Below are 115,343 nucleotides of genomic sequence, written 5' to 3'. Positions count from 1 at the left end.
TTCATCATCACCATCAGCACAAACCACAAGCTTCTTACCAGAAGATAATTCTAGAGTTTGTAATCGAAATAAACTTTTTCCACTAACAGATTTTCCATCAGCTTCAATAGTTATATCACTAGCATACTCCTTAGCTTTTTTGACAAACGTTGATGCCGGTCTAACATGCAAGCCATTAACAGCGTTAATTGTAGCTTCTTTTTTTACCATAAACTTAAGCCCCTTATTTGAATAATTATTTTTTGATTAAGTTATTAACAAATAAATATTATAATGCATAAAAACAAATTGATAAATTAATTCTATTGCTTTTATATTAAAACTATGCCAAAAAATCAGCAATTACTTAATAATGCCAACTTTTACAAGACTAAAAACTAGATAATATATCAAAATAAAAATTTTTTATAAGTCTTAAACTTCTCTCCCCTAAACTAAAGTTTTTAACATCTCTAATATTTTTATCCAGCATCTTAAGAGAATCTTCAATTTCAACTAAAGATAAAGGTAAAGACTTACTAAGAAGTAAAACTTGAAAATCCCTTAAAGTAATAACCTTGTCATTATAAAATATCTTCATCAAAAAATCACTTATAATATCTCTTTTAATATTTAAAAGAACACAAATAAAAATAATGTTTGCCTCTTTTAAAATATCAAATGAAAAAGTATCAACAAATATTCTGCTACAAAAACTCTTATTCCATAAATTTGTGATTGGAAATTTTAATTTACTTAAAAATAAAATATGGCGACTTTGTATATAATCATCCCTGTTAATACTGTAAGCATTATAAGTATAAGTTCTTTTAGTTAAAATATTTTTAAATTCAAGCTGAGCATCAAGACTTAACAATAAAGGATATAAATCAAATACTGTGTTTTTATAATAAAATCCATTAGAAAGATTAATACTATTTAGATATATCCTATCATTTAGTCTTGAAATAAATTCATAAAACAACCTTGGAATATTTCTCTCTCCAAATTGCAATATTGTATCATAAGTAACACATGGTCCCATTTCCAAAAAATTACTCTTAAGAAAAACTTTATTAAATCTTTCAAAGTTATTAATTATAAAAAAATTATCAGAAATTTCATTTTTCATGAAAATTTCAGAATTTTTATGAAAATCAATCTCATTATAAACTATATAATTGTTTGACTCTTCTCTAAATAAATTAACAAGTGCATTAAAATTTTCTGGATAATATACCTTCACACCTCTTATTTCCTCTCTAATTCTTCCAATCTCAAATAAAGATCTAAAAAAGTATTAACATCAAGACAATTACACTTTAATGTATTATAATACCCTAAAATATCAGCCCTAATTATAACTTTACGTTTTAAAAGATAATAAAATAATAATGCATTAGATGAAAAACAATTTGTACAAAACCCAAAATCATTTTCTAATAAAACCTTAACTAAGGTTTCATAAAAAGTTGTATTTTGCAATCCCTCAACAGTAATGATGCTACGTCCATTTAACATAAAGGCTGAAACTAAAGACGAATATACAGGCTTTAAGTCTAATAGCACTAATGAGAAGTTTTTATTCATATTTTCAATAAAACTTCGATTGCCTGAATAAAAAATACTTATCAAAAGCTCTCTAGTACTTAAAGGAAGCTTAATACTTTTTGAAAGAGTCTCTCCATTTAAATTAAAGCTAATTAGTATCAATTCGTATACTCCAATTATCTAGAATATCCTTAAGATCAATAGGGGTCTTACAGATATTGAAGTCAAAAGCCTGGATTAAAGCTGTCTTTACTGCAGAAACAGATGCAATAAATAATATTCTAAAAGAAAAAACAAATTCACCATCTTCAATAAACTCAAGTTCCACAGAATCAACAACATCATAAGTAATATTTCCAAAAACATAATCAACTGCCAAGCTAAAAATTGAAAATATACGCTTATTATTTATCCTAAGTTTATCAAACTTACCATTTTCAACAAAAAAATTCACATTACTAAACACAATATTAAAAGAATATATTTCTATATCAATCTCAAGAGAACAAGCAACATTAAATTTCTTATCTATATCTATAACAAAATTTTGCCCAGCTACAACAGGATACTCTCCCTTAAAATTATCACCGATCATCATGACAAGCACATCCTTAATAGCCAAAACTTCTCTTTCAATAATGTAAGATTCTTTAATTAACGTACTATAAATTCCAACATCATCTATAAAAACATCACTAACAATAAAATTTACATTATTATAAGATAAACTAAAAGTCCTAGCTAAAATATTCCTTAAATAGTTCATTAAGTTAATATCCATAATTTTATAAGGAATAAACACATCTAATTTATCCTTATGTAAACTCATAGAAACGGTTTGATTGCCACCTAAGAAAGCAGAATCTAGATTAAAGTCCAGATTCAAAAAAGCAAATCCTATACCTTTTCTTCTCACATCAAAAATATTATATTCATTCTTTAAACTTATAGAAGATGACTTACGCATGATAGAATTTTTCAAATCCATCTCTTTAAAAAGCTTGAAAAAAACATTATATTCACTCTTAACATAGCTGAGCAAATAACTAAGAGGTTCAATTGACAAACTGACTGCAAGATTATAAAAATTTGAATAAATAAAATTATAAACAGCAATTCCAAATAAAAAATAATTATCATAAAAAAATACAGAATTACTTGTAGTTGATATAAAATTAAAATGTACATACACATCAAAAAATAAATTATCAAAAATATGCCTGAGGTAATCAAAATAAAATTTATATAAAAAGTTTAATGGTCTGTTGATTTCAAGATCTAACATAATCTTATCAAGCCTATTTTCTGATGATAAATAATTCACAGCCGAAAACTTTAAGCTTAAAGATTGTGCCATTAAAAAATGTCTCTTATAATAAATAACATTAACCTTCAGCCCAAGTTTTTTAGCAATTATTATGCCTTGTAAGACAGCATTAAAAGAAACTGAAAACAAAACACTAATACAATCATTATTAATAGGATTGATAATGATCTTATCTTTAGCAATACAAAAATTATAACTAATAATTTGCTTTACAAGTGCAATATTATCAAGGTCTGCATCAATGACTAAACTATCATCCTTAAAACATACTCTAACTAAAATAACATCACTGCAATAATTCAAAAAGTCTGAAAACTCATAATAAGAATTATAAATTTTAAATTCACCCAATTCTTTTAATCCTGAATCAAAATAAACATCGTTTTGCTCAATGGCTTTTAATTCAAACACAACACTTGCTTCTGCTTCTACTAAAGAGTCTAAGCTATTAGAATATAAAACCAAAGGAATTTGTCCTTCAAAATTTATTTTATTATCAAAAAGTTTTAAATCAAATTCATTAGAATCAACAGCATCGATGAACTTTAAGATAATATCATCTTTATAACTTATATTAAAAACCTGATCTTTATATTTATCTAAAATCTTAAAATCTTCAATGATAGAATTCTTGATATTACAACAAACTGGCAAAGCCCAAACTTCTTCCATATTCTTTAGCTTCATAAACAATTAAATAAAATAAGAGATCAAAAACTCATAATTTATCTTCTATTTGTATCATTATGGCACAATACCAACAAAATTACTATTAAAACCAAAACATGATGTAACAATTACATTTACTCAATTAATGATATCTCAAAGATTAAAACATAGGGCTTAACTATTATATTATTTTAATGTTTATTATATACATAATATTTTCTTTTGATAAATTTTACAAAATATGATAACATCAAAATTAATAATGAATATCAAATAATATTAATAGGGTGTTTATGGGTAAAAAGCTACTTTCAATGCTCTCTAAAATTTTTATGCTGCTCTCTTGTATATTACTTTTTGGAGAGTCCAAAAAAAATATAACTCACTATATAATGAATCACTCAAAGGTTTATATTCCCAAAGAAGACTTAAGTGAAGATTTTGACAACGAAGAAGAAATAATTTATCACAAGAGAAATGAAATTTCAAAAGATAACAACTCAAATGCATCAAGTAAAAAATCAAATAAATTTAAAGTTTCAAAACAACTTCAAGTATCAGATAACGGAAAAGCTAGAAATAATACCTTAACAAATGAAAAGTTACAATATCCACAAAGTCTAAACACAAAAAATTTTTACTCAGAACAAGAAAATATAGACGATTGGTTCATAAAAGATATAAATAACTTAAAACTTAGAATTGAAAACTACGAGAAAAAAATAGAAAATATAGAAAATTTTTTAAATCACACAAATATAAAATCAATAAAAAAAAATAATGAAGAATATGAAATTTTAACAAAAAGTTTAAAAGAAATCATTGAAAAGATAAAAAATCTAATTAACATAAAAGAAAATTTATTTAATCATGCCCTTCAATCAAAAAACAAGCATTACAACAATGATCAAGAATATGAAGAAAATCAAAATGAATATATATCAAATGAAGAATATAATTATCCACCTGAAAAAAACACATATGATATGCATGCTCAAGAACAGGAATATCTCAACTCAGAAACCCAAATCCTAAGTGAACTGGATAATAAAATCAATAATAATAAAGACACTCTCAACAACAATACTCACAAATTAAGTGAACTGGATGACAAAATCAATAATAATAAAGACACTCTTAACAACAATACTCACAAATTAAGTGAACTGGATGACAAAATCAATAATAATAAAGACACTCTCAACAACAATACTCACAAATTAAGTGAACTGGATAATAAAATCAATAATAATAAAGACACTCTCAACAACAATACTCACAAATTAAGTGAACTGGATGACAAAATCAATAATAATAAAGACACTCTTAACAACAATACTCACAAATTAAGTGAACTGGATGACAAAATCAATAATAATAAAGACACTCTTAACAACAATACTCACAAATTAAGTGAACTGGATGACAAAATCAATAATAATAAAGACACTCTCAACAACAATACTCACAAATTAAGTGAACTGGATAATAAAATCAATAATAATAAAGACACTCTCAACAACAATACTCACAAATTAAGTGAACTGGATGACAAAATCAATAATAATAAAGACACTCTTAACAACAATACTCACAAATTAAGTGAACTGGATGACAAAATCAATAATAATAAAGACACTCTTAACAACAATACTCACAAATTAAGTGAACTGGATGACAAAATCAATAATAATAAAGACACTCTCAACAACAATACTCACAAATTAAGTGAACTGGATGACAAAATCAATAATAATAAAGACACCTTATTAGCATTTCAAAAAGAATTAATAGACTTAAAAAATAATCATGATGCTAGCTTAAAAAATATCGAAAATAATTTATCTTCAATAGAAAAAGTAATCAATGCACTAAAAGACAAAATTGATAAAAATACAGAATTATATGAAGAGAATAAAGATAAAATTCAACAAAAGCAAGACAAAATAAATATATTAGATGAAAAATTAACGAATAATGAAAATGATATTTTAATACTTAAAGAAGAATTTGCAAAATACAAAAATAAAGACCTATTCACACATGACAACAGAGAACCACAATACATAAAAAAGGAATTTTATCCTAAAAATGAAAAAACAAAGCATAAAAACACTGCAATAAAAACTGCTGAATTTACAATATATCCAGATACACATTCAAACAATTATAATTTTAAAGATCAAAGCAGTGAGTTTGATTTTAAAAAATCTAACGGATATTACATTGAAATAGAACCAACAAAAAATTTATATAGAGCACAAGAAATTTACAAATTAATACCAAAATACAATGTTAAAACCCATTTTATTAACCCATCACTCAAACATAAAGAAAAATTTTTCAGAAACTTAATAAAAATAGAACATACAAATGAAATAGGAACTCTATACAAAAACCTAGCATCTGAATTTAAAAAAATAAGAATAATAAAATAAATTTAATTATCTAAATCCACAAAATCTTTAATATCAAAGAGACCAAAGGTTTTAATTCTCAAATTATTAGCTATTTTCAATTTTGATCCAGGATTCTCTCCAACAAGTAAAAAATCTAAACGCTTAGTAATTGCACTATTGAAAATAGCACCTTTTTTAGTAATCTTTTCAATAAGAACATCTCTAGGATACCCTTTAAAAGAACCTGTAATACAAAATTTTTTGCCAAATAAAAAAGAGTCATCCACAGCATAATTAGTATTATATTCTTCCAATTTAAACCCTAATTCTTTAAAAACATTAAACTTATCAAGAATAGTCTTATCATTAAACGCTTCAATAATATTTAAAGCTATCCTCTCACCTATTCCCTTAATCTTTAAAAGTTTGGCAAGAGCAGCCTCTTTATTTTTGCAAAGAGTCCTAATTATATCAAACGAGTTTAAATTGTTATTAATTAAAACCAATATTGTATTTGCTCCAAGCTCTTTAATTCCCATCCCAAGAAGCAATTTTCTAAATGGCCTACCTTTACTATCGCTAATTGAACGCTTTAAATTATCTATTCTCTTAAGATCAAAACCCCTTAAATTAATAAGTCTATCAAAATTAAAAGTATAAAGCTCAATCTCCGAAGATATAAACTTCATTTCAAAAAGGAATTCTATTGTTTTCCCTGAAAGTCCTACAATATTCATGCATTTCTTACTACAAAAATATTTTATCTGTTCAATTATTCGATAAGGACAATGTTTATTTACACAAAAAAGATGTGCCCCCTCTTTAATTAAAGTCATTTTACATGAAGGACAATTACTCGAAATTTTAAAACTACCAATCGCAAGCTTCTCTACCAGCAATTCAACAGCAGGAATTACATCCCCACGTCTTGAAATCGCAACAACATCTCCAATATTTAAGCCAATAGAATCTATATAATCTTGATTATGCAAACTTGCATTAGTAATAAAAGCCCCCGTAACAAATACCTTCTCCACATGTGCAACAGGAGTAATTTTGCCACTTCGGCCAACCTGAACGACTATATCAACAATTTTGCTTACGCCTGTGCAAGATTTAAATTTATAAGCTATTGACCACTTCGGATGATGAGAAGTATATCCTAAAATCTCCCTTAAAATAAAGCTATCAACTTTCAACACAACACCATCAATTTCATATTCTAAAGAATCTCTTCGCATCTCTATCTTTTTAACATGATTAGTAATTTTCTCTAAGTTTTTGCCACCAAAAAATTTACAAAAAGGATTAATTTTAAATCCAAATTTCTTAAGCTTATCAAACGCATCATGATTAGTACTCAATCCCAAACTAGAATATAAAATATCATAAACAAAAATATCTAAAGGAAAACTAGCAACTTCTCTACTATTTATTCTTCTCAATATACCTGAGGCTAAATTTCTAGCATTAAGATAAGGATTCTTTAATGTATGATTTATTTTCAAAAAATTTTCCTTAGTAATATAAATTTCACCCCGCAATACCAATTCAACCTTTTCATCAATAGATAAAGGAATATTTTTAATTGTTCTAATATTCTCAGTAACATCATTACCAACCCTTCCATCTCCCCTAGTCAAAGCTCTCTGCAGTATCCCATCTTTATAATAGAGAACAATTGAACACCCATCAATCTTGGGCTCAACTGAGATGCCAGTATAAGCCCCCAAACTAGAACCTTCTAAAACCATTTTCTCAATCCACAACAATAATTCCTTAATATCATAAGCCTTATCCAAACTCAATATAGGTAAAGGATGTGCAACCTCTTCAAAATTATTTAAAAGATCGCTTCCAAACTTAAGAGTGGGAGAATCCAAAGTTTTATATTCAGGATACTTACTCTCCAAATCTTGAAGTCTTAAAATAGCTTTATCATAAGTCAAATCACTCACACTGGGTGAGGAATCAACATAATACTCTTTATTCCATTTCTTGATCTTATCTCTTAAACATAAAATTTCATTTTCTATATCTTTGATCATAAATTTAACACTGAACCTACCCAAAATTCACATTATATTTTAACAAAATAATATAAATAAAAATATAAATTTTCAGGGATAAGTTATTGAGTAATAAACTCATTCATTCTAAAATCTAAAGTAAAATACAAAATAGATAATTATGCATGATATCTTTATTTATATTAAATGATATTTAATATGTTATCATGTTAAAATTAGATAAGGAGTTGGGTTTGGAAGAAAATAAAAAGGCCTTAATAGTTGATGATTCTATTTTTATGCGAAAAAACTTAATCAAGATATTGAAAAAACTAGGCTTTAACGAATTTTTTGAAGCAGAAGATGGAATACAGGCTATTAAAGAATTCGAAAAACAGGAAAAAATTCATCTAATAACTCTTGATATAACAATGATGAGCATGGATGGCATTACAGCCCTTGAAAAAATAAATGAAGTTAACAAAAAACTTGCACGAAAAATGAATGTATTGATGGTTACAGCACTTGGAAAACAAGAACTCATTGCAAAAGCTTTAGAACTTGGAGCAAAAGGATATATTACAAAACCTTTCAAAGAAGAACAAATAGTAGAACAAATACAAAGATTAAACTAGGAGAACATCCTTGATAGCAAAAGAAGAAATCTATAAAAAAACACAAATCAATACATCCAGTCCTATATCAATATTGGTAATGCTTTATGAAAAAGCAATACAAGATTTAGAGCTTGCCAAAGAATTTTATAAAAGTAAAGATCTAACTAGTACAGCAAAAGCAGATGAAAAAGTTTACCATGCACAAGACATCATCATTGAATTAATGTCTACACTAAATTTCGAAGATGGTGGAGATATTTCAAATAACTTATTCTCAATATATTCTTTTTTAAACAAAACATTAGAAAATGTTACATTAGAAAAGAATAGGGATAATATTCAAGAAGTTTTAAAGCATCTTAAAAATCTGCACACAGCTTGGAAAGCATTGCTTAAAAAAGATAATAATATTATTAACAAGAAATTAGGAATCAATATTGTCAACTAATAGAATATTAAAAATATATTTAAAAGATTTAATACTTGAACTAAAAAAATTAAAAGCTATTCTAAAATTTGAAAATGAAGAAATCAATAAAGGAATGCTAAACATGTTAAATATTACAAATCCTGCAAAGGATTTAATCTTAAATTCAATCAATAATTATTATATAACCATAAATTCATGGCTAGAGGGACAAGAACAAATGCAAGAAGAAATTAAAAAATTAATTGGGGACACTTGCTTGTTAAAAGAAAAAATATGCGTTCAATATCAAAATACACACAAAACTTTAAAAAGGATATTTGCCCAAAAAACAACAATACCAAAAACACAATTTTCTAAAACTCTCTTTAAATACAATAACCCAATTTTAGTAGATGTAAAAATATGAAAGAAATTTACCTAATTGACGCCTTAAATATAATATTTAGAAACTATCATGTAATGAAAAACAATCCTTTAACAAATAGCAAAGGAGAAAATGTTAATGCATTTATTGGATTTTTCAAAACTCTTTTTTTCATAATAAAAGAGAAAAATCCAGAAAATCTAATCGTAACTTTTGACTCAGAGACACAAACATTTAGACAACAAAAGTATCCAAGTTACAAAGCAACAAGAGATGCTCCTCCAGATAATTTAATTCCTCAAATTTACTGGATCAAAGAAAGTTTAATAAAAGCAAACATCCCAATGTTCGAAATACAAGGATACGAAGCTGATGATCTTATAGCCAGCTTTGCAAAAAAAACAGAAAGCAACAATTACTTAACTTATATCATTTCTCCAGACAAAGATTTATTACAACTGATGTCGGATAAAACCAAAATAATTAAAATCGAGAATAGTAGCTTTGTGGAAATGGATAATGATTATGTGATAAAAAAATTTGGAGTAAATAAATCCCAAATCAAAGATTATTTATCCATTGTTGGAGACAGATCAGATAATATACCAGGTATCAAAGGAATTGGGAAAAAGGGAGCTGTCAAGCTATTAAATGAATTTCACACATTAAATGGAATATACGATAATTTAGACTCCATCAACAATAAATATAGAGAAATATTACTAAGAGAGAGAGAAAATGCCTTTTTAAGTTATGAACTTATAAGTCTTGTAGACGATCTAAAATTGCCATCACTTGAAAAATTTAAACTGAAAAACTTAAAAGAAGACATCCTTTCATTATTTGAAGAATATTCTGCAACAACCCTAATTAAATCTTACAAGACTATATTAAAAAAAAGATATGCTACAAATCAAACACAAAAGTCACTCTTTGAAACCAACATAAATCAAACAGACACAGAGATTTCACAAACAACATCACCTTCAAATGCTCTTAAAACAATACAAGAAGAAAATATCAAATATGAAACAATATTAAAAAAAGAACAACTTGACTTACTAATAGAAAAACTAAAACAAGCAAACTATGTAGCAATAGATACAGAAACAACTTCGCTTAATGTCAATGAAGCGCAAATCATAGGAATTTCGGTTTCATTTAAAGAATTTGAAAGCTACTATATTCCTATAGAAACTAAAGAAAAAAAAACTATTGAAAAAGAATACATAATCCAAAAATTCAATGAATTTTTTAAAGCAAAACCTAAGTTAATTGGTCAAAACTACAAATTCGATTACAAAATACTTAAAAAACATGAATTTAATGCAATCCCACCTTACTTTGATACAATGATAGCAGCATATGTTATCGATCCAAACACAAAAGTATCTCTTGATTTCTTAGCAGAAAAATATTTAATGCATAAAAATATCAGGTACGAAGAAATAGTAGCACAAAATAGTACTTTGAAAGACGTCCCACTTGAGATAGTCTCCAATTATGCTGCTGAAGATGCTGATATTACTTTCAGGTTATTTAAAATCTTTACAAAAAAACTAAAAGAAGACAAGCTTGAAAATCTAATGACAGATATAGAAATGCCATTTAGCAATGTCATTACAGAAATGGAAGAAAATGGAATTTATCTTGATAAAATTTATCTAAGACAATATGGCTGTGAACTTGATAAAGAATTAAAATTAATTGAAAATGAGATAATAAAAAATATAGGTATTGAATTTAATCTAAATTCAACGAAACAATTACATACAGTCTTATTTGAAAGATTAAATCTAGTACTACCCCAAAATGTCAAGCAAGATTCAACAGATATTAAAGTACTAGAGACAATAAAAGAGCAACATGAATCTATACCAAAACTCATACAATATAGACAAATCGCAAAACTAAAAAATACATATACAGATAATTTAATAGAGTTTGTAAATGAAAAAACAAATAAAATACATACAAATTTCATACAAACAAAAACAGCAACGGGTCGCATTTCAAGCACCTCACCTAACCTACAAAATATCCCAATCAAAGATGAAAAAGGACGTAAAATAAGAGAAGCATTTAAGCCTGAGAAAGGCAATATTTTTATTTCTGCTGACTATTCACAAATTGAACTTGTTATACTAGCCCACCTCTCAGAAGACGAATCACTAATTGAGTCATTTAAAAATAAAAAAGACATTCACATAAAAACAGCATCACAACTCTTTAAAGTAGATGAGGAAAAAGTAACATCTTCCATGAGAAGAATAGCAAAATCAATTAATTTTGGAATAATTTATAGAATGTCAGCCTTTAGACTCTCAAAAGAACTGTCTATTAAAAGAGAAGAGGCTCAAAAGTTCATCGATGCATACTTCAATCTTTATTCTAAAATAAAAACTTTTATACAAAATCAAATAGATTTTGTCAGACAAAATGGATACAGTGAAACTCTTCTTAAAAGAAGGAGATATATAAAAGAAATTAATAGTCAAAATTACTCAGAACGCTCAGGAGCTGAACGAATAGCAATAAATAGTACAATTCAAGGCAGTGCATCCGATATAATGAAAATCGCAATGATTAAAGTATATAATGAACTTAAAAATAAAAACTTAAAGTCAAAAATACTCTTACAAGTACACGATGAAATGCTAATCGAATCACCCGAACAAGAATGTGAAGAAGTAAACAAAATAATCAAAGAAATGATGGAAAATGCCTATCCTTTAAAACTTCCTCTAAAAGTAAATATTGAGACTGGAAAATCATGGGGAGAAATTCATCAATAATTGGCATAACTGGTAAAATATCAACTGGCAAAGACACCGTTTCAAAAATCATTAGCAGTGAATATGGCTTTCACGAAATAAATGTAGATAAAATTGGACACATAGCCCTACAAGCAAAACAAGACACAGTAGTCAAGATATTTGGGAAACAAATATTAAATAATAAAAACGAAATAGAAAGAATAAAACTGAGAAATATTGTATTTAATGACAGAAAAAAACTAGAAAAATTAGAAGCAATAACACATCCCCTTATATATAAAGAAGTAGAACAAGTAATATTAAAGAAAAAATTTGATAAAATTATAATTAATGCTGCACTACTTTTTAAATTAAATCTTGCAAAATTCTGCGGGCATATATTTATAACAAAAACAAATGATGAGATAATAAAAAAAAGACTCAGATTAAGTCGCAATATTGATGAAAATTCGATTATAAATATTCTTAAGTGTCAAAAAGATATTTTTTTAAACAAAAACATTCTAAATTCAAAAATAATAAATATAATTAACAATAAGAGCTATGAATATCTAAAAAATGAAATTAGGACAAAGATGAAAGAGGTAATATAGATGAGAGATTTTAATGAAAATAATAACAAAGGATTTTTAGTAGCATTAACTTCAATTGTAATTGTTTGTACAATTATATTTCTTGGAATAATTATTTTCTTCCCAAATAAAAACTTAGCCTCCGACATCGCAAGTAAAAATATTATTTTACAAGAGACAAAAGATGAAAAAGTTATAGAAAGTGAAAACAATGAAGATACTTTAGAAATAACTGATAATCCAAATGAAATCATAATTGACCTTACACAAGAGGTCAAACAAGATAAAAGTTTCAATAGTAGTATAAATCAAAATAATAAAAAAATTATTAACAAAAAAGAATCACAGAGCATAAATCAAAATAAAACTACAAAAACATACACAAAAGAAGAAAAATTGCAAAAAACACAAACACTTGCAAAGACAAATCAAGAAAACAAAAAAGAACAAAAACACAATAACTTTGAAAACAAATATGACCCTCTAAAAGAATACTACATACAATTTGCATCACTCTCAGATCCAATCTCTGCTGATAACAATATTCAAGAATTGATGAAATATAAAATAAATGCAAAAATTTATTCAGCAACAATAAACGATAAAGACACCTATAGAGTCAGATCTGGACCTTACAAAACCATATCAGAAGCAAAAATTGATCTCAATAAAATATCAGGCTCAAGTGAATTTAAAGATGCTTACATATTAACTATTAACAAATAAATCAAAATTAGAGACATACTTATGATATTTCTCTAAATAAACATCATGCATACTGGCACTAAAGGATATAACCTGTTTAAATTTAGCAAGCTTTTTAAATGCCTTATCTAAGCTATCGAACTCCCCTAAGCAACAAAAAGCCAAGATTGCATTACCGATAATCTCGGCATGTTTAAACTCAAAAATCTTTAAATCTTTACCAATAATATTCGCTTTGAGTTCATTTAAAAACAAATTATCTGAATTAGAACCACTCACAAAAATGTCTAAAACATCCCCTTTAAAAGATTTAATCTGAAGTATTTTATTGTAAAAGGAAAAATAAGCAGCTTCAAGAATTGCAATTCCTACCTGTAAAGGATTATCTACTGTTCCGAAAATACCTTTACTCAAATTATCTCTTATTTGCGAATCTATTAAAATATGATCAGAAAAAAGCTTCCTCTTACTTAAATAAAAATAAACACTACCTGAATCATATACTCTAGGAATCTCTTCAAAAAATTCCTCAAACGATTTTTTCTTTTTAAATAATCTATCTTTAAACAATTGCAATAAGTATCCAGAAGGAACTATTCTTCCAATAACAAATAAATTATCTAAAAAATAAGGATACACCAAAGAAAAATCTGACAAATATGAATCTGAGATAAAATTCAAACCCTCGCTTGTACCTGTTCTATTTGATACAATTCCAGAAAAGAATGCCCCACTTCCAATAAGCACGCTTAAATAATCCATTCCAGCATTAATTACTTCTATCCCACTATCAATGCCAAATTCAATACTAGCACTATTAGTAACCCGGCCAGCAACCTCTCCCATCCTTAAGAAAGGGGGAAATTTATTTGTGTCAAGATTATACTCTCTTATTTCAATATCATTCCAAATAAAAGGGATATAAGACAAACTTGGATAGCTTGTAATCAGATTACCTGTAAGCAAATAAATAAAATATTCAAAACAAGATACAAAATATCTGACCTTGCCATAAACTCCCCTCTCAACTGTGCTAAGCACAAAGGGTAAGAAAGATGACTTTCCTCTAAAGTTACCAACCACCTTAGAAGAATTCCAATGTAAAACTTCCAAAGGCACCAAATTTGAATCAAGAGCTATTAGACATGGAGAAATCCCACTAATAGAAATACAATCTATTTTTTTATACTTAAAATTAGAAATTATTCTCTTGAAAGCAAAAAGCCATATTTTATAATCAAAGTTTTCAAAATCAATACTGAAATAATCAAAATAATTTACATCAAAACCCTCTAAAACCCCATGATGAGAATTAATTAAAGCAGATTTTAAAGTACTAGTACCAATATCAATACTGAGTACATCCATAAAATTAACTCTTAGAAATCAAATTTTGAATGTCATGACTTCTATCAAGAATTTTTTGCAAACTAATCCTATTGTGAATGGCAAAAATTGCACCTGCAAAAAGATGTGCAACATTAGCCTCATAATACCAAGGTTTACTTATAAGTCTATCATCATGATACACAGCATTTGTCCCAATTATTTTATAAAAATAGCCTTCCTCATAAGCTTTATCAAAATATTTAATTGCATCTCCATTAAAAAATGGAAGACTTATTGCACATATAATCTTCTTAGCCCCCATACTTTTTAAAAGTTTCACAGCCTTAATTAAAGTTCCACCAGTAGCTAAAATATCATCACTCATAAAAACATTTTTACCCTCAACATCTCCTAAAAGTTTAGTAACAGAAATATTAGAATCGTTCACATTATGAGTTACCTTTGAATAATCTCTTTCCTTATAAAGCAAAGCTAAAGGCCTTTTAAGATTAGACGCAAAAAATTTGTTCCTATTAACAGCACCTGTATCAGGAGAAACAACTACCAAACTTGAATCTCTAATATCTATTAATTCAGCTAAAGCATCAAAAATTTCATAAGATGCATTCAAATTTTCAAAATACGTTTTTCTAAAAACATTTTCAATCGCTTTTGAATGAATGTCTAGTGTTAAAATATGTTTAACTCTCAATTCTTCTAAAAATCTCCCAAAAAGACTTGCTGTTAAACCTTCTCTTGAATGCTTTTTATCTTGCCTCGAGTAAGGATAAGAAGGAATGATAACACTAACAGAATTAGCCTTAGCCTGCATGCATGCATCTACTGTGGTCATCAAATTCATTAAATGATCATTAATTGTCATTACTACTTTTTCATTATTATTTACATTAACTGGATAAGTATTAGAAACATCTTGCACAATAAAAATATCTTTATTTCTTATGGTTTTTAAAATTTCTGCTTTAAATTCACCATTAGCAAACTTAACAAAGTTTACAGGAATTTCCACCGACTCATCAAATCTTAAGTTAGAAAATTCAAGTCCTTCTAAAAAAGGAGACAAAATTTCTTCAAGCTTCAAGACATCTTCTTTGAAACAACTAGAAGTTTGCGAAATTTTTTCAATAACTTCACTCTCACTCTCTAAAAATATTTTTTTAAGTTCTTCCATTATTTTATCTGCAAATACCCTTCCACCAGGACAGGCAATAATTCCTATTGATTTCTTAATAAGCAAACCCAATTTTAAAACTCCCTACCTCAAACAAAAACTCTTTACTTCATTGTACATCAATACAAATAATTCACACAAGATTAAGGAAAATCTCTAAAGTTAAAACAGTAACAATTTTAATCATGAGCAAATTAAAACTAGACAATGCAATAAGCTTAAAAATGCAAAAATTTATTTATTATCCACCTAAATAACTCCAAACTCAAACCCTATACCAAATTTAAAATCAGAAAATTTATTATTCTGAATATTCCAACAATAATATCCCTCAAGTACCAAAAAGGCAAATGTAGATCTTGCACCAAGATCCCAACCAAAAATACCATATTCATCCATGATGGAATCCCTAAAAGCAGTAGCCATATTAACTCTAGGTCCAGTCAATAATGCAACAGCTCCAATAAAAAAATCTAACCTTGTATAAACTCTAGATTCAATAGTTGCAATGAATGAAAAAATATCATTCAACCGTCCCTTACAATTAACATACCTCAATACATTAAAACTAAATCCAAGTTCAAAACCAAGCGAAAAAAAATCATCAAATTTTGCTCCCATTTGAGCATATCCTCCATAAGTTAAACCGGTCTTAGCAATATTAACCATATCTGCAAAATCTGTAACGATTTTTTCTCTAGCCAAATCAGACATATTACTCTCAAGTTCTTCACCAATATATAAAGCTGTATTATAAAAGTTTGAAATAGTACTAACCGGAAAATCCAGACCCACTCCCAAATTAAGTTCAAAAGCAACATCCGAGAAAGCATTACCTGTGATAAATATCAATAAAGTTAAAAATAAAATCTTTATCTGCATAATACTTAAGTCTCCCAAAATATTTAAATGAATTTTCACATTAAGATCATTAAAAAATGAATGCCAAAATTAGCATAAAACAATCTTTAAACTTTAATTCTCCAAAACGGACGAGACTATCTCACTTGCATTAGAAGGAACTGAATATTTTAATTCCTTATATTTCAAAATATACTTCTTTGCAGTTTCCATGTCCTTCTTTAAATGATAAATATAAAAAACATTAAATAAAGCTTCTTGATTAGCAGGTGCGATTTCCAAAGTTTTTAAATAAAATTTCAAAGCCTCTTCTAAATTTTCCTTTTTAAAATATAGATAAGCTTTTAAATTAATCAACAAAATATTGTCCTGATCATTTTCCAATAAAGATTCAATCTTTAAGCCAGCCTCATCATATTTCTTCAAATTGATATAAGCCAAAATAAAATTATAAGTAGACGCATCATTCACATTAGAATTAAATTTAATAGCTTGTTCATAAAGCTCAACGGATGACTGATTATTACCAAGTTCCTCATTTAATTTGGCAAGCTTATAATACTCATCTGAAATAGCTTGATAATCTTCAGCAAAAGTTTTACAAGACAATATAAAATAAAAAAGGAAAAAAAATAAACCCTTATATATCAAAACACAACCCAAATACTAGACTAAAATAAACATTACAAATTTCAATCAATATCAATGCCTAAATAACTACCGGAATCTCAAATCCAAATCCAGCCCTTAAATCTCTATATTTAAAATCATTAATAGAAAATAATAATGACGATTCAAAACTAAGAAAAGCTAATCTCAATCTAAGACCTGTTTCAATAACATTAAAAGGATTGGTTACTTCGCCATTACCAATTAAATTTCCTGCATAAACAGGATCTACAACTAAAGATCTATCACCAAAACCTGAAAATAAAGTAGCTGCTAAATAATAAATATCATATTTTATAAATAATCTTGGCACTATCCCTGAACCCAACTTAACAGGATAGGAAACCTTTAAAAGGTTTAAATTAGGAAACATCATCCTTCCAAGATTCACACCAAATCCAAGTTCAAATCCATAATAAAAATTACTGCTAGCAATAGGAAGACCAATTTGAAAATAACCTTGAAAACCAGTACTAAATAAAGGTGACAATTTTTGCCGCAAAGCATCATTTAAAACAGTCCCTGGTGTAGAAATTTCTTTACATAATCTCAAAAAATCATCTTTATTACTAATTCCAAACTCATTTAATTGACTAAATATTACTTCTTTTAATTCAAGAGCGCGTTTTGCCGTTTTTTCTAAATCAACTAAGAGCTTTCTTATACTCGATCCAGTCTCACCTAATTTTTGAAGCGTAACCTTTTTGTTCAATTTACTCAATGCACGCAAAAATTTTCTCAAATCATGAGTACTATTAACAAGCGAGTCTAAATCATCCAAATCCGACTCCTCCATATTATTCACCTGTGAATTTGGATCCTTCCTATTCTTAAACAGCTTAGTGAGAAGACTTAAATTGTTTTGGAAAGAACTATATAAAGAAGATGCACTATCCTCAAATTCACTTAAACGATTAAGAAAATTATTTTGAAAATTTGTCAAGATAGTAAATAATTCAAAACTTATCAATTTATCTAAAACTGTACCAGTTTTTCTATTAAATAAAGAAAATGATTCAAGACTAACTTGTGTACTAAAACCCGCTGAGAAATATACAAACTTGGCATAAGATGTACTAAAAGACAAAAATAGTATTATAGTAATTAAAAAATTTTTCATATCCTAAGCCCTTACAAAATAATTACGCCATAATAACATTTATTGCAAAAAAATACAACCTGATTTCACTTTTTTAATCAAATCATGCTATCCCCTATTATCAATTTAAAAGAAACAAATTAAGAAGAATTCTTAATGTATAGGAATCCTTCTTCTTAAATAACTAAGTCAACAACTAAAATTAAAGCTTTTCCTGGTCATACTTATTAAATATATGTTCCGTTAAATATTTACCAACTGACCTTTTCTCTTGTACAAGCTTAGATATTATATTAAAGTGCCTTGGTTCAATCTTAAAATATTTATAGGCTCTTCCGTCCTTAAAAAATACAGAAAGTTCAGACAAAGCAGAATCATAATCAACCTGACATATTTTACTCAATTCATGAGATATTGTTAAAGTATTCAAACTTATATCCTCCAATGATTAATTCTTAGGAGTATAAAATATAAAGTAAAGAAAGAGTAAATTCATTAAATATTAAGCATTTTTAATCAATGAAATCAAAATTTACTAAATGATATATTCCTTATAATTAATTGTATATGTTTAATACAATTTAGTCAAGCAAGTCTATAAATAACTAGACTTGCTCACAAGCTACAATTGAAAAATAATTAATTAAATTTAATAAAACAAATAAAAAATTAAAATTCAATACGAAAAATCCCCTGCTAAAAAAAGCAATTAAATACATTACTTAACCTTTTAAACAATGAAACTTCCTTAAGTCAAAATCTACCAAAACAGTTTCAAATAGACTTTTTTTAAAAAATCATGTAGAATAGTTAAGGTATTTAGTGTTCTTAAGTATAACATCACTCAGGAGGAAAATATTCCATGGACTATAAAAAATTGCGAAACATAGGTATTAGTGCCCACATTGATTCAGGAAAAACAACACTCACAGAACGTATTCTTTTTTATTGCAACAAAATTCACGCCATTCATGAAGTAAAGGGAAAAGATGGAGTTGGAGCAACAATGGATTCAATGGAACTTGAAAGAGAACGGGGCATCACAATTGCATCTGCTGCAACTCACGTCGAATGGAAGAACCATCCAATAAATATTATTGACACTCCAGGTCACGTTGACTTCACAATTGAAGTTGAACGTTCACTTAGAGTGCTAGATGGAGCCATACTTGTTCTTGACTCTGTTGCAGGGGTTCAATCTCAATCAATTACAGTTGATAGACAATTAAAAAGATATAATGTACCACGTCTTGCTTTCGTAAATAAATGTGACAAAACTGGAGCAAATCCTAACAATGTAAAAGATCAGCTTAAAGATAAGCTTGGTTTAAACTCAGTCTTAATGCAACTTCCGATAGGACTTGAAGATAAACATATGGGCGTTGTGGATCTTGTTTTAATGAAAGCCTACTACTTTGAAGGCAAAGATGGAATAGAAATTATAGAAAAGGAAATTCCTGCTGAGTTAATCAATGAAGCTGAAGAAAAGAGAAAAATAATGCTTGATGCTCTATCCGATTTTAATGATAAACTTATGGAACTTCATATGGAAGGAGAAGATATAGATGTAGAGACAATATATGATGCCATTAGAACAGGTACTTTGGCTTTAAAATTTTGTCCTGTATTTATGGGTTCTGCTTATAAAAACAAAGGTGTTCAACTTTTACTTGACGCTGTAAATAGATTTTTGCCTTCTCCCCATGACATCAAAAATGTGGCTCTTGATTTAAACGAAAACGAAAAAGAAATTGAACTTAAAACTGATGAAACCTTACCAACCGTAGCACTGGCTTTTAAATTAGAAGATGGTCAATACGGTCAATTAACTTATGTAAGAATATATCAAGGAATTTTAAAAAAAGGACAAGAACTAATAAATTCAAGAACTTCTAAGAAATTCAAAGTTGGCAGACTTATTAGAATGCATGCTAATAACACTGAAGATATTGAATTTGGAAGCAGTGGGGATATCGTTGCATTATTTGGGATAGAATGCGCATCAGGAGATACATTCTGTGACCCTTCAATTAATTATTCAATGACATCAATGTACATTCCAGAACCAGTAATATCTTTATCAATAAAACCCAAGGATAAAAAATCAGCTGATAACATGGCAAAAGCTCTTGCAAGGTTTACTAAAGAAGACCCTACATTCAAAACTTATGTAGATGCCGAATCAAAAGAAACAATAATACAAGGAATGGGTGAGCTACACTTAGAAGTTTACATTGAAAGAATGAGAAGAGAATTTAAAGCAGAAGTTGAAACAGGAATGCCTCAAGTAGCATATAGAGAAACCATTACAGACAAAGCCGAATTTAATTATATTCATAAAAAGCAATCAGGGGGTGCAGGTCAATTTGGAAGAGTTGCTGGATTTATGGAACCACTTGAGAGTGAAGGACAAACTTATGAATTTGTCAATCTTATAAAAGGTGGAGTAATTCCAACGGAATACATTCCATCATGTGACAAAGGATTCCAAAAGGCTATGGAAAAGGGAACTTTAATCGGCTTCCCAATTGTCGGGATTAAAATCACAATTAATGACGGTCAATACCATGTTGTTGACTCATCAGATATTGCATTCCAACTTGCAGCAATAGGAGCATTCAGAGAAGCTTATAATAAGGCAAAACCTACAATACTAGAGCCAATAATGAGAGTAACTCTTGAAGGTCCAACCGAATTTCAAGGCAATATGTTTGGTCTCCTAAACCAAAGAAGAGGAATAATTTTGGGCTCTGTTGAAGAAGGAAATTTCTCAAAAGTTGAAGCTGAGGTACCTTTAAGCGAAATGTTTGGATTTTCAACCGTTTTAAGGTCATCCACACAAGGAAAAGCTGAATTTTCAATGGAATTCCTAAGATATGGAAAAGTTCCAAGTGTAACATTTAATGAATTATGCAAAAAATTTAACGAACAAAAATAAGGAGGAATCATTATGCTTGAATTAACGCATGAAAAACAAGAAATAAGGATAAAAAACAAATTTTTGGCTCAGGTTTTTGGATTAATGGCAATTGGTCTCTTAATATCTGCAATATTTGCATACACAACATCTGAAAATCCTGCAATGCGAGCTATAATATTCACAAATCCAATGTTATATATAGCAATGATACTTGTACAATTTGGACTTGTTTATGCAATAAGTGGAGCAATCGAGAAAATATCAAGCGGCACAGCAACAGCTCTTTTTCTAGGGTACTCAGCTTTAACAGGAGTAACACTATCTTCTGTATTTATGATATATACTCAAAGTTCAATATTCTATACATTTGGAATTACTGCTCTAACTTTCCTTTCAATGTCCTTTTACGGATACACAACAAGCACAGATCTTACAAAAATGGGAAGCTATTTTATTATGGGATTATGGGGCATCATTATTGCATCTATCTTTAACATATTTTTTAGAAGTTCAGGTCTCAATTTTTTAATCTCAATTTTAGGTGTCATATTATTTACAGGTTTAACGGCTTACGATGTGCAAAATATTTCTAAAATGAATAGAATGTTAGAAGACGGTACTGAAATTAAAAGTAGAATGGCGGTTGTAGCCTCTTTAAAGCTTTACCTAGATTTCATAAATTTATTCTTATATTTACTAAGATTTTTAGGAGAAAGAAAAGATTAAAAGCCAAAATACAAATTTAAAGCTAAAGTAAAAATGAATGCTTAAGTCAAGCATTCATTTTTAGGAGCCAAATTGAGCATAGATACTCTAGAATTTGAAGAAAACAATACCCAAAATGTTATAAAGGGCAATTTTGAATTTGAAGGATATATAGAAAGCAATAAGCCAATAATCATTGAAGGAGTACTTAAAGGAATCATAAATTCTACAAGTTCAATATACCTAAGAGAAAAAGCTAATGTAGAAGCAGAAATAAAGTGCAATAATTTCCTAAATCATGGAACAATGAAAGGTAATGTAGAGGCTTTAGAGACAATAAAAATTTATAAAACTGGAAATTTGATCGGAAATATTAAAACAAAGGAACTTTTCATAGATTCAGGGGCACTCTTTAACGGAAATTGTGAAATGGAGGAAAAAAGTGATAAATAAAAATTTTTACTCAAAAATAATTCTAATACTACTCTTATGCCTAAGCCTCCTAAATGCACAAGAAAAAGAAGATTCGCTTCTACTCTACAGACAAGGCAAATTTCAAGAAGCTATTCTCAATACCCAAAACGAAATAAAATACAATCCAAATAATTTAGATGCAAGAGTAATACTTATATGGAGTCTAATAGCAACAGGCGAGTACAAAAGAGCAGAACTAGAATCCATCAAAGGACTTGAAATAAATAAGCATGATGTAAGAATAATCCAAGCATTAGGAGAATCATATTTTTTTCAAGGACAATATAAAAATGCTCTTAAACATTTTCAAAAATATATTAGTCTTGAACCTAATGGAGCAAGAATAGCTAAAGTATATATTTTAACTGCAGACTCTTTTCACAAACTTGCAAGATATAATGAAGCTGATTTCGCATATGAAAATGCTTTAAGATTTTTACCAAATAATCAAAACATACTATTAAAGCTTGCAAAAGCAAGGGTTAATGCAAAAAATACAATCTTAGCAAAAGAAATTCTAACAAAACTGCTAACCTTAAATCCCAATCATTTAGAAGCAAAAAACCTGCTAAAAAAGATAGAAAAAAATAATAATAATCCTTGACATTATATTTGTAAGCATTTATCCTATTTATTAGTTTATTAATAAACATGGGGCTGCTAGCTCAGGTGGTCAGAGCATCGGATTCTTAACCCGCAGGTCACAGGTTCGAGTCCTGTGCAGCTCACTTGCATGGATTAAGCCAAAAATTTTGCTTATTGCAAGATATTGACATACTATAAGATAAATGGTATAATTAGATTTGGCAAATTTAATTATTTAAGGGCTCATAGCTCAGCTGGTAGAGCATCGCCCTTTTAAGGCGAGGGTCGTAGGTTCAAGCCCTACTGAGCTCAATTTTTCGTCCTCTTCGTCTAGTGGCCTAGGACTCCAGGTTTTCATCCTGGCAACAGGGGTTCAATTCCCCTAGAGGATGTAAATAGAGAACTCCATGAGATTCTCTATTTTTCATTATTATATACAATTGTAGTAATTGAATATAATAATGAAAAATATCCTAGCGGTATTAATTTTATTAACAAGTTTCTATATAATATACGCAAACAAAAAAGAAATCAAATTCCCGATCAGCCATAACAATCAAAAAAAAATATACTATGATGAAGACAAAATAAATCACGTTGTACTAAATCTTCAGATCAATGAAAATGCAAGCATAGAAATCAACACTCAAGACAAAAATTACTCATATAATATTCCAAAAATCATTAATCAAGATAAAATATTAACAATAGAAATCAAAATGAATAATATCAAATCCATTAATCTAAATAACATTGTAATAAAAAATTCAAAGAGTAAAACAGCAAGTTCAAATCCTCAAAAATTTAAAATATTAATCAGTCAAAATGAATATTTTATTAAATTTAATCTTAACAATAATATGTTTCCCATTATAGGCTTTAAAGCAAAAGAAATAATATTAAGTCCCATGATCACAAACTTATGTTCAGAAAAAGAATCTCAAAAAATAGTATTATCTAATTTTATCAAGTACACATCACTAGAAAATAAGAATGATGAAATAAAATTTACTAAAAACAACAATATGATTCAAATAAGCGAAATTGGATATATTGACATGAATGATTACTACGATATAAACAAACCAATAAATTCTGATTTAAAATTCATCTTTAATTATAAAAAAGAAAATTACAGAAGGGATTCATTTGAGCTATTTAAGCTAATAGCAGAACCTGACATATATGTACTAAAATTTAAAAACTTAAACTATCAATCTTTAATGTTAAAAAGAATTGTATTTTTTATCGAAAAAAAAGGATTTAGGGGAATGTTATTATCAAACAACGAGCTAAAAAATAAAGTAGGATGGAAAGGCCACAATTACAGACTTAAAGATATAATTACGTTTTTCAACGTAGCACAAAAATCAAATATCAAACTAAATAAAGAAGAAATAATTTTAAAAAACTTAGTTATAATCAATAAATTAGCACATATTGAAAACAATACAATTAAAATAAAAGATAAATCAAGAAATATTGCATTTGCAACTTATGCAGAAGATGAAACTATATCAAAAACAGATCAAATGACAATATTTATGCATGAAATCTTACACATGTATTTCTTCACAGACAATAATTTCAATAAAGCAATCTCTAATTTCTGGAATAAAAATGTCTCATCTAAAGACAAAAAATCCTGGATCAAATTTTTAGACAATAAAGGTTATGATGTTAAATCTCAATATTTAATAATAAACGAATTCTTCACCTATACCACTCAAATTTCAAAAAAAGATATTGCAAAATATTTGATTAACAGCAAATATTTTCCCAAATTTGGACTAAAGAGATATGAAAAATGGGCTATAAAATTGGAAGAATTATTATGGAAAGCAAAAGGACTAATAGCCGGGGAACTATTAATCCTTTTTGAAGACAAAATATGATATATGCTAATAAAAATTTCAAATTAATTATCCTTTTCTGGCAGCAAGATAATCTCTGCCCCTTGCTTAAAATCTATTTTCTTAAACAACAGATTTATCATATCTTTATTTAAAGTATTTTCAATAAATTTAGCACTGAAAGTATCTTTTAAAGCACCATACCAAAGAATTGAACCTAATATCTTTGAAAGCCAATACCCATTAGATTCAGAACGAATACTATTATTTTTAATAATATTTTTCTTAACATAATCAAAATCTTTGTCTACAAAATCTGATTTTTGTTTTTTCAAGATATACTCATTAACAACCTGCAATACACTATCTAAAACTTTAGGTTCAACCGTAAAATACACAGTCATAAAACCATCCGAATTAGAATGTTTTCTAAGTAAATAATCAAAAGAGACTCCTATTGAATAAACACTAGACATTTCCCTTCTAACGGTTTTAACAAGATCTTCTGTTAATAGCGATGCTAAAGCTTCATAATTCAAAATATTCTCAGGTGTATAATTGAACTTAAAAGGATACAAAATGTACACTAGACTACTTGAATCCTCACCCTTTCTTATAACTATTCTATCCGTGCTGTTTTTATAAGAATAATCCAAATCTCTAAACTCATTTAATTTTTTTGAACTTAAATTACCTAAATACTTACTTGAAAGATTTTTTATTGTCTCTAAATCAACATCTCCTACAAAGACAAATTTGAAGTTGTTTGCATAAGTAAACCTTTTTCTATAAAAATCTAAAAAAATATCTTTAGATACATTTTTCAAATCAGATTCTTTAATATCTCTCAAACGATAATCATCATTGTTATAAAATCGCTCAACAGCACCGTAAAAAAGATGTTTAGAACTATTTTCTCTACTCTTAATTCTTGCTTTTACATCATCAATGATACTTTGTAAAACAACATCATCTATCTTTGAATCATTAAAGGTAAAGTATATAAGCTTAAAAAGAGTTTCAAGATCTTTAATATCAGCACTACCATTAATACTTGTCATTTGATCACCAACTGTTGGTGATAAACTTACAATCTTGTCTGACAAATATTTTTCAATTTGAAGCTGAGAATAATCTCCATACCCTGAACTAGAAACTACTCTTGGAGCCAAAGATAAAATAGGTATAAGCTCAGCATTCTCACTTAACAAACCACCCCAAGAAGATGCACTAAAATCGACTATATTTTGCTTATTCTCATTATGTTTAAAATAAACTTCAACTCCATTTTCCAGCATAAAGGATGAAATCCCATCAAACAATTCTTTCTCATCAATAATATCTTTGTGTTCTAAAGATTTTTTAAAGAATTTTCCTTGAATAGATACATCATCATAAGGTTTAATTTCTCTCTCTAAAGCAAAATTACGCAATTCTTTTATCTCTTCAAAAGTTAAACTAGGATGATACTTCTTAGAATAAGAATAAATAATAGCCATATCATCTATGGATGCTTCATTTCTGGCAAAATCTGATATTGTTTTTAAACTAATTTTATTTAGATGATCAACAAAAATATCAAAATACTCATCCATATCAAACATCAAATAACCTTGAGACGCCACATCTACTAAAGTATTCGCAATACTAGATGAATATCGCTTATTGACATTATCCTTGTTTAGTTTAGCAGAACTTATAAGCTTAGATTTGATCTTATCAATTTCCCCCTTTGTAAAACCAAATCTCTTAATTCTCTCAATTTCATAAAAAAATCCTTCAATAGCTTCTTTAAAATGCTCTGGATTAATTTTAAAAGAAATTTCATTAATTAAAATATAATTATCATCTGATTTAAATTGTGAATCAAATTTATCAAAGGACATAAAATAATTTGTTCCAGCGATCTTTAACTCATAAAATCTATTTACAAAAAGCTCGTCTAATAAGGTTTTTTCAACCAATCTTTTAACATCATCAACAGTGCTAAAATCATTCTCAATCTCCTTTTTAACAACAAAATTCATACTAGGAAATGGTGTCTCAATATCTTCTATACTTACAAAAGTTTTATCAATAATAGTATCCAAACTTATTTTAACCCTTTCAGGCTCACTTACTGGTTTTTCTAACGATGCAAATCGTTCTCTTACTTTCTTTTCAATTTTATCAGGGGCAATATCTCCCACAATAATGATGCTGGTAAGATCTGGTCTATACCATTTTTTATAAAATCTCTTAAAATCTTCTGATTTGAAAGATAAAATTCTCTCTTCAAGTCCAATAGGGAATCTGACTGCATATTTACTATTATTAAAAATAACCCCAAATATTTTTTCAGCGACCCTACCAGCATAATTCTCTCTACGCTTTTTCTCTTCAAGAATAACATTACGCTCTTTATCTATTTCTACCTCATCAAATTTAACTTGAAAAGCCCAATTCCTTAACACATTCAAGGCCTCATCAATCTCTGACTCATTACCACCATCTGGCAAATCAAGATGATAATAAGTTTTATCAAAACTAGTATAAGCATTAATATCAGCCCCAAATTTCATCCCAAATTTTTTAAGAACTTCCAAAATATCCTCACTACCAGGATAATCTGTTGTACCCTTAAAAGCCATATGTTCAAGATAATGCGCCAAACCTCTCTCATTTTCCTCTTCATTTAAAGAGCCAACATTAAACAAAATTCCCATATGAACAGCCTTACTTGGAAGTTGATTGCCATAAATATAATATTTAAGTCCATTTTTAAGCTGGCCACTTACTAAGTTTTTATCAACCTTTAACTTAGAAGATGAACAAGATAAAAAAAGAAAGACCAAAATTAAAAAGATAAATTTTAATATGCTAATATTGTCAATATGTTTACATTTCATTTTATTTTCCTTGAGTTGATTTTTACGTTATAAATTTTTTTTATTTCTCTAAGAATAGACGAAAATCCAAAATCATACCAATCATTAATACCCTTTAACCTAGCAAGAGGAAACAATTCATAAAATAAAAATAAAAGTTCTCCTTTAGATAACTTTGAAATATCATCAAAGTAAACTCTCTTATTCAATTCCCCAATATAAACAAAAGGTTTCAATTTATCTAAAACAAATTTACTGAAATCAGGATTTTCAATACTCATCTCATAAATTTCAATAGTAGTATGATCATTTGATAAGCTATCATAACTTTTAAAGGATATTGGCTCTAAAATCATAAACTTACCATCTTGAATACCCACATTCCGCCCATCTAAAGTTTTCAAAAATCCATCATTATCATCAAAGTAAACAAAAATGTCTAAAGATTTTGAGGCTTTTAAGACAAATTTCAAACTATTATAATTTTCTGGACGTTGTAGAGTATTAATATGTTGAATACCATCCAACTTATTACCACCACTTAAAACCTCAAAACCCATTTCAGATAAAACCTGCTTAGCCAAATCAATATATGTAAAAAGCTCATTCTTTTGAGTTAAATATCTCTCTCGCTCCAACAAGTGGATCACAAATAATAGATCTTTCTTCTCAAGACTGCGATAAAAATCAATACTCTCTAAATTAATCCCAAAACTAAAACCATGAACAAAAAAAATCAGAATAGTTATAAAATATCTACCCATATACATCTCTCATACATATAACTTTACTGCTTTAACTCTAAACAAACAGGACAATGATCACTACCCATGACCTCTCTCAAAATTAAAGCATCTTTTATCTTTGATTTAAAAAATTCATTTACAACAAAATAATCTATTCTCCAGCCCATATTACGCTCCCTTGCCCTTGTTTTATAATCCCACCAGGTATAGTTACCCGGCTCCATGTTAAACATTCTAAAAGTATCCACATAACCTCCATTTAAAAAGTTATCCATCCAAGTAGTCTCCTCAATGTAAAAACCAGCAGATTCTCTGCTGGTATTAGGATTAGCTAAATCAATCTCCGTATGCGCAATATTAAAATCACCACAAATGATAATACTTTTTCCAGAAGTTACAAATGTATTTGCAATAGACTCAAGACTCATTAAAAATTCAAGCTTATAAGGAAGTCTTTTTCTTAAAGATTGAGAATTAGGAAAATACGCATTAATAAGAATAAAATCACGATAATGAGCAATCAGGCATCTTCCTTCCCTATCAAATATTTCTACATTCATATTTTCTAATTTAATAGGCTCAACCTTTGAATAAATACCAACCCCGCTATAACCCTTTATTATAGATTTTGAAAAATATGAATAATACCCTTCAATATTAATAAGCTCCTTTGGTAACTGTTCTTTACAAGCTTTAGTCTCCTGAAGACATAAAATATCCGGATTATACTTCTCAATAAACTCAAAAAAACCTTTACCAAAAATAGCTCTTATTCCATTGACATTCCAAGAAATCAAATTCATAATTATTTACCAATTCAAATCAAACATGTATCTGAAGACCATCATAAGCCAAATAAATATTATCTCTCTTTAGATAATCGAATTCTTCATGCATTATATCATGTGAAATATGCGTAAAATAAGCAATCTTAGGCTCTATTTTTTTAACCTCAACAATAGCATCATCAAAATTCAAATGTCCAGGATGAGGTTTAAGCCTTAAAGCATCTATTATTAATACATCCAATCCCTTTAAATAATTGTAAGAAATTTCAGGAATAAATTTAACATCCGTAAGATATGCTAAATTGTTTATTCTATATCCTAAACTAATTATATCCCCATGTAATAAAGGAATGGGCATTATCTTTATTCCTCTAAAAAAAATTAGCTGTAAATCCATCGCCAAATTAGGAATAATATTTGCTTTCCCACTTATAGTCACTTTTGATGAAAAATTATGTGGAAAAGCATTTCTAATATGTTTCATTGTACTCTCTCGAGCATAAATAGGCAAAGGAACACCTCTCGTATAAAATTTAATATCATCAAGACCCATAATATGATCATAATGCTCATGAGTATACAATACCAAATCTAACTTAACGATATTTTCTCTTAAAAGCTGTGCTCTGATATCAGGACCTGTATCAATTAATAAGTTCATTCCATATAAATTGATTAAAAATGAACTCCTAAACCTCTTGTTTTTACCAAAATTTAAACTGCATACTCTACAATCGCAACTCAACATAGGAACACCACTTGACGAACCAGTTCCTAAAAAGATTCCCAACATGTACCACCATTGCCTCTTAAAGAACCTAATTCTACCACAATAAAAACAAATGATAAAAGAAAATAATATATTAAACAAGAAATAATAAACAAAAAAGACAAAGTTTAAACCATTTACAATTCAGATTTTAAGGTATTATATCACAAACCATTCAGAAAAAGAAATTATAAACTATATCAATTAATTATAACTCCTATTTTATATTTTCAAATAAAAATTTAAAAAGTTATAATCAGTACTTTAAAGTCAAACAAGATAAATACCAATTCATTAACTTATTGAGTTATAAATCACATTATATCATAATAATCTAATTTATAACTCAATAAATTATTTTGTAAATAGAGTTTTTATGCTTATAATTATTTAAGGAAACAATTACTTTTTATGCATGAACAATCTTATGAAATAATATTTTTACTAAGCTTTAGTATATTTTTAATAATAAATTTCTTCAATTTTAAAAGAGAATTTTCTTACGAGGATTATTTCATAATTTTTCCAGGAATATTCTTTATAATTACTCTATATCTCATAGAGATTAGACCATTAATGTTCTATACAGGATCCATATTTTTATTTTTCTTAATAGCAACTACAATGAAAACCATAAAGACAATAATTCTTAGAAGACGAACAAAAAAGAAAGATAATAAACTTAAAAGAATTATTTTTACTCTCCCATTTAAAATAATGATAGTACTACCATCAATAATGGTAATACTAATTACAACAATATTTTCATACCTTGGGTTATTTAGAGACTACCAAAAAGATGTCAATTCTACCTACAAAATAGGATTTACAAAAGTTAAAGATCACAAGAATAATTTAAATCTATCAGTTTGGTATCCAATCAGTCTTACCTTAGGATTTAAAAGTCAAAATCCTTTTTTGTATTATGATTTTAATCCATTCTTCATAAATGAAATGAACTATCTGCCAAAATATGAAAATGTATATAAAGATGCTCCAATTAGTGACAATCAAAAACTGTATGATAGTATCTTAGTTATACTTCCCTTTTATTCTCATGATTCAATGTTTAAATCATTTGTAAACAGATTGGTTAAAAAAGGAAACATTGTATATCTATACGCCCCACAATACAGATATATAAATACTCATAATTTTATTAAAAATAAAAATGCAGGATTGTTAGCTCACATTTCTAACACGACTATTAAGTATTTAATAGAGCCTATCAAAATTTTCAGCGACAGAAAAGACAAAATATCTGAAGTTACAGAGATTCAAAATATTCTTGAACTTATTAAATCAACTCAAAAATTAAAATTTCTAAATTTAAAAACAGATCTAAATCAATTAACCCTAATTACAATGGGAAATCAAGCAAATATTGCAAATGAAATCATTAGTAAAAACAAACAAATAAAAAAATATATAAACATCGGTGGAAAACCTCAAAGCTCAAAAATAAAAACATTGCAACTACTAATAAAGCAGGATGAAAATGCATGGCAAAAAACAGACATAGATCCATCCTCTATAAAAGTAATAAACATGAATCATATTGGTGAAATTTCTGATTTCATCTTTAGTAGAAGTTATTTAGAAAGTTTCAATTTCTTTAAAGACAAAAAATTAATGCTACCAAGATTTGATTTTATAACCAACAAAATCAATCAATTTATTGAGGACAGAGGATCTTAAAAATGCAAAAAAAATTTATACTGTTAACAATATGTCTGACATTACTAACAGTAAAGAGTTACTGCATTGAAGAAATAATTGAAATAAACACTGAAATACAAAAAGAAAAGTACATTCCATTTTTACTAAGTAAAGGAATAAGTCAAGTAGAAGATCTTGTAAAATACACATTGAAAATGAATCCTTATCTTAAATCAGAATATGTTAAAACAATTGCACAAACTTATATAGATGAGGCCATAATTGAAGGAATAAATTATGATATTGCCTATGCTCAAATGCTACTTGAAACGGGAATTTTAAAATTCAATGGTATCGTCTCTAAAGAGCAACACAACTTCTCAGGTATAGGAGCTACTGACAATTTTACAAAGGGAAACTCTTTTTCTAATATCAAAGAAGGAATAAGAGCTCATATTCAACATTTAAAAGCTTATGCTTCAAGACAAAACATAAAATCGAATATGGTTGATCCTAGATTTTATCTTGTGCAAAGAGGATCTGCTCCAACAATATACGATCTTACAGGAAAATGGGCCAAAGATAAGTTTTATGATAAAAAGTTAAAGAAAATATTGCTTGGACTATTAGAATCTGACAATGCAAAAAAATAAGGATACTACATTAAACATATTAGAATGGATATACAATAAATACAATAAACGCAAATTTGTTCATCCAGATCCACTAGAATTTTTATACAAATATACAGAAAAAGAAGACATCGAACTGGCAGGTCTCATTAGCTCATCACTCGCACTAGGAAGAGTTGAGAGAATATTAACAGCAATTGAATCTGTTTTAAAACCACTTGGAAATAAACCTTCAGAAACACTTAAAACGCTTAAAAAAGAAGAATTAGATACAATATACAAAGATTTTACTTATAGATTTTTCAAAACAGAAGATATTGTAAGACTATTAATGTCTTTTAAAAAAGTAAAAGAAAAATACTTAACAATTGAAAATTTACTTCATAACATTTACAAAAAAAATAAAAATTTCATATCAAGCCTAAACGACCTAATAACACAAATGGAAAACATCAATGGACACCCATTTGGCATAATACTTCCAAAACCTTCAAGAGGAAGTGCCTGTAAAAGACTATTTCTATTCTTAAGATGGATGATAAGAAAAGATGATGTTGACTTAGGAATTTGGAATAAATTCAGCCCATCAAATTTAATAGTTCCAATGGATACGCACATGACAAATATCTCATCAAAACTATTTAATCTCAAAAACAAAAAAAATGTAAGTATTAAAAAAGCAATAGAAGTAACAAAACATTTTGCAAAAGAGAATAAAGATGATCCTGTAAAATATGATTTTTCTTTAACCAGGTTTGGAATAAACAGAGAATTTAATAAAGAAGAACTATTTACAAACATTTTCAAACTTTAAATACTAGGCATTAAAAATATTAATACTGCAAAAACTTACGAAAATTCCGAAAAATTTAAATTAATTATAAAATACATATCAAAAAAACTCAAATAAGAACAAACATTTTAATCGCAAGTAAATGCTATTAAACAATTACTCAAGGAGATTTTACCTAAAGAAAAAATGAAAATAAATTCAGTGATAAAAATATAAAAGTCAATACACAAAAGAATCTCTAAATTTATTTAACAAGAAAAATTAAATTTATCTTTACAATACAATAGTATTTAATAATTACGACATAAAAATCTTTATCAAGAAAAACATTAATAAACACCTTTAAAAGCATTGCCCAAAATCCTAATGCCTTCAAGGGTTAAATACAAATTTGATACAAAATCTAAACTTATTAAAGGTAAAACCAAATAAGAATTTCCACCTGTAATTATCAATTTAAATTTCCTATCATAATTACGCATAAGCTCATGATAAATACCTTCTATTAAATATTTATACTGATAAATCACACCACTATTTACACTGTCAACAGTTGATAAACCTAGCAATTTTTTTGGTACTGCAAGATCAAAATCTGTTAAAAGATATGCATTTTCAATTAATGCACTCAAACTTGTGAAAGGCCCACCATTAATAAGACCACCAAGTATGCCTTCCTTTCTGCTAATCGCAAAAATAGTACAAGCCGTTCCAAGATCTACTACTAAAGCATCATTAATATTATAATACTCAATAGCCCCAACAAGATTTGCAAAAATATCCGACCCTAATACAAATCGATTAGTATTATAAAGATCAAAACTTAAGTCATAATTTAAATCAAATCTAATGAATAAAGGATTCACCTTATAAAGAGCAACAATTGCATTAATGAGTACCTTATCAATAACTGGCACAACACTACTTACAAAAACTTGATCAACCTTGCAATCAAATTTAAATTTAAGAAACTCATAAAGCTCCTCAAAACTTAAATCACGTTTTGTGCTAAGCTTACAAAATACCTGCATTTTATCCAGTCCATATAACCCAAAAGATATACTGGTGTTTCCAATATCAATGATTAACTGAGCGAAAGCAACAAGTTTACTCATCAATATCCTTAAGTACCTTTACATCATCAAATCTTAAGAGAATTTTCATATCATCTGACTTCTTAGGCGTTATTTTTAAAACCAATATCTTATTATCAGAATAATATCTCCATCCATCAGAATATATGTAAAACTGCGGATCTGTAAACCAATTAATATTCCTAAACTTAACCAAAGTAGGATTTGAAATACCTTTAAAAAAGAAATACCCAGGGGAATTTAAATTACGATTAAAATCAATAGAATAAAACGCATTAGAAAAATTAAAATTTACAATCTTTGACGCACCATATATCCAATGTCCAATCCCAAGACTTGGAAATAAACTAAATTTCGGAATATGATCATTATCAACAATATCAGCATAATAATTTTCATAAGGAATCTTCTCGATATCAGGTTTAAGTAAAGAATAATAAATAGCATTAAAAGCAAATTCCAAAATTAAATCATCACCTAATTGGAAAGCAAGTCTTTTAAGTAAGCCAGCAATCTTAAGTGTATATTCAAAATCCCAAGACAAGTCATCCTTATTATCAGAAACATACGCTTCTCCATGACTAGTTACAGAAAATAAAGTAGATACAAATTTAGTTAACTCTTCCCTAAGTCTCTTAAGCACAAAACTATCATTATCAAACTGCAAGAATATAATATAATTAGAAAGCACATTATAAGCCTGAGTTAAACTAAATCCAGAAGTCAATATCACTTCCGGTTTCCTTAAAATATCTAATGCACCATTTAAAATGGAAATATTTTCAGATAAAAAAATTTTCTCCAAAAGATATGCATCTTCTTTTAAATATCTTAAAAGCTTATCCGACTCAAGAGAATTAATAAAAGTTTCATTTACAGACAAATAGCGAAAAAATTTATCAAGTTTTTCTGCATTAACATAATAACTTGCACTTAAATATGTTAAATGCTCTTCATTAAGGTCAATTAAAGACTTAAGATTTAAAAAAGTAGCTTCATAATCAGGTCTTGTAAAAGACTCAGCTAAAAGATAAATAAATATATCCTCATCAAAAGAATATACATTACCTCTACGCCATCCACCCTTTTTAACACTAAAGTTTGACTTATGACTCCATGCATCATAGGCTTTATTTCTAAATTCAAGCAATGCTAAGTCAAGAATTTTTTTACCTACCTTCTTAATTAATGAATACACAACAGGTGAGTTTATGTCTAGAGGAATATCCCTAGAAGATTCTCTAGAGATCAATTTATCTGGGGTTTGAAATTTTTCAACCAAATTTCCGATCTGAAAAACTTCCTGAGGACTAACTGAAATTTCTCTCTCATTCATTTGACTATGTTTTCCCAAAGCAACTTCAAAATGACCATCTGTACCCTTAATAATAACATTTTCATCAAATAAAATTTTATAATCACTCTCAACTTCATAACTAATTAGTAGTTTTTTAGAAAGATTTGAACTAACATTAAAGTTTTCATTTGAATCAAATGAAAATAGTAAGAAAATATTATTTTCAAAATAAACATGAATTGCATTATCCTGAATCTTATAAGAAATGGGATAAAGATGAAGTTCATTTGCAGGAACAATAATTGGCTTGGTTTTAGATAAATTTATCTTAATACCCCTTATACTAAGGATAAGACTATCTAAAACATACTGACTACCTTCAACCTTATTGTTAACTAAAAATTTTAAATCCTTTAATAAAAATACATTTGAACTTAAATCTCTAAACTGAATAAAAACAATCAAAAACAAAAATAGAATACCAATTAACAAGTAAAAAAAACTTAAACCACAATATTTATTCATATCATTAAATATTAATAATAAAGAATTAAAATATCAACATCAGTTGTATAAAAGCAAAAAACTTAATAAACTTAAATAGAAGTATGCACAGTCAATATAAATAGGAGTAAAAAAAATAAATGAAGATTCCAAAAAACTATATCCCAGGAACAAATCCATATAAATCTCTTCCCAAGAAACCTATTATTGAAGCAAAAAAATTATCAAAAAAACAAGAACAAATAAATGCAGAAATAATGAATTCACAAGAAAGAATACTGAAATTATACATGAGAAGATTACAAAAAAAAGATCAAATAATTCTTCAAAACTTCATCATAGAAGGACACAAAGTTGGTTCTAAGATTTTTAACAACTTGTCAAAAATTTTAAAAGAAATAATAACTATAATGAATATGGAATCTCTAAAAATACTACTTAAAAATACAAAAAATCCTATAAAAAAACTTTATATCAAGTTTTCAATTTGGACACTAAAAAAACTATTAAAATCTCTTAACAGCTCAAATATAACACAAGATAAACAAACATATAAAAAAAATGTAAAGAAATAAGAAACTAAAAACAAATATCTCAAGCTATTAAATTCAAAAGTCACAAAACTTTGAAAGTTTACCCATTAATTAAGAATAAACTCCAAAATAGAAAAATCATCTCTAAACGCATTATATCTTGATAAATTTAACATCTTTTTATAAAGACTCACTAAAATAAAATCATCCAAATCATATGTATTGTCTTCCAATATGTTATAAAAATCATCAATAGCCATTATTACACCTTGCTCATTTTCAACCTCATAAACACCATCACTAAAAAGTAAAAGATGTGAAAATTTACTCAATATACATTCATTCTCCTCACAAGAATACATCTCTTCAATCCCAAGGATTGTTCCTCTTGTTGGAAGATAAATATTATCCTTAGCACTTAAAACAACAGCAGGCGGAGCTCCTGCTGATGAAAACCTTAGATGTCTTGTTTTTACATTTAAAACACCATACCATAACGTAATAAACATATCACTTTTAAACTTAACAAAATACCTGTTAACATATCTTAAAACTTCAGAAGGACTTATATCATTATTATCCATGATATAAGAATTAATAACACTTGAAACACTAAGAGATAAAAGTGCAGAACCTATCCCGTGACCTGAAATATCTATCAAATAAATTATTAAATTATCATCATTAACAAAATAGTAATTAAAAAAATCTCCTCCGATTCTTTTTGATGGAACAAAAATCCAATTAGAATTAAAAAATTCGTTTTGCATCTTCTTGGGCAATAAATTCTCAATATAATTTCCAGCTTCTATTAGTTCACTCTCAAAATATTTCTTACCACGAAGTACAAGATCTAAATATTTTTGTCCCTGCTCTATAATCTTTTTCTTTTCAATAAAACTACTTATCCTAAGACCCAATACCAAAAAATCTAAACTTTTCAAAAAATAATCATCAACTTGCTCTTCAATAAAAATTTGAATAATATCTTTTTCACTTATTTGAGAAATAACAATAACAGGAATCATCTCATAAAGACTATTATTTTTAATATTCTTAAGCAAATTTAAAATTAACTGTATATCTTCATACGAACTTAAATCAAGAATAATTAAATCATAAAAATCATTACAGAGTAACTGATTGAACAAATCAACAGCATCTGAAGATACAACAATATAGTCTCTTAAAACCAAATAATCTGTAAGACTTTTACTATGAATACTATCACATGAAAAAATCAATATCTTATGTCCATCTTTATTTAAAGCTTGCTTACTTGCAAGAGAAGAAGAGAGAAACACATTTTCAAGCTCAATTTCTATATAAGATATTATAGATGAGATCTTATAAGCAATTGCCTTAAAAAAAGCAATACCAGCATCTCTAATCCCACTATAATGCATAGAATTGTCTATTAATTCCAAAGATAAATACAAATAAGAAACCAAATCACATTTCATACCTCTAATCAGAAATTTACCTAAGCTTAAGTCTTGAGAACCTTCAAACTCTCCCTGAAACTTATTAACAATTTCTAAAGTTAACTCAAGACAATTTGTAATATCATCATAAAAATACCTAGGTGTTTCTTTATAAAGTTCATAAGAATAAGTATTGATAAGCAAGAAAATATCTTCTAATTTTAAACTAAATTCATTTAATATACTAATAACATTATTACTATTCATCCTCAGTCAACACAACTTTTGAAATAGGAAGTAAAATATCCTCACCAAAAGCTTTCCTAGAAACTTTAACTATCATAGAACCTTGCCTTCTTTTATACTCACTACTAGAATAAAGATCTAACACCTTTGCAACCACTTCTTTTCCAAAAGATTCATAAAGTAATCCCAAAGGTTCATTTTCAAGCAAATATCGACTTAATATCTCATCAAGAATTTCATATTCGGGAAGAGAATCACTGTCTTTTTGATCAGGTCTCAACTCAGCAGAAGGCTCTTTTGAAAGAATATTAACAGAAATAACTGATCTACCTTCTTTTAAATTAATATATTTTGCAAGATTATAAACATCTCGTTTAAATAAATCGCCAATCAAAGCAATTCCACCACAAGTATCACCATAAAGAGTGCAATAACCAACAGCAATTTCACTTTTATTTCCAGTATTTAAAAGCAAAGACTTATTTGCATTACTATAAGACATCAAAAAAAGCCCCCTAAGCCTGGCTTGCAGATTTTCTTCAGTAATACCCTTTGTATTAAAATACCCATTAAAAAACTCTAAAACAGATTGAAACATGCTCTCAATAGGCATATCAATCAATTTAAATCCCAATTCACTAGAAAGTTCCTTCGCATCAAAAACAGATCCCTTTGATGAAAATCTACTAGGCATAGAAATACCAACAACTCTATGAGCCCCCAAAGCAGCACATGCAATATAAGCAACAACAGCAGAATCAATTCCTCCAGAAACACCTAAATGAACTTTATCAAAACCAGAGAGATCAACATATTCTCTTAAACTAATTATCAATGCCTCAATAAGTTTATCAAAAATTTTAGACTCACAGTCAAGTTCTAAATCATGAAATTCTTCATTAAATAAAATATCGTCTTCAAATTTTTTAGCCTGTTTTATTTTTCCATACTTATCAATAAAAAAACTCAGGCCATCAAATACAGTAGAGCCATAAACACCGCATAAATTGGCATAAACAACTTCCAAATTATTTTTCATAGCTATTTCTTTGAAAAATTTAAGCCTTAAGTTATTCTTCTCGCCAGTAAAATAAGACTTTGATGGAACTAAAAGATAGTCGGCTTTACTGAAAGACCCATTCAATTTGTCCTCAAGTCCTTGAAACAAAAGATCATCGTTCAAATTCAAGACAGCAATACTTTGACCCTTATAATTAAATAAGACCGGCTTATTGACTTCTCTCGTTGTCAAAATAAACTGATGATCATTTACCACTGATACGCAATCTAATAAATTACCCTCATAAAAACTATAATGTCCAAATACAACACAAAGTCTATCATCAACCTGATCTTTTATAAAATCAAGGCCATCAAGAATTTTTTTCAAATATTCTGCTCTATGAAACAAATTCGCATACTCAATGCCCCCAATAAAAATAAAAGGAAAAACTAAAATATCAACCTTATTTTGAAGAGCATGCTCATAACTTTTCTTAAACGCACCCAAAATATGATTAAACTTAAAAAGTCTACATTTTGTCTGCGCTATACATATTTTCACAAAGTAAATAATAAGCAATAACAGAAAAAATTACAAGAAAATGATAAATCACACTTAACAGTTTTTTAATCTAATCATTTGTTCCAGGCTCCTGAAAGGCAAACTGATTACAAAAAAATCCCAATATTAAATAAATCCACGCTTATATATCCTATAAAGCACTTCCAAATCCTGATATTGCTCTATATAAACACAGTAACTTGCTATATTAACTATAAGTAATATCTTAAGAATGTAATCCAAGGGAGAAATTTAAAAACCTGATGAAAACTTTAATCTAAAACCACATAAAATCATAAAAACCCCCTAAAACATATTAAAAACAAATCTTTAGACACAACTTTAAACAAAAAACAACCAATGTATTTTTTTTATTTTGACAAAAAAGTACACATAAGAATTTACTAATCTTGAAATATGTATCAATATTACACTATTATGGCTTAATAGTCAAAATCGACTCTTTTAAAGATAATTAAAACGAACCAAATTCACAAAAAATCCCTTAAAGAAAAAATTTGTAAAACATTTTCTTTAAAGATAAAATGCTTTATAAAAGGAGGCTAAAGTGGAAGAAAAGGAACAATGTGAAGAACCTGAAAAAATCAAAGAACAAAAAAATGACATACTAACAAATGAAGACAGTCCTAGCATGGAAAACAAAGTGGATGAATTAGAAAACGAAATTTCAAATCTAAAAGATTCGTATTTAAGGAAACAAGCAGAATTTGAAAACTTTAGAAAAAGACTTGAAAAAGATAAAGAAAATTTTATTAAATTCGCAAACGAAAACATAATGAAAGATATAATTAATTTTCTTGATAATTTAGAAAGAGCAATAGATTCATCAAAACAATCAAGAGATTTTGATACTCTATTATCAGGAATTAGTATGATTGAAAGTGAAGTGCTCTCAAGCTTTGACAAAAAATATAATCTAAAAAAGTTTGGCAAACCGGGAGAAACCTTTGATCCAAGTCAACATGAAGCAATAAGCATAGAAGAAAAAGAAGAGGTTAAAATCCCTGAAATAGTAGAAGTATACCAAAAAGGATACTGCTACAATAACCGAGTATTAAGAACTGCAAAAGTTAAAGTTGCACAAAGCAAAAATTAATATTAGAAATCAAAAATACAAAAGGAGGTTTTATATGGGAAAGATAATAGGAATTGACCTTGGAACAACAAATTCATGTGTGGCCATCATGGAACACGGAAAACCTGTTGTAATACAAAATTCAGAAGGAGGGAGAACTACTCCATCAATTGTAGCTTACACAAACAAGGGTGAAAGACTTGTAGGACAAGTAGCAAAAAACCAAATGGTTACAAACCCTGAAAACACCATATACTCAATAAAAAGATTTATGGGAAGAAGATTTGAAGAAGTTGCAAGTGAAATCAAAATGGTTCCTTATAAAGTAGAAAAGGGACAAAATGGAGATGCTCGCGTAAACATTTCCAATATAAAAAAACAAATGTCACCACCAGAAATATCAGCTGCAACCCTTACCAAAATGAAAGAAACAGCTGAGGCCTATTTAGGAGAAACAGTTACTGAAGCTGTAATCACAGTTCCAGCATATTTCAATGACGCTCAAAGGCAAGCAACAAAAGATGCCGGGAAGATTGCAGGACTCGATGTTAAAAGAATCGTTAATGAACCAACAGCTGCAGCTCTTGCTTATGGAATTGAGAAAAAAAATGAAGAAATAGTTGCTGTTTATGATCTTGGTGGTGGAACGTTTGATATCTCAATACTAGAACTTGGGGATGGTGTTTTTGAAGTTAAATCAACAAATGGAGATACCCATCTTGGTGGTGATAACTTCGATGATGAAATCATCAAACATTTAATTACTGAATTCAAAAAAGACAGTGCTATTGACCTATCAAACGACAAAATGGCACTTCAAAGGCTCAAAGAAGCAGCCGAAAAGGCAAAAATAGAACTCTCAGGTGCTCAAGAAGCATCAATAAATCTTCCATTTATCACAGCCGATGCAAATGGACCTAAACACCTACAACACACTCTCACAAGAGCAAAATTCGAACAGATGGTAGATCATTTAGTTCAAAAGACAAAAGAACCATGCCTTAAGGCTATTAAAGACGCTGGACTTAAAGCTTCTGACATCAACGAAGTAATACTTGTTGGAGGCTCTACGAGAATACCAGCCATCCAAAAAATAGTAAAAGAAATATTCGGTCAAGAACCAAATAAAGGTGTAAACCCTGATGAAGCTGTTGCAATAGGAGCTGCAATTCAAGGTGGAATATTGACAGGAGAAACTAAAGATATGGTGCTCCTTGATGTTACACCTCTCTCATTAGGTATTGAAACCCTTGGTGGAGTTATGACAAAACTAATTGAGAGAAACACTACAATTCCTACCAAAAAGAGTCAGGTATTCTCAACAGCAGCAGATAATCAAACTTCTGTAGACATTAAAGTCTTGCAAGGTGAACGTGAAATGGCATCACAAAACAGAGTACTGGGTAATTTTATTCTTGATGGAATACCAGCAGCACCAAGAGGAGTTCCACAAATAGAAGTTAGCTTTGACATTGATGCTAATGGAATAGTTCATGTTTCTGCCAAAGATATGGGAACTGGAAAAGAACAAAAAATTCGCATTGAATCATCATCAGGACTATCTGAAGACGAAATTGAAAGGATGGTTAAAGATGCTGAGGCTCATGCTGAGGAAGATAAAAAACTGAAAGAGAGTATAGAAGTAAAAAACATAGCTAATTCCTTAATTTACCAAACAGAAAAATCTCTAAAAGAATATGGAGAAAAAATAACAAGTGAGGACAAGGAAGCTATTGAAAACAAAAAAAAGGAACTTAAAGACGCACTAGAAGGCTCAGATATAGCTTTAATCAAATCAAAAACAGAAGAACTTCAACAAGCTTCTTATAAAATGGCTGAAATGATGTACAAAGATGCTCAATCCAGTTCATCAAATCAAGACGATGCTCAAAACAATGCAGGCAGTGAAAGCAAAGAAGCTGATTACGAAGTTGTTGATGAGGATAAGAAATAGTGAAAAGAGATTATTATGAAATTTTGGGGCTCTCAAAAGGAGCCTCAAAAGATGAAATCAAAAAAGCATATAGAAAAATAGCAATCAAATATCATCCAGACAAAAATAAAGGTAACAAAGAATCTGAATCTATTTTTAAAGAAGCAACAGAAGCTTATGAAGTCTTGGGAGATGACAATAAGCGTGCTCAATACGATCGATTTGGACACACAGCTTTTGAAGGTGGAGGGGGATTTAGTGGGTTTTCTAGTGGATTTAGTGGATTCTCAGACATTTTTGAAGATTTTGGAGATATCTTTGATTCATTCTTTACTGGAAGACGAGGACAAGATAAAAATAGACAAAATGAACAGGGTCAAGATATAACATATCAAATAGAAATATCACTTGAAGATGCTTATTTAGGTTATAAAAATAACATTAACATCTCAAGAAATATGTTATGTGAATCTTGCTTAGGAAAAAAATCTGAAAAGGGAACCAGTCCTTCAATATGCAACATGTGTAATGGTAGTGGCCGAATAATGCAAGGAGGAGGTTTTTTTAGAGTAACAACTACATGTCCTAAATGCCATGGAAATGGAAAAATAATATCAAATCCTTGTAAATCATGCAAAGGAGCTGGTAGCCTTAAATATAAAGAAACAATCGAACTTAAAATTCCATCAGGAATTGATGATTCTCAACAAATAAAAATGAGAGGAAAAGGCAGCGTAAATCCCGATAATCAACAATACGGAGATCTCTACATAAGAGTATCAATAAAACCCCATAGAATTTTCAAAAGAAATGGAAAAGATTTATACGCAACTCTTCCAATAAGTTTTACTCAAGCAGCACTTGGAAAAGAGATAAAAATACAAACAATAGCAGAAAAAAAGATTGAAATAAAGATTCCAAAGGGAACAGACAATGATGAACAAATCATCATCAAAAATGAGGGCATGCCAATACTACATACAGAAAAATTCGGAAATCTCATTTTGATTATTAAGATCAAAACTCCTAAAAATCTAAGTTACAATGCCACTCGTCTACTGGAAGATTTAAGCAAGGAAATTAATGATATTGATAAAGTTACTCTAAATAAAATTTAATATGTATATTACACACGCCAATTCAATAATTGAAAGCATAAAAAATAATAAAGGACTTAAATTATACATTTCAAAAACAAGTTCAAAAATCATAAATATTGAAAAAATAGCCAGAGACTATAACATTCAAATAATAAAAGTGAATGATCTTGCTAAGATAATTGGCAATAACAATCATAGGGGTTTTGCATTAAAATTAAAAATTTCTAAATCCAACAATACAAAAAAACAAGATAAAAACTTAGAAAAATTCTTAAAAGAATTTCAACATAAAAATAATATATTTATCTTAATACTTGATGGAATAGAAGATCCTCAAAACTTTGGAGCAATTCTTAGAACATCAGAACAATTTAACATTGATCTTGTAATTACTAGCCAGAGACGCAGTGCAAAAGACAACGCAACAACCTTACGCACTAGCTCTGGCGCAAGTCAATATGTTAATAAATTGACAGTCCCAAATATAAATAATGTAATAAAAGATTTAAAAAAAAATGGATTTTGGATATATGCCAGCGATATCGAAGGTAAGGCAATAAACACCATGAAAATAAATAATACCAAAATTGCACTTATTATGGGCAATGAGGGCAAAGGAATACACAAATTAATAAAAGAAAATTCAGATTTTTTAGTAAAAATCCCAACTACAGGAAAAATAGATTCATTGAATGTATCGGTTTCAACAGGAATTTTAATATTTGAAATAAAAAGACAACTTAACTTACTTTAACATATTTTTTAGAATCAATGTATACCTAATTATCCCAAAAAATTTCTCAGCTCAACAGAAGCTAGGAACCCTTCAGCAGCAGCTGTAATAGCCTGTGCATAAAGCTTGTTACTAACATCACCACACGAAAAAACTCCCTCAACACTAGTTTTAACAATATCTTGAGTAGAGACATATCCATCCTCATCCAATTCCAAAAACCCTTTTAAAAACTCTGTATTTGGCTTATAACCAATAGCCACAAATATCCCATCTACATTCAATTTAAAAATAGAATTATTCTTATCAAGAATTTGTATCCTAGATACAACATTATCTCCATTAACTTCTATCGCCTCACAGTTATATAAAATCTCAACATTAGGTAATTTTTCAACATTCTGTCTTAACATAGAAATAGCCTTCAAATAATCCTTTCTCACAATAACATATACCTTTTCTGATAATTTGCTTAAATAAATAGCTTCAGAGATTGCTGTGTTACCCCCACCAATTACTGCAACTGTTTTTCCCTTAAAAAGATGCCCATCACAAATTGCACACACAGAAATACCTCTATTCCAAAATAAATCTGAATTCTTAAGAGTATTAAGTTTTTTAGGTACCGATCCCGATGCAATAATAACAGCTTTGCTTTTATAAACATAATTATCAGTAAAGAGATAAAAAATATTATCTCTTTTTTCTATAGATGTTACAGTCTCAAGATAAGTGATAGCACCCAAATTAATCACCTGCTCTTTCATATTCAACATCAATTCTCTTCCATTTACACCTTTTTTAAATCCTGGATAATTATACACTTCCATAGTCGTTGTAAGTTGCCCTCCAGGCTCAGGTCCTTCTAAAATAACTGTCTTATACCCACTCATAACAGCATAGATTCCAGCCGTAATCCCCGCAGGTCCTGAACCAACAATGATTACATCCTCAACAAAATTCATCTCTGATCTTAAAACCTTTTTATTACTCCTCTTTATATCCAGTACTTCAAACTTTAACATAAATATGCTTCAACTCCCATTTCACTTATTAAAACCACTACATAAAATGTTTAAATATAATTTCATCCAAATATTACATCAATAAAAAATACTTGTATTAACTTAAAAGTTTATTAAGATTAATCTCTAGAACGCAACATGGAACAATAATTCCAAAATTTTTCAATATGTAAGGCGATACTTCACCAAAGCCACCTAAAACGATGTCATTGATTAAAATGTCAGCTCCTCTGCCACCTATATAAAGAGATTTACTTGATTCCCTTAACTTAAATTCAATATTTAAGTAATAAAAAAGAGATGAAACTAAAGAATTAATCTCATTAAATGAAAACTCCTTATCAGCCATCAGAAAAGCCAAATTATCATAAGTAACAGTACCATCAACACTATTTAAATCTTTTAAAGCTACCTTTCCAATCTCAAAAATTTTATGCGGATAAGAAAAATTGGAACTAATACTCTCAGATTTAAGCAAATCGGATACTATTGAGCCCCTAATATACTCATACCCCTCTGTCATTGGATTAGAAACACTTAAAAAGTCATCACCTTCAATATTCATCTTTTCAATAAAATCTGTCCTAGATCCCAGATAATTATAAATCATTTCCTGAAAACCCATTCCAATCATTAAATTTTTAATCTTTCTTGAAAACTCTTCTATCTGACTCAGTCTTCCTAAAGTAAAATCTTTGGGAAGCTCTGGCTTAACACTATCTAATCCCATACCTATCATTATTTCTTCAATAACATCCACTTCATGAAGAAAATCATTCCTATAAACAGGAGGAATAACATAAAATTTATCTAATTCCTTAAAGTAAGCTGATATCCCCAATTTTTTTAAGTCAAGACACATATTATTTGCCGTAAAATTGCTACCAAGCATTCTATTAACATTATCAACATTAACCTCTAGCGTATTTTGAAAATAATAAGGACAAATTATTTCCTTCCCAAATAAAGTTTCGTTAGGAAAGATTGTCTTTATTGGTAAAATTTCAAAACCCATATCATGCAAATCACAAGCAATCACTGACAAAGATAACAAAGTAGCTTCGAGATTAGTTCCCGTAACTTCAATAAATAAATCGGTATCACCTACCTTTAAAGCTCCAATATCATGAGAATTGACTATCGGAGGATAAGAGAGTACCTTATCCTTATAATCTAACAATAAAGGATATTTATTAAAACTCGAAAGAATAGATGCATATTCTATTCCTTTAGAATGTACCCTATTGATCTCCTCAATAGACATTTCAGTGTCCATACCTAGAGGAACAAATCTATAATCAGAATTACATGCAATATAACTTAATGGAAACTCTATTAAATCTGATGAGTATATTCCCACCGCAACTCTTTTACGCTTTTGTCCATAATTATGACAAAGCTTTTCCTGCAAATGAATTAAAGTTTCAAGCATTCGTTCATTGCAAATCACACCTTTGGCCAAAAATCCAAAAATAAAAGGCCTAATACTAAATACTTCGGAACTGACCAAAATTTCACCATAAAATTCTTGCAAATTATCTGCCATTGAAAAAAACTTAAACAATGGTAAATGACCAAAAAGATATGTCTTAATTTGACGCGCAAGCCCTGTACAAGACCACAAATCGGGTCTATTTGTATCATTACATTCAATTTTTATCTTATCATTAACCGTATCAAATTCACAAATTTCAGCCTTAGCCATTTCAAGAACAGATATAAGTTCAGATTTAGTTAAATCTTTTCCTATCTTTTCGAATAAAATACTCTTATAAACTTCAACCTTAGGCATTGACTTTTCCTCGTCTCAATACAACATCACCAATATCATGGGTAAAAAGCTCCCTTAAATCACTTAAACCTAAATGCATTAAAGCCATTCTATCAATGCCAATACCCCAAGCAATAACAGGAACATCAATTCCAAAAGGTTTTGTAACCTCCGGTCTAAAAATACCACTCCCGCCTAACTCAAACCAACCAAGCACAGGATGTTTTACATGAACTTCAATTGACGGCTCTGTAAATGGAAAATAAGCAGGAACATATTTAACCTCAGTAGCCCCCGCCAATTCTTTAGCAAAAATTTCAAGAAGACCTAATAAGGTCTGAATATTAACATCTCCAATAACAATCCCCTCCGTTTGATAAAAATCGGCTCCATGAGTAGCATCAACTTGATCGTATCTAAAACACCTAACAATCCCAAAATATTTACCAGGATTTTTTGCATCAATTAATTGCTTTGCTGAAAGCACCGTACCTTGAGTCCTAAGCACTAATCTTTTTGAAATATTCTCGCTAAAATCATACCTCCAACCTCTTGAACCTGTAGTATAACCATTTTCATGAACAGCTTTAACATTAGAAAAATAAGGCTCGGGCAAAGATTTAAGTGAACTTGGGTCCTTGATATAATAAACATCCCTTATATCACGTGCAGGATGAAACTGAGGCATAAAAAGAGCATCATTATTAAAAAATTCACTCTCGACTAAAGGACCATCAAATTCTTCAAACCCAAGACTTACAAGCTTATCCTTAATTTTAGCAATATACTCTGAATAAGGATTTGCACGCCCAATAAAGGTTTTATTAGATGAAACATGAATATTATAAGCCCTAAAGTTTTTATTCTCATAAGTCTTATTTTTTAACATTTCAGGAGTCAACTTTACAATTTCATCACCTGTCAGATTTCTTCTTCCAAGCTCAGATTTTACTTCTAACCCAAATTTGGAAAATTCAAATTTTAGATTCAAGCTCTCTATCACCTTAAATAACACATCACTAGCGCCTTTTTTCTTAGAATAATTAGAAATGACTAGCAATTCATCTTGAGATAAATCATCTTCTAAAAGATCGCTGTTTTGAGCTTTGAAAAGTAACTCTTTAACTATCTTATAACTAGAACGCTTTAAATCTTTAACAAGAATTTCTTTACCCAAACCCAAAGATAGAACTCCCTCTTTAGACAAATTGCCAAATGCCTTACCAGCATCTCTGGTATCAATTTCTAACTCTGATGACAAATTAGCAACTAGAACTGTTTTTCTAGATACAAGACTGATTATTCTCTCTTCAACTAAACCATTAGCCAAAGCATCAACACCTTTTTCAGTTAGGCGATAAAACACGTTAAGTTTTCTAAAAGTTTCCTTAAGAATACCTTTAGCAACAAGCCATTCAATTGTCTTATTTGATTGTCCTTCATTATAAAGTAAATCCGTAGCAAGTCTTAAGGCAAAAATTTCATCTCCCTCTTTGTAATTTAAAATCACTTTTATCTCAAGAGGATGTAATGTCCTTACCACCTCAAATTTATCTTTCACAAAATTATCCCTTTAATCATCACTTTTACTAATAATTCCAAGTTCCAAGATAAGCTCAACCTCTCCAATAGATAACTTAGTAGCCCTAGAAATTTCTAAGGCACTCCAACCTTGTCTCATAAGCTTAATGACAGAATCTCTAACTGTTTCATTATTAAGACCAATATTATCTTTGTACTTAGATTCTGTCTTTACAAGAATTCCAAGGGTTTTGATTCTCTCTTCCGCAGCAATATTTAAATTCTCTAACCGAGTCTCAGATTTTGCAACCTTTTCTCTTATATTTCTAGTATATTCTAACTTACTCTCAATCTCACCTAGCATTTCTTTGAGCGTCTGAACATTATTTATAACTTCCTGTGATAAATCTTTATTTACCAATAATTCCGACATAATGCCTTGCAACTCACCAAGACTCTGCTGAAACCCAGAACTCTCTTTAAATAATACATGCATCCTACTCTCTATTTCATTTATCAAATCAAAATTTTTATCAACAGATTCTAATGTAGATTTTAATATGCTATCTTTATTAATAATCCTATCATAATTATCAAGAATATTACTTTGTGCTTCTTTTATTTCCTTAAGTTTAGTTTTGTAAATCTGAATTTCATCATAAGATTCTGTAAATTTTTTATACCTATCCTTAAAAGAAGTATAAAATTCAAGGAATTGAGTAAGATCTTTTTTAATTCCCTCAATATCCATTTGATGAACCTTTAAATCATTAAATACCTCAATAATATTTGATGATTTAGACTTAATGTCTTCAATTTCTCTAGTAATACCTTCAAAGCCACTCTTATATCCTTGAATAAGATTCATTTCACTTTCTAAAGTTTCCCGTAACTCTTCTAAGTTATTCTTGAAATAACAAACCTCTTTCATCAGCTCATTATTTTTCTCTAACTCAACTTCAAGTTTCTTAAAATTTTCAAGCTTAGAACTCATGACAGCATAACGATTATCAAGTTCTTCCCTCAAGTCAGACTTGTATACAATTAAATTATCCTTAACCTCATCTATAAAATGATTAAGCTCACCATCATAGTTTAATACTTTCAACTTAAGTTGTGACACATGCTCATCAATACCTTTAATCATTAGATCATATTTATCCTTAAATTCAGATTCTATGCTATTAACTTGAATCTTCAAGCTATCTCTTAAAGCCTGTATCTCTTCTTCTGAACAATTCAAACTATTCTTAATTTCATTCTCAAACACAGTATATTCCTCTCTTATAGAACTGGAAAAAGAATCATAATTTTCTCTAATTGATTTCTCAATATCAATTCTATATGCATTTACTTTATCAGTAAGCTTTAAAACATCACTTTGCATCAATTGCACTTGAGATTCAAAACTGCCTGTGTCATTTAAAAATTTACTTACAATATTTTGTTTCTCATCATCAAGCCTAGAAACCATTGAATTGAATTCATATTCTAACTTTTCATTAGCCTCAATAATTTTATCTTCAATATCTTTTTGCTGACTTAAAAATTTAATTTCAACTTGTGTTGCAAGCTCTTCAACATGTAAGTCTATCTTATCATTTATAGATTTAATCTTAAAATCCATGAAATCCTCAATATTTAAAACTTTACCCTGAACCTCATCTGAAATATTCTTCAAGTTAAGATAAGATCTATTTTCAAATTCCTTAATATCTGCTTGTAAACGATCAAAAATCTCTTTTGCTCTCTGATTAACATCATCTTTAACAACTTCCAATCCACTCTCAATAGCAGAAACATCACTTTTAATTTCATCTAAACTCCTTTTTGTAATGCCCGCTCTTTCTTCAAGCTCTTTGTAAGCATTTTCTTGCCAATTTACCATATCATCTTTAACTCTTAAAAACCAAGAATCAACATTATCTTGACGATTGTCTACAAGTTTAATAAACTCATCTATTCGATTAGTAATATTAGTTTCCATTACAACTATCTTACTCTCTGCTTCTCTTTTTTTAACATCAAACTCTTTATTAAATTCTGAGTAAAAACTTTCTTTATTCAACATAAGTTCCTGTTCAATTTCAACTCTAAAATTCTTCATAAGGATTTCTTTTTCTTCCAAGTTCTTAATTATATGTCTCTCTAAATTTTCAATTCTTTGATCTGAGGATGCCACAAAATTTTCTAAAGAATTTTTTAAATTATCACTTCTTCCTTTCAAATCTTTAAAAAAATCCTCTTCAAGAAGTTTGAGATGGGATGACACATTGTGATAAGAATCCTCTTTAAGTTTTAATATATCCCCTTCGATATTACTCAAACTCAACTTAAGTTCACCAAGATTTTTTAATTGTTCTTCAATCTCTTTATCCATCTTTTTACTTGAACGAGCAAGTTCTATACCCAAATCAGAAATACATGCATTTAATCTATTTTCCATGTCAAGGTGCATATTGGAATATTTGATATCAAGCTCAGCATATTTATTTGCAATCAACTCTTCAAATGAATCAGTCTTGTCATTTATCTTCTTCTCTACAAGCAGATGTTTCTCATCATACTTACCTTCAAGCTCAGCATACTTATTTGCAATCAACTCTTCAACTGAATTAGACTTATCATTTATCTTCTTCTCTACAAGCAGATGTTTCTCATCATACTTACCTTCAAGCTCAGCATACTTATTTGCAATCAACTCTTCAACTGAATCAGTCTTATCATTTATCTTCTTCTCTACAAGCAGATGTTTCTCATCATACTTACCTTCAAGCTCAGCATACTTATTTGCAATCAACTCTTCAACTGAATCAGTCTTATCATTTATCTTCTTTTCTACAAGCAGATGTTTCTCATCATACTTACCTTCAAGCTCAGCATACTTATTTGCAATCAACTCTTCAACTGAATTAGCCTTATCATTTATCTTCTTCTCTACAAGCAAATGCCTCTCATCATATTTACTTTCAAGCTCAGCATATCTCATATCAAGAGTCTTGTCTAATTCATTATGACATTCGCTAATTTTATCCTTTAAATTTTTCTCTATCATCTCAAAATTATTTTCAATTGACTTAAGAGCAGATATCTTTTCATTAATTCCATGCTCATATTTTTCAATCTCTTCATCAATTGCAGCAGTGGCTTTCATCATATACATATCAAAGTGATCTTTTATTTCTTTCTCAAGACCAGACTTAATGATATCAAATTGATGATGCATGTCATTACTATCTTCTTGTATTCTCTTTCTTAAATCTTCTTCAAGCTCTAGAATTTCTTTTGACCTTCCATCGATTATCTCAAAATTACGATCTATCTCAGAAATTTTTACTCTCAAATGTTCATCATTATCTGTAAGTATCTTATATATTTCATCTCTAATCTTTGAAATAGCCCCTTCACTCTCAATAAAAAATGTTGAATATCTCTCCTCAAAATTATTTTCAATAATCTTGAATCTTTCTTTATAAAGATCATTTAAAAACTCAGATTTATCCTCAATATTATTCTTAAGTTCATTAATTACTCCTATAAACTGTTCTCTTAACTGAATAATATCACTATCTATGGCTTTCTTGTAATCAATTGCCTCTTCCCGTCTAACTCTATACTGTCGCTCAATTTCTCTGAGCAATTCACCAAGTCTTAGCTCTTCTTTTTCTATTATATCCTTAATTTTAATTTCAAAATTTTCAACCTGATACTTTGATACATCAAAAGATGACTTAAAATTTTCTAAATTGTCATCCATATTCTTGCTAAGAATATCTATTTTGTCTGTTAGCCTTCTATTTACATTTTCAATCTCATATCCTATCTCATTCTCTAATTTATTTGCAAGGGTTTCTGAATATTCTCTAGAATCAGATATTACCTTACTATATTTTTCATTAATTTCTCTATTCACATCATTAAATCTTGAATTAAGAGAATCAATGGTAATATCAATACTTGCCTGAAATGAAGCAATATCTGTCCTTTTATCCTTAAGCAAACTATCAACTTCCTTAACAAACTCTTCTGACCTTTCTAAGACTGTAGAAAATTTCTTAGATAAACTTTCTTCAAGATCCTTAGTATCCGTATCAAAATGACTCATAATATTTTTCAGAAGTTCATCTGCATATACATTTCCTTGATTTCTAAACTCATCTATTTTCTCAAGATAATAACTCTCAAGTCCTTCAAAAGTACTCTTAAGATCCTCAATTTTTAAAGTAATCTCAGAATCAATTGAGTTTATATCAATCTTTCCTGAAGATAATACATTCTCAATATTAACTGATATTTCACTTAACTTACCTTGCCAATCATTAAGCTTATTATCTATCTCACTATTAAGCATATCTCTTTTACTTAAGATGTCTTCCGATATTCTATTTAAAAAATTATCTATCTGCTTCTGATTATCTATCTTAATTTCAGAAACTTTTTGCATCCTAATTTCAATAAATCCATCAAGATCCGATCTAAGACTATTTAAAACATCTTCACATTCAACTTTGAAATCTTTAAGTCTATAATCAAGTTTTTCTATATTGCTTTTAATTAATTCTTCCTTATTAGAGAAGTCCTCATTAAATCCATTAAGCATCATAATAATTTTGTCATGAATTATTTCAGCTTGATTATCAATAAACTCCTTAATCCCTGATAAAGTCTCTTCACTGTTACTATATGACATATCTCTTAATTCTTTATACTTATCTAATACTGAACTTTCAAAGTCCTCCGTCTTTGATGTAACATACTCAAGTCTATCATTAACATCTTTTTCAAAAGACTCGATTTTTGAAGAAGCTGATAAAAGCAATTCTTCACTTGAAATCTTAATATCAAGTAAAGATTTATTTAAAACAATAAGCTCATCTTTCCAATTAGTATGCATATCTATTGCTTTTTTTTGAATATGTTCTGAGAGTTCATTGAAAATATTTTCACTAAGTTCATTTCCCTTAATCCTTTGGGTTTCAATCAAATTTAAAAATTCTTCATTAGTTTTATTTAAATGAGACTTAATATTCTCTAAATTCAAGCCCACTTCACCTTGCCAATGTTCATATTGCAATTTGTCAGCTTCCATCTGCTTAATAAATTTACCTATATCCTCTCCATAATGACTTTTTAAATTAAACACTTCATCATTAATATCAGCACTCATCTCACTCAACTTGGATTCGAAATTTTTTCTTAAAGTCTCAAAGTCTTGCACTAACAAATCATTTAAAGAATTTATACTTTCTTTTAGCTTTGTACTAGTAATCTCAAAATTTTGATAATCATAATCTGATTTTTCAGCAATTTTACTAAATTTTTCATCACATTTAATGGTAAGATCATTAACATCACGCTCAAATTTATCTGCAATATTTTTATACTTGTCCTTAAGTTGGGTTTCTAATTCATCACTTTTTAAATTCAGAGTTTCTAAGAGAGTTTCATACTTTAAGTTAATGCTACCATCTAAACACGAATAATCATTAACAAATTTCTCATTCATTTCTTTAAGCTCTAAATACAAGCTACTATCCAACTGGGAAATTTTATCTTGAATATCTGTACTGATATTTGAAAGTTTCAATTCCAATTCATTTCCAACATCATTCATTCTTGAAAATACATTGTCACTAAAACTATCAATATCCCCTTTAACTCTTTCCTTAAATTCAACATATATCCTATTAGAATCCTCTTCAAGATCATCAAGCAAAGTCCTAATTCCACACTGAACACTCTCTATCCTAGAATTAGCATCCTTTAAACTACTCTCTATCCTATCTCTTATGTCTTTATCAAATTGATTTATCCTAGTATCATATTCTTTATAAATATCACCAACACCAGATTCAATTTGAACCCTAAATTGTTCCAAAATATCTGCTAATTGCTCTTCATACTGTCTCATCTCTTGTCTTATAGTCTCTTCAAGAGAATTCAGCCTAGAATAGGTATTATCTTTAAAAATAGCACTCAGAGAAGAAATTTCATTGTCTATTAATACCAATTTGCCTTCGAGTTTATCTCTCATCTGATGAGAACGCTCATCAACGTACATAAAGACTTCATCAAATTTTATCTGTAGCTCCTCATTTAATCTAGTTAAAATAAAATCTTCCTTATCATTAATTTTAGTCTTAGCTTGCTCTACAATAAGATCAAGAGAATTTTCTATTGATTTATATTTAGTTTCATATATACCAAAAGAATCTTCCATTGACTTATTATAAGTATCTATGCTAGATTCAATTTTAAACACAAACTCCTTAAATTCATTCTCAAGCTTTTCATTACCCTTATCTAAAATTTCTCTTTTTTTCTCTTCAATCATTACCAATGACTCTTGATAAGATATAAGCTCTCTATCCAGATTATCCATTCTCACACTAAAATCTTTAATAGTGTTATCAAACTTATCCCAACTCTCAATCCTGATAGTCTCAAGATTTTCCTTATTTGTCTTATCGAATTTTTCAAAAACCGTACTCAATCTAGAATCAATAGAATCAATTTGAGTATTAAAATTTTTTAAAGTTTTTGAAAGTTTATCTACTACTTTTCCATCCACTTGAAGTCGTTGTATATTATCTTGCACTTTAAGGGCCATTTCATCTAGCTCTTTAAGCATAGAATCATGATAAGAAATCTTTTTTTCAACTTCTGCAAAATCTTTACTTTTATCTTTAATCTTTCGCTGAACTTCATCTATTTTTTTTATGATCTCTATACTAGAACGTTGATACGCTTCCATATCAACAGCAAGATTATTGATATCTTTTGTCTTCTCATCAATAAAATCTTCAAGGTTATCCTTAGCAATATCAATAAATTTTTTAATCTTATCTAAAGCTCTTGAACGTCTATCATACTGCCTATAAATAAATAAAATCACAAAAACCAATAAAAGATTAACCAAAACGGTTACAAAATCTATCATAAATATTTTACCCACACTCTATATATTTAAAAGTATATATCTTTGTAAGTCTTTATAATTACTAAAAATAAAATCACATTTCATATCTTTAAACAACTTTTTTTTAGAAAGATAAGCCGTTCTCATACACACACCACTAGCACCTAAGATATCATACTCATAAGAATTACCAACATATAAAACATGATTACTATCTATACCTAATTCATCCATAATCCTTAAAAAAGCTATTTTGTTTGGCTTTAAGTAACCGGTCTCTTCTGATGAATAAAGAACATCCCAAAAACTATCTTCAATGCCTAATAAATTACTCACACGAGTTGCAATAGGAAAATCTGACATCACTCCTAATTTTATCCCTCTCAATTTAAGAGAATAAATCAAATCATGAACACCAAAATACGGTCTGAGATTTCTAAATTTATTCCTAAAAGATTTACCATAATATATTTTATTTAATAAAAATTCACACCTATTCTCATCAAAACCCAAATGATTAGCAAGCATCTTAATCTGAATAGACATCAACTCATCTCTACTAGAAGGAATACTTCTTCCTTTTTGTAAACCTCTGATCTCTTCTCTTACCTTTTTAAAAGCCAAAAAAAATTTAATATTTTTTAAAAATTCAGGAAACATCATCAAATTAATATTAATTCCAGGATAAAGAGTTCCATCAAGATCAAACACTACAGCTTTTATCATAATATTTAATGATTTATCCTTTTGGGTATTGGTACTATGGATATATTCTTTGGAACTTTGGCCCTAACTAAATGAATATATGAATTTGGATATCTACCTCTAAGTGATTTAATTGAAGTTTCATCATTAATTTCCATTAAAGATACTCTAAAAATAGATTCTCTATCAATAAATGGAAATAACACAACAACATGTTTATGAAAAACCTTTCCTGGAAATCCATTAATTGTTGTATTCAAAGAGCCAAAATACATGTGACCAGGCTCCTTGACAGCTAAATAATACAAAATAAACTCTAAATTATCAATCTCATATCCACGGTTTTCAATATACTTAAGAAAACCAACATTATTTACATCTAACTCCTTAACCCTAGATAAGTCTAGATTAGCATCAACATTTTTAAGTTTATAGGCAATATTACGAGTCCAATCAAGTCCAAAAAATGGATCCCTACTAAATTCATAATACTTCGTAAAACTATTACCTCTAATTCCAATATGCTTAACTTTAAGATCCTTTATTTTTAAAAGCTTTCCTGTCATTGCCTTATAAATTGAATCTGCTACCCATTTACCAAATCCAGAACAATTAAATCCTATAGGTTCTCTTTGAGGTTCACCCGTTCTAATATACACCATTTCACCTAGTTCATTCATTGCTCCATCATGTACTTCAAATATTAAAGGAGAAACTTTTAAAAAGGCTTTCAGACTATCAACAATATTAGAAATATTATCATAAGCTTCAAGAGAGCTAGGTCTAAAAAGTTCAAAATCAATAAAATTACTAATATATTTAGCTATTTCTAAAAAAGAACCAGTAGCAATATCACTAATTTTAAAAGGCAATTTAATATCTTTATAAATGAAAGTATTAATTAAATAAAAATCAGCACTTGAATGAACATCACCTGCCTTTATTCTAATAAAAGTATCTGCTCTATTTAGAAAAAATATCTTTATCTGTTCAATACCATATCTTCCAACTTTAATTACATAAGAGCCTGGAAAAATATAAGAAACACCATTTTTTCGATTAAAAAAAGAATAGTAAGCATAATCTCCCAATATTGAATTTGATACTTCAACATAATAATCATCTGAAATATAATATTTTTGAGTTTTTATCTTAAAAGCAGTATTCCTAGAATTAAAATATTTCGCATAATTTGCTCTAACACTAAAATCATAAAAAAAATTCTCAAATGCAAAGAGATTCAGATTAACAACTATCAAAAATAAAAATATATATCTCACTTTAAGTCTCTTGTTTTTTCTCTCAGTTCTATTAAAATTGGAATATTATAATAACCAATTTTACGAATATTATTCACTAAATAATTATAATAAGAATTTGGAAAATTAGTTATTTTATTCGCAAATAAAATAAACTTCACAGGATTAACACTAATCTGAGTTATATATTTCACTTTATGTGAAGCATTCAAATGATAATCCTTAATCCATAAATTTAACATCTTATTCAAATCAGCAGTACTTATTTTAAGTTCAAGTTGTTTTCTTAATTTAATTACTTCTTTAAAAAGATTATCTATCCCCTCTTTTTTATGAACAGATATTCTTAATATGGGAGAAAAATTTAAAATCGGGAAAAAAAATTTAACACGATTCTTTAAAGCCTCAAAATAACCGCTTTTTGACTTTACAAGATCCCACTTGGTAAACACAATAATAATCCCTTTACCCCGTTTAGTTGCATAATGAGCAATTTTCTTATCTTGAGCCGTCAAGTCTTCTTTAACATCAACTAATAAAAAGACAATATCTACCATATCAATTACCCTTAAAGCTCTACTTACAGAATAATGTTCAATAAGTTCATTTACCCTTGCTCGCCGCCTTATTCCAGCCGTATCAATAAGCTCAAATGTTTTACCATTCCTTTGAAATCTTGCTTTAACAAAATCCCTTGTAGTCCCAGCAACCTGAGACACAATTGAAACTTCACGTCCTGCTAAAAAATTAATAAGAGTAGATTTGCCTACATTTGGTTTCCCTATAATGCCAATCTTAACATCAACATTATCATCACTTGCCAATTTACCTACTGAATTTTTCAAAAAAATTCTTAAGCTATTTACTCCTTTTCCATGAGTCGCACTAACTAAAAAGCTCTTTTGAAAGCCTAACTTTTGAAATTCATAAGTTAAGACTTCCTTATGATGACTATCTATTTTATTTAATACCAATACTATCTTATCACTATATTTTCTTAACCTATCAATAAGCTCATAATCTTCTGATAAGATTTCATTTACATCTAAAACAAACAAGATCAAATCAATGCTATCAAACAAGCTTATAACTTTATTAACCACAACTCTACTAAGTTCATCCCTTAAAAGGGTAAATCCACCAGCATCAATCAAATAAAATTTATAAGAATCTACTGTACAAATCTCTTTTATCAAATCCCTAGTAACTCCATAAATTTCATCTGTAATACTTCTATTTGAGCTTAAAAGTTTATTAAATAAAGTAGACTTTCCAACATTTGGTCTGCCAACAATAAGAACACTTTTATAATCTTGAACTTTAGAACTAATCAAAGCTAAACTGCCTCTTTCCTTATGTAGGTTTTTCTATTATAATATCAAATATTACAGCTTTATGCCAATTATAAACGGAATCCCAATTGATAAGGAAAAAAAGAAATAGTAAACGAAAAACAAGTAGCTTTGATCAAATAGATATATTTTTAGTATTATTTGCAATATTCTTAACAGGACTGTGTTTATTACTAATAATTAAAAATTCACTCATTAAAAATATATTCAATGAGCAAATTGGAAATAATGACAATTTTGAATTTAGCCAATCAAAACCTAATAAGATAGAAGCAAAACTAGAGAATACAAAAAATGAAACTATTAAAATACTTAACAATGAAAAATTTTTAATAAAGCCACCTGAAATACAAAAAATTGAAGAAGAATTTAAATATCAAGAACAAAAATACTTAAAAAACAAAAAAGAAGTTAAGCTATATTTTATAAAAGTTACCGCTGAGGGACATTTTTTAAAACAATGGATTAAACGAACCATTCAATATGATAAAAATATTCTCAAAGAAACATTAAAAGCACTAATTAATGGTCCTAATGAATATGAACTTAAAAATAATTTTTTAAGTTTAATTCCTATCAACACCAAAGTATTAAACTTAAGTATAAATGATGGAATTGCCCACATAAATTTATCTAAAGAGTTTTATGAAAATAGTTTTGGAGTAGAAGGAACAATTAATCAAGTCAAGCAAATTATTTTAACATGTCTTGAAATTCAAGGCATCAAAGGAATAACTTTAAAAGTTGAAAACAATCCAATAATACTTGAAGACTTAAATTTAGATTTTTCAGGAATCCTAGATAACAAAAAACTCGCAAAATATTAAAAATTAATATCATCAAGAAGGGCAAGAGATTGCATAAGATTTATTGAATTATCTTTAACAACCAAAAACATAAATTCTTGATTTCCTTTCCGTCCTTTGGTTGCAAGTTTTAATATATTTTTAATTTGTAGATCATTATCATAAAACTTTTTAATTACCTTATTTAATATATTACTCAGATATCTCTCTCCAACTATACCATTAAAATTTTTTATATTTAAATTTAATCCTTTAAGCTCAAATTGAGGTTTAACAAGAACAACGATAAGCTTATCATAAAGCTTATCAATTAAATTTGCACATATACTAATTACAGATCTAAAAGAAACATCAATAACGGCAAAATTAGGCTGTATGTCAAATTGTTTAATATCAAAAATATTAGTCTTTTCAAAAACTTTAACCCTTGGGTCAACTCTTAATTTATAAGATAGCTGATTAAATCCAACATCAACTGCATAAACTAACTTTGCACCTTCTTGCAAAAGACAATCTGTAAAACCACCTGTTGAAGCACCAACATCTATACAGATTTTATCTTTAACTGTAATTTTAAATGTTTCTAAAGATTCAAAAAGTTTATGACCTCCTCTTGAAACAAATTGCCTAGACTCACTCTCTATTAAGTTTATTTTACTATTTCTTAACAGCAAAACCTTAGGATTTCTTTCTTTGTGAGAATTGACATACACCCTGCCAGTCAAAATTAAAATTCTAAGTTCTTCTCTTGTCAGACCTGGACAATTCTTGCAAAGCACATTTAATAAACTATTTCTGTATTCTTTCAATTTTCAAAGCACGTCCTGTTTTTAAATGAGAAGTAATAACAACTCCCTGTATAATCACATCCTCTTCAACAGTTTCTGTTCGTAAAGCCACATATTCAAGTAATCCTTTAAGAGAAATCTCAGGATTAAATCCTATTACAGAATTCAAACTACCTGTCATTCCAAGATCACTAATATAAGCAGTCCCCTTATCTAAGATTCTCTCATCTTGGGTCATTATATGTGTATGCGTACCAATAACTCCAGTTACCAATCCGTTTAAAAAATATCCAAAACTCTCTTTCTCATAATTACTCTCAGCATGAAAATCGACAAAAATAGTTTTAACTCTATTTCTAATCATGTTCACAACTTTTTTTATATTTTCAAAAGGATTTTTAACAATGAAAGTCATTCCTAAAAATCCCTGAATATTTATAACAGCAACTTTTTCATTTTTAACATTTAAAATACAATACCCATGTCCTTCAAGAAGATCTGAAAAATTATTTGGTCTTAAAATATACTCCTGTTTATCCAAATATTCCCTTATACTATGATCTGCATAAACATGATTACCTGTAGTAATAACATTCACACCTACCTTAAAAAGATTTTCTGCTATCTCTGGAGTAATTCCAAAACCACCTGAGGAATTCTCCCCGTTGACAATTGTCAAATCTATATTATACTTCTCTTTAAGATTCTTAAGATTAAAAAAAACCTTTTTAAGTCCCCCATTACCTATGATATCTCCAATTATTAATGCTCTAATCACATCGTTATCTTGCATACTCAATAACTCTAGTTTCACGAATAATAGTAACTTTTATTTTACCAGGATATCTCATCTCAACTTCTATTTTCTTTGCAATATCTCTTGCAAGAATAGTAGCTTTCTCATCATTAATCAATAAATTGTCAACGATAATTCTAACTTCACGACCTGCCTGAATTGCATAACACTTCTGAACACCCTCAAATCCATATGCAATCTCTTCAAGTCTCTTAAGTCTATTTATATAATTGTTCAAACTTTCACGTCTTGCACCAGGACGAGATGCAGAAATAGCATCAGCTATTTGAACAACGATAGCCTCAAAACTTTCAGGCTTTATTTCATTATGATGTGCAGCAATAGCATTGACAACAATATCACTCTCTCCACAACTTTGAGCAAGCTCAGCACCCGTAATAGCATGCCCCTCACTATTCTCAGAAATACTTTCCATACCCTTTCCAATATCATGCAAAAGACATGCTCTCTTAACAACAACAGGATCTAATTTCATCTCCTTAGCTAAAATTTCTCCAATTATTGCTGTTTCTTTTGAATGACTTAGAACGTTTTGACCATAACTGCTTCTAAAGTAAAGCCTTCCAAGTCCCCTAATAAGCCTTTTGTCAAATCCATGTATATTTAAATCAAATACTACCTTTTCGCCTTCCTCAAGAATAATATTATTGATCTCATTAGTAACACTATAAACAATTTCTTCAATTCTTGCAGGATGAATTCTCCCGTCTGCAACGAGTCTCTCAAGAGTCCTTTTTGCTATCTCCTTCTTTACTGGATCAAAACATGATATAACAACAGCCTCAGGAGTATCATCAATAATAATATCTGCACCTATTAATGTCTCAAGAACCCTGATATTACGTCCTTCTTTACCAATGATTCTACCTTTCATCTCATCATTAGGCAGTTCAACAGAAGTAACTGTAAACTCAGAGCTGACCTCTGTTACTATACGTTGCATAGTAGAGACCAATATATCTTTAGCTACCTTATCTGCTAGAAGTTGAGCCTCTTGTTCACTTTTATTAATAATTATTTGAGCATCTCTCTTGGATTCATTTTCAACTTTTTCAATTACAATCTTTTTTGCTTCTTCTTTTGTAAGACCAGCAATATTTTCTAACTTTTTAACAAGAGATAATTCCTTATCTCGTATTATTTTTTCTTTTTGCTCAAATTCCTTAAGCTTAAAATCAATCCTACTTTGCTGCTTATCAAGAGCTGATATTCTTTTATCTAAAGTTTCTTCTCTTTGTAATAATCTTCTCTCTAAATTAAAAACCTCATTTTTTCGCTCTCTTATTTCCCTATCCTGCTGGTTTTTCTCTTTAAGCATTTGAGCTTTTGCATATGAAATAACTCGCTTTTTTTCATTTTCTATCTCTACGATTACCTCTTCTTGTACTTTCTTTAGCTTTTTATCTAAATTTAATAAAGAAAACCTACCTAAAATAATTCTTATTAAAAAACCTAATACAATACCTAAAACACCAACAAGAATAGAAGAAAAAGTAATATATGACATACAATTTACCCCCTATTCTGCCAAACCAATTAAATATAAATCCTTTAAAAGGATATATTTAATACGTAAGACTATTGCTTTTCTTCTAAGGTTTTATCAACTAGTTCAAGAATTGCCATCTCAGCTGCATCCCCATACCTTTGTCCTAGCTTAATAACCCTAGTATACCCACCCTTTCTTTCTTTAAAGATAGGGGAAATTCTAGTAAATAATCTATTCAGAATATATTTATCATGTATAAATTTTGATACTTCTCTTCTGTTATGTACACTATCAACTTTAGCCCTAGTAATTAATTTTTCAGCAAATCTTTTAACTTCACTCAATTTTGCTTTAGTAGAAGTTATTTTTTCATGCCTAAAAAGAGAAATTACCATATTTCTCAAAAGCGCCTTTCTATGACTTGATTTTCTATCTAACCTATTAAATCCTACCTTAGTCTTCATATAACAATGATCTCCCTTCTAATGAGATATTTTATCGTTTTTATTCAATATTTTTAGAGCTTCTGCCTTAGACATTCCCAAAAATAATCCATAAGCACTAAGCTTTTCAATTATTTCTTCTAAACTTTTTTTCCCAAAGTTCCTTGCCTTTGAAAGATCCTCTGCACTTTTGCTAATAAGTTCTCCTAAAGTCTTAACATTTTCCTTGGTTAAACAATTAAGAGATCTAACAGATAAATTTAATTTCTCAATATTTATACTAAGTATATCGGAATCTCTAAGTTCAGAACTCTTAACAGAATGTACAACCTTATCTTCAAAATTAACCAATGGAAGCAAAAAGTCCCTCACTACAGAAGCCGCTTTTTTAATTGCGTCTTTAGCACTAATTACACCTGTTGTCCAAATTTCCATAACAAGTTTATCATAATCAGATCTCTGCCCAACTCTAGTATCTTCAACAGAATATGTCACCTTTTCTATTGGAGAGAATATAGAATCAAGTGCAATGGTATTAACTTCTTCTAAATATTTAGCATTCTGTTCAGAAGAAACATAACCTCTTCCATAATTGATTTGAAATTCAAAATCCAAATTTGCCTCACTTGAAAGTGTAGCAATAACTAAATCTTTATTAAAAACTTCAACACCTTCTCTTTCAAGATGAACTGCCTTTAAAACATTAGTATCTTTTCCATTAACAGAAAGATTTATTGTAGTAGTATTAACTCCCTCATCTAACTTTAAGTGAATATTTTTAATATTAGCAATTACTTCAAGAGTATCCTCTACAACACCAGGTATTAAATCAAATTCACTTGAAACGATCTTTAAAGACCCACCTTGATTAGACTGAACCCTCATAGCAGAAATAGCATATCCTTCAATAGAAGATAGCAAAACTCGCCTTAAAGTGTTACCAATAGTAACACCAAAACCTTTCTCAAAAGGATACATTATAAATTTTCCATAAGAACTATCATCCTCTCCTCTTAAAAACTCAATCCTATCAGGTATAGTAAAATCTTTCAAAAGCTTTCCTAAAGACATCAATAGCTCCTCTAACTAAACTCGTCTAGTTTTCTTAGGTCTACACCCATTATGCGGTATTGGAGTAACATCTGAGATTGATTTAACAATTATACCTGTTGATCCAACAGTTCGTATGGCAGACTCTCTACCAATCCCCGGACCTTTAACAAAAACATGAACATAATTAATACCAAAATCCTTAACTTTACCTAAAGCCGCTTCTGCAGTCATCTGAGCAGCATAAGGAGTCGATTTTTTAGCACCCTTAAATCCCATTCCACCTGCACTTGCCCAAGCTAAAGTATTTCCTCTTATGTCTGATACAGTTACTATGGTATTATTAAAAGTAGCCTGTATATAAACATTGCCTTCACCAATATTTTTTTTTACCTTTTTTTTATTAGTTGATACTTTTGCACTCAAACTTATCTCTCCTATATAAGCAAAAAAACTTTATTTAGCAGCCATCTTCTTATTAGCCACAGTCTTTCTCTTTCCCTTCCTGGTTCTTGCATTAGTCTTAGTTCTCTGCCCTCTTAAGGGTAAACCTTTTCTATGTCTAAGCCCCCTATAACATGCAATATCCATAAGCCTCTTAATAGACATAGCTAACTCACTTCTAAGCTTTCCCTCAACAACATAATCACTTTCAATTATTTTCCTAAGCTTATTAACTTCATCATTATCCAAATCTTTAGCTCTTTTTTCTGGTAAAATATCTGTTTTTCTGCAAATTTCTAAAGCTCTAGCTCTTCCTATTCCATAAATAGACGTAAGAGCTATTTGAAGTTGTTTGTTATTTGGCAAATCTATTCCTGCTATCCTAGCCATTTTTTCCCCTTATTTTTGTCTTTGTTTATGTTTAAGATTATCACAAATAATTCTTAAAACACCTTTTCTCTTTATCACTTTACATTTTTCACAAATTGGCTTTACACTTACCCTAACTTTCATAAACTACTCCTAAATTTTCTGCAAAAAAGCATACTTTTTGCCAGGTCCACGAGACAATCCTTGAGTCTTTAAATATGCATCAATCTGAATTAATGTATCAAGAGCTACTCCTACCATAATAAGGAGTGAAGAACTACCCATAATCCTTGAGACATCATAAGGAAATCTAAAAATATTCTGCACTAAAAACGGAATAATTGCAATAATAGACAAAAAAATAGAACCTGAAAATAATGTTCTATTCATAATTTTATCTAAATAACCCTCCATCTCATCCGCCTTTATACCTGGAATAGTTCCCCCATTTTTACGAATATTATTACTTATATCTTTTGGACTCAATTGTATCTTTGAATAAAAATATGTAAAACCTATTATTAAAACTACATTCAATAAAGTATAATAAAGCCCATTAGGCCTTAAATAAGATAAAATTTGTCTTGAGAGAACAGAAGTTCCAGCAAATCCACTTAAAATTTGCAAAGGCAAGGTAATAAGCACAGATGCAAAAATAACAGGCAACACACCTGATGGATTAAGCTTGATTGGTAAATATGAACTAACTGTATTCCTTGAGTTTGCTCTAGCATAATGAATAACAATCCGTCTTTGCGCCTTATACTCATATATGATCAATATAACAACCAAAATAAACACACTTAATACCAGTATCATAAAGACAGGATTAATATTTTGAGATGGATCTCGAATGCTCTGAAAAAGATTAAATAAAGCCGCTTGAAGCCTAACCACTATTCCTGAAAAAATTATTAAAGACACACCATTTCCAATGCCTCTCTGATTAATTTGTTCACCAAGCCATAAGAGAACAAAAGTACCTGTTGTAACTGTTAAAATAGCAATAAAAATATATCTATAAAAAGGCATATTAAGCGCACCTGGAATGCTTTTAGCATAAAGACTAGTGGCATATCCTTGAGCTACAGCCGCAACAATTGTTAGATATTTCGTGTATTTTTTTATTTTTTTTCTCCCATTATCCCCTTCTTGCATCTTTTTAAGAGAAGGAAAAGAATAAACAAGAAGCTGAATAATAATTGATGCTGAAATATAAGGACTTATGCTAAGCATAAATATAGAAAAATTACTAAAAGCACCACCTGAAAAAAAATCAAAATAATTAGTAATTGAAAAATCCGACTGGGATTTAAAATAACTTCGAAGAGCCACAGGATCTATTCCTGGTATTGGCAAGTAAGATCCAACCCTAAAAATAAAAAGAATAAACAGAGTAAATAAAAATTTGATCCTTAAATCCTTAATTGTAAATAAATTAAAAAACAAACCTCTCATTTCACTACCATTTCAAACTAATTTAATACTACAACCAAATTTCGTTGCCAATTCTTCAGCAGACTTTGAAATACGAGAAACTTCAAAATTCACTTTCTTAGTAAGCTCGCCATTAGCCAAAATCTTGATATTTTTTTTATTCTTACTTATAAGCCCTTTTTGTAACAAAGTATTATAATTTACTAAATCTCCATCCTCAAACTTTCTATCTATATCCCCAAGTCCTACAATCTCATACTTTACCTTATAATCATGATTGGAAAAACCTCTTATTGGAAGTCTTCTATAAAGAGGAGTTTGTCCTCCTTCAAAACCAATCCTTGGCGAATTATTCCTAGCTTTTTGCCCCTTTTGCCCTCTACCAGAGGTCTTTCCAAGACCAGAACCTGGCCCCCTACCAACAATTTTTCGAGACTTATTAGCTCCTAAAGGTCTCCTTAGCTTAATCATTCTTTACCTCACTTAATAAAACCATGCTAATTACACTATTAAGCATCCCTTGAAGAGACTTGTTTAAAACATGAACTTTTTTATCTCCTATTCTCTTAAGACCCAAAGCTTTCAATGTCTTAACCTTACTGTCTAATTTTCCAATAAGACTTCTCTTAAGCTCAACCTCGATCTTAATGTCGCTCTTAGTAAGAATTTCTCTATTATTTTTCATCTTTCTAATAAAAACCTTATTCTTCAACCTAGATCTTGAGGATTTAAACCTAATCTTTTTAAGCTGAAGTCGCAATTTTCTCTTAATCATAAACTAACCCCATAAAGTCCTTAAAGTTTTACCTCTTATTTCTGCTATTTTTCTAGCATCTAAAACCAAGTCAAATGCCTTAAAAGTCGCCTTTACCACATTCATAGAATTATTTGAACCAAGAGACTTACTTAAAATATCATGAACTCCCAAAGCTTCCATGACAGCACGAACAGGTCCACCTGCAATAATACCAGTACCTTGAGTTGCTGGCTTAATTAAAACTTTGGCTTTTTTAAAATCACCAATGACCATATGAGGAAGAGTACCTTTTCTAATAGGAATAACCCTTAAATTTTTTCTAGCACTAGCCAAACTCTTCTTTATTGCATCACTAGCATCATTAGCCTTACCAAATCCCCAGCCAACTTGACCTTCACCATCACCAACAACCATAAAAGCAGAAAAAGAAAACCTTCTTCCACCCTTTACAACTTTAGTAACCCTACTTAATGATATCAATTTCTCTATTTGCTTTTTATGAACTTGAGATTCCACTATAATTCCCCCTAAACATCAATACCGGCTTCACGCAAAGAAGTTGCAAAACTTGCAATAAGACCGTGATATTTATAACCATTTCTATCAAAAATAAGTTTATTTATATTTTTATCCTTAAGTTTCTTTGCAAGAATTTCGCCAAGTTTCTTTACATCATCAATATTTTTGTTCAATTTAAGATCTTTTTCAATAGTAGAAATACTTGCAAGAGTATGACCAGCCACATCATCAATGACTTGAACATAAAAATATTTATTGGATTTAAAAACTGTAACCCTAGGCCTATCTGCAACACCAAATCCAATTCTATCTCTTATTCTCTTTTTACGCTTTATATTTCTTTTTTCAGATTCTTTTACTTTTTTCATAAATACTCACCCAAAACCTACTTTTTTACTCCTGATTTCCCTACTTTGCGTCTGCTTACTTCATTATCATATTTAATTCCTTTACCCTTGTATGGCTCAGGAAGCCTTAAACCTCTAATCTCAGAAGCAACCTGTCCAACTCTACACTTATCTATGCCCTCAACAGCAATTTTGGTATTACCATCAAGTCGAATATTAATTCCCTTGGGAATCACATACTCAAATTGAGTTGAATATCCTAAGTTAAAAAAAAGACTCGTTCCTTGTTGCTCAACCCTGTACCCTATACCACTAATAGTAAGAGATTTTGAAAATCCATCAGATACTCCCTTAACCATATTAGAAATTAAACTTCTATAAAGTCCATGAAAAGCTCTTGTCTGTTTATCGTCAAAAGAACGCTCAACAATAATATTACTCTCCTCAACTCTAACCTTAATGCTACTCTTTATTTCTTGGCTTAATTTGCCTCTTTTACCCTCAACTGTTACTATGTTGTCTTTAATATCAACCTTCACAGAATCAACTATTTTTATAGGAAGTTTACCAATACGTGACATATTTACCTACCTCTTAAACTTACCAAACTGAGCAAATTAGCTCACCACCTACTTTATTATCTTTGGCTTGCTTGCCAGTAATCACACCTTTTGAAGAAGACACTATTAATATGCCATACCCATTCTTTATTCTTGGCATATTTTTGTATGAAGAATAAACTTTTCTACCAGGAGTCGAAATAGCATCTATTCTATTTATAGCAGGATTTCTCTTATTATCATAATTTAGTATTGCCTTAATAAAAGAAATGCCTTTCTTATCAAAGATATTATAATTCTTAATATATCCTTCTTCTTTCAGAATGTCTAAAATAGATTTATTTATTTTAGACATCTTTAAGTCCACAGACTCATGCTTAACCTTACTTGCATTTCTTATCTTAGTTAACATATCTCCCACTGAATGCGTAACAGCCATAAATTCTCCTTACCAGCTTGATTTTGAGACTCCAGGAATTAATCCTGCAGATGCATGATTCCTAAAGCATATACGACACATACCAAAATCTCTCATATACCCCTTTGGACGCCCACATAACTTACATCTATTTTTTTGTCTCGTTTTATATTTTGGCTTTCGTAAGGCCTTAACTATCATTGATTTTTTAGCCATAAATAAAAACTCCTTTAATTACTAAATGGCATACCAAACTTCGAAAGCAAAGCTTTACCCTCTCTGTCGTTTAAAGCCGTAGTTACTATTGTGACATTCAAGCCAGATATCCTCTCTATTTTATCATAATCTATCTCAGAAAATATTATTTGTTCTGCTATTCCAAAAGAGTAATTACCATTGCCATCAAATGCATTTCCATTTACACCTCTAAAATCTTTAACACGAGGTAACGCCAAATTAATAAGTTTATATAAAAATTCATACATAATATTACCGCGAAGAGTAACCTTAGCGCCTATCTCTTGACCTTGTCTAATCTTAAATCCAGCAATGGCTTTTTTGGCCTTTGTCTTAACAGCCCGTTGACCAGTGATTTGACTAAGCTCATAAACAGTTGAATCTAAAAGTTTTTTATTTTTAACAGCATCACCAACTCCCACAGAAACAATAATTTTTTCTATTTTTGGAGCTTGCATAATAGACTTATATTGGAACTCACTAACAAGTTCTTTTATAATATTATCTTTATAATGCTTCTTTAACGCAGGAACATAACTCATAAGCTAAACATTCTCCCCATTCTTTTTAAGGAATCTCTTTTTTTCATTATTTTCAAATTTAAACCCTATTCTTGAAGATATACCATTTGAAAATAACATTACATTTGAAATATCTATAGGTGCTTCCCTATCAATTATCTTACTCTTCTCTTGAGGAGTTCTTGCCTTGATAACCTTCTTAACCATATTACAAGACTTAACAATAACCTTAAGATTTTTCCTATCTATGCTAACAACTTCACCTGTTTTACCTCTATCCTTACCACAAAGAATTTTTACATTATCGCCTACTTTCAACTTAGTCTTCATAAATAACCCCTTATATTACCTCTGAAGCCAATGAGACAACTTTCATAAAATTAGCATCCCTTAGCTCTCTTGCAACAGGTCCAAAAACTCTCTTACCTCTTGGATTCAAATTAGCATCAAGTATAACACATGCATTATCATCAAATCTAACATAAGTCCCATTCTTTCGTCTTATCTCTTTTGAGGTCCTAACAACTACGGCTTTATGCACCTCTCCTTTCTTAATAGGTGAATTGGGAATTGCTTGCTTCACAGCAATAACTATTATGTCTCCAACCCTAGCAGATCGTTTTTTACTTCCACCAATAACTTTTATGCACTCTGCTATCTTACCACCCGTATTATCAGCAACCGCTAAATATGTCTGCATCTGTACCATAATTAATCTCCTCTACAAAAATAACTGAAATTATTTTGATTGCTCCAAAACTTCAACAAGCATCCATCTTTTTTCTTTACTAATAGGCCTGGACTCAATAATCTTTACTTTATCTCCAAGTTTTGATTCTTCTCTCTCATCATGAGCTTTCACTCTTCTGCTAACTTTTAAGTACTTATGATAGATAGGATGCATTTTCCTTTGAACAATTTCAACAACTATTGTTTTACTCATCTTATCACTAACAACCTTTCCAATTAACTCTTTCTTATTTTCCCTTGCCATAAAACTTAAACCTTCCTAATACCTATTTCACATTCATGAACTATTGTATTAAGCCTTGCAATATCTCGTCTCAGCTCTCTTTTTTTTAAAGGATTCTCAACATGACCAACCACAGCCTTAAATCTTAAGTCCATATACTCTTTTTTTAAAGCCAATCTCTTAGCTCTCATATCTTCAAGAGTAAGATCTCTAAATTTTTTCAACATAACTCACCTCAAATCTCGCCTTACCACAAATGTAGTTTTAATCGGTAGCTTAGAACTGGCAAGCATCATAGCTGCCTCAGCAAGTTCTCTAGGCACTCCAGCCATCTCAAACATAACGGTTCCAAGCTTAACAGGAGCATTCCAATGATCAACTCCTCCTTTACCTTTACCCATTCTAGTTTCAGCTGGCTTTTTAGTATAAGGAACATCTGGAAATATTCTGATCCAAACCTTACCGCCCCTCTTAACTTTACGTGTCATAGCAACACGAGCTGCTTCAATCTGACGTGCAGTAATAAAATATGTATCAAGAGAAACAAGCCCATATTCTCCAAAAGATATCTCGTTACCCTTCTGAGCCTCTCCAGAAAGTCTTCCTCTTTGCTTCTTCCTATATTTAACCTTTCTAGGACTTAACATTTAACGCTCCTTAAAGATTCTAGACATCAGAACCATCTTTTTTTTTAAAACTACTATTGGATTTAGATCCAAATTCTAATTTTTTTCTAGAAAATTTATCGTCATTGACAATTTTTTTACTCTTATCATCTACTCTATTTTTGTCAAAATGCTCACTCTTTTCTCTTGAAGTTTTTTTGTTAATTACCTGACCAGCATCTGAATTAGTCTGTTTTCCTAAAACTTCTCCCTTAAACAACCAAACTTTAACACCAATAACACCATAAGTTGTCTGAGCTTCGGCAAAACCATAATCTATATTAGCTCTAAGAGTATGTAAAGGAATCCGTCCTTCTTTAACTTCAAAACTTCTGGCAATCTCAGCACCACCAAGCCTGCCTGAGACTTTAATTTTTACACCTTGAACACCTTTGGAAATAGAAGATAAAAGTGAAGACTTTAAAAGCTTTCTATAAGAAGCTCTATTTTCTAATTGCTTTGCTATCCCATTAGCAACAATTTGCCCGTCAAATTCTGGCTTCTTAATCTCTTTTATTTTAATATTAATTTTTTTAGATATTTTCCTAGTTAATAATTGTCCAATTTTTTCAAGATTGGCGCCCTTAACACCAATAACAGAACCAGGTCTTGGAGTGGAAATTACTACTGTTACTCTTTGAAGATTATTTCTAATAATCTCTATGTCAGAAATATCAAACCTAATTCCTTTAAGAAACTTCATAGTTTCCCGTCTTATCAAGAAATCTTCGTGAAGAATCTCAGAATATAATTTTTTATCAAAATACCACTTTGATTTCCAATCCCTATTAATCTTAATTCTTAAACTGTAAGGATGTACTTTTTGACCCATATCTTATTCTCCACCATACATCTTTTCATAAACTTCAACAAAAATATGACAACTTCTATTAACCAGCCTATCTGCTCTACCTCTAGCTCTAGGCCAAATGCTCTTACGCCTTCGTCCATCATCTATCATGACTGTTTTTATAAATATCATATCTTCAGAAAGATTTCTGTTATGATACATAGCATTCGACGCAGCTGATTTGACCACCTTACCTAAAAGTTTAGCACATTTATTGGGCATAGAACAAAGTATCGCAACAGCTTCACTGTAAGGCTTACCTCGTATATTATCAGCTATAGGTCTTACTTTTTTCGGAGAAGATGGCAAATTTTTGCCTCTTGCAGTATATCTTCTATTTACAAACATAAACTCTACTTCCTTCCCTTCTTATCTGATTTAGCATGTCCCCTAAAAATTCTTGTAGGTGAAAATTCTCCAAGCTTATGCCCAACAAGATCTTCAGTAATATACACAGGAATAAAAGACTTCCCATTGTAAACAGATATAGTAAGACTTACCATCTCAGGAATTATTGTTGAGGCTCTAGAATAGGTTTTAATTACCACCCTTTTCTCTCTGCCAGAAGAGGCTAAAACTTTTTGATAAAGACTCTTATCTATAAAAGGTCCTTTTTTAATAGATCTTGCCACTACACACTCCTAATTATTTCTTCTTTTAATGATAAATTTATCTGAATACTTATTCTTCTTACGAGTCTTATATCCCTTAGTTGGCTGTCCCCAAGGAGATACAGGATGACGACCACCAGAAGTCTTACCCTCACCACCTCCATGTGGATGGTCAATAGGATTCATCGCAACACCTCTTACCTTAGGTCTTTTACCAAGCCATCTACTCTTACCAGCTTTACCAATAGAAACATTTATATAATCTTCATTGCCAACTTCTCCAAGAGTAGCTATGCATTTTTTAAAGATCATGCGCATCTCACCTGATGGAAGCTTAACTGTTACATAATCTCCCTTAGAAGCAAGCACCATCGCATATCCTCCAGCACCTCTTACAAGCTGTCCACCTTTTCCAACATTAAGCTCAATGTTATGCACTGCTTTACCAACAGGAATATCCTCAAGTGGCAAAGCATTGCCAATCCTTATTGGAGCATTTGGACCACTCTCCAAAACATCACCAATTTTAATTCCTTTAGGAGCAACAATATACCTTTTATCCCCATCTCTATATACAAGCAAAGCTATATTAGAACTTCTATTTGGATCATACTCAATAGACACAACTCGAGCAGGTATACCAAACTTATCCCTTCTGCCAAAGTCAATCTCTCTATACCGTCTTTTATGTCCCCCACCTCTTCTTCTAACACTAATTCTTCCAGAAGAATCTCTTCCAGCCCTAGATACCTTACCTCTAGTTAAAGACTTCAAAGGACTATTACCCTTACTTAACTCATCAAAAGATAGAGTTGTCTTATAACGTAAAGATGAAGTTTTTGGCTTATAAGTCTTAATACCCATATTATTTCTCCAAAACCACTAAAAAATATCTATCTTATCTTCTTTTTTAAGATAAACATACGCCTTTTTCCATGAAGAAGTTTTTCCCTTACCAATAGGATAACCTTTCCTTGACACAACCATTTTAACCTTGCTCTTAACATTAAGTAAATTACATGATATTGGAGTAACATTAAAAAGCTCTTTAATCGCAGCGCCAATCTCTTTTTTATTTGCTTGCTTCCTAACCTTAAAAGAATAAACATTCATATTCTCTCTTTGAATATTAGTTTTTTCAGTAAGCATAGGTGAAATTATTATATCATAAGCTTTCATAACTCATCCTTACTATCCCTTTTATTTAACATAAAGCTCATTAAGCCCATTAATAGCAGACTCAAGCGCTATTAAATTTTTAGCATAAAATAAATCAACAATTCTAAGTCTATTAAAAGATAAAATCTTTAAATCTCTTATATTTCTTCCTGCTCTTTTAACCATTTGATCATCATTACCCAACAAAATTACCGTTTTACCATTAATATTGATAAAATTTTTCATTATTAAAGCAAGATCTTTTGTCTTTCCTGATTCAATAGTAAAATTTTCAACAATCTTTAATCTATCTTCTACAGATACACACAGACTAAGAACAGATCTAAAAGCAAGTCGTTTAACTTTCTTTGGAAGCTTATAACTATAGTCCCTGGGTTTTGGCCCTAAAGCTATACCCCCACCAACCCAAACGGGATTTCTCTTAGTACCAACCCTCGCACGTCCTGTACCTTTTTGTTTCCAAGGCTTCTTTGAACTACCCCTAACCTCAGACCTAGTTTTAGTTGAAGCTGTTCCAACCCTAAGATTGGCTAGTTCATTATTAATAGCATTATATATAGAACCATAACTAATATCTATATTAAAAACTCCATCCTCTAAATTTATAGTTCGAAGTTCTTGTCCATCCTTAGAAAAAACTTTTCTTTCCATACTAAACACCCACTTTTTTCGCCTTTTTAACAATAACAAAAGAACCCTTAATCCCTGGCACAGCTCCTTTTACCAAAATGGCTCTTTTCTCTTCATCAATAAAAACAACTTCAAGATTTTGAATAGTCTGTTGCTCTCCACCCATTCTGCCAGCCATTTTAGTTCCCTTAAAGGTTCTAGCAGGTGTAGTAGCTTGACCTGTACCACCAAGATGTCTATGAAACTTAGAACCATGCGAAGATGGACCACCGCTAAAATTATGCCTTTTCATAGCCCCTTGAAAACCTTTACCCTTAGTAGTACCAGTAATATCCACATACTTAATCTCTCTGAAAGCATCAAGTCCGATTTCATCGCCAGCATCATAACCCTTAAGACCCTTAAATTCTATCACATATCTCTTAGGTTCAACATTCTCTAAGTTTTTATACTGACCTCTTATAGGCTTTGAAATTTTAGAACTCCTAAGATCGACAGAACCCATTATCAGAGCATCATATCCATCTCTTTCTACTGTTTTTTTTCCTATAACATAATTGGGCTCAAATTCTATTACCGTAACAGGCACCACAACTCCGTTGCCTTGAAAGACCTGCGTCATGCCAACTTTTTTTCCAATCAATCCCAACATTAAAACACCTCAAATTCATAACTTAAAAAATCTATTTACTGCTTTATATCAACCTCCACTCCTGCAGGAAGCTCTAATTTCATTAAAGAGTCCATCAAAGCAGAAGTAGGCTCTAAAATATCAATAAGCCTCTTATGAGTTCTCATTTCAAACTGTTCTCTTGATTTTTTATTAACATGAGGAGAACGCAAAACAGTATATTTTTTTATCTTTGTCGGCAAAGGAATAGGACCTTTAATTTGTGCCTTAGATTTTTGAACAGCCCTAACAATAGACTCAGCACTCTGATCTAATATCTTAATATCAAAACTAAAAAGTCTTACCCGTATCTTATCTTTAGTAATCAATTTATTCTCCTAATCTTTAGAGATAACATAAACCTCTAAACCCTACACTATTCCAATATTTCAAGAATCCTTCCTGAAGCAACAGTTCTACCGCCTTCTCTAACAGCAAATTCAACATTCTTATCCATAGCTATTGAAGATATAAGTTCAACAACAATATCAACATTATCCCCAGGCATAACCATTTCTTTACCCTCTAAGCTAACCATACCTGTAACATCTGTTGTTCTAAAGAAAAATTGTGGTCTATATCCTGAAAAGAATGGTTTATGTCTTCCGCCTTCTTCCTTAGTTAGACAATATATAGAAGCTTTGAACTTCTTATGAGGAGTAATTGTACCAATAGCAGCAATAACCTGACCTCTCTCAATATCCTTTTTATCAACACCTCTTAATAAAAGACCAACATTATCTCCTGCTTGACCTTGCTCAAGAATCTTTTGAAACATTTCAACACCAGTAACGGTTGTCTTCCTAGTCTCTCTAATTCCAACGATTTCAACTTCTTGTCCAACCTTAATAACACCTCTCTCAATACGACCAGTAGCAACAGTCCCACGTCCAGAGATAGAAAAAACATCTTCAACAGCAAGCAAAAATGGTTTATCAATATCTCTTTGAGGAAGATCAAAATAATTATCCATAGTTTCAAGAAGTTCCTTTATGCACTTTGTAGCTTCAGGATCATTAGGATTTGACATAGCTCCAAAAGCTGAACCCTTTACTATTGGCGTATCACCAGGAAATCCATATTTTTCAACAAGCTCTAAAACTTCAACTTCAACAAGTTCAACAAGTTCAGGATCTGCTAAATCTAGTTTATTTAAAAATACTATTATTTTATTTATTCCCATTCGCTGAGCAAGAAGTAAATGCTCTTTTGTCTGTGGCTCTGCTCCACTATCAGCAGCAACCAACAATACCGCAGCATCCATCTGAGCTGCACCTGTAATCATATTCTTAATATAGTCAGCGTGGCCAGGACAATCAACGTGAGCATAATGCCTTCCTGCAGTTTCATACTCAATATGTCTGGCATTTATCGTTATTCCTCTTGCTTTCTCTTCAGGCGCATTATCAATATCTTCATATTTAAGCGCCTTAGCATCTTTATTTACCTTTGAACAATAAATACTAATAGCAGCGGTTAATGTTGTTTTGCCATGGTCAACATGCCCTATTGTACCCACATTCATATGCGGTTTTGTTCTCTGAAAGACTTCCTTAGCCATGAATCACCTCCCAAAATTTGTAATCTAAATCTTTATCTATTCTTCAAAACTTTTATTGTTAAGAATTTTATTTTGTTTATTTATAGAAAGATACAATAATCACACACTAAGTAAAACCACTATATTTACAAAAAACATAACTTTTTAGAAATTGACCCGATTTCCGTGTTTTTCTAAAAGAATTCTTAATAACTCCATTAGTTTACATATTATTTATAATATAGTCAATACATTTAACATTTTAATACAAAAATATTAAAAATAATCAACATCTCACAAATACACAATTGACAATCATAAAGATAATTTAAATCTTATTAAGAAAAAATAATATGGATATTAATATCTACCAATCATTTCATGCTTATCATTAAAAAGGTTACAATAAAATAACAATATGTCACAACACAATTTGGAACAAAGACTATTAAATATTTTTACAATATTCATTGTATCCATAACTACATCATGTATAAAAAACAATTCTATCAAATCAAAAGAAATTAGCAGAGAGATTACCCACATTATTAGCATAAAGAAAGATATAGAAAAAATTGAAATCGTAAAATTTCATACTAACAATAAAAACGAATTAATCATTACTCTTAAAAACAATAAAAAAATAGCTATAAAGCGGAATTCATTAGCAATTTTTAAGAAAGGAAATAAAATCGGCCATATAATTAAAGAAGGTCTTAAAGTAGGAGAAGAAAAAACCTTTAAATTAAAAATTAATATCAATAAGAGACAAAAAAATACATTTTATATATTTCTAAAACAAGATTAATTTATCAAGATCTATTAATGGTCAATTTTGTATGATTCCTCTACTTACCAAAACCAATTTATCTACTCTTGGGTTCTGATAAGATTAACATAAAACTAACGTAAAATGAAATGAACCAATCCGAATTTGAATATCGATCTTATTGTGTATTTTCCCAATATTTAGTAAAAGTCAAACATAACAAGATAATCAAAGCCACATAATTTGAGATTATAAAAGCATAACCCAGCGAATCTTCTATAATTCCAAAATATTGCAAAGCAAACACAGCCGGCAACCGAATCATCCAAAGACGAACACAAACAACAATCATAACAAGTTTTGTAAGTCCTGCACCTACTAATCCACCCAAAAAAACTTGTTGCAAACCAAATCCAATAGTTCCAATAACTGCCAACAATAAATAATCATTGGCATAATTAATAACTTCCAAATCAACCGTAAAAATTAATATTATATTTTTTTTTAAAGATATAATAAACAAGGCAACCGTAATCATTACTACTAAAGTAACAAAAAACCCTTTTTTTAAAATCTCCCCTACTCTCATTATGTTTTTTGCACCAAGATTTTGTCCAACAATTGAACTAACACAAGTACCAATACTCATTCCAGGAAGAAGTAAAAAAGAAATAATATTATTAACCATACCATAAGCAGCTAAAAATTTTGAACTAATCTGAAATACAACATAATTAAAAATTAAAAAAGACAGGGAAGCCATCACTTGTCCAAAAGCTGCCGGTAATCCCAAATTAACGACGTTTTTTATTACATAAACGTCTGGAATAATATCTTTAAAACGCACCTTAATTCCATAATTTAATCTATAAGTAAAAAAAAGATAAGATAAAACTGTCATTAATTTAGACAATAGAGTAGCCCAAGCAGCACCAGCAATGCCCAAGCCAAAAGTAAATATAAAGACTGGATCAAGAATAAAATTAATAACATTTGCAACCAAAATCAGCATCATTGAAATGACAGTCTCTCCTTGAGCATTTAATATGTACACAACGGAAACACTTAAAAACATTACTGGTATCGCATAGATTACGACATAAAAATAAGACTTTGTAAGTTCTCTAAGTTCACCAGTTATACTCATAATATCTAAAATTGCATCTATAAAGATTAAAACTAAAACTGCAACAAACAAAGACAATACAAAATTTAAAAATATTAATTGCCCTGCATATTTTGAAAACTTAGTAAAAGTTTCTTCTCCAATACATCTAGACATTAATGATAAACTTCCTATAGCCATTCCCATAGCAAAAACCATAATAAAGAAATTAATAGGACCAGTAAGAGATAATGCAGCAAGTGGCATAGCTCCAAGCTTACCAACATAAAACATATCTACAAGCTCATAAAAAGCTTGAAGAACATTGGTTATCACAATAGGAAAACTAATAACTAAAAAAACTCGATATAAATTGCCTTCTAATATTAATTTCCTCGTTTTAGCTCTACTTAATAACATAAAGAACACACCTTGCATTTTATTATACTGATAAATTATCCAACTTTATAAAAAAATGCTTTTATTGAACTTTAAAAAAATAAATAAAACAGATTAAGAAAATTACAAAAAACTTTTTTTCCATAAACACCAAAGATATACAAATGCATGAAACACTGTATTTTGTAATGCAAAACATATAGATTAATCCATAAATCTGGATAATACTAACAATAATATTTTTTATCTTGCCTTTCCTAAAAAGACAAGCCTGCTTATAATCAAATAAAAATAAAATTTTCACCTCTCTTCCACTCTAGTAATCTTTGCTCCTAAAGCACCTAACTTGACAACAACATTCTCATATCCTCTTTCAATTTGATAAACATTTTGAATACGACTCTCACCTTCAGCACAAAGAGCTGCAATAAGCAAAGACATGCCAGCCCTAACATCAGGAGAAGATACATTACTTCCCTTAAGAATGGTTTTTCCTGTGACCACCACACGATGGGGATCACAAAGGACGATCTGAGCACCCATTTTAATAAGCTTGTCTACAAAAAACATTCTTGATTCAAACATTTTCTCAAAAATAAGAACAGTCCCGTGAACTTGAGTCGCAGTTACTATCATTATACTCATAAGATCTGTTGGAAAAGCTGGCCAAGGCCCATCATCAATTTTGGGAATATGTCCCCCAAAATCCAATTTTACCCTTAAATCCTGTTTTTCTTTGACATATATATTTTCGTTGTCATACTCAAAATTAATGCCAAGCCTTGAATATACATGTCTTATTAAAACAAAATTTTTAGGATCAGCTTTATTAATCTCAAGCTCACCACCCGTTAATGCAGAAAGACTAATTAAAGAACCCACCTGCATGAAATCAGCCCCTATTCGAAATCTAGTGCCACTTAATTTTTTTACACCCTTTATTCTAATAACATTAGAACCAATACCAGAAATATCAGCACCCATAGAATTCAACATGTTACACAAATCTTGCACATGCGGTTCACATGCAGCATTAATTATCACAGTCTCACCAAAAGCAAGAACAGCAGTCATAATAATATTTTCAGTAGCAGTAACTGATGCCTCATCTAAAAACATACAAGCACCAACCAACTTATCTATTTCTAAAACAATCCGTTCACCCTTCATCAACCTAGCACCAAGCTTGCCAAGTCCATAAAAATGAGTATCAAGACGTCTCTTACCAATAACATCTCCACCAGGAGGAGCAATATCGATTCTACCACATCTAGCAAGCATAGGACCTACAAACAAAATAGAGGCCCTAACTAAATCCGTTAAAGAAGAATCTACCTCAGTCTTCACAACATTTAAAGCCTTAATTTTAAGAATATCACCTTCCCTTAATACTTCAGCACCTATGTCCTTTAAAATGCTTAAAATAACTTCTACATCTTTAATATATGGAATATTTTCTAAAATAACTTCTTCATCTGTAAGTAATGTCGCTGTAATGCAAGGCAAAGCCGCATTCTTATTTCCACTAGCTGTTATCTTTCCACCTATTTTAAAACCACCCTCTACAAGATAGCTATACATTATTACCTCCACACTAAACAAAACTTGTATACATAAAGCACATTTTAGAAAATCAAAAGTATATCTTTAAACATCATTACTATTCTCAAGATGACCATCAAAATCGATATATTCTCTTACAATTTCAACCATAACAGCTTTACCATTATCAATCTCAACTATAACACCATTAAAGCCAAGTCCATCCCAGGACTCAGTAAATCGATTATTCAAAAAACCTCTTAAGAACTTATCTATCTCAAATTTAGGCTCGTATCCAATCACACTATTTAGACTACCAACTCTACCAAGATCAGTAATAACTGCAGTAGTATCAAAAATCCTAAGATCTGCTGTTAATATCCTCTTACCAATACCTAAACAAGCACTAACTCTAGATTTTAGATAAAAAAACATAGCATTAACCTCTGCTGTAGTATTTGAATCAAAAAGCACAATTATATTATTAGTGTGTAATTTAATTTTTTCGTAAAAATAATCAAAAGCAAAAAAAGGATTATTAAAATTATATTTTGTAATTCCCGTCTGTCCAACAAGTCTAATTACGGCAATTTTACTACCACTAACACTGTAAATAAAATAAGAGCAACCTTTTAATTTGGTAGGACAATTTAAAGGTTTTAAAATAAAATTATATTTATCTAGTTCATCACTCAGTCCAGATCTTACAAACGCGTTTTCTCCTAAAGTTAAAACATCTACACCATACTTTTTTAGCAAAAATGCATGTCTCTTACAAAGACCTCGAAAACCTGTAGTAAAATTATTACCAGATATCACAAAATCAATTCCATTTTTTTGTCTAAAAGAAGACAAAAAATTCTTTATCACAACAATGCCAGGCTTACCTACAACCTCCCCAGCAATCAAAATCCGCAAACTCACGAAATCCTCTCTCTTTATTTATCCAGATTAAAAAACTTAGAAATAATATTTTTTAAAATAATACTTGATAAAACATAGCTTATCACAATTGCAATAATAATCATAAAAAAAACTAAAACAAGCTGAAAAACAGACGAAACAATAATATTTAGTTTAGCAATAAAAAGAAATTCAAGAAAAAAAACAAAAAACATTAAAGACAAATTAATTAATGAACATAAAATAAAGTATAAAATCTTCATAAATTGGTACTTTGATTTTTGACAAACAAATCGTAAATTATAAATAAAGTTATTCCTATAACAACATAACTATCTGCAAAGTTAAAAGTTGGCCATCTCTGAAGTCCAAAAATACCAAAAAATTTCACATCCAAAAAATCTACAACCCCTAACGGTCTAAAAAGTCTATCGATAATATTCCCAATACCACCAGATAAAATCAATACAAGAGCAATTCTAGCTATTTTATTAGTTTCTTTCAAAGCAAAAGAAAAAACAAAAATCAAAACAATAATAGGAATTATAAGAAAAAACAAATTCTTCAAGCTAGGATCAATATTAGAACCTATTGAAAATAAAACACCAGTATTTCTTACATGTATTATTTTAAAAAAATCTCCAAAAAAAGATAAATACTCAGCTCCAATTCTGATATATTTAACAACTAAATACTTAGACCATTGATCAAAAAAAACTAAAATAGAAATAAATATAAAATTGTTAATTAATCTGCTTCTATTTATATTCATATAAAATCCTTATAAATTAGTATTTCTTAAAATAAAATTAACCTCTAATTTTCTCTTACTTCTAAAATATTCCATCAATTTCATTAAGCCAAATGTTTCGGTAAAATAATGACCAGCAAATATCAAATTCACACCATACTCTTCAGCTAAAGAATATATCTGATGAGAAGTATCCCCTGTTATAAACAAATCAACACCATGCTCCAATGATTCCTCAAAAAAAGAATACCCAGAACCACTAACAATAGCTACCTTTTCAACATATTCTTTAAATTTTTTGTAATAAAGAATATGTTTATTATGAACTTCAAATTTTTTTAAAATCTCAGAAAAATTAAAACCAGCAATAGAAATAATACCTAAATTAATCCCCTTATAATTTGCAAAGGGAATAGGACTATGGAACCCAAAAAAATCAGATAATACTCTGCTATGAGAATAAACAGGATGAGCATCCATCGGTAAATGAACACAGTAAAGTGATAAATCATTATCAATAAGCCATTTAACTTTTTCATACATCCCAGAAACAATTTTTTCCGATTTTGACCAAAAAATACCATGATGAGTTACTAAAAAATCATAATCTTTTGCCTCTCTTAAAGTTGTCATACTTGCATCAACAGCAAAAGCGACTCTTTTAACCTCAAGCTCTAAATTACCCACTTGAAGTCCATTAAGACTCTTATCAATATTCCTGTAATCCTTTACTTTAAATATTTCATCCAAATTAAATGATAATTCTTTAACAGTCAAATTAAGTTCTCCAAATTGCAGCGTAACTTCTCTTGCCCTTAAATTTTCTATGGGAATAAAGATTGCAATTACAATAAGTGCACAAACCTGAATCCTCAACATCTAAATTAAAAGTAGAAATCAATCCCAAATTAAAATTGGCATTGTCAAAATATATTTTATCATCCTTTTTATAAAAAGACATATCTAATAACTTTTTACTAAATTTTAAATTTATTTCTGATAAAAACTCTGACGAAACCTCATAACAACATAACCTATTATAAGGTCCAAATACAATTTTTAAATCCTCAAAATTTGAACCCATACTCTCAAACATAAATAACATTTTCAAAATAATAAGCTTAAAACTACCCTTATATCCACTATGAGCAAGTCCGATATATTTTTTTGATTTGTCAAAAAAATATATCGGAAGACAATCTGCATAATAAGCAAGAAGGGCAACATTGCAAGAAGAAGAGACAAGCCCATCTCCCTCCTGAAAATTAACAAAATCATCAGAAACTTCATAAACAACATTAGTATGTAACTGTTTTAAATATTTGACCTTTTTATCTTTAGGAATAAAACTTAAATTATCAATACTAATATCTTTTATATCTAAATCAAAAGGTTTTTTAGTATAGATCAATTTAATGCTAGGATCTAATTCAAACTCATAATAAAGTTCATTCTCTATTAATCTCATAATCTAAATTCTTCACCTAAATAAAGCCTTTTAGCTTTTTCACTATTTATAATATAATCAACATTTCCCTCATCAAGCACCTGTCCTTGATAAATAATATAAGCCCTATCTATTATATCAAAAGCATCTCTTACATTATGATCCGTAATTAAAACTCCAATATTCTTGCTTTTCAAAATTCTTATTATATCTTTTATATCTCCAATAGCAATAGGATCAATACCTGCAAAAGGCTCATCAAGCAATAAAAAGTATGGACTCACTGCTAAAGCCCTAGCTATTTCAGTCCGCCTTCTCTCTCCACCAGAGAGAGTATAAGCTTTTTGATGTTGTATTCTCTTGATTTCAAAGTCTTTAAGCAAATTTACAAGTTCCATTTTACGCTCAGTTTGAGATAAATCTTCTCGCCTCTCAAGAGCAATTAAAATATTATCTTCAACTGTAAGCTCCCTAAAAATAGACGGTTCTTGTGGCAGATACACAATTCCTAGCCGTGCCCGCTCATACATGTTAAGACCAGAAATATCATGACTATTTATCAAGACACGTCCACTATTAGCTTTAATAAAACCTACAATAGTATAAAATGTTGTAGTTTTCCCAGCACCATTTGGACCAAGCAAACCTACAACTTCACCTCGATGAACATCAATGGTCACACCATTAACGGCTAATTTTTTTCCATATCTCTTAACAACATTATCTGCCTTAAGAACAATATTAGTAACAGTGTCAAGGCTAAGCTTTTCTTTTATTGACTTTATGCTATTTTTTTTGTTGAGGAACATCTCCCTCCTCTTGAGTAAATTTACCTTCAACATCACCCTCAAGATTATATTTTTTGGTTTCTGTATTAAAAATTATCCTTGAAGCAGAATAATAATTATCATCTTGATAAATCACTGGAACACCTTCAAGAACAATCTCTTTCTCTTCCTTATTATAAATTCCGTTCTCAGCTCGTGCAAAAATATCACCTTTATATATCTTAACAGAATACTGCATAATATAAACACTTGTCTTACGATTACCTTCTATTCTTTCGGCTTTAACAATAAGTTCATTTTCCAAATCTTCAAGCTCAACACCTTTTTGAAGATAAAAATTATCTAATTTTCTATTAACAAATAAAAATTGTGACTTAACATTCATTTTATTTACATAATCCTCATAATAAACATTGCCACGGGCCTCAATATAAGCACTCCCTTCACCATAAATTTCAATCTCATCAGCTCTAAGCTTAAAATCAGAAGAAATCACCTCAGGATTTCCTTTTAAAATAACTCTCCTATAAACAGAAGAAAAAATACCATGTGAAAAATCCGCTCTAAAAGTAAATTCATTCTTTTTATGTACATCCCCTTCAGTCTTCAATTTAGAAGACTTACTGAAACTCTTTTCATCTTGTGCATAACTACTTAAAAAAGAAATACAAACCAAACAGATAACTAAACTTTTCATTTTACAAGTCCATCAATACCAGAATAAAAATAAAAATTATTATTCTTCAAAAAATATGAAAAACCCTTTCCAGTTATATTACTCTCATCAAATCTAATAAACACTAACTCATTTGGAGGAGATAATAGTTTTTTGTCATTATCTTTCCATAAAAGCCTATTGGTATTAATAAGATAATAGTTATTCACATCTTCTATTTTTAACTCCACAGAATCCTTTATATCTAAATCTTTAGTAACATGAGAGCCTTCTAAATTATTAAATCTACCTGAAATCCGATTTTCCAAAGCATGATACAAAAATCTTCCATTATCAATTTTATAAATTTTGTAATAATTAAAATAATTAAAGCTTAAAGCTTCCAATATAGTTTGCTTCTTTCCACTTACAACGTTATGATAACTAATCCCTAATATTTGTATTGAAGGGGTTTCTTTTGCAGCGCTTGTCCTACCAGAATGCTCATCGTAATCAAAAGTACAATTTAAGAAAAGCAAAATCGACAAAAAATAAAACAAAACAAATCTCATCATACAAATCCTTACACAAGATTATAAAAAGATGTATTTTAAGATTTACAATTGAAAAATAAACACCAAAACCTCAACGCGACTCTCACTCATCAGATTTAAGTAATTATTATCCACATCTGTTAAATCTAAAAAATCTATAATACAAACTAATCACAACACATAAATTTCTGATTTTCTTTAAAATAGTTCATTTTTATGACTACTAAAAAATACTACAACAATTATGCAATACCCCTAAAAATTTTTCACTAAAATTTCTCTTATACTGACACGTTTAATTGGATTTGAATTAATAAATCTTTTCGCATCAACAAAAGTAACATTATAGTTTTTATATAGTTCAAGACTAGACGCAGTATTAGAATTTGAAAGTAAGAACTTAGCCCCTTTTTTGTCTATTTTGTCACAAAATTGTAATAATTTTTCATGCATTCTAAAATCAAATCCATACTTACTATAACTTGTAAAATTACTTGTTTTGGAATAAGGAATATAAGGTGGATCAAGATAAACAAAATCATCTTTTTTTATAAAATCAAGTAAACAAAAAAAATCTAGATTTAAAATCTTAACCTCCTTTAAAAGCTTAGAAGCCAATTGTAAATTTTTAATTTCATAAAGACTAATTTTTTTATGTTTACCAAAAGGAGTATTAAATCTCCCATTACCATTTTCCCTATAAAGACCATTATAACAAGTTTTATTTAAATAAAGAAAAACACATGCCTTTTCTAAATTAGTCAAATTCCCATTATTAAAATTATTTCTAATATGAACATAATACTCCTTAGTCAAAGGAGCATTATTATATTTCTCAATTTCTAACAGAAAATTATCTAAATTATAGGCAATTTCTCTATAAAAATTAATCAAATTAGAATTTATATCATTAATAATTGAATTTTTTAAATTCAAAGCAAAAAATAATGCTCCTCCGCCTATAAAAGGTTCGATATAATTATTAAAAGCAAGAGGAATATTGTCTAAAATAGAGCTCAACAAATTTTTCTTACCACCAGCCCATTTCAAGATAGGCCGTATTGCAATGTTCATATCAACATTAGCCATAATAATGTTCAAACTCATCGTCCCTTTTATAAGTTAAAATTTCATTTTCTTTAAACCAAAGGGATACTTCACGAAAAGCATCATCAACATTATCAGAAGCATGAATTACGTTGTAAACTGAAAATTCCTTCTCATTTGCATAGTTAAAACTATGATAAGCAAAATCACCTCTAATTGTCCCAGGAGACGCCATCTTTGGTTCTGTAGAACCACAAAATTTTCTAACGACTTCAACAGCCTCAACACCTTCAACAACAAACACAAAAACTGGAGAACTTATTATAAAATTAATCAAAGACTGCCAAACAAACTCACCATGCCTTACAGCAATATCATCATATAAATAATGTGCCTGAGCCATTTCTCTATTAACTAAAATCATCTTAGCAGCCACAATTTTCAGTCCCGTTCTTTCAAATCTAGAAATCACATTACCAATCAACCCCCTCCTAACGCCATCAGGTTTAATAATACATAAAGTTCTTTGTATTAAAGTAGACATAAAAACCTCCCAATGTTTTCAATACAATTCAAGTTAATTATAAGACATAACTTATTAAGTTTATAAACATAAATTTCAAAAAAAAATATAGAAAAAATAATCTATTTTTAAAAAATTTAATTTTTAAAAATTAATACATCAATATAAAAACATGTCAAAGTATCTTACTGTGTTATTAAGCTTAAAAAAAATACACTTACAAATAAGTTTAATATTTAAAACGACAAATTAGAAAATTAAAACTAATACTTCAATAATATAAAAAATCAATTGAAACACTTTTTAAAAATTATAAAAATAAATACCTAAGCTTACATTTTAAGTCTTAAACGAAAAGCCCTCAGAGTAGTAATTTTATCTGCATTACTAATACTACCTCCAACAGGAAGACCAGATGCTATTCTTGTAACATTAATATCTAAATTCTTTAAAATGTCTCTAATATAATTTGCCGTCACATCACCTTCAATGCTGAATTCTGTAGCAATAATCACTTCTTGAGCCCCAAGTTTCCTAACATAATTTGCTAATTTATCAAGATTTAGCCTATTTGGACCAATATCTCTTAAAGGATCAAGATGACCATGAAGCACAAAATACAATCCATCATATTCTCTAGTAGACTCAATAACCTCTAAGTCTTGCGGCATCTCTACAACACAAATCATATCCTTACATCTACTTAGATCCATACAAATATTACAAAATTCTCCCTCAGAAAAATTATAACAATTTTTACATTTTCTTATACTAGAATGAAACCTAATTAAAATTTGTCCCAAAGCTCTTGAATACTCCTCACCATTATACAAAATATCATAAACCATTCGTACTGCTGTCTTTTTACCTATACCTGGCAACTTAGAAAGTAAAACAATTAAATCTTGTATAATCAAATTTTAAATCCCAAATGGAATAGAACTCATTGTTTTTGACTTTATCTCTTCCTTAACCTTAGAAATAGCATCATTAAAAGCCGATTTTATCATGTGCTCAAGGGCCTCATTATCTAAATCACTAAAAAATTCTTCCTTAATTGAAACTTTCTTAACAACAAATTCTCCATTCATCTCAACAATGACAACATCGCTTCCTGCTCTTCCACATACAACAATTTGGGATATTTCTTTTTTAAAATTATCAATATTATCTTTAAATCCTGACATATTCTTTAAAAAATTTAATGGATTTACTGCCATATCCTATTACTTTACCTCACTTGCTCCAAAAATGTTTTTAATTTTTAATACCTTATTATCAAAATCATCATCCTCAAACTGCTTTTGAAATATAACATTTAATCTAGGAAATTCTTTACAAAATTCAGCTCTTATCTCATTTTGATAGGCTTGTAGCTGATTATACTCAAATCCACTAAAAATTTTATAATAAAGCACATCATTGTCAATCAAAACCTCTCCTGAATATACTAAAGTTTGAACATACTTAGATACTAAATAAACAAAACTTTCTTTAATTTTATCATTATTATACACCTTATTAAAATTATCTTTTGTTTCTATAAAAATTTCATCAATATCATCCCCATCAAGGTCAAGATGAGTAGAAGTTTTAACTTCAGACTCTAATGCAGTCTCAGTTTTGTCAAGACCCAATTCCAATGGCTCTACTGAAGAGATATTTCCTAATTTTGGTTCTATATCCGTATCTAAGTCAGTATCATTTAAATTCAAACCAACCTCATCAAGCACCTTAGCTTCAATATCTTGAATTTGCTTAATTAAAACATGACTGGGCACGTAATCTTTAAGTCTAAGTATCTTAATAAAATTAATTTCAATTTCATATTTAGGATTCACTGAAAACTGCAAATCCCTATAAGTTTCAAGTAGTACGCTAATACTTCTCTCAACATGCTTTAAATCAAAACTTAATAATTTTTCTTTTAAACTCTCAGGCTTAATACCAATAAACATAAGATTTTTAATACCTAATTTTAGAAATAATATCTCTCTAAAAAATTCAATAGTATCAAAAAGAAATTGCTCATATGAAATCCCGGTTAAAAAAACAGCATCTAAAATACAAAGCAATTCTTTTAAATCATCATTAAGAATGCTTAGTGCCAATTTTTCTAAAAATTCACTACTAGTAAACCCCATCTTGGATCTGATCTCTTCAAATTGTATATCGGAATTACTTAATGACACAATCTGATCAAAGAGAGTATAAGCATCCCTTACACTTCCTCCACTCTTATAAGCAATCCACCTTAAAGCCTCATCTTCATATTGAATGTTATCTTCAAGACAAACATTCTTTAACATTTCATAAACCTTATCCAAAGGCAAAAGTCTAAAATTAAAATGTTGACACCTGCTCTTTATTGTATCTGGAAGCTTGTGTACCTCTGTCGTAGCAAAAATAAAAACAATATAGCTAGGGGGCTCTTCAATTGTTTTTAAAAGAGCATTGAAAGCAGAATTTGAAAGCATATGCACTTCATCAATAATATAAACCCTATATCTAGAGCTGGCAGGGGGGAACATTATCTCTTCTTTAATTTGTTTAACATCTTGAACAGAAGTATTTGAAGCACCATCAATCTCAATAATATCAAGTTTATTATCATTATCAATGGATTTACAACTAAAACACATATCACAAGGAATAATTGTTGGCCCTATTTTACAGTTCAAACATCGTGCAAAAGCCCTTGCAGAAGAAGTCTTACCAACTCCTCGTGGTCCTGAAAATATATAAGCATTTGCTATCTTATTATTTTCTATTGAATGTTTTAAGGTTTCAACAACAAAATCTTGCCCCTCAAGAGAATTCAAATCTCTGGGACGCCTCTTAATGGCAGTACCTCTTGCAGATATCATCCCATCTCCCCATATACTAACAAAAATCTTAATTAAACCTTAAATTACACAAAATCAAAAGCATTCAAACAATAAAAATCATCATTTGATAATATATCAATACTTATGATCAAGTATTAATTTTATAAAAGCCTATTTGCCTACTTAACTAAAATAAACTTATCCTAAGATTTTCGCACTCATTGAGTAATTACTTACCGCTGCTACCTTCCAGTCCTGACGGGATTAGGCAACACTCAATAGTGCGGATCCCAGGAATCGGAGAAAATGGGATTCGAACCCATGATACATTTTCATGTATACACGCTTTCCAAGCGTGCGCCTTAAGCCGCTCGGCCATCTCTCCAAAACCAACGACTTTCGTGCCCAAGAGGATTTGAACCTCTGACCTTCAGAACCGCAATCTAATGCTCTATCCAGCTGAGCTATGGGCACAAACAAACATTCAATTTCAATTGTAATAAAAATTATTATTTATTACAATAAAATCAAATTTATAACAAATAATCAAAAAATATTATTCAAAATTAAAGCATTAATTCATCTCTAAAAAGGAGCAATAAATGACAATTAAACTTCCAACCATAATAGCGACATTTTTACTAATAATATCATGCACAAAACATACACAAAAAATAGAAAATACTGACATTAATATTGAAAAAAAAATTATCAAAGAAACCATCACTGATAAAGATAATAATATTTTTCAGATAAACGCCCAAATTCCCATTACAGAAGGTCTAGAAATTGGATTTGAAAAGCTTATAAAAGAATGGAAAACTCATAAAATCGAATCTCTTAAAACAAAAAAATCAAAAAACTATAACCATGAATTTTTTTATTATTCTGACTTTGAAATATTTAAAAGCCCAGACCTTAAAATAACATCAATTCTATACAGTCAATACACAATAGATAAGTATGATGCAAATGGAATTACAACATATCATCCAATTAATCTAAGAGGAAAAGAAAAAATAAAACTCTCAGATATAATTTCAAAAGATCAATTAGACTCTTTGATGCAAGTACTAAGGACACAGGTAGAGACAGATTTTAAAAAATTTAGTATTCATTCTGATAATAAATCTAAATTTGAAGAAGAATTTGAAAAAACTTTCAAACAATATAAATATTACTTTAAAAACAATAATGTGGTGATCTTTTATGACATGCTCACAATACGACCACGAGCAGATGGAAAAATTGAGTTTATATTCCCAATCGATAATAATACCGAAAACTGATTGTCAAATTTGCTCATAATAAAATAAACAACGGAGAGGGTGAGATTCGAACTCACGGTAGGCTAAACCTACGACGGTTTTCAAGACCGTAGCATTAAACCACTCTGCCACCTCTCCCAAACTATTATCATACTAATAAACTAAAGAAATCTTTGTCAAGACAACCCTTAACGAAAACTCTTACGGAGAGAATGGGATTCGAACCCATGGTCCCCTTTTTAAAAGGACAACTTCTTAGCAGGAAGCCCCATTCGGCCACTCTGGCATCTCTCCTTGCAGCCATACTAATAAATAGTATATTAGAGTCATTACATTGTCAACAAAAAAATAACTTTAAATCTTAACAATTGATCTTAAAATCCCTATAAGCTTCGATTAAATCCCTAATCTCTTTAATTGCAATATCCAATTTAACTTGCATAAGTTCATCTGAAAAAATCTTCTTAGTAATTTCTATCTCATTGCTATTAGCTCTAAGTTCAATATGCTCATTTTTAATTTTCCAAATATATGGACAAAGTCTAGTATCATAATCAAAAACAAAAACAGGATCTTTTAAATTCAAAGAATTGTCAATAAAAAACAAATATTCCAACGTCCACCTGCCTTTCAAAACCATTGCAAATTCATCTAGAAGTTCTTCAATCAAAATATCTTCTCTAGATTCAAGTATATTTAAAAATTTAGAATAAGTATCTGGTTTAATTTCACAAAGCTTTTTTATATAAAAATAAGCATTTTCAAGTTCACGATTTCTTAAAAAAAACAAAAACGCATAAAAACAAACTGAATCCATATTAGGATAATCTAACAATATTCTATCAATAGATCTTTTAGGAGAAAAATTCAAAAGCTCTATTGTAGCAATATGCATATTATATATTGTATAGATATTAGGAAAACTCAAAATAGCTTTTACATAAGATTTAGTGGCTTGCGTCATATTACCTATTTTATGCAAAATAGTTGCTCTATTATGCCAAATATATTTAGAATAATTTGAATCTGTTAAAAACCTCTCAGAAAGTTTAATCGCACTACTTATCTCTCCAATAGAATAAAGGTAATACATCAAATAATTAACAACAAGAGAAAGATTAGCCTCTTTAAAGCTCTCATCTATCTCAAACAGTTTAGTACTATTAAATATACAATTATTTTTTAAAAACCAAGTATTCAATTTAATAAGAGCATTATTCTTATCCACATCAACAGCTTTAATAAGCATTCGGATAGCTTCATCTTTTCTACCCATTATCTCAAGTAAAATAGCAGCATTATTAATAGCCTGAATCAAACTAGGATGTTGCTGGCTAGATTTTAAAAAATAATTCAAAGACTTCTCATAATCTTTCAATCCAAAATAAAAAACCCCAAGATTATAATTTTGGAAATAACTCAATTCACCTTTCTGATCCTCAAACTTACCATAATGTAAGAGCTTAATTAAAAAACGATACTCACTTAAAACAGGATAAGTATCTAATACATATAGGAGCGCCTTATAATCCTTAAGTCTAAAATAAATAAGAGACTTAAGAGCTAGAGAATCAAAACTATCATCAAAAACATCCAGATTTAAAAGCGCACTCTTAAGATCACCATTCTTATAAAGCTCTAAGGCTTTTTCAAAATCAATACTATTCATACTGCTTAAAAAACTCCATAGGTCTCACAGAAACTTCTTTAGAAAAAGACGCCTCATTGACACTCTTGTCTAAATTATAAGAAGCAACACTAATATAATAAAGTCTCCCATTCTCAAGACCTGTAATTCTAAAAGAAGTCTGATTCCCAACATCAATAGGAGATGTCAAAATATTTCCAGCTCTATCATGATAATTACCAGGACTAACTCCAATATAAATATAATAGCCACCAACATTACTACTAATAACGGGGAACCATTCAATCAATATCTCACCAGCTCCTGGAGCAGCCTTTGTTATTAGAGGAGGAAAAGGTGCGGCCTCAGGTATGTAAGTAAGAATCATGCTATAAAGAGATGGACTGTCTATAGGATCACCGCTTGGATAAAGTTCGACCTTAATTTGAATATATTTTGACACACCAAATTTAGGAAATCCATTTTTAGGATCAAAATGAATCCAATCTCCTGTTAAGTTCTTTTTTATTTTCCCATTATTATCTGTTCTATAAAACATCTTATTATCCAATCTATAATAATAAAAAATATCTGTATCTTTTGGCTTCACAGTATCAAATTCTATAGATAAAATTTGAGAATAATCTTTAGATAGCTTGATTGGTTCCGTAATAATATATCCTTTATCTCTTGAAAAGAAAGCATTATGCACTTCTTCAAAACTTTTATGAATTTCAAAATTCTCAATAGCCCCCGTAAAATACTGCCCCAATGTAAAATCAATAAAATTACCAATATTTAACAAATAACCAAAACCTTCTCTCTTATCAGCAGTAACATACTCTATGGCCTGAGGTTTAGAATCTATTAAATATTCCAGTAACCCATCTTTTTGCCTATACCTTACAGTATGTAAATGCCACTCTTTTGGAATAAAATCATCATCACTCTTAAGCTTAATCTTAATAGGTTCCCCATTATCATTTAAAAACACATTATTAAAATTCCAAACGAAAGTTCCGCCTTCACTCTCCAACCGAATGGCTTGATCTAGCCAAACACCTTTAATATTTTTATACCCGTTCCAACTTACAATAACTTCTCCAGTAACAGAAGTAGAACGGTATGCCCAAAACTGGATAGTAAAATCAGAAATTACATTACCTGAACAGAAAAAAGCCTTTTTTGTCAATGGTTTAAGCTTAATGGTATTTCGACTTGAATAAAAAATTAAAGAATTACCTGCAATATTATGAAAAGAATTTGAAATTTTTGCATTATTTGATTCAACAGAATAGTTTAAAGCAGCATCCTTAACAATACTGTCATTTTCTATTTCTAATCTAAAATCAACATTATTAAAATCTAAAACTCCCTTATGTCTATCCAAATAAATTCCAAGGATACCTCTATCACCTCTCGTAAAGCTAATGTTATGAGCTTCCTGAATAAATTTAAATCCATCTTTAGCATCAAGAATCAACTTAAGTTCCTGAGAAAAAACACTAGAAAGACACAAACAAAATAGCAAAAATATAAAAATTAACCTCATTATAGACCTTTATCTTTTTCAACGTAAAAAATCAAAAATATACAATACCCCAAATATGATATAATATTATATCATAAAAATAAAAATGATTACTTAGAAACAATAATAGACAACATGAGAGAACATTTAAATTGTCTACACAAAAAAGTACAAGAATTCCCAACAACAAGTGGCTGTTATAAAATGTACTCACAAGACAACAAGATACTGTATATTGGAAAAGCAAAAAATTTAAGAACAAGAGTAAAAAACTACTTTCTAGAAAAAATCAGTCTTAAAACCAAAATACTAATGAGAAACGTAGTAAACATAGAAGTAATTACCACAAACAGTGAATATGAAGCTCTACTCTTAGAGTGCAACTTAATCAAAGAGCACAAGCCAGACTATAACATCAAATTAAAAGACGATAAAGGGTATCCTATGATCAGAATAACTTGCGAAAAATACCCAAAAGTCTTTAAAACTAGGAAAATAATAAATGACGGAAGTGAATACTTTGGTCCATACGTTAATGCAAAACACTTAGACTTAGTACTAAACCTTATCAACAAAACATTTAAAACCAGGAAATGCAAAAAAAAATCAAAAAACCCATGTCTTTATTTTCATATGGGTCAATGTCTTGGGGTCTGTTACAGAAATGATCTTGAAGAACAATACAAAGAAGAAGTAAACAAAATAAGACATATCTTAAATGGAAACATATCTAAACTTTTAAATGAAATTGAAATAAAAATGAAAGGGGTAATTAAAAGGGAAGATTTTGAATCAGCAATAAAGTTAAAAGAAACTAAAAGAGCATTAATTGAGATAAGTCAAACACAGATAATTACAAAAATAAATAAACTTAGCACAGACTATATATACATTCATAAAACCGACAATTTAAATGTAATAGTAATATTTAAATACAAAGACGGCAAACTAGTAGAAAAAGACATAAATTTTGATGAAAGTATATATGAAGAGGATGAGCTAATAGCAGAATTTATAACACAGTACTATACATCTTTAAATATGATAGTACCTGATAAAATATGTATCTTTAAAAAGATTGACACTGAAGATATTACAAAACTAATAAATGAACTTAAAAGTACAAACACTGAAATAGTTTACGAAGACACCAAAGACACTATAAAGATAATAGAAATGGCAATTTCCAACGCAGAAATCGCATTAAGAGCATATAATAATGAAAACAATAAAGCACTAGAAAATTTAAAGATCATTCTTGAAATGACAAAATTACCAAAAATAATTGAAGGATTTGATATTGCTCATCTTAACGGATATAAAACAGTAGCATCACTTGTTACCTTTAAAATGGGCAAAACCTTTCAAGATGGATACAGAGTTTATAAAATCAATTCATTAAATGATGGTGAAATTGATGACTTTAAGGCAATAAAAGAAATTATATCAAGGAGATATACAAAACTAATTAACGAGCAATTAGAATTACCCAATTTAATCTTAATTGATGGAGGAAAAGGTCAATTAAATGCTGCTTACTCTATTTTAAAAGGATTAAAAATTGAAGACAAAGTCACTATTTGTGCTCTAGCAAAACAAGAAGAAACAATATTTTTACCAAACAAAACACAAGGTATTAAACTCCCAAAAGGAAATCCCGCTCTTAAAATATTACAAAATGTTCGAGATGAAGCTCACAGAAAAGCAAATAGCTTTAATAGAAAATTACGCAGAAATATAAAATTGCATTACAGTAAAATAGAAGGAATTGGGGAACAAAAAGCTAAAAATATTTTAAAAACGCTTGGAACATACAAAGATATATTTCTCTTAAACGAAGATGAAATAACTCAAAAAATGAAAATCAATATCAAAATGGCTAAAAAAATAAAAAAATTCTCAGAAGATCAAAATTTGAAAAATACTCATTCCATAGAGTTTTAATTGAACAGTTCATATTACTAAAAATAACGGTTAAAGATTAACAATACTAAAAAAAGTTTTAAAAGCTCTTACACACTGTATTACAAAGACAATAACAATTACAAAATATTAGTAAATTTAAATTTAGAAGAAAAATTATCAAATATAGTATCATCCTGACTTAACAAAACTAACATCATAAAATATGATAAATTCAAATGCATATTTTTACCATAGATCCTTGCATATAAATCAAACTTATGTAAAAGCTTTAAAATAAATTTAATATCAAAAATCGAGTAATTTTTAAGTCCTATCTTATAAACTTTCTCTAATGAGACAAATATTTTATGCTTTTTAAAGACAGACGGAATGTCATGCAAGCTCTCACAATCTATTTTGACCTTTAAAAATTTTTTAAACTGCCAACCAAGACTCATTACAATATTAACCAAATCTTCTCCTTGCTCCAGGATGGATTTAATCCTAACTAAAGCAGACTCCATATCCTTCTTCAAAATTGATTCAAATAAGGAAAAAGAATTCTCAGGACGCATAAAACTAAGCCAAGAATTTACATCATGTTCATCAATCGTCTTATTTTTAATCATAAGAGCAAAGGAATTTACATAAAAATACAAAATCTTAGTATCTGCACCTAACATAAAAAGCATTAAATGTATGGCTTTATCTGTAATTTTAATTCCAAGTTTAAAAAAACTTTTCTTTACAAATAAAAATTTATCAGTATCAGATAGCTCATAAAAAGTTTTCTTAACTAGATTCAAAGAACCTTTAGGATCAAAACTGATCGAATTTTCATTAGAAACAAAAATAAGAATCTTATTTAAAGGTTTTAAAATTGTACTATAAATCAACTTTAAATCTTTTTTACTTTTTAAATTTTCAGACTCATAAATAATAAAGACATCTTCTTTAGAAAAAAAAGAATTAGTTAAAAGTCGTTCAGAAAGCTCTATTGATGACAATTCCGACATAAAAAGCTTAGTAACACATATATCATCAGCATTGAACTTACTAAAAATATCATTTAAATAAGCTTCTTTTAATCCCTGCTCTTTGCCTAAAAGTAAATAAATTTCTTTCATTTAAATAATATTATAATCCAAGTAATAAATATGTTATACTTCAATTATTAGGATAAAATATGAAAATTGCAATATTCACAGATACATACCTTCCAGACAAAAATGGAGTAGCAACATCTATAAAACAAATTAAAGAAGGTTTTGAAAGAAAAGGTCACAGTGTTTATATTTTCTGTCCACAATCTCAAAAAACAGATTTACAAGAAGACCATATTCACAGATGCTTCTCAATTAAATTGAACCACACAGTAGATGCCAAAATAGCATTCCCAAACAAAACAAGAATAAAAAAGATAATACAAGAATATAAACCTGAAATCATTCATACACATTCAGAATTCACTATGGGAAAAATCGGGAAAAAATTAGCACTACAACACAATATTCCAATAGTCCATACAAACCATACAATGTGGAATTATTATCTACATTACTTAGGAATTTTCAAACATTTAACTAATCCAGACAAACTGATGAAAAAATTTTATGACCAAATCCATCATTTCATTTATCCATCAATTAAGTCACATGACAAATATTTTCATCTTGCAACAAATGCTGACTATAAAATAATTCCAAATGGAGTAGACAGAAAAATTTTCATAAAAGACCTAAGCCAAGAAAAAAAGCAAGAGATTTTAACCAAACATGGAATAAGTAAAAACGATAAAATCATAATCTTTGTTGGAAGAATAAATGAAGAAAAAAATATATGCTTATTAATTAAACATTTAAAAAAACTTTTAATTGAAAACAAAAATTGCAAGCTCATTCTCATAGGAAAGGGAAAAGAAGAAACTAAAGTAAGGCAATTTAGAAAGCAATATAGACTTGAAAAACAAATAATACTTATTGGAACAATTCCATGGGAAGAAATGTATTACTATTATAAAATATCTGATGTATTTGTAAGTCTATCAAGAAGCGAAGTATATCCAATGACAACAATTGAGGCATTAACAGCCGGTATACCTGCGGTACTTATTAATGACATAATATACAAAGATGTAATTCAGCAAGAAAAAAATGGATTCTTAATAGATAATTATGAAAATTTGTATAAATACATAAAAGAAATAATAGAAAACGAAGAAAAATTACAAACTTTAAAAAAAAATACAGAAGAGACATCTATGATGTTTTCAAGCTCATTTTTTGTAGAAAAAATTGAACAGTACTATTATGAAATCATTAAAAATAAAAAATATTAACGTAATTTGTTAAAATCCACGTTATGAATGGGAAATTTTATTCCCATATCATCTAAAATACCTTTAATATTTTCTGCTATGAAATATTGAAAATCCCAAAAAAACTCGGTTTTTACAAAAGATCTCACTTGCATGACTATGTAATAAGGAGTATATTCCTTTACAACAACACTAGGCTTATTAATACCACATTGTCCCTTATTAAAGGAAAATGCCAAAATTTCTATTCTACTTTTAAGAGAACCAATATCTATGTCATAAGGAACTTGAAAATCGAATGCAATCCTCCTTTCAGGATTTGTAGAAAAATTAGTAACAGATGTGTCTGTAAACTTACTATTTGGAATCTTAATAATTTTACCATCTACAGTCTTGAGTGTAGTAAAAAATACATGAATATCATTTACTTCACCCTCAACATCATCACAGCTAATGTAATCACCAATTTTAAAAAAACTGGAATTTAAAACAACAAACCCGCTAACAAAATCAGATAAAATCCCTTGAGCAGCAAGACCAACCGCAAGACCTAGAGATCCAAATATAGCAAAAATAGAAGTTGTAGAAACACCAAGATAAGGTAAAATCATCAAAATTAATATCATATCCATCATAATTCCAAAAAATGACTTAAAAAAATTAAGAATAGTAGAATCTAATTTTGTTTCTAACTTAGATTTTTCAAAAGCACTAAAGAAAAGCCTACCCACCCTTTTGACAAAAAACCTTGAAACACACCATAATACCAACGCTACAAGAACCTTTAATCCATAAACTATTACCATTTCAAAAATTTCATTGACATAATCCTGAAAAACAAATATTTCTCTAAAGACACTTAACGTTTTTGACTGTTTATCCATAAGCTACTATGGTTATAGTACAAAAAAATAAAATAAAAATACAATCTTTAAAAGACCTATCACTAAAACAAAAAATTAATACACAAAAGCACTGATACTAATAAATATTACATAGTTACTGTGATACAATGTAATTTAATCCACATACTCTTTAAAGTTAGGATAAAAGATGCATGGATAAAACAAAAGAAACACAATATGAATTAATAACATTATTTTATCTTGTACTAAAGATAACAACCATTACAATTGGTGGGGGATTATTAATAATATCTGAACTTAGAAAAATGATTGTCAATAAAAAAAAGCTAATATCTGATAAAGAGTTTAATGAAATACTTGAAACATCAAACGTAGTTCCCGGGGTAACAGCAATCAATTTTGCATTCTTAATTGGTAAAAAACTTAAAGGATTTAAAGGAGCAATTATGTTAACTATCGCTGGAATCCTACCATCCATATTCGTAATCACAATGATAGCCCTTTATGCAAATTTAAACTCAAGTAACATCTACATTCAAAAATTCCTTGAAGGTGCAAAAATATCATCAACAATAATAATGTCAATAATCATACTTGAATTTTCAAAAAAAATGCTAAATAAATCAATAACAAAATGGATAACATGCTTATTAATAACATATACACTATATAAGTTTCATATAGATATATCATATATACTGATAATAGTTTTACTTATATCTTCTATAACATATAGAATACAAAAAATATTTTTTCAAAAAAAGGCATAAATTTGATTCTAATAAATTTATTCATTACATTTCTCAAAATAGGAATTTTAAATTTCGGTGGAGGAAATGGAATTGCAACGATTATCAATAAAGAAATTATTGATAATAAAGGATGGATAACAAAAGAAGAATTTATCAATATCATTACAATATCTAAAATTACTCCAGGTCCTGTTGGTGCCAATATATCAACATATATTGGCACCAAAGTAGCCGGCATTACTGGTGCAATAATTGCCACCATAGCTCTAATAACTGCACCCATATTAATTATTACCTTTATAACATTAACACTCCATAAGATAAATTTCTTAAATTATTACCTTAAAAGATTAAGACCTGTAATTATAGCATTATGGATAATGACAATAATTATTCTATTTGAAAGTATATTTTTAAAAATAAACTACAATGGTACAGAATTTTTAAAAAGATTTGTACTTGCAGGATTAAACTTAATAATTCTATTATTTTATAAAAACATTACCCCCGCAATACTAATCATATCTAGTGGAATATTATATATATTTATGTAAAGACGCTTAAACAAAACTTAAAATTAATACAATCAAAATTCTAAGTCTTGACAAACAAAAATTAATAAAAGTTATATCAGACGAAATTGAAAATAATAAATACTTTCAAATAGATTTAAAAACATTTTCTGAGACACTAAAAACTTATAAAGTTAGAAAAATTTCCTACAAAAATGATAATAATAAAACATAATATGAAATTGCGCCAGCTAAAACATCACCAAAACTCTCTCTTAAAGAACACCTCTTACTACAAATTCAAAGACTCAGTGAAGATGAGATTAACATAGGAGAAATCATAATAAATCATCTAAACAGCAAAAGATTTTATATAATAAAACCTTATGACTTCTTCAAAAAAAGAATCTCAGCATCAAGTAAATAAAATGACCAAAATAATTCAACAATTTGATCCAACAAAAATTGGCGTATCTAACATCATAAAATCATTAATATTACAAATAAAATATCATAAATTAAATGCAAATAAAATTAAAATTTTTAAATGAGCAGATTTACTTAAAAATACTCAAAATAAGCTAAAAGAAAAGCTTAACATCAGCACTCAAGATTTAAACGATGCTCGTGACACAATTCAACTTAAGCTTACCCCCAATATTACATTCAAGCTTAAAAACAAAAATGATATAAATGACTATATTGAACCAGATACAATTGTTATAAGTAAAGACAATAAACTAAAGATAAAAATTAAAAAAGTCAATATTTTCAAAAAAATAATAAAGATTTGAAAAAATATAAACAATCAAAATGGTTAACTGAATCTTTAAAATACAGAAATAAAATACTAGCTAAAATAAGAATATCAACATATACACTGAAAAAAGAATTTTACTAAAAAGCTTTAAGGCCTTAAGATTAATTATATCAAGAACAATAAAAAATAAATACTTAAAATTCGACTGAGACGCAATCTCAATTAACAAACTATTTAATTCAATCAGAAATGCTAAAACAATGAATTTTCAAAATCAAGCATTAAACTAATAATAAAGAAAACATTAGAACAAAATAAAATATGGTAGATAATCAAATTTCTGATATACTAAAAGCTAAAGAAATCACCATTTCAAAAAGAACTATCAATAAGTGTAGGAATGAATTAAAATTTAAAGGAGAAATTTATGGAACCTAAAATACAAGCCATTAATTATCATTTAAGTGATCATACAAAAGATTTTATTGTAAAAAAATTAGAAAAACTTAGGACACATATTAAACAAAATTCAGAAAGTCTCAAAATTACAATAAAAAAAGAAAACGATATCTTTGATATAGATGCTCATCTTCACTTTAATTGGGGAAAAATAATACATATTACAGAACATGGCAAAGAATTATATGCTTTAATAGAACGCTTAGTAGAAAGACTGCAAAATACAGCAAATAAAGAAAAAAATAAAAAAGATACAGTAAAATAAACAAGTAAAATTAAATGCAAGCAATAACAATTGAGATAAATAACAAAGAGGGTCTCCATTCAAGGCCATCAAGCATGATTGCAGAACTTGCAAGCAAATACCCTGCTTGTAATGTAAAATTGATTACAGAAGATGGAAGAGAAGCTGATGCCAAATCTACAGTTGAAATTATGATACTTGGAGTTATATATAAAGAAAAAATAAAAGTCATCGCACATGGAAAAAAAGAAACTGAAATCATTGATATACTATCAAAATTATTAAAATCAAACTTTAAAAAAGAGATTCAAAAATGAACAAGAAAATCTTATACAAAATATTATTTATCATAAATCCTATTCTTTCATTTGGAACGGCAGACTATCTGAAAGATACAAGCCACAATATCGACGCCAAAATTTCTTCTTTCATAATGAGTTTAGCAATCATTGTAATATCAGCCAGTCTACTTGGAAATTTAGTAAGTAAATTGGGGATCCCAAAAGTAATAGGACAAATAACAGCAGGCATACTTTTAAGTCCAACATTTCTTGGCAAGATTAAAATGCCTTTATTATTTCCACTAGGAATTATTAGTGTTAGCGATCATTATTTAATAAATGAAGAAATATTTGCAATATCAACAATAGCCTCAATTATCCTACTCTTTATGGCAGGTCTTGAAACAGATCTAAAATTATTCCTTAAATTCTTACCACGTGGAGGACTAATAGGAATAACGGAAGTTATTGGTACTTTTACAAGTTTTGCATTAATATCTACCACTTTGTTTGATGTACAATTAATAAGTCCTACAGCTCTTTTTATAGGGATTATTGCAACACCTTCTTCTGCAGGAATTGCTGCAAGCATACTCTCAGCTAAGAAAAAAATGAGTACATCAGAAGGAGTTACAATAATATCAACTTCAATAATTGATGATCTCCTCTCAATGATTATGCTCACAAGTATCATAACGATATCAAGATCACTCTCGGATATTGATATCGCAATCTCAATTACAGCCACAATTAAGAACATACTAATTTGGTTTTGTTTAACATTCATATTGATCTTACTGTCAGAACCAATTTCAAAATTACTCAAAAGCTTCAATAGTGTTACTCTAGCAACCGTTATAACTATTACTTTTACTTTTATTGTTGCAAGCTTTTTTCAAAATTTAGGAATGTCATTTGTAATTGGAGCCTACATATTTGGACTAGCTATGTCAAAAACGGATATTGTATGTGTAATTCAAGATAAATTAACAATATTTGAAAGGTTTTTTATTCCAATATTCTTTACATCAATAGGGCTTATGGCCGACATTAATGTAATATTATCAAAAGAAGTCTTAATCCTTGGAACTCTGCTCAGCCTCATAGCTATAGCAACAAAACTCATATATTGTTTTATTCCATCATGTTTTTTAGGATTTAACAAACTAGGTGCACTAAGAATAGCTTTTGGAATGGTTCCAAGAGGTGAAATATCATTAATTATTGCAAACTTAGCACTCTCTTCTGAATTTATAAGTCAAAAAATATTTGGAATAATAATAATCATAGTTTTCTTGCCAACAATCATTGTAACACCAATAATAAATATTCTATTCCAAATAAATAAAAATGGATTAAAGAAAGAAATTAAAACAGATCAAAATACTCAAATTACAGTATCATTCAAATATGACAACCTAACAAAAATACTTGTATGGGAATTAAAAAATGAACTAAGGAAAGAAGGTTTTTTTACCCAACAAATAAAAAATGACTTCTCACAATACATAAATGCAAGATACAATGACATTTCACTATCCATAAAAAGAGAGGGAAGTAAGATTACATTTGAATGTCCAAACAAACACTTAATCATCATACAAGATTTATTTAGAGAAACTATTCTAAACTTAGAGAGAATAACTGAAGAAGTTAAAAATGTTTCTGTGAAGGCACAAAAATTAAACTACTCAATCAATTATGATAAAATACACAGTAACATAGCTCTAAACAAAAGAATTAAAAAAGAAAACATTATTTTAGAATTAAAAGCAACAAATAAAACTGACGTATTAAGAGAATTATTAAGTGCAATAAAAATTGAAATTGACAAAGAAATAATATTACAAGACTTAATGGAAAGAGAAAAGCTAATAACCACAGCCCTTAAAGAAGGATTTGCCATACCTCATTTAAAGACCGATTTAATTACAAAAATGCATATTGCCATTGGTATCAGTCATGATGGGATTGACTTTAATGCCACTGATAAAAATTTAAGTCATATATTTATATTAATACTATACCCAGCAAAAGAATATGTTAATTATCCACGCATTTTAGCATCGATTGTGGGTAAGGTTGATTCTAATAAAAAAGAAATGCTTAAAGCTAAAACCGATAAAGAAATTTATAATATAATAGTAGGATAAATTATGTTCAAGACCATTAAATGCAATCAAATAAACAACAAACTTATAAACCAAAGGATAGAAATCAATGCTTGGGTAAAAAAAATAAGACATCATGGAAAAGTTACCTTTATTAATCTTAGAGATAGATATGATGAAGCACAGGTACTTGTAAACGACGAGAGGCTTTTAAAGATAATATCTCAAATAAAGATGGAATACTGCATTAAAGTCCAAGGAAAGTTAGAACTAAGACCTCCAAATCTAGTAAACAAAGAAATGAAAACAGGAGCATTTGAAATACTTGCAGAGAATATAAATATAATTTCAAGATGCAATGAACTGCCCTTTATGATTGAAGATAACAATAATGCAAATGAAAATGCAAAACTTGAATATAGATATTTAGATTTAAGACGTGAAGAGCAAAAACAAAAAGTAATATTAAGAAGCAAAGTAACACATATAATCAGAAATTACTTAATAAAAAAAGACTTCTTAGAATTAGAAACCCCAACATTTGTCAAATCAACCCCAGAAGGCGCAAGAGATTTTCTTGTCCCATCAAGAATACATAAAGGGCATTTCTACGCACTACCACAATCACCACAAATTTATAAGCAACTCACAATGATAGCTGGACTTGACAAATACTTTCAAATAGCTAGATGCTACAGGGATGAAGACTCAAGAGGTGACAGACAACCAGAATTCACACAACTTGACATTGAAATGAGCTTTATAAAGAAGGAAAATATATTTAAATTAATGGAAAATCTTATCTTCACCATTTTTAAAAACACACTAAACATTAATTTACCCAAAAAATTTAAAAGAATGACTTATAAACATGCAATGAATACATATGGAAGTGACAAACCAGACATTAGGTATGAATTATTAATACAAGACATGAGTAAGCATTTTAAACAATCCTCATTTAATGTTTTTAAAGATATATTAAAAAATAAAGGCACAATAAAAGCACTTATAATAAAAAACCAAGCTCATAATTTTTCAAGAAGCAAAATTAATAATTTAGAAGAACATGCCAAAATTTACAAAACAAGCGGTCTTTATTTTGCAAAAATAGAAAATAATGAATTTTTAGGGGGAATTGCCAAATTTTTAAATAAAATAAAACAAACTTTATTGCAAACTTACTCACTTGAAAACAACGACATAATATTTTTTATAGCTGATTCATGGAAAACTGCTTGCAAAGCCATGGGACAAATTAGAATCAAAATTGCAAATGAACTAAACCTTACAAACAAAAATACATTTGAATTTTTATGGATTTATGATTTTCCCCTATTTGAGTACGATGAAGACACAAAAAGCTATAAAGCAGCCCATCATATGTTCTCACTTCCCCAACAAAAATATATCCATACTTTAGAAAGCAATCCAAGTAAAGTCTTAGGGGAAGTTTATGATCTTGTATTAAACGGCATGGAACTTGGTTCAGGCTCAATCAGAGTGCACACAAGAGAACTTCAACAAAGAATTTTTAACATAGTGGGATTTAAAGATACAATAGCAGAAGAGAGATTTGGTTTCTTTTTAAAAGCATTAGAATATGGAGCTCCTATTCATGGTGGAATAGCCATTGGAATTGATAGGCTCTTAATGCTAATGACACATTCAAGTTCAATAAAAGATGTAATACTTTTCCCAAAAAATTCATTTGCAGCAAGCCCACTTGACAAATCTCCTTCAAAGATTACAAACGAACAACTAAGAGAACTAAATTTAACAATTGAAAATTATAAAAATTAAGGATGCCAAAGCATCCTTACACCAAACTTATTCAATCGTAATCTTTTTTTCTTGGGTTTTCTCAATAACTTCCGCCTTTTTAGGAAGCTTAATATGCAAAACACCATTTTTTAGTTCTGATTTAATTTTATCTTGATCAATATTCCCAGATAACCTAAAACTTCTTGCAAAAGAGATATCTCTTCTCTCTACTCTTAAGTACTTATCATGTTTCTCTTCTGATTCATCCTTACTCTCATAACTTATTGTCAAATAATCATTTTTAATTGAAATTGATATATCATCTTTTTTTATCCCCGGTAAGTAAGCTTCAAGAATAAATGACTTACCCTCATCCTTAATATTAACTGGAATATCATGAACACCTTTAGGACTCATAAAATCAAAGTCATCATTCAAAAAATCCAGAAAACTTTTCTTATAATTTGTTAACCACATATAAAACTCCTTTTTATCAATTTATATAAAAGCTCATACAAAAACATTCTATTTAAATATTAAACAAAAATTTAATAATATTAAATAAAATTTAATAAATATTATAAATAAATAACAAGCATAATGATTCTGGGAATAAATTTAACATTTAAATATAATAATAAGCCAATTTATGTATAATAAATACAAAAAATGAAAAAGTCGCCCTTATAGGCGACAAAGTTCAAATTTTTAAGTTATACATGTTTCAATTTCTATTAATATTATTAAGACTCTTGCAAGCAAGTTTTACACGTTCTTTAATGCTAATCTCAGATTCTCTAAGCCACACTCTTGGATCATAAAACTTTTTATTTGGAACATCAGCATTACTACCATCACCAAGTTGCCCTTGTAATCTATTTTCATTTTTCTTATAATAATTCAATATACCTTCCCAAGCAGCCCACTGAGTATCTGTATCAATATTCATTTTAACAACACCATAAGAGAGTGCTTCATGAATCTCTTCTATTGTAGAGCCAGAACCCCCATGAAACACATATGAGACAGGCTTTGGATTACTTGAATTAGTCTTTGACATAACATAGTTTTGTCCATCTCTTAATACTTTAGGGGTAAGCTGAACATTTCCAGGTTTATAAACTCCATGAACATTTCCAAAAGCTGCTGCAATCTGGAAATTAGGACTAACTGTCATAAGTTCAGAATATCCATAATAAATATCTTCAGGGGTTGAAAATAATTCATGTTGCTCCCTATCTGAATTATCAACACCGTCTTCCTCACCACCAGTAATTCCAAGCTCAATTTCCAAAAACATTTCAATTTTGGACATTCTCTCTAAAAACTTTTTTGATATTTCAATATTTTCTTTAATTGACTCTTCAGACAAATCTAACATATGTGAAGAAAACAAAGGACGTTTATGCTCTTGATAATATTTCTCTCCATACTCTAAAAGCCCCTCAACCCAAGGGATTAATTTTTTTGCGCAGTGATCTGTATGAAGCACAACAGGCACTCCATAATGTTCTGCTAGCAAATGAACATGCATAGCACCAGAAATGGCTCCAAGGATAGAAGTCCCCTGAGGTTTTTCGACATTGAGTCCCTTACCACAAACAAAAGCAGAACCACTATTTGAAAACTGTATCATGATAGGAGAATTAATTTCTTTTGCTGCTTCCAAAACAGCATTAATTGAATTTGTACCTACACAATTAATTGCAGGAATAGCAAATTCTTCACTCTTACATATCTCATATAAAGTATGTAGCTCCTTACCATAAACCACTCCAGGCTTAATCTTATCTAACACACCCACCTATAATACCTCCTTCCTCATAAAATGACATATATCTTATATTATATACCTTAAAACCTAAAACTAACCCTAATTTAAAAAAACAAAATTGCAAAAAACAAACAAATACAGAACAATATACTAATTAACTATCTTAGATTTATACCAATTTGCAAATCTTTTTATACCCTCTTTAATAGAGGTTAAGGACTCATAAGCAAAATCATTTTTAAGTTTTGAAATATTACAACAGCTCTTCACAACATCTGCTTTTTGCATAGGTAAAAATTTTTTACAAGCTTTATTTCCAAGATTTGTCTCAAGCTCATTAATAAACTTCAAAAGCTCAGTAGAATGTCCCGTACCTATATTGTATATCTTATAAGGAGCAAGGGAACTTGAAGAATTAGGATTTTGTACATCAAAATTACCATCACTCTCAGCTGGTTTTTTAAGTACACTATAAACACCATCTGCAACATCATCTACATACGTAAAGTCTCTAGCCATATTCCCATTATTAAAAATATTAATGGGGGTTTGTTTCATAATCCCATCTGCAAATAAATATAATGCCATATCAGGTCGTCCATAAGGCCCATAAACCGTGAAAAATCTTAATCCTGTTGTTGGAATATTAAAAGATGAACTGTAAGCATGAGCTATAACTTCATTAGACTTTTTACTAGCCGCATATAAATTTAAAGGATGATCTGTAATGCTATCTTCATCTGAAGGCATCCTTTTATTTATCCCATACACTGCAGATGTTGAAGCATAAACAAAATGCTCAATATGACTTTTATGTATTCTGCATGCATCCAACACATTAAAAAACCCAACAATATTAACTGAAATATAACTATCGGGATTTTCAATACTATCTCTAATACCGGCCTGAGCTGCCAAATGACAAACATGCGTAAATTCATAATCAGAAAAAAGAGATAAGACTTTATCTTTATCCAAAATATCAAGATAAATAAAATTTAAATTATTATATTTATTACTCTGAATAACTTTTCCACTACCTATATTCTTACGATCGAATCCTAAAACTTCTAATCTCTCATATTTCAGATTAGGTTCATAATAATCATTTAAAACATCAACACCTAAAACTTCATGTCCATTATCAGCAAGCCTCTTGGCAACATGAAATCCAATAAATCCTGCAATACCCGTTAAAAATACTCTCATACAATAATTCCCTTAAATTAAATAAATAATAAATTTATTACCCTAACCCCCATAACTACAAAACATCGACCAATTAAATATTAATCGCTTAAGTAAAAGATAAACATATGAATATAAATCATCGATTTACAAATATAGAAAAAAAACCTTACTTTCTAACATTAGAATCCCTTTTTTGATAACTACGAAAATTATTATTATATTTACTATTCCTAACATAAGAAATTCTAACTCGCTTTAAATTTCCATCTCCCTCACTCTCTGTTTTAATATCACTATAACGATTTAAAGTAGTATGAATAATTCTTCTCTCAAAAGGATTCATTGTTGGCAAAAGAATAGAACGTCTACTCCTTTTAACTTTATGCAAAGAATTGATTGCCAAATTAATAAATCTTGATTTAAATCTTTCTCTATAATCCTCAATATCTAATACTATCCTATTAAAAATACCATTGTCTCCAATAAGCCTAGACATGTAAACATTTGCCAAAAGTTGCAAAGCATCTAAATTTCTTCCTTCTCTTCCAATCAAGATATTTGGACTGTCTGTATCAATAGAAATCTTAATATACTCACCTTCTCTAGATTCAATCTTTAAATCAACACAATAACCCATTTTATTTATCATTTCTTTAATAAAATCCAAAACCTTATCATAAATACCTTCATTAATCTGAGCCTCAGAATTTAGTGTGTACTCTTTCACATGAGGAGACACTTTTATCTTAATCATCTCTTTTTTAAATAAAAATCCAACCTTTTCCTTATCCAAAATCTCTACATCAAACTCACCTTCTCTTAAATCAAGATCCCTCATTGCCTTTTTAATTGCTTCTTGTTCTGTTTTTCCATAAAATTCATAACTCATCTGTTCCTCCTTTCAGATACATTCATCTTTATATAGTATTGTTGCAAAATAGTAAAAATATTGGTTGTAATCCAATAGATTAAAAGTCCTGATGGCATATCATAAAGTATGAAAAAAAACATAATAGGCATACCAAAATATAAAAATTTCTGTTGTGATCCAAGATTTTTAAAACTAACATTAGAACTAATTATTGTAGATAATAACTGAGTAATCATCATAATAAAAGGTAAAATTCTAATATCAGTCCATACAAAAACTTTATATCCAAAATAATATATGCTATCACCAATTGACAAATCATCAATCCAACCTGGAATAAAACTAGCCCCCCTTAGCAAAAAGAAATTATTTACAAGACCATAAAGAGCAAAAAACACAGGTAGTTGTAAAATAATAGGCAAGCATCCTCCAAGAGGATTAACACCTTCTTCCCTATAAAGTTTACCCATTTCCTCATTTAATCTTTTGGGATCATTTTTAAATTTTACTTGTATCTCTTTCATTTTTGGCTGTAACTTAGAAAGTTCTGCTGTAGCTCTAAAACTCTTAAAAGTCAAAGGAAATATAAGTATTCTTACCACAATTGTCAAAAAAATTATTGAAAGTCCCCAATTAGGAATAATATTATAAAAAATTCGCATTATTAATTGCATAGGAACTTGAATAAAGTATAATAAGCTTTTCTCTACAGACATTCCAAATTCAACATTAGATAAACCAAAACTATTTAGATTATTTTTATTAAAAATATCTAAATATCCATTATCTCTAGGACCTGCATAAATATAAAAGGTGTCACTAATATTAGCGTCAACTATTTTGTTTAAAATAAAAGTCTTTAAAACTTTATTTTCTTGTTTAAATTCAACATTCATATTTTCTTTTGAAACCAAAACTTCAAAATATTTAGTGCTCGAACCAACCCACTTAGGCTTAATAACACTTAAACCATCCTTACCATATCTAAGCTTAGTATCATAATAAATACTCTGAGATAAATAATTATTATATTGCAGTTTACCTCTCTCGCTTAAATTCTCAATATCAGAACTTAATACAAATTTATAAAAATCAACATCAAAATTATCACTAGCATCAACATTATTTAAAAAAATTTCTAGCTTGATTAAATATTCATTTTTGCTTGAAAATGTATATCTCTTTACATACTCATAATATTTGTCATTATATTCAAACTTGGTCTTAAACTCATGTGTATAATCATTTATTTTGTCATATGAAAACAAACTTTTAGTTAAGTTATCAAAGGTAATATAAAAAAGACCTTCCCTATCTATATTAACCTTAACCATTTCTGTTGGATTCCTCTCTAAATTTAAATGATCTTTAAGCTTTAGAGAAACTAGATTACCCCCAAATGTAGAGAAAGTAGCATAATATATACTAGTCTCAACACCAATTTCTTTAGAATTAACACTTAAACTTAAAACATCATCTTCATCAATTGAATGATGCTCAACATCAAAATCCCTATCTAAATTAAATCCAATCTCTCTATCCATTACAGAAGGGGATTTTCTAGAGAAAAAGACATCATCAACAAGCATAAAAATACCAATAAAAAATAAAGACAAATAAATAGCTCTTAAAATTCTTTTACTCTGACTCACACTTTCCTCTTCATGACATGCACAATTATATTCTTTAGCATAGTATCAACTTCATAATAATTAACATCTACTCTTTGAGGATAAACTACAAAAATAAAGTCAACATACCTATTTTTCAGTAAAGCTAACTGTTTCCTAAAACATTCCTTAAAAATTCTCCGAACACGATTTCTCTTAACAGCACCTTTAAAAACTTTAGGAAAAGTAACAATCATTCTAGAGATTGATAAGCTTGTAAACTCATAAAATATGTTAATTCCTTCTATCCTAATAAATCTACCTTTTTTAAAAAGCTCCTGAATTTCTACCTTTGATTTTATGCTAATATTTCTTTTTTTCATCAGAAACAGTTAATTTTGATCTTCCCTTAGCTCTTCTTCTGGCAAGAATAAGTCTCCCGCTCTTAGTTTTCATCCTAGCCCTAAATCCAAATTTCCTGTTTCTCTTAACCCGACTCGGCTGATAAGTCCTCTTCAAAAAAGTCCTCCAATTAAAAACATTCTTTAGTCATAAGATATAAGTTAAACACTACAATATTATATTATACAAATACAATTGTCAATAAAATCATCTTATCAAAACCTTTATATCCAATATTTCAAGACCTGTAGACTCCTTTATTAATTTTATTATTTTTGATCTATTAAGAGAAACACTATATAAAACACTTGAATTTTTAACAGAAACAAATAATATTTTATCCTCCTTCAAATTCAATAATTTTACTCTATCTGCAAGCTCTTTGAATATTATTTGCCAATTTTTAGACAATATAAAACTAGCATTTAGCTTTTCATTAGAACATATATCCGTATTTAAATATTCTTTAAGTACATCAGCGGCTTTTTTAAAGCTCAAATCTTCCATTCTTAATCCTGTATACCATAAAATTACTGCCCTGTCTAATATCATAACAGTCATCTAAAAACGTAAAGAAGCACTGAGAATCTTTTGGCAGGATATCAAAAACTCTTTTTCTTCTCACACTATCCAATTCTAAAAACACATCATCAAAAAGCAAAATAGGAGCTATACCAAATCGCTTATTAAACATAATGACCTGAACAAGCCTATAAATTAAAGCAAGTGCCCTAATTTGTCCTGTTGAAGAATGATGAGTAAATACTCTATCACCACTTAATATCTCATATAAATCTCTATGTGGACCTATTAAAGTACTTTCATTGTAAAGTTCATCTTGTTCTTTTAAAAGCAAAGTTTGCAAAAATTCATCCCTTTTAGAACATTTCACAGAAGGTAAATATTTAATCTCTAAACTATAAGAAACATCAAAAATAAAAGAATAATAGTACTTAAAAAACTCATAAAAATGCTTGATAAAATTTTCTCTCATTTTCGTTATCTCAAAAGCAAAATCAACAAAAGTTTCATTATAAATTTTAAGTAAATCTTTATTTCCTTGTCTTAAAATCAAATTTCTTTGCTGTAAGATCTTTCGATATTTCCTAAGAGAATCTAAATAATCTAAAGAAACAAGACTTATTGCCTGATCAAAGAACCATCTCTTCTTAGCAGGAGCTCCAATGATAAAGTCAGTATCATAATTTGAAAAAATAACTGATGGAATGTTCAATATCAAATTTTTTCTATCTTTTACAATGCTATTGTTAACCTTTACTTCTTTTTTTCCATTCCTTAAAGACAAACCAATCTCTCCAGCATTTCCCTCAGCATTATAGAGACACTTTAAATAAAATTCTGTCTTGCCATATGTAATAAGTTCTCTATCAGTGCTAACTAAAAAAGAAGATGCAAAAGCAAGACAATAAATAGCATCAAGAATATTAGTCTTACCTGAACCATTCTCTCCGCAAAAATAAATGTTATTAAAATCAAAATTAATAACCTGATTTTCTATATTCTTAAAATTAAAAAATTCCACTTTCTTTATCATCTTGCCAACAAAAAAGAATCTTAGTTTAATACCATGGGCATTATCAAATGAATGAAACCAAAATTCGCAGGGTCACTTAATTTCAATATACCTCCTCCACTGAATTTTATCTCTAACTTTGGAGTATCAAATACACCCATTGCCTCAGTAAAATAAGCACTATTAATAGCTACAATTTCCTCGCTCCCCTCATAATCATAATTAGGACTTTGTACAAAAAATTCACCCTTTCTTCCTGTAATTGGATCTTCTGCCATAAGTCTTAGTTGATTACCTGCAAAATCCAGAATAACTTTTTTAAACCTTTTGTCTGTGTAAGAACTTACCCTTGAGAGCCTATCTTTTAAAATGTTAACATCAATTAACGCCTTGTTCTGCTGTTCATTTGGTATAATACTTTCATAATCAGGATAGCTTCCATTTATCAGACTGCAAACTATTTTATAATTATTGAATTCAACATAAAATTTTTTATCAGAGACCTTGAGCTTTATAATACCTTCTCCTATCATCATCTGTCTTAAGAGATTAACCATTTTGACAGGAACTATAAAATTGATATCCTCCTCAAATATTAAATCTGTTTTATATACAGATAGTCTATGCGAATTGGTAGAAACAAATGTCAATGCAGAGTTTTTGTCTTTTGTAAAATAAATTCCATTTAAAACGTTTTTGGACTCGTCATGTGAGGCT

The 115,343-nt window shown here is 29.0% G+C and carries 118 protein-coding genes, 7 tRNA genes, 1 other RNA gene and 1 pseudogene (2 of these 127 only partly in view); 36 read left to right on the top strand and 91 right to left on the bottom strand.

Annotated elements, in window-relative coordinates:
• The 4 genes from bpuSUM_RS02795 to bpuSUM_RS02780 all read right to left on the bottom strand — a co-directional run.
• On the bottom strand, positions 1–210 hold the 5' portion of the coding sequence (locus tag bpuSUM_RS02795) for an HPr family phosphocarrier protein (protein WP_011772499.1). It extends 51 nt beyond the left edge of the window; the window shows 210 of its 261 coding nt (coding positions 1–210); its start codon is at positions 208–210; its stop codon lies beyond the left edge, outside the window.
• Positions 211–370: 160 nt separating this feature from the next.
• The gene (locus tag bpuSUM_RS02790; protein WP_247066304.1) at positions 371–1,234 is read right to left on the bottom strand and encodes a xanthine dehydrogenase family protein subunit M; all 864 of its coding nucleotides are present in this window, start codon (positions 1,232–1,234) and stop codon (positions 371–373) included.
• Positions 1,231–1,692 carry a hypothetical protein gene (locus bpuSUM_RS02785; RefSeq protein WP_247065694.1) on the bottom strand — a complete coding sequence of 154 codons (462 nt, stop codon included), beginning with the start codon at positions 1,690–1,692 and terminating at the stop codon, positions 1,231–1,233. The genes bpuSUM_RS02790 and bpuSUM_RS02785 overlap by 4 nt, the downstream gene beginning before the upstream one ends.
• The gene (locus bpuSUM_RS02780) at positions 1,679–3,544 is read right to left on the bottom strand and encodes a hypothetical protein (RefSeq protein WP_247065693.1); all 1,866 of its coding nucleotides are present in this window, start codon (positions 3,542–3,544) and stop codon (positions 1,679–1,681) included. The genes bpuSUM_RS02785 and bpuSUM_RS02780 overlap by 14 nt, the downstream gene beginning before the upstream one ends.
• A gap of 374 nt (positions 3,545–3,918) precedes the next feature.
• On the opposite strand from bpuSUM_RS02780, the gene bpuSUM_RS02775 reads away from it, so the two are divergent.
• A complete protein-coding gene (locus bpuSUM_RS02775; RefSeq protein WP_247065692.1) occupies positions 3,919–5,964 on the top strand; it encodes a coiled-coil domain-containing protein in 2,046 nt (681 codons plus the stop codon).
• A 2-nt stretch (positions 5,965–5,966) separates the two neighbouring features.
• Here the strand turns inward: bpuSUM_RS02775 and ligA are convergent, their stop codons facing one another.
• A complete protein-coding gene (gene ligA, locus bpuSUM_RS02770) occupies positions 5,967–7,973 on the bottom strand; it encodes an NAD-dependent DNA ligase LigA (RefSeq protein ID WP_247065691.1) in 2,007 nt (668 codons plus the stop codon).
• A gap of 215 nt (positions 7,974–8,188) precedes the next feature.
• Between ligA and bpuSUM_RS02765 the strand changes: the two genes are divergently transcribed.
• The 6 genes from bpuSUM_RS02765 to bpuSUM_RS02740 are packed head-to-tail and all read left to right on the top strand — an operon-like array spanning position 8,189 to position 13,420.
• Positions 8,189–8,569: a response regulator gene (locus bpuSUM_RS02765; RefSeq protein WP_247065690.1), complete on the top strand. Its 381-nt coding sequence runs from the start codon at positions 8,189–8,191 to the stop codon at positions 8,567–8,569.
• Positions 8,570–8,579: 10 nt separating this feature from the next.
• Complete coding sequence (gene fliS / locus bpuSUM_RS02760) at positions 8,580–8,999, top strand: flagellar export chaperone FliS (RefSeq protein ID WP_247065689.1); 420 nt, start codon at positions 8,580–8,582, stop codon at positions 8,997–8,999.
• Entirely contained in the window at positions 8,989–9,387 is a 399-nt protein-coding gene (locus bpuSUM_RS02755) for a hypothetical protein (protein ID WP_247065688.1), read from the top strand. Before fliS ends, bpuSUM_RS02755 begins: the two co-directional genes overlap by 11 nt.
• Positions 9,384–12,140: a DNA polymerase I gene (gene polA / locus bpuSUM_RS02750; protein ID WP_247065687.1), complete on the top strand. Its 2,757-nt coding sequence runs from the start codon at positions 9,384–9,386 to the stop codon at positions 12,138–12,140. Before bpuSUM_RS02755 ends, polA begins: the two co-directional genes overlap by 4 nt.
• Complete coding sequence (gene coaE, locus bpuSUM_RS02745) at positions 12,119–12,715, top strand: dephospho-CoA kinase (RefSeq protein ID WP_247065686.1); 597 nt, start codon at positions 12,119–12,121, stop codon at positions 12,713–12,715. The genes polA and coaE overlap by 22 nt, the downstream gene beginning before the upstream one ends.
• Positions 12,716–13,420 (top strand): SPOR domain-containing protein, encoded by a 705-nt coding sequence (locus bpuSUM_RS02740; protein ID WP_247065685.1) that lies wholly within the window; start codon positions 12,716–12,718, stop codon positions 13,418–13,420.
• Here bpuSUM_RS02740 and bpuSUM_RS02735 read toward each other — a convergent pair.
• The 6 genes from bpuSUM_RS02735 to bpuSUM_RS02710 form a co-directional block, all read right to left on the bottom strand.
• Complete coding sequence (locus bpuSUM_RS02735; RefSeq protein WP_247065684.1) at positions 13,403–14,767, bottom strand: xylulokinase; 1,365 nt, start codon at positions 14,765–14,767, stop codon at positions 13,403–13,405. The genes bpuSUM_RS02740 and bpuSUM_RS02735 overlap by 18 nt on opposite strands.
• 4 nt (positions 14,768–14,771) lie before the next feature.
• The gene (locus bpuSUM_RS02730) at positions 14,772–15,992 is read right to left on the bottom strand and encodes a ribose-phosphate pyrophosphokinase (protein ID WP_247065683.1); all 1,221 of its coding nucleotides are present in this window, start codon (positions 15,990–15,992) and stop codon (positions 14,772–14,774) included.
• 177 nt (positions 15,993–16,169) lie between these two features.
• A complete protein-coding gene (locus bpuSUM_RS02725) occupies positions 16,170–16,805 on the bottom strand; it encodes a hypothetical protein (RefSeq protein WP_247066302.1) in 636 nt (211 codons plus the stop codon).
• Positions 16,806–16,895: 90 nt separating this feature from the next.
• Positions 16,896–17,429, bottom strand: a complete 534-nt coding sequence (locus bpuSUM_RS02720; protein WP_247066294.1) for a tetratricopeptide repeat protein — start codon at positions 17,427–17,429, stop codon at positions 16,896–16,898.
• 61 nt (positions 17,430–17,490) lie between these two features.
• On the bottom strand, positions 17,491–18,570 hold the full coding sequence (locus tag bpuSUM_RS02715; RefSeq protein ID WP_247065682.1) for a hypothetical protein: 1,080 nt from the start codon (positions 18,568–18,570) through the stop codon (positions 17,491–17,493).
• A 181-nt stretch (positions 18,571–18,751) separates the two neighbouring features.
• Complete coding sequence (locus bpuSUM_RS02710) at positions 18,752–18,979, bottom strand: KTSC domain-containing protein (RefSeq protein WP_025375539.1); 228 nt, start codon at positions 18,977–18,979, stop codon at positions 18,752–18,754.
• Between the two features lie 432 nt (positions 18,980–19,411).
• Between bpuSUM_RS02710 and fusA the strand changes: the two genes are divergently transcribed.
• The 8 genes from fusA (at position 19,412) to bpuSUM_RS02670 (ending at position 25,128) form a co-directional block, all read left to right on the top strand.
• Positions 19,412–21,487: an elongation factor G gene (fusA, locus tag bpuSUM_RS02705; protein ID WP_247065681.1), complete on the top strand. Its 2,076-nt coding sequence runs from the start codon at positions 19,412–19,414 to the stop codon at positions 21,485–21,487.
• Positions 21,488–21,499: 12 nt separating this feature from the next.
• Complete coding sequence (locus bpuSUM_RS02700; RefSeq protein ID WP_247065680.1) at positions 21,500–22,195, top strand: Bax inhibitor-1/YccA family protein; 696 nt, start codon at positions 21,500–21,502, stop codon at positions 22,193–22,195.
• Positions 22,196–22,267: 72 nt separating this feature from the next.
• Complete coding sequence (locus tag bpuSUM_RS02695; RefSeq protein WP_247065679.1) at positions 22,268–22,627, top strand: bactofilin family protein; 360 nt, start codon at positions 22,268–22,270, stop codon at positions 22,625–22,627.
• Positions 22,617–23,252 (top strand): tetratricopeptide repeat protein, encoded by a 636-nt coding sequence (locus tag bpuSUM_RS02690; RefSeq protein WP_430644648.1) that lies wholly within the window; start codon positions 22,617–22,619, stop codon positions 23,250–23,252. The genes bpuSUM_RS02695 and bpuSUM_RS02690 overlap by 11 nt, the downstream gene beginning before the upstream one ends.
• Before the next feature lie 50 nt (positions 23,253–23,302).
• Positions 23,303–23,376 (top strand) — tRNA-Lys (locus bpuSUM_RS02685).
• A gap of 96 nt (positions 23,377–23,472) precedes the next feature.
• Positions 23,473–23,545 (top strand) — tRNA-Lys (locus tag bpuSUM_RS02680).
• Positions 23,546–23,552: 7 nt separating this feature from the next.
• Positions 23,553–23,625, top strand: a tRNA-Glu gene (locus bpuSUM_RS02675).
• Between the two features lie 69 nt (positions 23,626–23,694).
• Positions 23,695–25,128 (top strand): hypothetical protein, encoded by a 1,434-nt coding sequence (locus tag bpuSUM_RS02670; RefSeq protein ID WP_247065678.1) that lies wholly within the window; start codon positions 23,695–23,697, stop codon positions 25,126–25,128.
• Between the two features lie 23 nt (positions 25,129–25,151).
• Here the strand turns inward: bpuSUM_RS02670 and bpuSUM_RS02665 are convergent, their stop codons facing one another.
• From bpuSUM_RS02665 to bpuSUM_RS02650, 4 genes are read right to left on the bottom strand one after another with little or no spacing between them, the layout of a single operon-like run.
• The gene (locus bpuSUM_RS02665) at positions 25,152–27,974 is read right to left on the bottom strand and encodes a M16 family metallopeptidase (RefSeq protein ID WP_247065677.1); all 2,823 of its coding nucleotides are present in this window, start codon (positions 27,972–27,974) and stop codon (positions 25,152–25,154) included.
• The gene (locus tag bpuSUM_RS02660; protein WP_247065676.1) at positions 27,971–28,717 is read right to left on the bottom strand and encodes a hypothetical protein; all 747 of its coding nucleotides are present in this window, start codon (positions 28,715–28,717) and stop codon (positions 27,971–27,973) included. Before bpuSUM_RS02660 ends, bpuSUM_RS02665 begins: the two co-directional genes overlap by 4 nt.
• A 23-nt stretch (positions 28,718–28,740) precedes the next feature.
• Positions 28,741–29,502, bottom strand: coding sequence for an exodeoxyribonuclease III (gene xth / locus bpuSUM_RS02655; RefSeq protein WP_247065675.1), 762 nt, complete (start codon positions 29,500–29,502; stop codon positions 28,741–28,743).
• Positions 29,503–29,521: 19 nt separating this feature from the next.
• Positions 29,522–30,280 (bottom strand): MBL fold metallo-hydrolase, encoded by a 759-nt coding sequence (locus tag bpuSUM_RS02650; protein ID WP_247065674.1) that lies wholly within the window; start codon positions 30,278–30,280, stop codon positions 29,522–29,524.
• A gap of 387 nt (positions 30,281–30,667) precedes the next feature.
• Between bpuSUM_RS02650 and bpuSUM_RS02645 the strand changes: the two genes are divergently transcribed.
• The 3 genes from bpuSUM_RS02645 to bpuSUM_RS02635 are packed head-to-tail and all read left to right on the top strand — an operon-like array spanning position 30,668 to position 33,361.
• Positions 30,668–31,954 carry a hypothetical protein gene (locus bpuSUM_RS02645; protein ID WP_247065673.1) on the top strand — a complete coding sequence of 429 codons (1,287 nt, stop codon included), beginning with the start codon at positions 30,668–30,670 and terminating at the stop codon, positions 31,952–31,954.
• Between the two features lie 2 nt (positions 31,955–31,956).
• Entirely contained in the window at positions 31,957–32,568 is a 612-nt protein-coding gene (locus bpuSUM_RS02640) for a glucosaminidase domain-containing protein (protein WP_247065672.1), read from the top strand.
• A complete protein-coding gene (locus tag bpuSUM_RS02635) occupies positions 32,555–33,361 on the top strand; it encodes a TIGR02757 family protein (protein ID WP_247065671.1) in 807 nt (268 codons plus the stop codon). The genes bpuSUM_RS02640 and bpuSUM_RS02635 overlap by 14 nt, the downstream gene beginning before the upstream one ends.
• A gap of 308 nt (positions 33,362–33,669) precedes the next feature.
• Here bpuSUM_RS02635 and bpuSUM_RS02630 read toward each other — a convergent pair whose 3' ends face one another.
• Both bpuSUM_RS02630 and bpuSUM_RS02625 read right to left on the bottom strand, forming a co-directional pair.
• Positions 33,670–34,455 carry a type III pantothenate kinase gene (locus bpuSUM_RS02630; protein WP_247065670.1) on the bottom strand — a complete coding sequence of 262 codons (786 nt, stop codon included), beginning with the start codon at positions 34,453–34,455 and terminating at the stop codon, positions 33,670–33,672.
• Entirely contained in the window at positions 34,448–36,202 is a 1,755-nt protein-coding gene (locus bpuSUM_RS02625) for a hypothetical protein (RefSeq protein WP_430644647.1), read from the bottom strand. Before bpuSUM_RS02625 ends, bpuSUM_RS02630 begins: the two co-directional genes overlap by 8 nt.
• 173 nt (positions 36,203–36,375) lie before the next feature.
• Here bpuSUM_RS02625 and bpuSUM_RS02620 point away from each other — a divergent pair, with 173 nt between their 5' ends.
• Entirely contained in the window at positions 36,376–36,810 is a 435-nt protein-coding gene (locus tag bpuSUM_RS02620; RefSeq protein ID WP_247065668.1) for a hypothetical protein, read from the top strand.
• Positions 36,811–36,875: 65 nt separating this feature from the next.
• Here the strand turns inward: bpuSUM_RS02620 and bpuSUM_RS02615 are convergent, their stop codons facing one another.
• From bpuSUM_RS02615 to bpuSUM_RS10050, 3 genes are all read right to left on the bottom strand, one after another.
• Complete coding sequence (locus bpuSUM_RS02615; RefSeq protein WP_247065667.1) at positions 36,876–38,459, bottom strand: SpoIIE family protein phosphatase; 1,584 nt, start codon at positions 38,457–38,459, stop codon at positions 36,876–36,878.
• Complete coding sequence (nadE, locus tag bpuSUM_RS02610) at positions 38,452–40,002, bottom strand: NAD(+) synthase (RefSeq protein ID WP_247065666.1); 1,551 nt, start codon at positions 40,000–40,002, stop codon at positions 38,452–38,454. Before nadE ends, bpuSUM_RS02615 begins: the two co-directional genes overlap by 8 nt.
• Positions 40,003–40,128: 126 nt before the next feature.
• Positions 40,129–40,245 carry a hypothetical protein gene (locus bpuSUM_RS10050; RefSeq protein WP_430644646.1) on the bottom strand — a complete coding sequence of 39 codons (117 nt, stop codon included), beginning with the start codon at positions 40,243–40,245 and terminating at the stop codon, positions 40,129–40,131.
• Between the two features lie 325 nt (positions 40,246–40,570).
• On the opposite strand from bpuSUM_RS10050, the gene bpuSUM_RS02605 reads away from it, so the two are divergent.
• Genes bpuSUM_RS02605 through rlmB form a run of 4 tightly spaced genes read left to right on the top strand, consistent with a single transcriptional unit; the run spans position 40,571 to position 44,885 of the window.
• A complete protein-coding gene (locus bpuSUM_RS02605; RefSeq protein WP_430644645.1) occupies positions 40,571–41,119 on the top strand; it encodes a nucleotide exchange factor GrpE in 549 nt (182 codons plus the stop codon).
• Between the two features lie 34 nt (positions 41,120–41,153).
• Positions 41,154–43,052, top strand: coding sequence for a molecular chaperone DnaK (gene dnaK, locus bpuSUM_RS02600; protein WP_247065665.1), 1,899 nt, complete (start codon positions 41,154–41,156; stop codon positions 43,050–43,052).
• The gene (gene dnaJ, locus bpuSUM_RS02595; protein WP_247065664.1) at positions 43,052–44,149 is read left to right on the top strand and encodes a molecular chaperone DnaJ; all 1,098 of its coding nucleotides are present in this window, start codon (positions 43,052–43,054) and stop codon (positions 44,147–44,149) included. The genes dnaK and dnaJ overlap by 1 nt, the downstream gene beginning before the upstream one ends.
• 1 nt (position 44,150) lies before the next feature.
• Positions 44,151–44,885 (top strand): 23S rRNA (guanosine(2251)-2'-O)-methyltransferase RlmB, encoded by a 735-nt coding sequence (gene rlmB / locus bpuSUM_RS02590; protein WP_247065663.1) that lies wholly within the window; start codon positions 44,151–44,153, stop codon positions 44,883–44,885.
• Between the two features lie 29 nt (positions 44,886–44,914).
• Here rlmB and trxB read toward each other — a convergent pair whose 3' ends face one another.
• The 7 genes from trxB to der form a co-directional block, all read right to left on the bottom strand.
• Positions 44,915–45,889: a thioredoxin-disulfide reductase gene (gene trxB, locus bpuSUM_RS02585; RefSeq protein WP_247065662.1), complete on the bottom strand. Its 975-nt coding sequence runs from the start codon at positions 45,887–45,889 to the stop codon at positions 44,915–44,917.
• 97 nt (positions 45,890–45,986) lie between these two features.
• A complete protein-coding gene (pheT, locus tag bpuSUM_RS02580) occupies positions 45,987–47,681 on the bottom strand; it encodes a phenylalanine--tRNA ligase subunit beta (protein ID WP_247065661.1) in 1,695 nt (564 codons plus the stop codon).
• Positions 47,674–49,221: a phenylalanine--tRNA ligase subunit alpha gene (gene pheS / locus bpuSUM_RS02575; protein ID WP_247065660.1), complete on the bottom strand. Its 1,548-nt coding sequence runs from the start codon at positions 49,219–49,221 to the stop codon at positions 47,674–47,676. Before pheS ends, pheT begins: the two co-directional genes overlap by 8 nt.
• A gap of 12 nt (positions 49,222–49,233) precedes the next feature.
• Positions 49,234–56,121 (bottom strand): SpiroCoCo family coiled-coil protein, encoded by a 6,888-nt coding sequence (locus tag bpuSUM_RS02570; RefSeq protein ID WP_247065659.1) that lies wholly within the window; start codon positions 56,119–56,121, stop codon positions 49,234–49,236.
• An 18-nt stretch (positions 56,122–56,139) separates the two neighbouring features.
• Complete coding sequence (locus bpuSUM_RS02565; RefSeq protein ID WP_247065658.1) at positions 56,140–56,826, bottom strand: HAD family hydrolase; 687 nt, start codon at positions 56,824–56,826, stop codon at positions 56,140–56,142.
• A 5-nt stretch (positions 56,827–56,831) separates the two neighbouring features.
• Entirely contained in the window at positions 56,832–58,085 is a 1,254-nt protein-coding gene (locus bpuSUM_RS02560; protein ID WP_247065657.1) for a hypothetical protein, read from the bottom strand.
• Positions 58,082–59,398: a ribosome biogenesis GTPase Der gene (gene der, locus bpuSUM_RS02555; RefSeq protein WP_247065656.1), complete on the bottom strand. Its 1,317-nt coding sequence runs from the start codon at positions 59,396–59,398 to the stop codon at positions 58,082–58,084. Before der ends, bpuSUM_RS02560 begins: the two co-directional genes overlap by 4 nt.
• A gap of 86 nt (positions 59,399–59,484) precedes the next feature.
• Between der and bpuSUM_RS02550 the strand changes: the two genes are divergently transcribed.
• A complete protein-coding gene (locus bpuSUM_RS02550; RefSeq protein ID WP_247065655.1) occupies positions 59,485–60,243 on the top strand; it encodes a GerMN domain-containing protein in 759 nt (252 codons plus the stop codon).
• Here bpuSUM_RS02550 and bpuSUM_RS02545 read toward each other — a convergent pair.
• From bpuSUM_RS02545 to tuf, 31 genes are all read right to left on the bottom strand, one after another.
• Positions 60,240–61,031, bottom strand: coding sequence for a TlyA family RNA methyltransferase (locus bpuSUM_RS02545; protein WP_247065654.1), 792 nt, complete (start codon positions 61,029–61,031; stop codon positions 60,240–60,242). The two genes, bpuSUM_RS02550 and bpuSUM_RS02545, sit on opposite strands and share 4 nt — an antisense overlap.
• Positions 61,012–61,803, bottom strand: a complete 792-nt coding sequence (locus tag bpuSUM_RS02540; protein WP_247065653.1) for a TIGR00282 family metallophosphoesterase — start codon at positions 61,801–61,803, stop codon at positions 61,012–61,014. Before bpuSUM_RS02540 ends, bpuSUM_RS02545 begins: the two co-directional genes overlap by 20 nt.
• Positions 61,793–63,334, bottom strand: a complete 1,542-nt coding sequence (rny, locus tag bpuSUM_RS02535; protein WP_247065652.1) for a ribonuclease Y — start codon at positions 63,332–63,334, stop codon at positions 61,793–61,795. Before rny ends, bpuSUM_RS02540 begins: the two co-directional genes overlap by 11 nt.
• Before the next feature lie 71 nt (positions 63,335–63,405).
• Positions 63,406–63,780, bottom strand: a complete 375-nt coding sequence (gene rplQ / locus bpuSUM_RS02530; RefSeq protein WP_247065651.1) for a 50S ribosomal protein L17 — start codon at positions 63,778–63,780, stop codon at positions 63,406–63,408.
• A gap of 18 nt (positions 63,781–63,798) precedes the next feature.
• A complete protein-coding gene (locus bpuSUM_RS02525) occupies positions 63,799–64,830 on the bottom strand; it encodes a DNA-directed RNA polymerase subunit alpha (protein ID WP_247065650.1) in 1,032 nt (343 codons plus the stop codon).
• A gap of 15 nt (positions 64,831–64,845) precedes the next feature.
• Positions 64,846–65,235: a 30S ribosomal protein S11 gene (rpsK, locus tag bpuSUM_RS02520; RefSeq protein ID WP_247065649.1), complete on the bottom strand. Its 390-nt coding sequence runs from the start codon at positions 65,233–65,235 to the stop codon at positions 64,846–64,848.
• A gap of 30 nt (positions 65,236–65,265) precedes the next feature.
• On the bottom strand, positions 65,266–65,643 hold the full coding sequence (rpsM, locus tag bpuSUM_RS02515; protein WP_011772446.1) for a 30S ribosomal protein S13: 378 nt from the start codon (positions 65,641–65,643) through the stop codon (positions 65,266–65,268).
• 9 nt (positions 65,644–65,652) lie between these two features.
• Entirely contained in the window at positions 65,653–65,766 is a 114-nt protein-coding gene (gene rpmJ, locus bpuSUM_RS02510) for a 50S ribosomal protein L36 (RefSeq protein ID WP_002557090.1), read from the bottom strand.
• 9 nt (positions 65,767–65,775) lie between these two features.
• Entirely contained in the window at positions 65,776–67,080 is a 1,305-nt protein-coding gene (gene secY / locus bpuSUM_RS02505; protein ID WP_247065648.1) for a preprotein translocase subunit SecY, read from the bottom strand.
• Positions 67,081–67,092: 12 nt separating this feature from the next.
• Positions 67,093–67,530 (bottom strand): 50S ribosomal protein L15, encoded by a 438-nt coding sequence (gene rplO / locus bpuSUM_RS02500; RefSeq protein ID WP_247065647.1) that lies wholly within the window; start codon positions 67,528–67,530, stop codon positions 67,093–67,095.
• Positions 67,523–67,834: a 50S ribosomal protein L30 gene (rpmD, locus tag bpuSUM_RS02495; RefSeq protein WP_247065646.1), complete on the bottom strand. Its 312-nt coding sequence runs from the start codon at positions 67,832–67,834 to the stop codon at positions 67,523–67,525. Before rpmD ends, rplO begins: the two co-directional genes overlap by 8 nt.
• A gap of 3 nt (positions 67,835–67,837) precedes the next feature.
• Positions 67,838–68,332: a 30S ribosomal protein S5 gene (gene rpsE / locus bpuSUM_RS02490; RefSeq protein WP_247065645.1), complete on the bottom strand. Its 495-nt coding sequence runs from the start codon at positions 68,330–68,332 to the stop codon at positions 67,838–67,840.
• Between the two features lie 11 nt (positions 68,333–68,343).
• Positions 68,344–68,703, bottom strand: coding sequence for a 50S ribosomal protein L18 (gene rplR, locus bpuSUM_RS02485; RefSeq protein WP_247065644.1), 360 nt, complete (start codon positions 68,701–68,703; stop codon positions 68,344–68,346).
• Between the two features lie 17 nt (positions 68,704–68,720).
• Entirely contained in the window at positions 68,721–69,263 is a 543-nt protein-coding gene (rplF, locus tag bpuSUM_RS02480; RefSeq protein ID WP_247065643.1) for a 50S ribosomal protein L6, read from the bottom strand.
• Between the two features lie 19 nt (positions 69,264–69,282).
• Positions 69,283–69,681: a 30S ribosomal protein S8 gene (rpsH, locus tag bpuSUM_RS02475; RefSeq protein WP_247065642.1), complete on the bottom strand. Its 399-nt coding sequence runs from the start codon at positions 69,679–69,681 to the stop codon at positions 69,283–69,285.
• Between the two features lie 9 nt (positions 69,682–69,690).
• Entirely contained in the window at positions 69,691–69,876 is a 186-nt protein-coding gene (locus bpuSUM_RS02470) for a type Z 30S ribosomal protein S14 (protein ID WP_011772438.1), read from the bottom strand.
• A 14-nt stretch (positions 69,877–69,890) separates the two neighbouring features.
• Positions 69,891–70,439, bottom strand: coding sequence for a 50S ribosomal protein L5 (gene rplE, locus bpuSUM_RS02465; protein ID WP_247065641.1), 549 nt, complete (start codon positions 70,437–70,439; stop codon positions 69,891–69,893).
• A gap of 3 nt (positions 70,440–70,442) precedes the next feature.
• Entirely contained in the window at positions 70,443–70,748 is a 306-nt protein-coding gene (gene rplX, locus bpuSUM_RS02460) for a 50S ribosomal protein L24 (RefSeq protein WP_247065640.1), read from the bottom strand.
• Between the two features lie 10 nt (positions 70,749–70,758).
• Entirely contained in the window at positions 70,759–71,127 is a 369-nt protein-coding gene (rplN, locus tag bpuSUM_RS02455) for a 50S ribosomal protein L14 (protein ID WP_247065639.1), read from the bottom strand.
• Positions 71,128–71,157: 30 nt separating this feature from the next.
• Positions 71,158–71,412, bottom strand: a complete 255-nt coding sequence (rpsQ, locus tag bpuSUM_RS02450) for a 30S ribosomal protein S17 (protein WP_247065638.1) — start codon at positions 71,410–71,412, stop codon at positions 71,158–71,160.
• A 5-nt stretch (positions 71,413–71,417) separates the two neighbouring features.
• Entirely contained in the window at positions 71,418–71,618 is a 201-nt protein-coding gene (gene rpmC, locus bpuSUM_RS02445) for a 50S ribosomal protein L29 (RefSeq protein WP_247065637.1), read from the bottom strand.
• 3 nt (positions 71,619–71,621) lie between these two features.
• Positions 71,622–72,038 carry a 50S ribosomal protein L16 gene (gene rplP, locus bpuSUM_RS02440; RefSeq protein WP_247065636.1) on the bottom strand — a complete coding sequence of 139 codons (417 nt, stop codon included), beginning with the start codon at positions 72,036–72,038 and terminating at the stop codon, positions 71,622–71,624.
• 19 nt (positions 72,039–72,057) lie between these two features.
• Entirely contained in the window at positions 72,058–72,888 is an 831-nt protein-coding gene (gene rpsC, locus bpuSUM_RS02435) for a 30S ribosomal protein S3 (RefSeq protein ID WP_247065635.1), read from the bottom strand.
• Positions 72,889–72,891: 3 nt separating this feature from the next.
• Positions 72,892–73,254: a 50S ribosomal protein L22 gene (gene rplV / locus bpuSUM_RS02430; RefSeq protein ID WP_247065634.1), complete on the bottom strand. Its 363-nt coding sequence runs from the start codon at positions 73,252–73,254 to the stop codon at positions 72,892–72,894.
• 5 nt (positions 73,255–73,259) lie between these two features.
• On the bottom strand, positions 73,260–73,538 hold the full coding sequence (gene rpsS / locus bpuSUM_RS02425) for a 30S ribosomal protein S19 (protein ID WP_247065633.1): 279 nt from the start codon (positions 73,536–73,538) through the stop codon (positions 73,260–73,262).
• Positions 73,539–73,547: 9 nt separating this feature from the next.
• Positions 73,548–74,381 (bottom strand): 50S ribosomal protein L2, encoded by an 834-nt coding sequence (gene rplB, locus bpuSUM_RS02420; RefSeq protein ID WP_247065632.1) that lies wholly within the window; start codon positions 74,379–74,381, stop codon positions 73,548–73,550.
• A gap of 18 nt (positions 74,382–74,399) precedes the next feature.
• Positions 74,400–74,696 carry a 50S ribosomal protein L23 gene (gene rplW, locus bpuSUM_RS02415; protein WP_247065631.1) on the bottom strand — a complete coding sequence of 99 codons (297 nt, stop codon included), beginning with the start codon at positions 74,694–74,696 and terminating at the stop codon, positions 74,400–74,402.
• A 21-nt stretch (positions 74,697–74,717) separates the two neighbouring features.
• On the bottom strand, positions 74,718–75,347 hold the full coding sequence (gene rplD / locus bpuSUM_RS02410; RefSeq protein WP_247065630.1) for a 50S ribosomal protein L4: 630 nt from the start codon (positions 75,345–75,347) through the stop codon (positions 74,718–74,720).
• A gap of 1 nt (position 75,348) precedes the next feature.
• On the bottom strand, positions 75,349–75,978 hold the full coding sequence (gene rplC / locus bpuSUM_RS02405; protein ID WP_247031922.1) for a 50S ribosomal protein L3: 630 nt from the start codon (positions 75,976–75,978) through the stop codon (positions 75,349–75,351).
• Positions 75,979–76,013: 35 nt separating this feature from the next.
• The gene (gene rpsJ / locus bpuSUM_RS02400) at positions 76,014–76,325 is read right to left on the bottom strand and encodes a 30S ribosomal protein S10 (RefSeq protein WP_247065629.1); all 312 of its coding nucleotides are present in this window, start codon (positions 76,323–76,325) and stop codon (positions 76,014–76,016) included.
• Between the two features lie 47 nt (positions 76,326–76,372).
• Entirely contained in the window at positions 76,373–77,557 is a 1,185-nt protein-coding gene (tuf, locus tag bpuSUM_RS02395) for an elongation factor Tu (RefSeq protein WP_247065628.1), read from the bottom strand.
• A 412-nt stretch (positions 77,558–77,969) separates the two neighbouring features.
• On the opposite strand from tuf, the gene bpuSUM_RS02390 reads away from it, so the two are divergent.
• On the top strand, positions 77,970–78,344 hold the full coding sequence (locus bpuSUM_RS02390) for a hypothetical protein (protein ID WP_430644644.1): 375 nt from the start codon (positions 77,970–77,972) through the stop codon (positions 78,342–78,344).
• 139 nt (positions 78,345–78,483) lie between these two features.
• On the opposite strand, the gene bpuSUM_RS02385 is transcribed toward bpuSUM_RS02390, so the two are convergent.
• The 17 genes from bpuSUM_RS02385 to bpuSUM_RS02305 all read right to left on the bottom strand — a co-directional run bounded on the left by bpuSUM_RS02385 (position 78,484) and on the right by bpuSUM_RS02305 (position 91,321).
• On the bottom strand, positions 78,484–79,830 hold the full coding sequence (locus bpuSUM_RS02385) for an MATE family efflux transporter (RefSeq protein WP_247065626.1): 1,347 nt from the start codon (positions 79,828–79,830) through the stop codon (positions 78,484–78,486).
• Positions 79,831–80,109: 279 nt separating this feature from the next.
• The gene (gene murA / locus bpuSUM_RS02380; RefSeq protein WP_247065625.1) at positions 80,110–81,390 is read right to left on the bottom strand and encodes a UDP-N-acetylglucosamine 1-carboxyvinyltransferase; all 1,281 of its coding nucleotides are present in this window, start codon (positions 81,388–81,390) and stop codon (positions 80,110–80,112) included.
• A 66-nt stretch (positions 81,391–81,456) separates the two neighbouring features.
• Positions 81,457–82,275 (bottom strand): TIGR00282 family metallophosphoesterase, encoded by an 819-nt coding sequence (locus tag bpuSUM_RS02375; protein WP_247065624.1) that lies wholly within the window; start codon positions 82,273–82,275, stop codon positions 81,457–81,459.
• 238 nt (positions 82,276–82,513) lie between these two features.
• Positions 82,514–83,026 carry a signal peptidase II gene (lspA, locus tag bpuSUM_RS02370; RefSeq protein ID WP_247065623.1) on the bottom strand — a complete coding sequence of 171 codons (513 nt, stop codon included), beginning with the start codon at positions 83,024–83,026 and terminating at the stop codon, positions 82,514–82,516.
• A 9-nt stretch (positions 83,027–83,035) separates the two neighbouring features.
• The gene (locus bpuSUM_RS02365) at positions 83,036–83,782 is read right to left on the bottom strand and encodes a Nif3-like dinuclear metal center hexameric protein (RefSeq protein ID WP_247065622.1); all 747 of its coding nucleotides are present in this window, start codon (positions 83,780–83,782) and stop codon (positions 83,036–83,038) included.
• A gap of 1 nt (position 83,783) precedes the next feature.
• On the bottom strand, positions 83,784–84,473 hold the full coding sequence (pgeF, locus tag bpuSUM_RS02360) for a peptidoglycan editing factor PgeF (RefSeq protein WP_247065621.1): 690 nt from the start codon (positions 84,471–84,473) through the stop codon (positions 83,784–83,786).
• The gene (gene lptB / locus bpuSUM_RS02355; RefSeq protein ID WP_247065620.1) at positions 84,470–85,261 is read right to left on the bottom strand and encodes an LPS export ABC transporter ATP-binding protein; all 792 of its coding nucleotides are present in this window, start codon (positions 85,259–85,261) and stop codon (positions 84,470–84,472) included. Before lptB ends, pgeF begins: the two co-directional genes overlap by 4 nt.
• On the bottom strand, positions 85,239–85,937 hold the full coding sequence (locus bpuSUM_RS02350; protein ID WP_247065619.1) for an LptA/OstA family protein: 699 nt from the start codon (positions 85,935–85,937) through the stop codon (positions 85,239–85,241). Before bpuSUM_RS02350 ends, lptB begins: the two co-directional genes overlap by 23 nt.
• Positions 85,934–86,470 (bottom strand): hypothetical protein, encoded by a 537-nt coding sequence (locus bpuSUM_RS02345; protein ID WP_421622716.1) that lies wholly within the window; start codon positions 86,468–86,470, stop codon positions 85,934–85,936. Before bpuSUM_RS02345 ends, bpuSUM_RS02350 begins: the two co-directional genes overlap by 4 nt.
• Positions 86,471–86,704: 234 nt before the next feature.
• Complete coding sequence (locus tag bpuSUM_RS02340; protein WP_247065617.1) at positions 86,705–87,556, bottom strand: DNA adenine methylase; 852 nt, start codon at positions 87,554–87,556, stop codon at positions 86,705–86,707.
• The gene (locus bpuSUM_RS02335; RefSeq protein WP_247065616.1) at positions 87,531–88,040 is read right to left on the bottom strand and encodes a nucleoside-diphosphate kinase; all 510 of its coding nucleotides are present in this window, start codon (positions 88,038–88,040) and stop codon (positions 87,531–87,533) included. Before bpuSUM_RS02335 ends, bpuSUM_RS02340 begins: the two co-directional genes overlap by 26 nt.
• Positions 88,041–88,351: 311 nt before the next feature.
• Entirely contained in the window at positions 88,352–88,936 is a 585-nt protein-coding gene (gene recR / locus bpuSUM_RS02330; protein ID WP_247065615.1) for a recombination mediator RecR, read from the bottom strand.
• Between the two features lie 3 nt (positions 88,937–88,939).
• Complete coding sequence (locus tag bpuSUM_RS02325) at positions 88,940–89,239, bottom strand: YbaB/EbfC family nucleoid-associated protein (RefSeq protein ID WP_247065614.1); 300 nt, start codon at positions 89,237–89,239, stop codon at positions 88,940–88,942.
• A gap of 6 nt (positions 89,240–89,245) precedes the next feature.
• Positions 89,246–90,886 carry a DNA polymerase III subunit gamma/tau gene (gene dnaX / locus bpuSUM_RS02320; RefSeq protein WP_247065613.1) on the bottom strand — a complete coding sequence of 547 codons (1,641 nt, stop codon included), beginning with the start codon at positions 90,884–90,886 and terminating at the stop codon, positions 89,246–89,248.
• Between the two features lie 159 nt (positions 90,887–91,045).
• Positions 91,046–91,143, bottom strand: an RNA gene (gene ffs, locus bpuSUM_RS02315) — signal recognition particle sRNA small type.
• Positions 91,144–91,145: 2 nt separating this feature from the next.
• Positions 91,146–91,232: transfer RNA gene (locus bpuSUM_RS02310), tRNA-Ser, on the bottom strand.
• Positions 91,233–91,247: 15 nt separating this feature from the next.
• Positions 91,248–91,321: transfer RNA gene (locus bpuSUM_RS02305), tRNA-Arg, on the bottom strand.
• Positions 91,322–91,449: 128 nt separating this feature from the next.
• Between bpuSUM_RS02305 and bpuSUM_RS02300 the strand changes: the two genes are divergently transcribed.
• Positions 91,450–92,136, top strand: a complete 687-nt coding sequence (locus bpuSUM_RS02300; protein ID WP_247065612.1) for a DUF3298 domain-containing protein — start codon at positions 91,450–91,452, stop codon at positions 92,134–92,136.
• A 31-nt stretch (positions 92,137–92,167) separates the two neighbouring features.
• On the opposite strand, the gene bpuSUM_RS02295 is transcribed toward bpuSUM_RS02300, so the two are convergent.
• The 4 genes from bpuSUM_RS02295 to bpuSUM_RS02280 all read right to left on the bottom strand — a co-directional run bounded on the left by bpuSUM_RS02295 (position 92,168) and on the right by bpuSUM_RS02280 (position 95,294).
• Positions 92,168–92,253 (bottom strand) — tRNA-Ser (locus bpuSUM_RS02295).
• 66 nt (positions 92,254–92,319) lie between these two features.
• Positions 92,320–92,409: transfer RNA gene (locus tag bpuSUM_RS02290), tRNA-Ser, on the bottom strand.
• Between the two features lie 67 nt (positions 92,410–92,476).
• A complete protein-coding gene (locus bpuSUM_RS02285) occupies positions 92,477–93,784 on the bottom strand; it encodes a tetratricopeptide repeat protein (protein WP_247065611.1) in 1,308 nt (435 codons plus the stop codon).
• The gene (locus bpuSUM_RS02280; RefSeq protein ID WP_247065610.1) at positions 93,777–95,294 is read right to left on the bottom strand and encodes a fibronectin type III domain-containing protein; all 1,518 of its coding nucleotides are present in this window, start codon (positions 95,292–95,294) and stop codon (positions 93,777–93,779) included. Before bpuSUM_RS02280 ends, bpuSUM_RS02285 begins: the two co-directional genes overlap by 8 nt.
• 114 nt (positions 95,295–95,408) lie before the next feature.
• On the opposite strand from bpuSUM_RS02280, the gene uvrC reads away from it, so the two are divergent.
• Positions 95,409–97,217: an excinuclease ABC subunit UvrC gene (uvrC, locus tag bpuSUM_RS02275; RefSeq protein ID WP_247065609.1), complete on the top strand. Its 1,809-nt coding sequence runs from the start codon at positions 95,409–95,411 to the stop codon at positions 97,215–97,217.
• Positions 97,218–97,315: 98 nt separating this feature from the next.
• On the opposite strand, the gene holA is transcribed toward uvrC, so the two are convergent.
• On the bottom strand, positions 97,316–98,305 hold the full coding sequence (gene holA / locus bpuSUM_RS02270) for a DNA polymerase III subunit delta (protein WP_247065608.1): 990 nt from the start codon (positions 98,303–98,305) through the stop codon (positions 97,316–97,318).
• A gap of 59 nt (positions 98,306–98,364) precedes the next feature.
• On the opposite strand from holA, the gene bpuSUM_RS02265 reads away from it, so the two are divergent.
• Positions 98,365–99,516 (top strand): glycosyltransferase, encoded by a 1,152-nt coding sequence (locus tag bpuSUM_RS02265; protein WP_247065607.1) that lies wholly within the window; start codon positions 98,365–98,367, stop codon positions 99,514–99,516.
• Here bpuSUM_RS02265 and bpuSUM_RS02260 read toward each other — a convergent pair.
• On the bottom strand, positions 99,513–100,379 hold the full coding sequence (locus tag bpuSUM_RS02260) for a mechanosensitive ion channel family protein (protein WP_247065606.1): 867 nt from the start codon (positions 100,377–100,379) through the stop codon (positions 99,513–99,515). The two genes, bpuSUM_RS02265 and bpuSUM_RS02260, sit on opposite strands and share 4 nt — an antisense overlap.
• 173 nt (positions 100,380–100,552) lie before the next feature.
• Between bpuSUM_RS02260 and bpuSUM_RS02255 the strand changes: the two genes are divergently transcribed.
• The 8 genes and pseudogenes from bpuSUM_RS02255 to aspS all read left to right on the top strand — a co-directional run bounded on the left by bpuSUM_RS02255 (position 100,553) and on the right by aspS (position 107,283).
• Entirely contained in the window at positions 100,553–101,131 is a 579-nt protein-coding gene (locus bpuSUM_RS02255; protein ID WP_247065605.1) for a chromate transporter, read from the top strand.
• A gap of 2 nt (positions 101,132–101,133) precedes the next feature.
• The gene (locus bpuSUM_RS02250; protein WP_247065604.1) at positions 101,134–101,667 is read left to right on the top strand and encodes a chromate transporter; all 534 of its coding nucleotides are present in this window, start codon (positions 101,134–101,136) and stop codon (positions 101,665–101,667) included.
• A gap of 344 nt (positions 101,668–102,011) precedes the next feature.
• A pseudogene (locus bpuSUM_RS02245) lies at positions 102,012–102,419 on the top strand (RNA polymerase factor sigma-54).
• Positions 102,420–102,706: 287 nt separating this feature from the next.
• Positions 102,707–102,823 (top strand): RNA polymerase factor sigma-54, encoded by a 117-nt coding sequence (locus bpuSUM_RS09950; RefSeq protein ID WP_347343290.1) that lies wholly within the window; start codon positions 102,707–102,709, stop codon positions 102,821–102,823.
• The gene (locus tag bpuSUM_RS02240; protein WP_247065603.1) at positions 102,813–103,109 is read left to right on the top strand and encodes an HPF/RaiA family ribosome-associated protein; all 297 of its coding nucleotides are present in this window, start codon (positions 102,813–102,815) and stop codon (positions 103,107–103,109) included. The genes bpuSUM_RS09950 and bpuSUM_RS02240 overlap by 11 nt, the downstream gene beginning before the upstream one ends.
• Before the next feature lie 14 nt (positions 103,110–103,123).
• A complete protein-coding gene (locus tag bpuSUM_RS02235; RefSeq protein ID WP_247065602.1) occupies positions 103,124–103,405 on the top strand; it encodes an HPr family phosphocarrier protein in 282 nt (93 codons plus the stop codon).
• Positions 103,402–105,522, top strand: coding sequence for a cation:proton antiporter domain-containing protein (locus bpuSUM_RS02230; protein WP_247065601.1), 2,121 nt, complete (start codon positions 103,402–103,404; stop codon positions 105,520–105,522). The genes bpuSUM_RS02235 and bpuSUM_RS02230 overlap by 4 nt, the downstream gene beginning before the upstream one ends.
• Before the next feature lie 3 nt (positions 105,523–105,525).
• Complete coding sequence (gene aspS / locus bpuSUM_RS02225; RefSeq protein WP_247065600.1) at positions 105,526–107,283, top strand: aspartate--tRNA ligase; 1,758 nt, start codon at positions 105,526–105,528, stop codon at positions 107,281–107,283.
• A gap of 27 nt (positions 107,284–107,310) precedes the next feature.
• On the opposite strand, the gene bpuSUM_RS02220 is transcribed toward aspS, so the two are convergent.
• The 10 genes from bpuSUM_RS02220 to dnaN form a co-directional block, all read right to left on the bottom strand.
• A complete protein-coding gene (locus tag bpuSUM_RS02220; protein ID WP_247065599.1) occupies positions 107,311–107,721 on the bottom strand; it encodes an Hsp20/alpha crystallin family protein in 411 nt (136 codons plus the stop codon).
• A gap of 247 nt (positions 107,722–107,968) precedes the next feature.
• A complete protein-coding gene (gene fbaA / locus bpuSUM_RS02215; RefSeq protein ID WP_247065598.1) occupies positions 107,969–109,048 on the bottom strand; it encodes a class II fructose-bisphosphate aldolase in 1,080 nt (359 codons plus the stop codon).
• Between the two features lie 120 nt (positions 109,049–109,168).
• Positions 109,169–110,227 carry an NAD-dependent epimerase/dehydratase family protein gene (locus bpuSUM_RS02210; protein WP_247065597.1) on the bottom strand — a complete coding sequence of 353 codons (1,059 nt, stop codon included), beginning with the start codon at positions 110,225–110,227 and terminating at the stop codon, positions 109,169–109,171.
• Positions 110,228–110,375: 148 nt separating this feature from the next.
• The gene (gene jag / locus bpuSUM_RS02205; RefSeq protein WP_247065596.1) at positions 110,376–111,098 is read right to left on the bottom strand and encodes an RNA-binding cell elongation regulator Jag/EloR; all 723 of its coding nucleotides are present in this window, start codon (positions 111,096–111,098) and stop codon (positions 110,376–110,378) included.
• Positions 111,095–112,732, bottom strand: coding sequence for a membrane protein insertase YidC (gene yidC, locus bpuSUM_RS02200; protein ID WP_247065595.1), 1,638 nt, complete (start codon positions 112,730–112,732; stop codon positions 111,095–111,097). The genes jag and yidC overlap by 4 nt, the downstream gene beginning before the upstream one ends.
• Positions 112,729–113,073 (bottom strand): ribonuclease P protein component, encoded by a 345-nt coding sequence (gene rnpA, locus bpuSUM_RS02195; protein ID WP_247065594.1) that lies wholly within the window; start codon positions 113,071–113,073, stop codon positions 112,729–112,731. The genes yidC and rnpA overlap by 4 nt, the downstream gene beginning before the upstream one ends.
• Positions 113,054–113,209, bottom strand: a complete 156-nt coding sequence (gene rpmH / locus bpuSUM_RS02190; protein ID WP_012538194.1) for a 50S ribosomal protein L34 — start codon at positions 113,207–113,209, stop codon at positions 113,054–113,056. Before rpmH ends, rnpA begins: the two co-directional genes overlap by 20 nt.
• Positions 113,210–113,299: 90 nt before the next feature.
• Positions 113,300–113,599, bottom strand: coding sequence for a DciA family protein (locus bpuSUM_RS02185; protein WP_247065593.1), 300 nt, complete (start codon positions 113,597–113,599; stop codon positions 113,300–113,302).
• Positions 113,580–114,647, bottom strand: coding sequence for a DNA replication/repair protein RecF (gene recF / locus bpuSUM_RS02180; RefSeq protein ID WP_247065592.1), 1,068 nt, complete (start codon positions 114,645–114,647; stop codon positions 113,580–113,582). Before recF ends, bpuSUM_RS02185 begins: the two co-directional genes overlap by 20 nt.
• A 20-nt stretch (positions 114,648–114,667) precedes the next feature.
• Positions 114,668–115,343 carry the 3' portion of a DNA polymerase III subunit beta gene (gene dnaN / locus bpuSUM_RS02175; RefSeq protein WP_247065591.1) on the bottom strand. The gene runs 485 nt beyond the window's last position, so only the last 676 of its 1,161 coding nucleotides appear in the window; its start codon lies beyond the right edge, outside the window; the stop codon is at positions 114,668–114,670.

This window comes from Borrelia puertoricensis (genome assembly GCF_023035875.1).
GTDB lineage: Bacteria > Spirochaetota > Spirochaetia > Borreliales > Borreliaceae > Borrelia > Borrelia puertoricensis.
This window is presented reverse-complemented; position numbering and strand designations above follow the sequence as displayed.

Coding starts and splice junctions, on each gene's coding strand:
- bpuSUM_RS02780 (WP_247065693.1), bottom strand. CDS start 3,544: ATGAAGCTAAAGAATATGGAAGAAGTTTGGGCTTTGCCAGTTTGTTGT.
- bpuSUM_RS02775 (WP_247065692.1), top strand. CDS start 3,919: ATGAATCACTCAAAGGTTTATATTCCCAAAGAAGACTTAAGTGAAGAT.
- ligA (WP_247065691.1), bottom strand. CDS start 7,973: ATGATCAAAGATATAGAAAATGAAATTTTATGTTTAAGAGATAAGATC.
- polA (WP_247065687.1), top strand. CDS start 9,384: ATGAAAGAAATTTACCTAATTGACGCCTTAAATATAATATTTAGAAAC.
- coaE (WP_247065686.1), top strand. CDS start 12,119: ATGGGGAGAAATTCATCAATAATTGGCATAACTGGTAAAATATCAACT.
- bpuSUM_RS02740 (WP_247065685.1), top strand. CDS start 12,716: ATGAGAGATTTTAATGAAAATAATAACAAAGGATTTTTAGTAGCATTA.
- bpuSUM_RS02735 (WP_247065684.1), bottom strand. CDS start 14,767: ATGGATGTACTCAGTATTGATATTGGTACTAGTACTTTAAAATCTGCT.
- bpuSUM_RS02715 (WP_247065682.1), bottom strand. CDS start 18,570: ATGAAAAATTTTTTAATTACTATAATACTATTTTTGTCTTTTAGTACA.
- fusA (WP_247065681.1), top strand. CDS start 19,412: ATGGACTATAAAAAATTGCGAAACATAGGTATTAGTGCCCACATTGAT.
- bpuSUM_RS02700 (WP_247065680.1), top strand. CDS start 21,500: ATGCTTGAATTAACGCATGAAAAACAAGAAATAAGGATAAAAAACAAA.
- bpuSUM_RS02670 (WP_247065678.1), top strand. CDS start 23,695: ATGAAAAATATCCTAGCGGTATTAATTTTATTAACAAGTTTCTATATA.
- bpuSUM_RS02665 (WP_247065677.1), bottom strand. CDS start 27,974: ATGAAATGTAAACATATTGACAATATTAGCATATTAAAATTTATCTTT.
- bpuSUM_RS02660 (WP_247065676.1), bottom strand. CDS start 28,717: ATGGGTAGATATTTTATAACTATTCTGATTTTTTTTGTTCATGGTTTT.
- xth (WP_247065675.1), bottom strand. CDS start 29,502: ATGAATTTGATTTCTTGGAATGTCAATGGAATAAGAGCTATTTTTGGT.
- bpuSUM_RS02650 (WP_247065674.1), bottom strand. CDS start 30,280: ATGTTGGGAATCTTTTTAGGAACTGGTTCGTCAAGTGGTGTTCCTATG.
- bpuSUM_RS02645 (WP_247065673.1), top strand. CDS start 30,668: ATGCATGAACAATCTTATGAAATAATATTTTTACTAAGCTTTAGTATA.
- bpuSUM_RS02640 (WP_247065672.1), top strand. CDS start 31,957: ATGCAAAAAAAATTTATACTGTTAACAATATGTCTGACATTACTAACA.
- bpuSUM_RS02635 (WP_247065671.1), top strand. CDS start 32,555: ATGCAAAAAAATAAGGATACTACATTAAACATATTAGAATGGATATAC.
- bpuSUM_RS02630 (WP_247065670.1), bottom strand. CDS start 34,455: ATGAGTAAACTTGTTGCTTTCGCTCAGTTAATCATTGATATTGGAAAC.
- bpuSUM_RS02620 (WP_247065668.1), top strand. CDS start 36,376: ATGAAGATTCCAAAAAACTATATCCCAGGAACAAATCCATATAAATCT.
- bpuSUM_RS02615 (WP_247065667.1), bottom strand. CDS start 38,459: ATGAATAGTAATAATGTTATTAGTATATTAAATGAATTTAGTTTAAAA.
- dnaK (WP_247065665.1), top strand. CDS start 41,154: ATGGGAAAGATAATAGGAATTGACCTTGGAACAACAAATTCATGTGTG.
- rlmB (WP_247065663.1), top strand. CDS start 44,151: ATGTATATTACACACGCCAATTCAATAATTGAAAGCATAAAAAATAAT.
- trxB (WP_247065662.1), bottom strand. CDS start 45,889: ATGTTAAAGTTTGAAGTACTGGATATAAAGAGGAGTAATAAAAAGGTT.
- pheT (WP_247065661.1), bottom strand. CDS start 47,681: ATGCCTAAGGTTGAAGTTTATAAGAGTATTTTATTCGAAAAGATAGGA.
- bpuSUM_RS02570 (WP_247065659.1), bottom strand. CDS start 56,121: ATGATAGATTTTGTAACCGTTTTGGTTAATCTTTTATTGGTTTTTGTG.
- bpuSUM_RS02565 (WP_247065658.1), bottom strand. CDS start 56,826: ATGATAAAAGCTGTAGTGTTTGATCTTGATGGAACTCTTTATCCTGGA.
- bpuSUM_RS02540 (WP_247065653.1), bottom strand. CDS start 61,803: ATGCAAGATAACGATGTGATTAGAGCATTAATAATTGGAGATATCATA.
- rny (WP_247065652.1), bottom strand. CDS start 63,334: ATGTCATATATTACTTTTTCTTCTATTCTTGTTGGTGTTTTAGGTATT.
- rplQ (WP_247065651.1), bottom strand. CDS start 63,780: ATGAAGACTAAGGTAGGATTTAATAGGTTAGATAGAAAATCAAGTCAT.
- bpuSUM_RS02525 (WP_247065650.1), bottom strand. CDS start 64,830: ATGTCTTTAGGAAAGCTTTTGAAAGATTTTACTATACCTGATAGGATT.
- rpsM (WP_011772446.1), bottom strand. CDS start 65,643: ATGGCTAGGATAGCAGGAATAGATTTGCCAAATAACAAACAACTTCAA.
- rpmJ (WP_002557090.1), bottom strand. CDS start 65,766: ATGAAAGTTAGGGTAAGTGTAAAGCCAATTTGTGAAAAATGTAAAGTG.
- secY (WP_247065648.1), bottom strand. CDS start 67,080: ATGAGAGGTTTGTTTTTTAATTTATTTACAATTAAGGATTTAAGGATC.
- rplO (WP_247065647.1), bottom strand. CDS start 67,530: ATGATTAAGCTAAGGAGACCTTTAGGAGCTAATAAGTCTCGAAAAATT.
- rpmD (WP_247065646.1), bottom strand. CDS start 67,834: ATGATTAAGAGAAAATTGCGACTTCAGCTTAAAAAGATTAGGTTTAAA.
- rplR (WP_247065644.1), bottom strand. CDS start 68,703: ATGAAAAAAGTAAAAGAATCTGAAAAAAGAAATATAAAGCGTAAAAAG.
- rplF (WP_247065643.1), bottom strand. CDS start 69,263: ATGTCACGTATTGGTAAACTTCCTATAAAAATAGTTGATTCTGTGAAG.
- rpsH (WP_247065642.1), bottom strand. CDS start 69,681: ATGGCTGTTACGCATTCAGTGGGAGATATGTTAACTAAGATAAGAAAT.
- bpuSUM_RS02470 (WP_011772438.1), bottom strand. CDS start 69,876: ATGGCTAAAAAATCAATGATAGTTAAGGCCTTACGAAAGCCAAAATAT.
- rplE (WP_247065641.1), bottom strand. CDS start 70,439: ATGAGTTATGTTCCTGCGTTAAAGAAGCATTATAAAGATAATATTATA.
- rplX (WP_247065640.1), bottom strand. CDS start 70,748: ATGAAGACTAAGTTGAAAGTAGGCGATAATGTAAAAATTCTTTGTGGT.
- rplN (WP_247065639.1), bottom strand. CDS start 71,127: ATGGTACAGATGCAGACATATTTAGCGGTTGCTGATAATACGGGTGGT.
- rpsQ (WP_247065638.1), bottom strand. CDS start 71,412: ATGGCAAGGGAAAATAAGAAAGAGTTAATTGGAAAGGTTGTTAGTGAT.
- rpmC (WP_247065637.1), bottom strand. CDS start 71,618: ATGTTGAAAAAATTTAGAGATCTTACTCTTGAAGATATGAGAGCTAAG.
- rplP (WP_247065636.1), bottom strand. CDS start 72,038: ATGTTAAGTCCTAGAAAGGTTAAATATAGGAAGAAGCAAAGAGGAAGA.
- rpsC (WP_247065635.1), bottom strand. CDS start 72,888: ATGGGTCAAAAAGTACATCCTTACAGTTTAAGAATTAAGATTAATAGG.
- rplV (WP_247065634.1), bottom strand. CDS start 73,254: ATGTTTGTAAATAGAAGATATACTGCAAGAGGCAAAAATTTGCCATCT.
- rplB (WP_247065632.1), bottom strand. CDS start 74,381: ATGGGTATTAAGACTTATAAGCCAAAAACTTCATCTTTACGTTATAAG.
- rplW (WP_247065631.1), bottom strand. CDS start 74,696: ATGAAAGCTTATGATATAATAATTTCACCTATGCTTACTGAAAAAACT.
- rplD (WP_247065630.1), bottom strand. CDS start 75,347: ATGGAAAGAAAAGTTTTTTCTAAGGATGGACAAGAACTTCGAACTATA.
- rplC (WP_247031922.1), bottom strand. CDS start 75,978: ATGTTGGGATTGATTGGAAAAAAAGTTGGCATGACGCAGGTCTTTCAA.
- tuf (WP_247065628.1), bottom strand. CDS start 77,557: ATGGCTAAGGAAGTCTTTCAGAGAACAAAACCGCATATGAATGTGGGT.
- bpuSUM_RS02385 (WP_247065626.1), bottom strand. CDS start 79,830: ATGTTATTAAGTAGAGCTAAAACGAGGAAATTAATATTAGAAGGCAAT.
- murA (WP_247065625.1), bottom strand. CDS start 81,390: ATGTATAGCTATCTTGTAGAGGGTGGTTTTAAAATAGGTGGAAAGATA.
- lspA (WP_247065623.1), bottom strand. CDS start 83,026: ATGAATATAAATAGAAGCAGATTAATTAACAATTTTATATTTATTTCT.
- pgeF (WP_247065621.1), bottom strand. CDS start 84,473: ATGAGATTAATAGAGAATGAACTTTATTATGAGTTTGAATTAGATCCT.
- lptB (WP_247065620.1), bottom strand. CDS start 85,261: ATGTTCCTCAACAAAAAAAATAGCATAAAGTCAATAAAAGAAAAGCTT.
- bpuSUM_RS02350 (WP_247065619.1), bottom strand. CDS start 85,937: ATGAAAAGTTTAGTTATCTGTTTGGTTTGTATTTCTTTTTTAAGTAGT.
- bpuSUM_RS02345 (WP_421622716.1), bottom strand. CDS start 86,470: ATGATGAGATTTGTTTTGTTTTATTTTTTGTCGATTTTGCTTTTCTTA.
- bpuSUM_RS02340 (WP_247065617.1), bottom strand. CDS start 87,556: ATGAGTTTGAACATTATTATGGCTAATGTTGATATGAACATTGCAATA.
- bpuSUM_RS02335 (WP_247065616.1), bottom strand. CDS start 88,040: ATGTCTACTTTAATACAAAGAACTTTATGTATTATTAAACCTGATGGC.
- bpuSUM_RS02325 (WP_247065614.1), bottom strand. CDS start 89,239: ATGGCAGTAAATCCATTAAATTTTTTAAAGAATATGTCAGGATTTAAA.
- dnaX (WP_247065613.1), bottom strand. CDS start 90,886: ATGATATCTGCAAGAGGTACTGCCATTAAGAGGCGTCCCAGAGATTTG.
- bpuSUM_RS02300 (WP_247065612.1), top strand. CDS start 91,450: ATGACAATTAAACTTCCAACCATAATAGCGACATTTTTACTAATAATA.
- bpuSUM_RS02285 (WP_247065611.1), bottom strand. CDS start 93,784: ATGAATAGTATTGATTTTGAAAAAGCCTTAGAGCTTTATAAGAATGGT.
- bpuSUM_RS02280 (WP_247065610.1), bottom strand. CDS start 95,294: ATGAGGTTAATTTTTATATTTTTGCTATTTTGTTTGTGTCTTTCTAGT.
- uvrC (WP_247065609.1), top strand. CDS start 95,409: ATGAGAGAACATTTAAATTGTCTACACAAAAAAGTACAAGAATTCCCA.
- holA (WP_247065608.1), bottom strand. CDS start 98,305: ATGAAAGAAATTTATTTACTTTTAGGCAAAGAGCAGGGATTAAAAGAA.
- bpuSUM_RS02265 (WP_247065607.1), top strand. CDS start 98,365: ATGAAAATTGCAATATTCACAGATACATACCTTCCAGACAAAAATGGA.
- bpuSUM_RS02260 (WP_247065606.1), bottom strand. CDS start 100,379: ATGGATAAACAGTCAAAAACGTTAAGTGTCTTTAGAGAAATATTTGTT.
- bpuSUM_RS02255 (WP_247065605.1), top strand. CDS start 100,553: ATGGATAAAACAAAAGAAACACAATATGAATTAATAACATTATTTTAT.
- bpuSUM_RS09950 (WP_347343290.1), top strand. CDS start 102,707: ATGGTAGATAATCAAATTTCTGATATACTAAAAGCTAAAGAAATCACC.
- bpuSUM_RS02240 (WP_247065603.1), top strand. CDS start 102,813: ATGGAACCTAAAATACAAGCCATTAATTATCATTTAAGTGATCATACA.
- bpuSUM_RS02235 (WP_247065602.1), top strand. CDS start 103,124: ATGCAAGCAATAACAATTGAGATAAATAACAAAGAGGGTCTCCATTCA.
- bpuSUM_RS02230 (WP_247065601.1), top strand. CDS start 103,402: ATGAACAAGAAAATCTTATACAAAATATTATTTATCATAAATCCTATT.
- aspS (WP_247065600.1), top strand. CDS start 105,526: ATGTTCAAGACCATTAAATGCAATCAAATAAACAACAAACTTATAAAC.
- bpuSUM_RS02220 (WP_247065599.1), bottom strand. CDS start 107,721: ATGTGGTTAACAAATTATAAGAAAAGTTTTCTGGATTTTTTGAATGAT.
- bpuSUM_RS02210 (WP_247065597.1), bottom strand. CDS start 110,227: ATGAGAGTATTTTTAACGGGTATTGCAGGATTTATTGGATTTCATGTT.
- jag (WP_247065596.1), bottom strand. CDS start 111,098: ATGAGTTATGAATTTTATGGAAAAACAGAACAAGAAGCAATTAAAAAG.
- rnpA (WP_247065594.1), bottom strand. CDS start 113,073: ATGAAAAAAAGAAATATTAGCATAAAATCAAAGGTAGAAATTCAGGAG.
- bpuSUM_RS02185 (WP_247065593.1), bottom strand. CDS start 113,599: ATGGAAGATTTGAGCTTTAAAAAAGCCGCTGATGTACTTAAAGAATAT.
- recF (WP_247065592.1), bottom strand. CDS start 114,647: ATGATAAAGAAAGTGGAATTTTTTAATTTTAAGAATATAGAAAATCAG.